The sequence below is a fragment of the Streptomyces sp. NPDC059373 genome (genome assembly GCF_042751495.1).
In the GTDB taxonomy this organism is placed as follows: domain Bacteria; phylum Actinomycetota; class Actinomycetes; order Streptomycetales; family Streptomycetaceae; genus Actinacidiphila.
On record NZ_JBHYXC010000023.1, the window covers coordinates 20,635 to 123,096 of the forward strand.

Genomic DNA, 102,462 nt, shown 5'->3' on the forward strand with positions numbered 1-102,462 from the left:
GATTGCCTGCCTCACCACCCCCCCTCCGATTTGTCCCAACTCCCCCCGGCCCCGCTAAAGCGGGGGGGGCCGCCCCCCCGGGGGGGGCGCGCCCCACCGCCGGTCAGTCCGCTGTCGTGCTTACGCCGCCCGCTGCAACGGCACCCGGAACGGCCGCGACCCGGCGCCGCCCACATGCGAGAACGGCTGGGTACGCCAGTCGAGCCCGGCCGGCAGCGTCAGCAGCACCCCGAAGTCCGGCTCGTCGGCCTCGTCCGCCTCCCCGGCGGTGGGCTCGGCGTCCCGCGCGGCGCGCCCGGACCCGGGGCAGACCGTCAGGCCGAAGGGATTCCACGGCGTCGGGCACAGCGCGTGCTCCGGCAGTACGTCCTCGTCCGCGAGGAGCGCGATCGGGCGGGCACAGTCGGGGCAGGCCACCCGGTAGATCTCATAGGCCTCGTCGTCGAAACCGTCCTCGGCGTCCTCCGCCTCCGCCGTGACCAGCTCGAACGCCGGGATGCGTTCGTGTTCCTCCTCGAGCGCGGCGTCCATCCGTTCGCCACCGCGGCTGTGCCGTGCGTGAGTGCGCATAGGTGCATCTCCCCCTCAGGATGGGCGCCCTCAGTGGGGCCGGCCGGGCGCCTCGGCCTCGACCATAGCGAGCACTTCCCTTCCGCCGCCCCGGGTAATCGCGGCCACCCCTGTGAGCGAGGACGCGGGGTGTGGCCTTCGTCACACCCCGCGTCCCACAGGCCCCTGCGATCAGCCGACGTCGACCCAGTCGAGGGTGCGCTGGACGGCCTTCTTCCAGCCGGCGTAGCCGGTGGCGCGTTGTTCGTCGGTCCACTGGGGGTCCCAGCGCCGGGACTCGTTCCAGTGCTCGCGCAGTTCGTCGGTGTCGCGCCAGAAGCCGGTGGCCAGACCGGCCGCATAGGCGGCGCCCAGCGCGGTGGTCTCGGCGACGACGGGGCGGCTGACGGGGACGTTGAGGATGTCGGCCTGCGTCTGCATGCACAGCTCGTTGGCGGTGACGCCGCCGTCGACCTTGAGGACGTCCAAGTGCACGCCGGAGTCCTGTTCCATCGCCTCGACCACGTCGCGGCTCTGGTAGCAGATCGACTCCAGCGTGGCGCGGGCCAGGTGCGCGTTGGTGTGGAAGCGCGCCAGGCCGACGATGGCACCACGGGCGTCGGAACGCCAGTACGGCGCGAACAGGCCGGAGAAGGCGGGCACGAAGTAGATTCCGTCGCTGCCGTCCACGGTCCGGGCCAGTCGTTCGCTCTCCGCCGCGTCGCTGATGGTGTGCAGCTGGTCGCGCAGCCACTGCACGGCCGACCCCGTCACGGCGATGGAGCCCTCCAGGGCGTAGACGGCGGCGGCGTCGCCGAACTTGTAGGCGACGGTGGTGATGAGTCCGTGGCTGGAGTGCACGGCCTCGGTTCCGGTGTTCAGCAGCAGGAAGTTGCCGGTGCCGTAGGTGTTCTTGGCCTCGCCGACCGCGAAGCAGACCTGCCCGACGGTGGCGGCCTGCTGGTCGCCGAGGACCCCGGTGATGGGGACCGGGGTGCGCAGCGGACGGCTGGTGCGGGTGGTGCCGTATGCGTCCACATCGGAACTGGGGGTGATCCGGGGGAGCATCCGGCGGGGAATGCCGAAGATGCCGAGGAGTTCGTCGTCCCAGTCGAGGGTCTCCAGGTCCATCAGCATCGTACGGCTGGCGTTGGTGACATCCGTGGCGTGGACGCCGCCGTTGGGGCCGCCCGTGAGGTTCCACAGCACCCAGGAGTCGGTGGTGCCGAACAGGGCGTTGCCCTGCTCCGCGGCCTCGCGTACCCCGTCGACGTTCTCCAGGATCCACTTGATCTTGCCGCCGGAGAAGTACGTGGCCGGGGGCAGGCCCGCCCGTTGGCGGATCAGGTCGCCGTGGCCGTCCCGTTCCAGGGCGGAGGCGATGGTGTCGGTCCGGGTGTCCTGCCAGACGATGGCGTTGAAGTAGGGCTGGCCGGAGCGGGGGTCCCATACGACGGTCGTCTCGCGCTGGTTGGTGATGCCGATGGCGGCGAGGTCGGACGCCGAGATTCCGGCGGAGCGCACCGCGTTCTGGATGGCGACGTTGGTGCGTTCCCAGATCTCGACCGGGTCGTGCTCGACCCAACCGGGTCGTGGCAGGTACTGGGTGTGCTCCAGCTGGTGCTTGGCCACTTCGTTGCCGTCGTGGTCGAAGATCATGAATCGGCTGCTGGTGGTCCCCTGGTCCACCGCGCCTACGAAGTCCGCCATGGCTGCTGCCTCTCGTGGGAGATGGTGAGCGAGGGGGTGATGGGTGTGGCGTGGTCCGGCCGTGCGGTATCCGTGCCGGTCAGGCCTCGGAAGCCGGGACCCGTCCCGGGGGTTCGGGCTCGGCCGTGGGCAGGAACTGGCCGATGAAGAACTTGTAGATGCAGCCGCCGACTACGCCGCCGATCAGTGGGCCGGCGATCGGCACCCAGAAGTAGAGATTCCCCCATTGATCTCGCCAGGCCGTGCTGTACCCGGTGATGTAGCTGGCCAGCCGGGGCCCGAAGTCACGGGCCGGGTTGATGGCGTATCCGGCGTCGGTGCCCCAGGCCATGCCGATCGCCACCACGACCAGGCCGATGATGAACGGGGCCAGGTTGGCGCCCGGCGGGGTGTTCAGTAGGTCGGTGATGGCCAGGATCAGCATCAGCAGGATCGCCGTGCCGATCACCTGGTCGCGGAACGCGCCCCACTCGTGCACTCCGGCAGTGATCGACCCGTTGCCGGGCAGCGTGGAGAAGACGAACTGCGTCTTGATGGTGTGACCCGGGTCGGCCTTGGCCAGGACTTCGGTGTAGTTCCAGCGCACGATCAGGGCGGCGGCGAACGCGCCGGCCGTCTGGGCCAGGGCGTAGGGGACGACCTTCTTCCACGGGAAGCCCTTGAAGACCGCCAGGGTGAGGGTCACCGCCGGATTGAGGTGGGCGCCGCTCAGCCTTGCCGCCACATAGACGCCCATAGTGACACCCAGGCCCCAGGCCCAGGCGATGCTGTCGTGGTTGCCCAGCCCTCCCGGCGGGACGGTGAGGGCCCCGCCGGCGACCACCTGGGCCACGACGGCGACGCCGAACAGGATGAGGATCATCGTTCCGGCGAACTCCGCCGACAGTTCGCCGACCAGACCAAGCCGGCGTATACGTGTCGCCATTGTTCCCACTTCCTGACTGTCACGCGAGGACCGGCTCCGGCCTCTCCCGCGCCCCTCGCCGAGGGCGCGGGAGGCCATGGTGAACGGTCGCCCGCTCCGTGGACCCCGAGGTCACGCGGCGAGCACGGGGTGCAGCACCACCTTGGTGAACCCCTCGATGCGCTTGTCGAACTTCTCGTACGCCATCGGTGCCTGATCCAGTGGCAGTTCGTGGGAGACGACGAAGCTCGGCTTGGCCCGACCGGAGATGATCAGGTCGCGCAGCTGGCGGTTGTACCGCTTCACGTTGCACTGGCCGGTGCCCATGCGCTGACCCTTTTCGAACATCTTGCCGATCGAGACCAGCAGCTGTCCGTGCTTGGCGTTCTCGTCCGGTGCGCCCGGGTCGGCGGGCACGTAGAGACCCGGCACGCCGAGCATGCCGGTGGGCCGGACCGTCATGATGAGCGTGTTGAGGACGACCGCCGGCTCCTCGTGGCTGGCGTCGTGGGAGTGGGCCTGGTAGCCGACCGCGTCCACGCCCTTGTCCGTGCCCTCGCCGTCGGTCTGCTCGCGGATCTGCTCCGCCGGGTCGCCCTTGGTGAAGTCGATCGGGATGGCCCCGATCTCGTCGGCCTTGGCCAGCCGCTCCGGCACCCGGTCCACGACGAACACCTTCGACGCCCCGCGCAGCAGCGCCGAGTAGGCGGCCATCAGGCCCACCGGGCCGGCGCCGTAGACGGCCACGCTCTCGCCCGGGGACACCTGGGCCAGCTCGCAGCCGTGGTATCCGGTCGGGAAGATGTCGGCGAGCAGCACGAAGTCCGTCTCCCACTGGTCGCCCGGCGGCAGCTTCAGACAGTTGAAGTCCGCGTACGGCACGCGCAGATGCTCGGCCTGACCGCCCGTGTACGGGCCCATCGCCACATAGCCGTAGGCGCCGCCCGCGAAGCCCGGGTTCACCGTCAGGCAGAAGCCCGTGAACCCGGCGAGGCAGTTCTTGCAGAAGCCGCACGCCACGTTGAACGGCATGACGACCCGGTCACCCTTCTTGAGCGAGGACACGCCCGAGCCGGTCTCCTCGATCACGCCGAGGTTCTCGTGCCCGAACACGATCCCCGACTGGGCCGCGGTGCGGCCCTCGTACATGTGCAGATCGGATCCGCAGATCGCCGTCGACGTCACGCGTACCAACACATCGTTCGGGTGCTGGATCCGAGGGTCCTCCACCTCCTTCACGGCAACATTGAAGGGGTTTTCGTAAACGACCGCCTTCATCTCCACTCACCTCCGGTGAGGAGTGCCTCCGGCCGGCGGCGGCGCGCGGGGCCGTGAATCCTTCGGGTCGACTCCTACTCGTGACCGCCGGATATCTCCAGATAAACCCCGCACGGTCGGGACGGCAAGGCGGCAGACCGAAGTGATCGCCGCGACCGGCTCCGGCCTTCGGCCTGCCTGGACCCCGATCACCCGCCGATCCCGGATGTCCCAAGGGACCATGGACCCTGTAGGTTCTTGCGCTGTGGAGGAGCTGGACCGGCACATCGTGGAACTTCTCGTCGCTGACGGGCGCATGAGCTACACCGACCTGGGCAAGGCCACCGGCCTGTCCACCTCGGCCGTGCATCAGCGCGTGCGCCGCCTGGAACAGCGCGGGGTGATCCGCGGCTACGCCGCCATCGTCGACCCCGAGGCGGTGGGCCTGTCGCTGACGGCGTTCATCTCCGTCGCGCCCTTCGACCCCAGCGCGCCCGACGACATCGCCGAGCGCCTCGCCGAGGTCCCCGAGATCGAGGCCTGCCACAGCGTCGCCGGCGAGGAGAACTACATCCTCAAGGTCCGCGTCGCCACCCCCGGCGAACTCGAACACCTCCTCGCCAGGATCCGCACCCTCGCCGGCGTCTCCACCCGCACCACGGTCGTCCTCTCCACCCCCTACGAGGCCCGCCCGCCGCGCATCTAGTGCCCCTCCCGGCAAGCTTTGCCCTGTCGCACCGCCCAGCACGCACGCTCGCGGCGTTGGCCAAAAGCCCTGGTAGCTCTCCCCCAAGCTCTCGGCTTCGCTCGAGCAGGGGGGGACCCCCATCAAGGACTTCCGGCCGCCTTGCGATCGCATGCACCGGACGACGCTCCTTGACGGGCAAACATCGCCGGTCACGGCACTAGGCTTCGTGGGTCGGCACCACCTACGAAGTATTTCTGCGAGGCAGCACCACATGACCACCCAGGCCACCCCCGAGCGGAGCGGGACCGTGCTGTTGCGCGGCGGCTTCGTCTACAGTCCGGCCGATCCGTTCGCCACCGCGATGGTCACCGACGGCGGCACCGTCGCCTGGATCGGCTCCGAGGGCGCCGCGGACTCGTTCGCCACCGGGGTGGACGAGGTCGTGGACCTGGCCGGTGCGCTGGTCACCCCCGCGTTCGCCGACGCCCATGTCCACACCACGTCCACCGGCCTCTCCCTCGCCGGCCTGGACCTGGGCTCCGCCGCGACGCTCGCCGACGCACTCGCCCGGACCACCGCGTACGCGGCCGCCAACCCCGGCCACCGGGTCCTGCTCGGCCACGGCTGGGACGAGACCCGGTGGCCCGAGGGCCGGCCGCCGACCCGGGCCGAGCTGGATGCCGCGACGGGAGGCCGGCCGGCGTACCTGACGCGTACCGACGTGCACTCGGCGGTCGTGACCACCGCACTGCTCGACCTCGTGCCCGGCGTCCGCGGCCTGGCCGGCTTCCACGAGGAGGGCGGACCGCTCACCCGCGACGCCCACCACGCCGCACGCCGCGCCGCCCACGAGGCCGTCACGCCCGCCCAGCGCGAGGCCGCCCAGCGCGCCGCCCTGCGGCACGCCGCCTCGCTCGGCATCGGCTCCCTGCACGAGTGCGCGGGCCCCGACATCTCCTCCGAGGACGACCTGACCGGCCTGCTCGCGCTGGCCGCCGGGGAGCCGGGCCCGCGGGTCTTCGGCTACTGGGCGGAGGCCGCCGCCCACCACGCCGACCTCGACCGGATCCGCGCGCTGGGCGCCATCGGGGCCGGGGGAGACCTCTTCGTCGACGGTTCGCTCGGCTCCCACACCGCCTGCCTGCACCGGCCTTATGCCGACGCTCCCCCTGGCTTCGCCGGGGGTACCCCCACCCACACCGGCACCGGCTACCTCGACGCCGCCGCCATCGCCGACCACGTCGCCCTGTGCACCGAGGCCGGGATCCAGGCCGGCTTCCACGCCATCGGCGACGCAGCCGTCGCCGCCGTCACCGAAGGCGTACGCAAGGCCGCCGAGCGTGCCGGCCTGGAGCGCGTGCGATCCCTGCGCCACCGTGTCGAGCACGCCGAGATGATGACCCCGGACACCATCGCCGACTTCGCGGACCTCGGCCTCGTCGCCTCCGTACAGCCCGCCTTCGACGCCGCCTGGGGCGGCGAGGACGGCATGTACGCCCAGCGCCTGGGCGCCGACCGGGCCCGCACCCTCAACCCGTACGCGGCCATGACACGGGCCGGCGTGCCGCTCGCCCTCGGGTCCGACAGCCCGGTCACCCCGCTCGACCCCTGGGGCACCGTCCAGGCCGCCGCCTTCCACCGCACCCCCGCCCACCGCATCTCCGTACGCGCCGCCTTCACCGCGCACACCCGGGGCGGCTGGCGTGCCGCAGGACGCGACGACGCGGGGGTCCTGGTGCCCGGCGCCCCCGCCGACTACGCGGTCTGGCGTACCGGCGACCTCGTCGTCCAGGTCCCCGACGAGCGGGTCTCCAACTGGTCCACCGACCCGCGTTCCGGCACCCCCGGCCTGCCCGATCTGACCCCCGGGACCGCGCTGCCCACCGCGCTGCGCACCGTCGTCGCCGGACAGACGGTCTTCGCACGGCCGAACGAGTGACGCCGGGCTCCGGCATGCGGCCGAACGGTGTCCCATGTGCCGTCCAAAGCGACCTCGGCAGCCCCGCACTGACCTGCTGATTTGAGTAAAAGGCCCAGGTCAAACCGGTGTTGACAGCCGACGGTCGGGGGCGAGTAGGTTCGGCCGGGTCCACCGCAGGACGTCCGACCGGGGATCCTCCGCAAACCGCCGACCGCCGCTGGGCCGTGGGGCCGCGCCACACGGGCGTGCCTCCACTGGCAGCCAGGTCCAGTGTTCGCGGCGCGGGGCGCGGCTCGCCTCACGGCGAGGTGCCGCCGGCCGGCAGGTGTGACCCGGGGAGGGACCCGGCGCCCAGTAGACAACGGCCTTGTCGCCGGCCCGCAGCCAGCGGGTCCCAGGTCGGCCCGAAGGGCGTTCCGGGCCCCTCTCCGCAGATCCTCCCGGTGAGGGGAGCCGGAAGAGCCCACCGCCGGCCCGCGCATACCCCCATTCGATGTACGGTCACCTACACAGTCACCACCTGCAAGGAAGGCCGCGACCGTGCGCGTGCGCCCCGAAACCGCGCCGGCCCCCGCCGGCCCGGCGACCGATACGCCTCCCTCCGGAGAGCCGGAGCCGGCACCCCACCGCCCGGGCCGGCTCCGCCGAGCCCGCGAGGCCGCCCGCCGCGCAGCCCCCCGCTCCGCCGTCGCCGCCGTGCTGGGCCTCGCGCTGGCCGCCGCCTTCCCTCCGTACGACGTGTGGCCGCTGTCGCTGGTCGCGGTCGCCGGGCTCGCCCTCCTGGTGCGGGGCCGCACCGCCCGCCAGGGCGCCTGGACCGGCTTCGCGTTCGGCTTCCCGTTCTTCGTGTGGCTGCTGCAGTGGCTCCATGTCGTCGGCTGGGACGCCGTGGTGGGCCTGTCGGCCATCGAGGCGCTGTTCATCGCCGCGCTGGGCGCGGGCCTCGCGGTCACCTCGCGACTGCCGGCCTGGCCGCTGTGGGGCGCCTGTCTGTGGGTCGCCGAGGAACTGGTCCGTGACCGGCAGCCGTTCGGCGGCTTCCCCTGGGGCCGGCTGGCCTTCGCCAACACCGGTTCGCCTTTCACCCCGCTCGCCGCGCTCGGTGGCGCCCCGCTGGTGACCTTCGGCGTCGCCCTCTCGGGCGGCCTGCTGGCGGCGGCCGCCCTGGCCGCGTACCGGCTCCGCGGCAACCCCCGCACCGTCCGCGCCGCGCTCCCGGCCGTTGGGTCCGCGGCCCTCGCCGGAGCGGTCCTGGCCTCCGGCTACGGCGTCCCGGTGCCCACGAACGCCGACGACACTGTCCAGGTGGCCATCGTCCAGGGCAATGTCCAGCAGCCCGGCATGCACTTCCTGGGCCGCCCGCGGAAGATCCTCCAGAACCACGTCCAGGCGACCCTCAAACTGGCCGCCGACGTCAAGGCGGGCAAGGTCGCCAAGCCCGACCTGGTGATCTGGCCGGAGAACTCCTCCGACCTCGACCCGTTCAACGACCCCCAGACGTACGCCGACATCACCGAGGCCGTCCAGGCCGTGGGCGTGCCCATCCTCGTCGGCGCGCTCGTCGACGGCCCTGACGCGAACCACGTCCAGAACGAGGGCATCGTCTGGGACCCGGTGACCGGCCCGGGCGCCTCGTACACCAAGCAACACCCCGTGCCCTTCGGCGAGTACGTGCCGTACCGCACGGAGCTGACGAAGGTCATCAAGCGGCTCGACCAGATCCAGCGCGACTTCTACCCCGGCAAGACCACCGGCGTCCTCAACATCGGCGGGGCGAAGCTCGGCGACGTGATCTGCTTCGAGGTCGCCTACGACGAGATCGTCCACGACACCGTCAAGGCCGGCGCCCGCGCCCTGGTCGTGCAGACCAACAACGCCACCTACGGCCGCACCGGGCAGCCCGAGCAGCAGCTGGCCATGTCCAGGCTGCGGGCCATCGAGCACGGCCGCGCCGTCGTCACCGCCGCCACCAGTGGCATCAGCGCCGTGGTCTCGCCGGACGGCACGATCGAACAGCGCACCAAAGAGTTCACCCAGGACGTTCTCAGCGCGAAACTGCCCCTGCGTGACCAGATCACGGTCGCCGACCGAGTCGGTGCCATTCCCGAATGGACCCTCGCTATGGTGGGTCTCCTGTCCTGCGCCGGAGCCTTCGCGCTCGGCAGGCGGGGACGTACGAACGCGAAGGGGCAGCAGCAGTGAGCGATGACGGGCAGCGGAGTTTCAGCCCGCTCGGCAAGGTGTTGGTCATCATCCCGACCTACAACGAGGCCGACAACATCCAGCCGATCGTCGCCCGGGTCCGCTCGGCCGTGCCCGACGCGGACATCCTGGTCGCCGACGACAACAGCCCGGACGGCACCGGCAAGCTCGTCGACGAGCTCGCGGCCACCGACGAAGCGGTGCACGTCCTGCACCGCAAGGGCAAGGAAGGCCTCGGCGCCGCCTACCTCGCCGGCTTCCGCTGGGGCATCGACCACGGCTACGGCGTGCTGGTCGAGATGGACGCCGACGGCTCCCACCAGCCCGAGGAACTGCCCCGGCTGCTCACCGCCCTCAAGGGCGCCGACGTCGTCCTCGGCTCCCGCTGGATCCCCGGCGGCCGGGTGGTCAACTGGCCCAAGTCACGCGAGATCCTCTCGCGCGGCGGCAGTACCTACTCCCGCCTCCTCCTCGACGTGCCGATCCGCGACGTCACCGGCGGCTACCGCGCCTTCCGCAAGGAGACCCTGGAGGGCCTCGGCATCGAGGCGGTGGCCTCGGCGGGCTACTGCTTCCAGGTCGATCTGGCCTGGCGCGCGGTCAAGGCCGGCTTCCACGTCGTGGAGGTGCCGATCACCTTCGTGGAGCGCGAGCGCGGCGACAGCAAGATGAGTCGCAGCATCGTCCTCGAGGCGTTCTGGCGGGTCGGAGCCTGGGGGATCGCCTCCCGGGTCGGCAAGCTGGGCAGGGCCGTCAACCGGCGTTCCTGAGGGCCAGGCACAATTGATCGTATGACGACTTCCGCCCCGCCCCCGCAGGCTCCCCAGCAGCGGCGGTCCCGCGCTCGTACGATCCTGCCGCTGGCCGTGGCCGCCTGGGCCGTGCTGGAGATCTGGCTGCTGACCGTCGTGGCCCGCGCCGCCGGAGGCTTCACGGTCCTGCTGCTGCTCGTCGCGGGATTCGTCCTCGGTGCGATGGCGGTCAAGCGCGCGGGGCGCAGCGCGTGGCGGAGCCTGGCCGAGTCCGTGCAGCCGGGGGCCGGGACCGGGCCGGCGGAGAACGGGGACCGCGAGAAGGGCGGTCAGGGTGCCGGTCTGGCGATGCTCGGCGGTCTGCTGCTGATGGTGCCCGGCTTCGTCTCCGACGCCGTCGGCCTGCTGTGCCTCTTCCCGCCGACCCGGGCGCTGCTGCGCAAGGCCGGCGCCCGCGCCCTGGACCGCCGTAGCGCCGCCTATGACCCCGGGTCGCTCGGTGATCTCTTCCAGCAGGCGCGTACGGCGGACGAGCAGCTGCGGATGCACCGCCCCGACGGCAAGATCATCCAGGGCGAGGTCGTCGAGCGGGGCGGGGACGTCTCCGGGAACGACGAAAACCCCGGGTCGCGGCGCTGATCCAGCGCCCCGTCCCGGGGTGCAGAGCGATACAGGGCCCGCCCCTCACGGGCCCGTACCTCACCTCACGTCAAGCGGTCTTGCGGTTGTCGCGCGGATGCACCGCGATGTTCATGGCCCCGGAGCGCAGGACAGCGAGGCGCTCGGCCAGCACTTCCTCCAGCTCCTCGAGCGTACGGCGCTCCATGAGCATGTCCCAGTGTGTGCGCGCGGGCTTGGTCTCTTTCTTCTCCGGGCCCTCTCCGTCCACCAGCAGAGCGGTCTGACCGCAAGCGCGGCACTCCCACTCCGGCGGAATCTCGGCCTCAACCGAGAACGGCATCTCAAATCGATGTCCGTTTCGGCATGCGTACTCAACGGTCTGGCGCGGTGCCAGATCGATGCCGCGGTCGGTCTCGTAGCTCGTCGCCCCGAGTCGCGTGCCGCGGAGAGCTCGCTCACTCATGAATCGTGCCTCCCGGGCTTTGTCGCCCACAGGACAGGTGTCGCTGTCGTCGTCATCCGGTCAACGTCCGGTCGGCGGTGAAGATTCCCGTTTCGGGTCATGCGCCCGCCCGTCGCCCACCACCACCCTTGTCAGGAGGCGCTGGTGCGCCGCGCTTTTCCTTCCGTCGTGCCGCCCCTTTTCGTACCCATCGGCGCCCGTTTTGTCACATCTAACGAGAGATGTCACCCTGCGCTTTCCTGTCCTTGACGCGCAGTAACGGTCCATCCGGCGAGCCAACGGCGTACACTACCGCCCCGCGGCCCGCGCGGCTAAATCGTCTCGGGGACCGGATTCCCCGCGGCCGCCACCGCCCGTCGCACCGGCACCCTCGCCAGCAGGACGAAACCGATCGCGAAGAACGCCACCAACGAGATGATCGCCTCCCGGTAGCTACCAGTCAGCTGGTACGTCAGCCCGAAGAGCAGCGGTCCCAGCCAACTCGTGCCCCGATCGCTCACCTCGTACACCGAGTAGTACTCGGCTTCCTTGCCGCGCGGCACCATGTGCGAGAACAGCGACCGCGAGAGCGCCTGGCTGCCGCCCAGCACCATCCCGATCGCCGCCGCCAGAACAAAGAACCACACCGGCTCACCCGCCGGCAGGAAGTACCCGGCCCCGATCGTCACCGTCCACGCCGCCAGCGACCCGAGGACGGTCCGCCGCGCCCCGTACCGCGCGGCCAGCCTGCCCAGCAGCAGCGCGCCCGCCACCGCCAGCACCTGGACCAGCAAAATGGCCGCGATCAGCGTCGACTGGCCCAGGCCCAGCTCCTCCGAGCCGTACAGCGAGGCCTGCGAGATCACCGTCTGAACGCCGTCGTTGTAGACCAGGTACGCCAGCAGGAAACTCAGCGTCAGTGGATACCGGCGCATGTCCCGTACCGTCGCTGCGAGCTGCCGGAAGCCCTGGCCCAGCGAGCCCCCCTCCCCGGCACCGGCGGACGGCGAGGGCACCCCGCGCTCGCGCAGCCGCAGCAGCGGAATGATCGTGAAGGCGCCCCACCACAGCCCTGCGGAGGCCAGGCAGAGCCGTACCGCCACCCCCTCCGACATCCCGAAGTCGTCGTGCTGAAGGAACAGCACCAGATTGGCCACCAGTACCAGCGACCCGCCCGCGTAGCCGAAGGCCCAGCCGCGTGAGGAGACCGCGTCCCGCTTGTCCGGCTCGGCGATCTGTGGCAGGAACGAGTTGTAGATCACCACCGACGCCGCGTAGGCGACGTTCGCCGTGACCAGCAGCGCCCCGCCCAGCAGATACCGGTCCCCGGACAGGAAGAACATCCCCATCGTCGCCCCGGCCCCGATGTACGCGAAGACGCCCATCAGCGGCTTCTTGCGACCCGTACGGTCCGCCACCGCCCCGGCCAGCGGCATCACGAAGACGGACAGCAGTACGGAGGCGGAGATCGCGTACGCGAAGTACGACCCGGCCCGGACGGGTATGCCCAGGGGGTGGACATAGCCGTCGGCGTCGGCCGCGGCCTTGGCGACGGTGGTCAGATACGGCCCCAGGAAGACCGTGATCACGCTGGCGGAGAAGACCGAGTTCGCCCAGTCGTAGAAGTACCAGCCGCGCTGTTCCCGCCGCCGCTCGCGGGCATCGGCGACGGTCGGAGCCGCTTCCTCGGTGCCGGCTCTGTCCCGCGCCTCGCTCGTGTCCACCCGTTGCCACCCCGCCGTCACGCGTGCCGATGTGACCGGCCATGATGCCACCGATTACCCGCCGGTACGTGACTGCCCCCGGGCGCCTCGCGGCGGCCCGGGGGCAGGGCGGTCAGAGCTGGATCGCGGAGGTCCGCAACGATCAGGCCCGGCCGCCGTTCATGCGGCGACGGCGCACCAGGTAGATGCCGCCGCCCGCGGCGGCCGCGAGCAGCCCGCTGCCGACCGCGGTCTCCGTGGTGTTCAGGCCACCGATCGAGCCACCCACACCGGTGTGCGGGCTGCCGGTCGGGGCGTCGGCTGCCAAGTTGTCGCAGTCGTCACCGCTGGGGTCGTTCCACTGGTCGTCGTTGCCCCACTGGTCCCCGTGGTCGCGGCCGTTGTCGTCCCGGCCGTGGTTGCCACCGTGGCCGCCGTGGCCGCCGTTGTTGTGACCGTTGTCGCGACCGCCGCCGTCCCCGTTCCAGCCACCGTCCTGGCCGCCGTCCCACGAGCCGACGGTGTTCTTGCCGTCGGAGGTGTTGGCTGCCGAGCTGCTCTGGTCGTCCAGAGTCTGGTCCTGGTTGTCGCGGACGCCGGGGGCGCTCATTTCGTCGTTCTGCTGGTCACCACGGTCGGAGGTCTCGCGGCCGTTGTCACCCCGGCCGTTGTCGCCCCGGCCGTTGTCGCCCCGGCCGTTGTCACCGCGGCCGTTGTCGCCCCGCCCGTTGTCGCCCCGGCCGTGGTCGTCCCGTCCGTGGTTGCCCCCAAAGTTGTCGTCGCCGCCGCCCCACGAGCCGTCGTCGCACGGGTCGAAGTTGCGACCGTGGTCTCCGCGGTGGTCTCCGCGGTGGTCGCCCCGGTGGTCGCCGTGGTCGCCGTGGTTGCCGTGGTTGCCGTGGTTGCCGTGGTTGCCGTTGTTGCCGTTGTTGCCGTGGTCTCCGTGATTGCCGCCGTTTCCGTTGTTTCCGTGGTTGCCGCCGTTGTCGCCGCCGCCGTTGTTGCCGCCGTTGTTGTTGCCGCTGACGGTGAGAGACGCCATGCCCCCGGACGAGCCCTGATCCGTGCAGGTGAGAATCACCGAGTGCACTCCGGGCCTGGCGTTATCCGAGACATCGAAGCTGTGGATGGGACTGGCCGAAGAGAAATCCACCCGGCCGCCGTCCAGTACGTCACCGGTGAGGCTGCCGTTGATGCAGCTCGTCGTGAACGTCACGCTGTCTCCGGCCTCCACCTGGTCCGTGGTGAGGCTGAGATTGGCCGCGAAAGCATAGGTGGCCGGAAGCATCACGGCGGTCGTGGTGAGCACCGCCCCTGCCAGAATGCGTGCAACACGCATGGGTTGAACCTCCTTGCGGACGGGGCAGGTGGGATTGCTTCCCTCGAGACGAACTGCGACCGCGTCCTTGTGATCCATTGCGCGGGCGGCCCGCCCGTCCCGCATTTCGGGAAGATCGCGTCCGTACACTCGAACGGACCATCAGATTGGCCCGGGCTACCACATAACCCCAGGTCGCAGCGGTGCGGGCGCGCCGTAGGAAGCGGCTAAAGATCGTGGTCGAACGGGTGACGAGGCATCAGGCCAGACCCGACGAGCCGTCAGGAGATCGCATCCCGGACAGCTGCCGCGACAACGTCCGCGTACAGCCGTGCGCCTGACGGTCGCGGGTGGATCCGGTCGCTCCACAGGCGTTCCGGGTGGGGGGAGATGGCCGTGGACCAGTCCGCCAGCACCGCCACGTCCCGGTGGCGGCGTACGCCCCGCGTGAGGGCCGTGTTCACGCGGGCCTCCCAGGACCGGGGGGCATGCACATTGACGAAGACCACGGCCCGCCGGGCGCCCGCGATGCGCAGGATCCGCTCAAGGGTGTCGGCGGTGAAGTCGCCGTTCGTGCCGAGGCCCACCACCACGACCCGCCGCAGCCGTCCGGCTGCCGCAAGTCGCGTCAACTCATCCGGCGCCGAAGACATTTGACGTCCCACCACCGCGTCCACGTCGATGCCCGGGAACCGGCGCTCCAGGGCGGCCGCCGAGGCAAGCATCACCGAGTCGCCGACCGCGACGATGTCGCCCCCGCCCACCGATGCGACCCGCTGCGGTGCAGCCGAGGACGCCGGCGCGGCCGACGAGGCAACGGAGGTCGCCGGGGGAGCCGACCGCACCGCGATGGCCCGCCGGCCGGCCGCGATCTGGGCCTCAAGCCCGCCCCCGGACGGCGCCCGCGACACGCCGACGTACGCCGTGCCGAGCACGGCGAGACCGGCTACCGCCGCGCCCAGCACCAGCCGGGGGCGCCGTGCCCCCGCCGCCCGGACGTGCCCGCTCACCGCCTCGGCCCAGCCGCGCACCCCCAGCCGCAGCAGCGGCTCCTCCAGCACCCGGTACGACACCGCCGCCAGGCCCACCGGCACCACCAGCGAGACCAGCCTGCCGGGGGCCGAATCGGCCACCCTGCCCGCCGCGTTGGTCAGGCACGCGAGCACCGGCCAGTGCCACAGGTAGACGCCGTACGAGCGGCGCCCCAGCCACACCAGCGGCGCCCACCCGAGCGCACGGGCGACGGAACCCGGCGTACAGGCAGCCACCGTCAGCGCGGCGGCGGCGAGGCAGACGCCCACCAGGCCGCCCCGGTACAGAAAGGCACCGTTCCCGCCGGCGAGGACCGCCGCGAGGGCCAGCCCCGCCAGCCCGGCCGCCCCCAGCGTGTCGATGGCCCGGACGTACTCCGGCCGCCGCAGCGTGCCGGCCCGGGTGAGCGGCAGCACCAGTGCCACGGCGGCGCCGAGCAGCAGCCCGCCGCCGTGCGTGTCGGTGCCGTAGTACACGCGGGAGGGCTCGGCGCCGGGCTCGTACAGCAGTGCCATCGCCACGAAGGACGCCACGGCCAGGACCGCGGCGCACGTCGCCTGCGCCCGCTGCCGGCGAAGGAGGCCCATCACGACCCACAGCAGCAGCGGCCAGCCGAGATAGAACTGCTCCTCCACCGACAATGACCACAGATGCTGGAGCACCGGGACGGCACCGAACTGGGCGAAGTACATGTCGTGTTGTGTCAGCTGCCACCAGTTGCTGCGGTAGGTCAGCGCCGCGGCCACCGCCCCCCGAAGGCCGTCCCAGGCGTCCCCGCCGGTGAGGGTGGCCGCGCAGGCGGTGACCGCGAGCACCAGCCACAGCAGCGGCAGGAGTCGCAGGGCCCGCCGCTTCCAGAAGGCGCCGAGGCGGATCCGGCCCGACCGCCAGTGGTCGGCAGCGAGCAGACTGGTGATCAGGTAGCCGCTCATGACAAAGAAGAGATCGACACCGAGGAAGCCGCCCCGCAGCCACGGCGCGTGCACGTGATAAACGACAACGGCCGCCACGGCCAGCGCCCGCAACCCGTCCAGCCCACGGGCCCGCCGGTTTTCAGTGCTCATCGGTACACCGTCGTGCCCGGTCGCTTCCGACGCACGCTTGTCTGCTCCGATTGCCGAAGGCCTGTCGTCGCGTTCACCTGATCGGGTGGTGCCTCGTTCGCCACCTCTGATCGCGGGCTGTCGCTGCCGCCCTTATCGTCGTATATGACGGACTATCATCTAATGTCGGACTGGCCGTAGCTGAAGGACAGTAGGGACAGTAAGGACAGCGATGCAGCGTTTTCCCGGGGGCCACCCTCCCGTACCGCCACGGCACGCGCTCCGCAGCACGCCCAGAGCGCGACAGCGGCCCCCGGTCCGGTTCACCCGCAGGGGACGCCGCGTCGTCATGACGGTGGTGGGATCAGTGGTGCTGACCGGCCTCGTGCTGATGGTCGACGGCCTGGAGGGCACCGGTGGCCCTCCTCAGCCGACCGCCGCGTCGGCCGCGCTCGCCGGTGGCGCGGAGGGCGGCGGGACCAAGGACGCGGTGCCGCCGCTGCCCGACGCCCAGCCCATGCGCATCCGCATTCCCAAGGTCAGCATCGACGCCCCTCTGATGAACGTCTCGCTCGACAAGCAGAAGACCATCGAGGCCCCACCACCTCAGTACAAGGACCTCGCGGCCTGGTACAAGGGCTCCGTCTCACCCGGCGCCAAGGGCACAGCGATCATCCTCGGCCACGTCGACAACGAGAGCGGCCCCGCGGTCTTCTACGGCCTGGGAGCGCTCAAGAAGGGCGCCAGGATCGAGGTGTCCCGCGCAGACGGCACCACCGCGATCTTCACGATCTACGGCATCGAGGTCTTCGCCAAGAAGGACTTCCCCGCCAAGCGCGTCTACGGCAACACCGCCCGGCCCGAACTGCGGGTCATCACCTGCGGCGGCACCTACACCAAGGCGGGCGGCTACTCGGGCAACGTCGTCGTCTTCGCTCGCATGACCGGACACAAGTGACGGTTCGGCCATCGCGAAGACCCGCAGGAAGACCTGGGCCAGCGGCCCGATCGCCAGCGCGTACGCCACCGTCCCGACCCCGACCGATCCGCCCAGCGCGAAACCGGCCGCCAGCACCGTCACCTCGATCCCGGTACGCACCAGCCGGACCGAGCGGCCCGTGCGCGCATGCAACCCCGTCATCAGGCCGTCGCGCGGGCCGGGCCCGAAGCGCGCCGTGATGTAGAGGCCGGTGGCCACACCGCTGAGTACGATCGCGGCGGCCAGCAGCGGGACCCGCACCGCCGGCGCGTGCGGCTGCGGAACGAACCGCAGTGTCGCGTCCAGGGAAAGCCCGACCACGAAGACGTTCGACACCGTGCCCAGCCCCGGACGCTGCCGCAGCGGCCACCACAGCAGCAGCACCGCCGCGCCCACGATGACGGAGACGGTCCCGATGCTCAGCCCCGTGTGCTTCGACACCCCCTGGTGCAGCACGTCCCACGGATCGAGACCCAGCGCCGCGCGCACCTGCAGAGCGGCGCCCGCGCCGTACAGCACCAGCCCGACGTAGAGATGTACGAGTCGGCGGCCCGTGCGGCGCCCTGTGTGCGACGTCGATTGGCCCTGCATGGCGAACCCCCACTGGTCATTACGGCGATGATCGTGCCACCCTGTGGCCTGGAGGCACTCCCCGACCATGGCCAATTCGCGGAAGGTGGACTGGAAGCGATGTCTGAGTGGACCGCATCCGTAGGGGCCCCGCACCTCGCGCGGCTGCTCGAGCCGAGGCCGCAGCGAGCCGCCGGCCGTCGCGTGCCCGCCTACCGCAGCCTCGCCGACGGCATCCGGGTCCTGGTGCTGGAGGGCCGGATCCCGGTCGCGGCGCGGCTGCCCGCCGAGCGTGAACTGGCCCTGGCCCTCGGCATCAGCCGCACGACCGCCGCCGCCGCGTACGAGGCGCTGCGCGCCGAGGGCTTCGCCCGCTCCCGGCGCGGAGCCGGCACCTGGACCGCCGTCCCGCAGGGCCACGGTCTGCCGACCCGGAGCATGGAGCCGCTGCCGCCGGACGCCGCGGGCACCGTCATCGACCTCGGCAACGCCGCCCTCCCGGCCCCCGAGCCCTGGCTCTCGCGTGCCATGCAAGGCGCCCTGGCCGACCTGCCGGCCTACTCCGCCACCCACGGCGACTTCCCGGCCGGCCTCCCCGTCCTCCGCGCGGCCATCGCCGAGCGCTACACCGCCCGGGGCATCCCGACCCGGCCCGAGCAGATCATGGTCACCGCCGGTGCGATGGGCGCCATCGCCGCCGCCGCCCGCCGCCTGACCACCCCCGGGGAGCGCGTCGCCGTCGAGTCGCCCAGCTACGCCAACGTCCTGGAGCTGCTGCGCGAGAGCGGCTCACGCATTGTGCCTGTAGCCCTGCGCGAGGGGCTCGCCGGCTGGGACCTCGACGCCTGGCAGCGCGTCCTGCGCGACGCCGTGCCGCGCATGGCCTACGTCATGCCCGACTTCCACAACCCCACCGGCACTCTCATCGACGACGACCAGCGGCGCGCCCTCGTCGAGAGCGCCCGCGCCGCCGGCACCGTCATCATCACCGACGAGAGCATGGCCGAACTCACCCTCGAGTCGCAGGACAGCCCGCCGCGCCGGATGGCCGCCTTCGACCGCGGCGGCACGGTGATCAGCGTCGGCTCGGCCAGCAAGGCCCTCTGGGCCGGCCTGCGCATCGGCTGGGTTCGCGCCGCCCCCGACGTCGTACGCCGCCTGGTGAGCGCCCGCGCCTACCTCGACCTCGGGTCCCCGGTCGTCGACCAGCTCGCCGTCGCCTGGCTGCTGCGCACCGGCGCCTGGGACGAGGCCGTCGCGACCCGGCGTGCCCGGGCCCGCGAATACCGCGACGACCTCGTCGCCGCCCTTCGCGAACAGCTTCCCGAGTGGGAGTTCTCCGTCCCCTCCGGCGGCATGACCATGTGGGTCCGCACCGGCGATGTCTCCGGTTCCCGCCTCGCCGTCGCCGGTGAACGCCTCGGCGTCCGCGTCCCCTCCGGCCCCCGCTTCGGCATCGACGGCGCCTTCGAGTCCTACGTACGCCTCCCTTTCACCGTCGGTGGAGCCGTGGCCCGTGACGCGGTCTCCCGTCTGGCCGCGGCGGCCCAGGCCGTGCGGCACGGCGGCGGAGCGGAGGGGGAGGGGGCGGGCCTGTTCGTGGCGTGAACCCAGCCCGTGGGGCCGGGGCCACTCCGGACGCCTTGGGCAGTGGCGTCAGTGCTCAAGCTCGAGGTCGGCCCTGCCCCGCACCCGCTCCTCGGGCGCCGCCACCTCGATGATCTCCTCGGCCGCCGGGGCCGACCCGGAGGCCGTCGTGGCCGGAAGCAGGGCAAGTACCGCCTGCCGGTCGGCCTCGCCGGTCTCCTCGTCGTACGGATCCGGTGTCGCCGGCACCTGGAGCCGCAGCACGGGCCCGGCCCCGAGCCGTACGTATCCGCGCCCCGCCGGCACCGATGCCGCCGAGGTCGTGCACTGCGGAGCCCCGAGCACCAGCCGCGTCTCCTCGGCCGAGACCGCGCCGAGCACCACCCGTGCCCTGGTGTGCGCGACGATCACGCCGCACAGGGCCTCGGCCGAGTCCAGCGAGTCCGCGACCGCGACGGTCACCCCGGCCGCCCGGCCGTGCCGCAGCGGCACGTCGAGGAGTTCCTGCGGATCCTTGCGGCCTTCGGCATGGGCGAGCTGGGTGAGCGCGGTCGGCCGGTCCGCCAGGATCCACAGCGGACGGCGGGTGTCCTCGGGCGCCGGGCGTCCCGCCTGCCGGGCGCGGTTGACGGCGATGAGCCGCCGCTCGGTCTCGTGTGCGGCCCACTCCAGTGTGGCCAGCGTGCCCGCGAGGCCGCTCTCCACGGCCAGGACGCCGGGCCGCCCGATGAGGCACGCGTACTCGCCCATGCCGCTGCCGTCGATCACCACGACGTCGCCGTGCGCCAGTGCCTGCAGGGCGATGGAGCGCAGCAGCGTGGTCGTGCCGGTGCCGGGCCGGCCGAGGGCCAGCAGGTGCGGCTCGCCGGAGCGCGGGCCGGTACGCCACACGATCGGGGGAGCGTCGCGGGCCTCGTCGCCGTCGGTCACCGGCACGGTGCGCTGGACGGCGTCGGGGTCGGTGAAGCCCAGCACCGTCTCGCCGGGGGACATCACGAAGTGCTGGGCCGCGATGCCGGTGGACAGCGCCGGCAGCGCGGTGAGGGTGAGGCGGTTCTCCTCCTCGTCCCAGTCGAAGCGGTACTCGCGGCCCCGGCCGCTCTTCGCGTGCAGCACCTGCTCGATCCGGGCCTTCGACTCGGCCTCGCCGTCGGTGAAGTACGCCGGGTACCGCAGGTGCAGCCGGACCAGCCGGCCGTCCTCGAACTCGTACGAGCCGAAGGCCTCCTGCCAGTCACCGTCGTGGGTGTACATCGGGCTGGGGTCGCCGGGGTCGGACAGATACGGCACCAGCGCGTCGTACAGCGACTTGAGGCGGGCGGTCTCGGCGTCGCTGGGCCCGGTCGGCTCCGGGGTGCGGTCGCGGCCCATCCAGGCGGCCGAGCTCATGAACGCGATCAGTGCCAGATAGGGGCCGTACGGGAACAGCACGACGACCAGGCCGATGGCGGCCAGGAGCAGCAGCGCGGGTCCGCGCCGGTCCTTGGGGGTCCGGGCCCACCAGGCCCGCAGCCAGCCGAGCTGGCGTCGCAGCCCGCGCAGGATGACGAGGAGTGGGTGGAGCACGTCGGCGGCGCTGTCGGTCGCCGTACGCGCGAAGTCGCGTCCTTTGGCCAGCGAGGGACGGCCACCGTCGACGAGGCGGCTCACCGAGGGGCGGCTGCCGCTGAGAATGCCGGGGAGGGGACGCCTGGCCACGTGGTGCTCCAGAGGTTCGTTACGGGACGGGCCCGGAGCGGCAGGAGCGCGCCGGGCCCAGGGGGATGGCCGTACGGGACGGCCTGGCTACAACTTGATCCCGCCCAGCAGGCTCGCCAGGCTGGCTCCGCCGGCCTTGATGCTCGGGGCGATGGCGGTGCCCGCGAGATAGAAGCCGAAGAGTGCGCAGATGAGTGCGTGGGACGCCTTGAGTCCGTCCTTGCGGAAGAACAGGAAGACGATGATGCCGAGCAGGACGACGCCTGAAATGGACAGGATCATGGGGTTACTCCTGTGTGATGGGGACTGTCACCATGAGTCCTTCCATGCTTACAGACAGTAATGGATATTGGAAAGCGGCAAATGGGTGATTTGTAGATTATTTAGCCCAAGCGGGCGCTTTGCGGTGCTCCATCAGGATCCTCGCCGCACCGGGGCGCCCTCATGCGGACCGTCCCGCCGACGGAGCAGCGAAGTCGCCCGGACGGGTGATCAACCCCGCTAATCTGCCGCCATGGCCTCCTTGCTGGAGCACGAACTGGCACAGATCAACATCGCCCGCCTCAAGGCCCCGCTGGACTCCCCGCAGCTCGCCGAATTCGTCGCCGGCCTCGATCCGGTGAACGCCGTCGCCGACGCGGCTGAGGGCTTCGTCTGGCGCCTCCAGGGCGACGAGGGCAACGCCACCGACATCGGCGTCCTCGGCGACGACTGGCTGATTGTCAACATGTCGGTATGGCGGGACGTCGACTCACTGAAGGCCTTCATGTACGACGGCCTCCACCGCGACCTGCTGCGCCGCCGACGCGAGTGGTTCGAGCGCCTCGACGAGGCCGTCACCGCCTTGTGGTGGGTCCCGGCCGGACACCGCCCCTCCGTCCCAGAGGCCGAACAACGGCTGCTCCACCTGCGGAAACACGGCGCCACCCCGCACGCCTTCACCCTCCGGGAGATCCACCTCGTAGGGTAGGAAAGCGTCAGCGCAGACCCCGCACACCACCGGCCACCGGAGCGAGGAACGATGAGCGAGCCGACCCACGGCACAGAGCCCGCGCACGACCCCGAGGTCCTGCAGCTCGCCGGCAAGGTCTTCGACCTCGCCCGGCATGGCGGCACCGACACCCTCGCCGCCTATGTCGACGCCGGCGTGCCGGCCAACCTCACCAACGACAAAGGCGATTCGCTGCTGATGCTCGCGGCCTACCACGGCCACGCCGACGCCGTCACCGCCCTCCTGCACCGCGGCGCCGACCCCAACCGCGCCAACGACCGAGGCCAGACCCCCCTGGCCGGCGCCGTGTTCAAGGGCGAGGACGCCGTCATCCAGGCCCTCGTCGACGGTGGCGCCGACCCCACCGCAGGCACCCCGTCCGCCGTGGACACCGCCCGCATGTTCGGCAAGGACGAACTGCTCAAGCTCTTCGGCGCCGCATGACCGGCAACGGCGTGGAACCCCTGCGCATAGGCATCCTGGGCGCCGCCCGCATCGCCGAACGGGCCGTGGTGGACCCCGCCCGCACGACCGGACACCGCATCGTGGCCGTCGCCGCCCGCGACCGAGGGCGGGCGCAGGCCTTCGCCCAGGCACACGGCGTCGAGCGCGTACGGGACTCGTACGCCGAGGTCATCGAGGACCCGGCGGTCGAGGTGGTCTACAACCCGCTGGCCAACGGCCTGCACGGACCGTGGAACCTCGCCGCGGTCGCCGCGGGCAAGCACGTCCTGACCGAGAAGCCCTCGGCCAGCAACGCCGAGGAGGCGGACGAGGTCCGCACCGAGGCCGCCAAGGCGGGCGTGGTCTTCATGGAGGGCTTCCACTACCTCTTCCATCCCGTGACGCAGCGCCTGCACGCCCTCCTCGCCTCCGGTGAACTCGGCGACCTGCTGCACAGCGAGACCACCTTCACGGTCCCCGCCCCGCCCGACGACGACCCGCGATGGTCACTACCGCTGGCCGGCGGGGCGCTGATGGACCTGGGCTGCTACAGCCTCCACGCGCAGCGCATGCTCGCCCCCTGGGCCGGCGGGCCGCCCCGCCTGACCGGCGCGCGGGGACGTGAGCGGGCGGGCGCGCCCGGCGTCGACGAAGCGATCGACGCGGAGTTGGAGTTCCCCGGCGGTGCCACCGCCACGGCGGGCTGCGACATGGGCGGGGACACCCTCGAGGTCAGCCACCGCGTCGTGGGCAGCCGCGGCGAGGCGACCGCCGTCAACTTCGTCCTGCCCCACCTGGACGACCGCCTCATGGTGAAGGCAGCGGCGGGGGAGCGGGTGGAGGAGTTGGGCAGACGCACCTCGTACGCCTACCAGTTGGAGGCGTTCGCCGCCCGGCTGCGGGACGGGACTCCGCTGCCGATCGGTCCGGACGACGCGGTCGAGACGATGCTGCTCATCGACGACACCTACCGCGCCGCCGGCTTCCAACCGAGGCCGCGCACCTCGCGTTGACGGATCAGAAGCCGCCCCCGCCCCCGCCACCGTCGCCGAAGCCCCCGCCGAATCCGCCGCCGTCCCCGAAACCGCCGTCAAAACCGCCACTGCCGCCGTCGTAGCCGTCCCCGCCGTACCCGTACCCGTAGCCGCCGAGTGAACCGCCCAGCAGCGTCCCCGCCAGCAGCCCCGGCAGGAACATCGAGCCGTACGACCCGAAGTAGCCGCCCGCCCACGGGGCGTACGCCGGGCCCGCCTCCCAGTAGGGGCGGCGCTCCCCGCCCACCGGCACCGTGCGCACCGCCGGGTCGGCGCCGTCCGCCAGGCGGGCCGCGTCCGCCGCGCACACCGGCACCGTGCGTGGCGCCCCGCCTTCGGGTGCCCACTCGGCATCCTGCACCGACGGGCCGTGCCGGGGGTCGAAGAAGCACGGCGGGCGCCGCTCGGGCAGCGGGAGCCCCTTGCGCCGGGCGTCGAGGACCGCGAGGGCGAAGCGGCCCTCCTCCAGGGCCTGGCTCACCCCGCGTACGTCCTCCGGGCGCCGGGCGGCGGCGGAGCGCTGCTTCGCCGTTTCGTAGGCGTCCAGCGCGCGGCCGTAGTCCTCCAGCATCTCGGGCGTCGCCTCCGGATCGGAGGGTACGAAGTCCAGCCGGTCCAGGGTCTCCCCGTAGGCGGTGATGTCCTCCTCGACCGCCCCGCGCACCTGCTCCAGGTCCGCCCGCTCCCGTTCCCGGCGTCGCCGGGTGTTCCTGCGTCCGAGCAGCAGCCCGCCCCCGCCGAGCACCACCACCACGGCGCCCAGCGCGATCAGCGCGCCCACGCCGCCCGTGCCGTGCGTCCGGTGGCTGCCCTGGTCCGCCCCGCCGTTGCCGGCCGACGCCGCGACATCAGCCACGAAGCCGTCCAGGATCGCCGACGGGTCTCCCGGGTGCGCCTGCAGATTCCGCTGGGCCAGCGCCTGCGCGGTGCTGCCCGGGAGCACCGACCTGTCCGACGCCGCCCCGAAGTTCGAGCCCAGCGCCACGGCGTACACACCCGGGCGGCCCACGGCCGACCGCAGCCGGTCGAAGACCTGGTTGCCGCCGTAGGCCGGGTCGTCCGGGAGGACGGCGACGTAGATGGGGACTCCGGTGTCGCGGATGCGCTGCGCCAGATCATGGGCCTGGGTGGTGGAGAGCTTTCCGGAAGCGGCCGGGTCGACGTAGACCGGGCTGGTGCGCAGCGCCTTCGCGACCGCCTCGATGCTCGTCGCCGCATGCGCGGAACCGGAGGTGAACAGCGAGGCGGCGAGCGCCAGCACGGTCGCGGCCACAACAAGCACAGCCCTCCGCGCCCCCTGCGCGTTTACCGCCATAGCGGTCATATACCCAGATTCCGCCATGTCAGTGCGGATCGGCGGACTGCACCAGCCCCGGCAGGTCGGCGAAGGAGTCCAGGACCCGGTCCGGCTCGCCGTCCGCGCGCCGCAGCGACTCCGGCTGGAACTTGCCGGTCCTGACCAGCACCCCGGTGATCCCCTGCCGCTGGGCGGCCAGCACATCGGCCTCGACGTCGTCGCCCACCATCAGCGCCTCCGTTGCACCGATGCCCAGCCGCGCCAGCGCGGCCTCGAAGAACGCCCCGGACGGCTTGCCCACGACCTCCGCCTCGACGCCTGCCGCGCGCTCCAGACCCAGCAGGAAGGCGCCGCTGTCCAGCTGCAGCCCGGCATCCGTGCGCCAGAACAGATTCCGGTGCATCGCCACCAGCCGGGCGCCGCGCTGCAGGTGCCCGAACACCTCGTTCAGGACCCGGTAGCCGAACTCCGGGCCCGCCCCGCCGACCACCACCACATCCGGCTCCTCGCCCTCGCCGGCCAGGGCCAGCCCTTCCAGGTCCTCCGCGATGTCCCCGCTGTTCAGCAGCAGGCACCGGGCGCCCGGACAGTGCTCGGCCAGATACGCGGCCGTGGCCGCCGGCGCGGTGAGGACGTCGTCGGGCCCGACGACGAAGCCGGCGTCGGCGAGCGTCCGCGCGATCGACGCCCGGGTCCGCGAGGTGGTGTTGGTGAGCAGCGCCAGCGGCAGTCCGAGGTCGCGCAGCCGCCGCAGAGCCTCCACGGCGCCCGGCAGCGGCTTCCACGACACGGTGAGCACACCGTCGATGTCGATCAGGACCCCTCGCACTCCCGGTACGCGCTCCATGGAACCGACTCTAGGACCTGTCCGGCCGCCCGGCCCGAGCCCGTAGGCTGGCTCGAATGGCTGTCCGGAGAGTCCGGAGACAGCTGTCCGCAGACCGGGAAGGCCGTCGATGTTCGCCCTGCACGCCGTGTGGAGAGCGGACCGCCGCCTGGCACTGTGGGCCGAGGACTCCCTACTGCCGCCCGACCGGTACGCCTGCGCCCCGGAGACCGTCGCCCAGCTTCTCGGCGGCACCGGCCCCGGCCTGGAGTGGCTGATGACCAAGGCCGCCGCGGGCGTGACCACCCTGCTGCTGCCGACGCAGAACGGCGCGCCCCTGCCGTCCCCCGACCTCGGCCGCGCCGTCCAGGGCCCCCGCGCGCCGGTGACCCTCGCCCCGTGGCGGGTGCCCTCGCTACTCCTCGAACCCGGCGAGGCGGCGCAGCTCCTCGGCGAGCTCTACGCCCCGGGGAAGCCGTTCCTGGCCACCCAGCTGCCCGCCGAGGGCCAGGTCGACGTACCGTACGGCGCATCGCTGCGCTGGCTCACCGCCGTCCACGACCTGGCCTGGCGGCTGGTCGGATGCGGTCAGGTACTGCCGGCCGTGGCCACCGAGGACGGACAGCCGTACGCGCGGTGGCGCCCGGTGCCGGACGCCGACGGATGGCGGGAGACACGGGAGCTGACCGCGGCGGTCCCGCCGGTCTGCCGCGCCGAGCGCAGCGCCGGCCACCCCGACGGCAGGGCGGCCGGGGAACTGGTGGCCGACCTCCTGGACGTCCTGGCCGACTGCGAGGCCCGGGCCGCGCTGGAGGACGAGCCGCCACTGCTGCGCCCCGGGCGGGCACGGAGCCCGGACGGCGCGCCGGAGGCGTGGCTGCGGGCGCTCGGCTCGGACAGCGGCCGAGTCGAGGGCGCAGCCGAGACCGCAGTCGAGGGCGCCGACGCGGCCGCGCTCGCCGGGCTGCGTGACCGGCTCGACGCCTGGTACCGCTCAGAGGCCCCGGCCGACGAGCCACTGCGTACGTGCTTCCGGCTCGGCGAACCGCTCGGCCCCGACCCCGCCGACCCCGACGGCGACCCCTCGGAAGACAACTGGCGGCTGGAGTTCCTGCTCCAGGCCACCGACGAGCCCTCGCTGATGGTCGCCGCCGACGCCCTCTGGGCACCCGGACCCGCCCTCAGCGCACTGGAGCGCAAGGCCCCGCGCCCCGGCGACGCCCTCCTGGACGGGCTCGCCCGGGCGGCCCGCCTCTGGCCGCCACTGCGCGAGGCCCTGCGCTCCAGCCACCCCACCGCCCTGCGCCTCGACCGGGCCGGCGCCCTGGCCTTCCTCCGCGACGCCGCACCGGCCCTCGCGGCGGCCGGCCACGGCGTCCTGCTGCCGACGTGGTGGCAGCGCCCGGCCGGCTTCGGACTCACCCTGAGCGTGCGCACCGCCCAGCCCGGCCTCGTACACGACCGCAGTCTGCTCGACCGGGACCGGATCGTCGCCTTCCGCTGGCGGGCCGCGATCGGCGACCAGCCGCTGACCGAGGCCGAGCTGACCGAACTGGCCGCCGCCAAGCAGCCGTTGGTGCGGCTGCGCGGCCAGTGGACCGAGGTCGACCCGGCCCGGATCGCCGCCGCCCTGGCCTTCCTGGAGCGGCAGGGAAGCGGCACCATGGCCGCCGGCGAGGTGCTGCGCGTAGCCCTGGACCCGGACGCCACGGTGGGCGGCCTGCCCGTGGCCGGGGTCAGCGCGGACGGGCGGCTCGGCGACCTGCTGGCCGGCACCGCCGACCACCGCGTCGACCCGGTCCCGGTGCCCGCCGGATTCGGCACGACCCTGCGCCCGTACCAGGAACGCGGCCTGGACTGGCTCGCGTTCATGTCCCGGCTCGGCCTGGGCGCGGTCCTCGCCGACGACATGGGGCTCGGCAAGACCGTGCAGACCCTCGCCCTGCTGGCGCTGGAGCACGCACAGGGCGCCACCGCCCCCAACCTCCTGGTCTGCCCCATGTCCCTGGTCGGCAACTGGCAGCGCGAAGCAGCGAGGTTCGCCCCGATGCTGCGCGTCCACGTCCACCACGGCGCGCAGCGCCTGTCCGGCGACGCCCTGCGGCAGGCCGCACAGGCCGCGGATCTGGTCGTCACCACCTACGGACTCGCCGAACGCGACGCCGCCGAGCTTCGGGCCACGCAGTGGCGGCGGGTCATCGCCGACGAGGCCCAGCACATCAAGAACTCCGCCACCCGCCAGGCCGCTGCCGTCCGCTCGCTGCCCGCCGCCCACCGGATCGCCCTCACCGGCACCCCCGTCGAGAACCGGCTCGCCGAGCTCCACGCCGTCCTGGACTTCGCCAACCCCGGCCTCTTCGGCTCGGCCACCCGCTTCAAGGAACGCTGGTCCATCCCCATCGAGCGCGACGGCCACAGCGACACCGCCGCCGAACTCCAGCGACGCACCCGCCCCTTCATCCTGCGGCGCCTCAAGAACGACCCCGCCATCGCCCGCGACCTGCCGGAAAAGGTCGAGATGACCGTCAACTGCGGCCTCACCGCCGAGCAGGCCGGCCTCTACCGGGCCGCCGTCTCCGACATGCTCGCCCGCATCGCCGAGAGCCGCGGCATCGAGCGCAAGGGCATCGTGCTGTCCACGCTCACCAAGCTCAAGCAGATCTGCAACCACCCGGCCCAGTTCCTCCGCGAGCCCTACGAGGGCGCCTCGGCACGCCTCACCGGCCGCTCGGGCAAGCTGGAACGCCTGGAGGAGATCCTGGCCGAAGCCCTCGCCGAGGGCGACAAGGTGCTGTGCTTCACCCAGTTCGCCGAGTTCGGCCGGCTGCTCCACGGCCATCTGGCCCGGCGGCTCGGCCGCGAGGTGCTCTTCCTGCACGGCGGCGTCCCCAAGCACGCCCGCGACGCGATGACCGCCCGCTTCCAGGACCCCGCCGGGCCCCCGGTCTTCCTGCTCTCCCTCAAGGCCGGCGGCACAGGGCTCAACCTCACCGCCGCCGCCCATGTCATCCACCTCGACCGCTGGTGGAACCCGGCGGTCGAGGACCAGGCCACCGACCGCGCCTTCCGGATCGGCCAGCGCAGAAACGTACAGGTCCGCAAGTTCGTCTGCGCCGGCACCATCGAGGAGCGCATCGACGCGATGATCGAGGCCAAGCGGACCCTGGCCGGCTCGGTCGTCGGCGACGGCGAGCAGTGGCTCACCGAGCTGTCCACCGACGAGCTGCGCGACCTCGTGGAGCTTTCGGCCGACGCCGCAGAGGAGACCACGTGAACGCGAACGAGGAACGGCACGACAGGCCGCTCGCCGACTGCCTCGAGGACTTCTGGGACTGCGCCGACGACCTCCCGCGCGAGCGCGACCCCGGGCCGCCGGACCCCGCCCCCGGCCGCCTCGGCCCCTCCGGGATCACCGTCCGGGGACGCGACCTCGCAGCCGTACTGCGGCCCGCCTACGACGCGTTCACACGACGAGCGGACGGGTCATCGGACTGATCGGCGCCGGGAGTTCGGTCCCGCCCATCAGATAGCGGTCGACGGCCGCCGCCGCCGACCGGCCCTCCGCGATGGCCCACACGATCAGCGACTGGCCCCGCCCGGCGTCGCCCGCCACGAACACCCCGTCGGCGTCGGTCCCGAAGTCCGCGTCGCGCGCGATCGTGCCACGCTCGTCCACCCGCACCCCGAGCCCGCCGATCAGCCTGCCGTCCCGCTCCACTCCGTCGAACCCCAGGGCCAGCAGCACCAGTTGGGCCGGAATGACCCGCTCCGTCCCGGGCCGGGGCGCGCGCCCGCGTTCCTCGACCTCGGTGAGGTGCAGTGACGACACCCGGCCGTGCGCGTCGCCCTCGAACTGCAGCGTCGACGCGCAGAACATCCGTATGTCCCCCTCCCGGCTCGGCAGCGGGACACCCCGCTGTGCCAGGTCCTCCCCGGCGGCCAGAGCCAGTTCCAGGGCCTCCTCATGGGCGGGGGAGACCCGGTACACCTTGGGGTGGATGGGCCACGGCTCGTGCTCCGCCCGGTCCTCGCCGGGCCGGGGGTTGATGTCCAGCTGTACGACCGAGGCGGCGCGCTGCCGCAGTACGGTCCCCAGGCAGTCGGCGCCGGTGTCCCCGCCGCCCACGATCACCACGTCCTTGCCGTCGGCGCTGATCGGGGAGGCCGCCATGTCGCCGTCGCACACCCGGTTGGCCAGCGTCAGATACTCCATCGCCTGGTGAATCCCCGTCAGCTCCCGCCCGGTCACCGGAAGTTCCCGCCAGGAGTGCGCCCCGATCGCGATGACCACGGCGTCGTACCGCTGACGCAGCCGCGCCGCGTCCACCTCACCGCCGACGTCGGCGCCGGTGCGGAACTTCGTGCCCTCGGCGCGCATCTGCCCGAGCCGGCGGTCCAGATGGACCTTCTCCATCTTGAACTCCGGTATGCCGTACCGCAGCAGCCCGCCGAGCCGGTCGGCCCGCTCGTACACCGTCACCGTGTGCCCGGCCCGGGTCAGCTGCTGCGCGCAGGCCAGCCCGGCCGGCCCCGAGCCGATCACCGCCACCGTCCGCCCCGACATGCGCTCCGGCGGCCTGGGCGGGACGTATCCCTGCCGCCAGGCGTCGTCGGCGATGGCGACCTCGACGTTCTTGATCGTCACCGGGTCGGCATTGATCGCCAGGACGCACCCCGACTCGCAGGGCGCCGGACAGAGCCGCCCGGTGAACTCCGGGAAGTTGTTGGTCGCGTGCAGCCGGTGGCTCGCGGCCTCCCAGTCGTCCCGGGACACCAGGTCGTTCCACTCCGGGATGAGATTGCCCAGCGGGCACGCGTCATGGCAGAACGGAATGCCGCAGTCCATGCACCGGTCCGCCTGCGCCCCGATGATCGGCAGCAGCGCCTGCCCCTGGTAGACCTCATGCCAGTCCTGCACCCGGTCCTCGACCGGGCGGCGGGGCCAGGTGCGGCGGGGGGTCTTGAGAAAGCCCTTGGGGTCGGCCACGGCGGCCTCCAGCAGCGGGGAGAGCCGATCGGACGTTCCCTCGCCACGATACGACTCATCTGGCCGGTTTTCGACGTGCCTACGCCCCCGGCCGCCGCGACCGCCCCAGGGCCGCCGCCACGACCACGTACGGCACGGCCGCCAGCGCGAACAGCAGCCCGGGACCCGTCCACCGCGAGCCTGCGGCATACCCGGCGAAGATCAGCACCGCCACCACCTCCGTACCGAAACCGGCCATCGACGTCACCGTCGCCCGCGACCCGTCCGCGATCCGCTCCTGGAGGCGGGCGTCCGCCGCCACCGTCGCCCACTGGAACACCCCGAAGGCGACCGCCACCAGCACCATCCCCGCCGCCCGCCCGCTCATCGCCCCCACCGCCAGGCAGCCCGCCGCGACGGCCAGCGCCGGCGCCGCCGCCCGCCCCTGGCCCCGCCCGGCCAGGAAGCCGCCCACCGTGACCCCGGCGGTGACCAGCAGCACCAGCAGCGGTGCGACCGCCGGGCCGACCCCGGTCGACCGGGCGAGCAGCGGTACGTACTCGTCCATCGCGTCGAACCCCGACAGCGCCGCCACCAGCACCAGGCACCGCCGCGCCCCCGGCGAGCCACGCACCTCGGCGAACCCCTCCCGCAGCACCGCCACGAAACCCTGCTCCGGCATCTCCTCCCGCTGCCCCCGGGACTCCGGCAACGCCAACGCCACCGGCACCCCGAGCAGCGTGGCGGCCACACTGGCGATCCCCAGCGCCCGGTAACCGCCCGCGGCCAGCACGGGACCGGCCAGCGCGTCAGCCGCCAGCACCGCCGTCGTACCGACCGCCCGCGCACGGCCGATCAGCCGGGCGTACGAGGCCTGCGCCCGCGCCCGCGACAGCTCCTCGTACACCAGCGCCTGGAGCGTGCCCGAACGCAGCGCACTGCCCGCGCCCCACAGCACGAAACCGGCCGCGAAGGACGGATAGCAGGGCAGGAACGTCCACAGCGCGAAGCCGGCGGCGGACAGCAGGGGCGCGAGCGCCAGCAGCCGCCTGCGTGAGTACACATCCGCCCAGAGTCCCGACGGCACCTCCAGCACGAAGCCGGTGACCGACCAGATGGCGAAGAGCGAGGAGATCTCGGCGGCCGACAGCCCGGTCTCGGCGAAGAGCACCGCGTAGACCGGGTAGAACAGTACGAAGTCGTCGAAGAACGCGTAGGCGTAGAGCCGGCGCGCGAGCCGAGTCTGTGGTGCAGGTCCCTGCGGTGAAGGTCAATGTCGCCAGGTCATACCGGAAGCGTACGGCGCGGGCAGGGCCGTTGTCAGTCCCCTCCGGTAGCGTCGGTGTCAGTGAAAACTGGCGGTCGACAAGGCGGTCCCCGATGAGTGAGCTCACTGCGGAAAACCACGAGGTGGCAGGCGCCCCACCGGGTGTCGAGCGGCAGATGGAGCGGCATCGCGTCGAGCTGACCGCCTACTGCTACCGGATGCTGGGCTCGGCTTTCGAGGCCGAGGACGCGGTGCAGGAAACCCTGGTCCGGGCCTGGCGTGGCTACGACCGTTTCGAGGGCCGCGCCAGTCTGCGGTCGTGGCTGTACCGGATCGCCACCAACGTGTGCCTGGACATGGCCAAAAGCAGCCAGCGCCGGGCCCGCCCCATGGACCTCGCCTCGCCGTCGTCGGCCTCCTCGCCCCTGGACGCGGGGCTGCCCGAGGCCACCTGGATCGGCCCGGTCCCCGACTCCCGCGTCCTCGGCGAGGGGAGCGATCCGGCCGAGCAGGCCGTCGCCCGTGAGTCCGTACGGCTCGCCTTCGTCGCCGCGCTGCAGCGGCTCGCCCCCCGGCAGCGTGCGGTGCTCATCCTGCGCGAGGTGCTGGCCTGGCGGGCGAGTGAGGTCGCCGAGCTCCTCGACACCTCCGTCGCCTCCGTCAACAGCGCCCTCCAGCGGGCCCGCGCCACCCTCGCCGCCGATGGCGAGCCCGCCGCCACCGACCCGGCCCGCCCCATGGACGACGCCCAGCGGTCGCTCCTCGCCCGCTATGTCGACGCCTTCGAGCGGTACGACCTCGACGCCCTGACCGCTCTCCTCCACGAGGACGCCACCCTCTCCATGCCGCCCTACCGGCTGTGGCTGCGGGGCACCTCGGAGATACGGGCCTGGTTCCTCGGGACCGGCAGCGTCTGCCGCGGCTCGCGCCTGGTTCCGCTCACGGCCAACGGCACCCCCGCCTTCGGCCACTACCACGAGGGCGGCGTGCCCTGGGCGATCCAGGTCATCGACGTGTCAGACGGCCGGATCACCGGGATCAACTCGTTCCTCGACACCGAGCGCCTCTTCCCGCTCTTCGGGCTCCCCGACCGGCTCGATCCATAGCGGCAGGACCCCGTCGAGTCCCGTCAGCGCCAGCAGCTCCCGCAGCCGGTCGGACGCGCCGCGCAGCCGGATCCGGTACCCGAGCCGCCGCGCGGTGAGCTGCAGTCCGGCCAGTGCCTCGACGGCGCCGAGATCCGGTTCGGTGACAGCGGCCACGTCGCAGACCACCACGGCGGGGTGGTGGCCGCGCGGCACCGCGCGCAGGCGCGCGGCCAGCCGCGCCGCGTCGGCGGGCGCGAGCGTAGGACCGATGGCCAGTACAAGGGTGTCCACAACAAGAAGACGGCCCGGCCGGGCCGGACTCATCGGCGGCAGGCCGACGAGTCCGGCCCGGTGACCGCTCCGGGCCGGGAGTTGGGTACCTGTACGGATGGCGTCCGGCCCCGCGCGGACCGATCCTGACGTCTACGGGGTCTCGGATCCGGCCTGCCGCGCACCGAACGGGCCTGAGCCCCGGTCGCGCCGGTGCCGCCTACACGTCGAAGGTGACGGTGACGGGCGCGTGGTCCGACCAGCGTTCCGGGTGCGTGGCCGCCCGCTCCACGACCGCCGACTTCGCCCGCCGCGCCAGGCCCTCCGTGGCGACCAGCAGGTCGATCCGCCAGCCCGCGTCGTTGTCGAAGGCCCTGCCCCGGTACGACCACCACGAGTACGGTCCCGCGACGTCCGGGTGGAGCCGGCGCACCACGTCGACGTAACCCGTCTCGTCGTAGACCTGGGAGAGCCAGGCCCGCTCCTCGGGGAGGAAGCCGGCGTTCTTGGTGTTGGACTTCCAGTTCTTGAGGTCCGCCTCGCGGTGGGCGATGTTCCAGTCGCCGCACACGACCGCCTCTCGGCTGCCCGTGGCGGCCTGGTCACGAAGGTCGGCCAGGTAGGACTGGAACTCCTTCATGAACCTGAGCTTCTCCTCCTGCCGCTCCGTCCCGGCCTCGCCCGAGGGCAGATAGAGACTGGCGACCGTCACACCGGGCAGGTCGACCTCCACATACCGCCCCGACCCGTCGAACTCGTCCGAGCCGAAGCCGATCCGGACCCGCTCGAACTCCCGCCGGGAGTACACCGACACGCCCGCCCGGCCCTTCGCGGCCGCCGGGGCGTGCACCACATGCCAGCCTTCGGGCTCGCGTACCTCGGCCGGGAGCTGCCCGGGCTCGGCCCGCACCTCCTGCAGGCACACCACGTCGGCGGCGGTGGCCTCCAGCCAGGGGACGAAGCCCTTCTTGGCCGCGGCGCGCAGCCCGTTCACGTTCACGGTCGTCACGGTGAGCATGCCCGGGACGATACCCGGGGCGCAGCGGCGCCCCCGACCGCCCCCGACCAGGCCTACCTCGTATGTCCGTACGATATGACGGTGGAGATCCGAACGAAGCCCTACGACCACCCCGACGCGATCAAGCTCACCGAGCAGGTGCAGCTGGAGTACGTCGAGCGGTACGGCGGTCCTGACGCCACGCCCATGGACCCGGGCCATTTCGCCCGACCGCGCGGCGTGTTCCTGGTCGGCTACCTCGACGGGGACCCGGTCGCCACCGGTGGCTGGCGGGCACAGGACGCCTCTGCGGAGGGCTTCCGTGACGGCGACGCCGAGCTCAAGCGGATGTACGTGGTGCCGGGGGCGCGCGGCCGCGGCCTCGCCCGCCGTATCCTCGCCGACCTGGAGGCCGACGCCCTGGCGGCGGGCAGGGTGCGGATGGTCCTGGAGACCGGGGTCATGCAGCCCGAGGCGATCGCCCTCTACACCTCGTGCGGTTATGCACCGGTGACCAAGTTCGGCGTCTACCGCGACCATGCCGACAGCGTGTGCCTGGGCAAGTCCCTTGGTGCGCTTGACCGTAGTCTGGCCTCATGATGGTTGAGGACAGTCCGCTCGATCGGCTCGCGTCGGGCAAGTACCTGCTGGTCACGACCTTCCGCCGGGACGGCCGCGCGGTGCCGACCCCGGTGTGGGTGGTCCGCGACGGCGACAGCCTCGGCGTCTGGACGGTGGCCGGCTCCGGCAAGGTCAAGCGGATTCGCAACCGTGCCGACGTGCTGGTCAGCGCCTGCGACGTACGCGGCAATCCGTCGGGGGAGCAGCTCCCCGGCCGTGCGGAGATCCTCGACGCCGAGCAGACTCAGCACTATCGCGGGCTGCTCGCCGGCAAGTACGGCCTGTTCGGCCGGATCAGCCTGCTCGGCAGCCGGCTTCGGCGCGGCCGGAACGGCACGGTCGCCATACGGATCACCCTGACGTGAGCCGTCGCGTCCCCCGCCGGTCGGCCGCTTCGGCCGGAGCCCCTGCCTGCACCGTCAGTGTCTGCCGTGGCTGCTGCTGCGGTACGCCCAAGATCCCCGGCGTCGACCACGCGGGTCAGCTGGCCCGCCTCAAGCAGGCACTGGCCGCCGTCTCGCGGGTCCGGGCCACCGAGTGCCTCGACGTCTGCGAGCACGGCAACGTCATCGTCGTACAGCCGTCCCCCGAGGGGCGCGCGGCCGGTGGCCGCCCGGTCTGGCTCGGCCTGGTCAACGACCCGGACGCGATCGAGGACATCACCGCCTGGGTGCGCGCCGGCGGTCCCGGGCTGGCGGAACCGCCCGGCGTGCTCGACCTGTACTCCTTCACTCCCTCGCGGCGCGTCCGGGAGGCGCTGCCGGGAGGGGCGGGCGGCGCATAGCCTCAGCGCCCCATGGCAACAGGGGCCGAACAAGCAGCAAGGGCCGTACGGGCGGTCAGGCCCGTACGGCCCCTGCTGCTCGCTGAGTCCGGCCAGGACTCAGTCGACGCTGCGAAGGATGTGCGACTCGGACGGGTCGTCCTCGTAACCGGCGAGGCGAATCGGCGCGGACCGCGCCCAGACGTCCAGATTGCGCACATCCCGCGGAGGAGCGGGGCGATCGTCGGCTTCTGGCGGGAGCTGATCCTGCTCGGTCTTCTCTGGTGTCACCGCGAACTCCTTGTGTCGGGTGAACCGGGTCGCCCAGCGCGGCCGCTACCGGGGCGCCGAACGGCCCGGTGGGGCTGGAAAAGGGCGGTTCGGACGCGGTGGCGCCGGGGGCGGAACCGGGTGGGCGGCCATGGTCGCTGGCGCTTCCCGGGACGGGCCGAGGGTATCGGTGCTTCCCTGAGAGGCGTTCCGTCCTCACCCACACTAAGCCCGTTACGCTCCGGCCACCAACCGATTACCGATCAGCCGGTGCGCCGGGCACCCTGCTGCGCCGCTGCTCCGCCGCAGGCAAGCGCCGCCCAGACCGTCCGGCCGCCCGTGTCGGGTCCCGGATGCCGGACACCCCACTGTTGCGCCACATGGTTGACCAGGACCAGTCCGCGCCCGTTCTCCTCGCCGTCGCCGGCCTCGCGGACAGCGGGTCCGCAGCTGCCGTCGCCCTGATCGGTGACCTCGACGTGGAGCAGTCCCGCCCTGGCCCACAGAGCGCAGGTGACGTGATCGCTGCCGCTGTGCAGCACGGCGTTAGTGAACAGTTCGGTGACCACCAGACCCGCGTCGTCGCACAGCCGGGCCAGCCCCCAGCGGCTCAGCGTCGCGCGGACCTGTCGCCTGGCGGCGCCCACGCACTCGGCCTGCGCCGGCAACCGGAACACATCGCCCGTAAACCCCCGTGCTATCGGCAGCTCCATGGGACGGTTCCTGACATCGTCGAAGGGTGGGCACAGCCGTGTCACACAGGCCACTATGGCCACGACCCGGGACACATGGCAAGGGCATTCTGCAAATTACACATTTCTCTCTACAGGCTGCCTGCTGCACGTAGCGCATGGCAGACTGCTCGTATGCGAGAGGTGGGCCGTGCATGAGACACGGTCGGGCGGAGCCCCGACCGTCCTGCGCCTGATCCTCGGCAAGCGGCTCCAGCACCTGCGTGAGAAGGCCGGACTCTCCTACGAAGCGGCGGCCGGGGCCCTCGACGTCACCCACGCCACCGTCCGCCGCATGGAGAAGGCCGAGGTCAGCCTCAAGATCCCGTACGTGGAGAAGCTCCTGCTCCTCTACGGAGTCGAGCCCGACGAGGTCGGCGCCTTCCTCCTCCTCGCCCGCCAGGGCAACCGCCCCGGCTGGTGGCACCGCTACCGCGACGTGCTCCCCGCCTGGTTCAGCGCCTTCGTCAGCCTCGAGGGCGAAGCGAGCACCATCCGCGCCTACGAGCCGCACTACGTCCCCGGCCTGCTGCAGACCGAGGACTACGCGCGTACAGTCCTGCGCGCCGGCAGCCCCCACCTGTCCGCCCCCGACATCGAGCGCTCGGTCGCCCTCCGCCTGGAGCGGCAGACCCTGCTCACCCGCCCCGACGCACCCGTGCTCTGGGTGTGCGCCGACGAGACCGTGCTGCGCCGCCCCATCGGCGGCCCCGGCGTCATGCGCGCCCAGCTCGACCACCTCGTCGAAGCCTGCACCTGGCCCAACGTCCGGCTCCAGATCATGCCCTTCGCCGCCGGACCCCACCCGGCGATGTACGGGCCGTTCCACATCTTCCGGTTCCAGGTGAAGGAACTGCCCGACGTGGTCTTCACCGAGAGTCTGATCGGCGCCGCCTATCTGGACGACCGGAACGACGTGTCGGCCTTCCTCGAAGCGCTGGACCGGATGTGCGCGCAAGCCGCGCCGGTAGACCGCACCGCAGCCATCCTCGATGGCGTTCGCAAGGAGATCTGACAGTTCATGCACAACGGCGACCACATATACAACGGCATGCGTGCCGGCGACCTCGGCAACGAGGGCTGGCACAAGCCGTGGAGCGGTGGCGACGGAGGCTCCTGCGTGGAGGCCATGAAGCTGCACGACGGACGGATCGCCCTGCGCCAGTCCACCGACCCCGACGGGCCGGCTCTCATCTACACCAGCCACGAGATCACGATGTTCATCCAGGGCGCGAAGGCCGGCGAGGCCGACTTCCTGGTGTCCTGACCACCCCACCCCACGAGGGGAGCCCCATGGCCGAACATCTCGGACCACTGTACGAGCCCGGCGTGGCCCACATCCGCATCGCCGCCGCCGACGCGGCGACCGCCCACCGCATCGCCGACACCATCGCCTCGCGCTACCCCCGCACCCGCCCCGCGAGCGTACGGACCACCCCGGACGGGCTCGTCGAGTTCGACCTCTACACCGACACCCTGGACTTCGACTGACCGGTCAGCCCAGCCCCGCGAGCCCGGCCAGCCGCCGGTAGGAATCCGTCATCGCCGCCCGGTCGAAGGTGCTGGTCGACACCAGCACCTCATCCGCTCCGCTGCGCTCCACCAGCCCCGTCAGCGCCTTCGCCACCTCGCCCTCCGTCCCGTGGAGGTGGCCCCGCAGCGCCTCATCGAAGTACGTCCGCTCCCGGGGCGTCATGACAAGCGAGGCGATCTCGCCGGCCGGGATGAGCGGCGGGAACGTCCCGTGCGTCCGCGACCAGGCCGCCGCCCACGCCTCCGGGACCAGCAGCTCACGCGCCTGCTCGGTGGTCTCGGCGACCGCCACCGCCGCCGAGACCACCACGTACGGCTGCGCCGCCCACGCCGACGGCCGGAACCCCGCGCGGTAGCGGCCGATCGCCTCGAGCATCCGCTCCTCGCCGCGCACCGCCCCGATGACCAGCGGCAGCCCCTGCTCCGCCGCGACATCGGCCCCCGCCCCGGTGGCCAGTACGAAGGCGGGCACCCGCAGCCCGGTGGCGGGATACGCCCGCACCGTCCCGTCACCCATGAAATACCCGAGCAGTTCCGCCAGCATGGCCCCGAAGTCCTCCATGGCGTCCTTGTCGCGGCCCAGCGCCCGCCGCACCCCGTCGGTGAACCCCACCGACCGGCCCAGGCCCATGTCGATCCGGCCCGGGAACAGCGACTCCAGCACCCCGAACTGCTCGGCCACCACGATCGGCCGGTGGTTCGGCAGCATCACCCCGCCTGTCCCCACCCGGATCCGCGCAGTCGCCGCCGCCACGGCCGCCGCCAGCACCGTCGGCGCCGAACCCGCGACCCCCGGCACCCCGTGGTGCTCGGACACCCAGAACCGGTGGAAACCCAGCGCCTCCGCCTCCCGCGCGAATGACACCGTGTCCCGCAGCGCCTGCCCCGGATCCTGCCCCCGGCGGATCCGCGAGCGGTCCAGTACCGAGAACCTGACGTGCGGCGATGTCGAAGTCACCTCTGCTGCAACGCCCGCCACGCCGTGGGATTCCCGGCCGGCCCGGCCCCAGCCCCTACTGTGGTGCCGTGCGCCTGCTGCTGATCTCCGACACCCATCTGCCCAAGCGCGCCAAGGCACTGCCCGCCGAGCTCCTCGACCGGCTCCCGCTCGCCGACGCCGTCATCCACGCGGGCGACTGGGTCGACGAAGCCACCCTCGACCTCCTGGAAGCACGCGCCAATCGCCTGATCGCGGTGTACGGCAACAACGACGGCCCCGGCCTGCGCGCCCGCCTGCCCGAGATGGCCCGGGCCGAACTGGGGGGCCTGCGCTTCGGGGTCGTCCACGAGACCGGACCGGCCGAGGGACGCGAGCGGCGCTGCGCGGAACGCTATCCCGACCTGGACGTGCTGGTGTTCGGGCACAGCCACATCCCCTGGGACTCCGCCGCCCCCGGCCTGCGGCTGCTCAACCCCGGCTCGCCCACCGACCGCAGGCGGCAGCCGCACTGCACGTACATGACCGCCGAGGTGACGGCGGGCACGCTCACCGACGTCCGGCTGCACCGCCTGCCGCCGCGTCCCGCGCTGTGAGGCGAAGCCGGACCTCCAGCTCCTGGTCTCCGGACACCGAGCTGCGCTCGTCGACGCCGAAGGACTGCGCCAGTGCGGTCTCGACCTCGTGGACATGGTGCGGGTCGCCGGACAGATCCGCGGTGACAGGTGCGCGGAGTCCCACGGGCCCCGCCCCAGAACCATGGGTTTGGGCGTCGACGTCCAGCGCCCAGACGGTCGGGTGAGCCGATCCCGAGGCGGCGGCGGGTGTACGGGCCGCCTCGGTGGGTCCGTGGTCGGCCTTCGTCTCGGGGAAAACACGCTCCAGGGCGCCGAAAACGGCGTCTGCGTCCTTGCGGTCCTGGGCCGAGAGCAGGACATCGACATGGGTGTGGGGGTGCGGCGTGCTCATCAGCATGGCTCCTTGGAGGGAAGACTGACGCGACTCCGGCAGTCCCGACGATAGGACGTCCGGAGAGCGGGCGCATTGCGGCGCTGCGCCGGACGCCTTCCCCCGTTCAGCCCCCGTAACCGATCTCCTCCGCCACCGGGTCCCGGCCCGGCTCCCCGAACCGCCAACGCGTCATCGACTCGGTGAAGGCTCCCTCGAACCAGCTGTGCCCGGTGACCGGCGTGACGGCGAAGACACGGGAGTCCCGGACCGTGATCGACACCGGCTCGCCCGTGCGCGGCATCACGTACTTCGCGGCGTACGCGGCGTCCACCTCCGCCGGCACCTCGCCCGCCGGGACATCCTCGGCCCGGCCGCGCAGCGACACCAGGTCCGAGGCGCTCTCCAGATGGACCGCGACCCTCGGGTCGGCAGCGAGGTCCCGGGCCTTCAGAGTCTGCGGGGCGGTGCTGAACCACAGCCGGCCGTCCACCCACACCCCCCACACCGGCATGGCGTGCGGGCCGCCGGCTGCCGACGCGGTGCAGATCCAGTAGGAGCGCGCCGGCTCCAGGCGCTTGCGTACTTCCGCCCAGGCGATCGGAATGCGTTCGCTCATGCCGCTCAGTCTCCCCCTGGGGGTGCCGTGCGGCGAGGCACCGCGCGGCTTACATCCGGCGCCACTTCTCGTGCACGGTGACCTCACGGATGCGCCATCCGGCGTCCGTGCGCAGCAAGCTGAAGGTGTAGGTGCCGCCACTGATGAAATTCGGAGCCGAGGTGTCCTGCGGACCCTCCGGCGGGGTCCCGGCCAGGCGCATCGGATTGACGTAGTCGGCGCGGACGTGGGCGTCTCCCGGGTCGTCGACCGTCACCCGCCGGTTGACGATCAGGTGCTGGCGCACCGGGAAGAGCCGCATCATCTCGGCCAGCCACGCGGCCACCTCGCCCGCGCCGGCGGCGATGCCTCCCGAGGAGCGGTAGTCGGCCCGCCCGTCAGGGGTGAACAAGGCCTGGTAGGCGGCCCAGTCGCCGTCGTCGACGGCCACCGCGTAGCCCGTTATCACCTCGTCGACGGCCAGCCGGTCCAGCACAGCCGAGAGTTCCGCGCGCTGCGTCATCGGCCCAGTGTTCGGCACCGGACGCCACCCGCCAAGGGGTCGCGCAGCCGGAAGTCACCCCGCCTGCTCCTGCGGCAGCGGGATACGCAGGCTCAGTGCGCCGCGAAGGTCCAGCCAGGCGGACTGCGGCCCGCGCACCAGCCGCAGGACCACCTCGTCGCAGCCGGGGCACCGCGCCACCCAGCCGGGCGCGTGGGTGTACACCCGCAGTGCCGCGACCGGGCCGGTCAGTCCGCACGACGCGCAGCGGCCGTCGGCGGCTGTCACGTCGACCGCGAAGATCTCCAGCAGCGGCCCGGCCAGAGCGTTGCCGTCGACGTACTGCGCCGTGTCCTGTGGGCTGTCCTGTGGGGTCATGTCAGCCTCCTGTGGGGCCGAAGCGTTCGGTCCTGATGCGGCGCGGGTCGTGGCCGAGGCCGACCAGCAGGTCCGCCGCCGCCTCCACGAAGCCGGTCGGCCCGCAGACGAAGCAGGCGGGACCGGCCTGTGGTCCGTGGCCGTCGGGGTCGAGGTCGGCGGCCGTGAGCCGGCCCGGCGGGCGGGGCCAGTCCGGGGGCGCCGTACGGGTGTACACGTAGTCGACGCCCACCCCCGCGTCCGCGGCCGGGGGCCGGCGCAGCTCGCCCGCGTAGTAGAGCTCGGCAGGTCCGCGCAGCGAGTACACGAGGCGGAACGGGGTGCCGGCGGCCGCGGCGCGGCGGGCCCGGACCATGGCCATCAGCGGGACGATGCCCGAGCCGCCGGCGACCAGCAGCACCGGGTCCGGGTCGGCCGGACGCCACACGAACCAGCCGCCGACCGGGCCGCGGATCTCCAGCGGGTCGCCGGGGGACAGGACGTCGGTCAGATAGGGGGAGACCTCGCCGTCGGGCACCCGCTGCACGGTGAGTTCGAGACGGTCGCCGTCCGGGGGCGCGGCCAGGGAGTAGCTGCGCTGGGTGCTGTAGCCGTCGGGCGCGGTGAGCCGGACGTCGGCGTGCTGGCCCGCCAGGTGCCCCGGCCAGCCCGGCACGTCCAGGACGAGGGTGCGCGCGGCGGCCGTCTCGGCGCGGCTCTCGACGAGGGTGGCCACCCGCCAGGCCAGGCGACCGGTCAATCGCCCTGATACCGCTGCTCGCGCCACGGGTCTCCGTAGTCGTGGTAGCCGGCGCTCTCCCAGAATCCCGGCTCGTCCTGCTCGGTGAGCTGGATGCCACGCACCCACTTCGCCGACTTCCACAGGTACAGGTGCGGGACCAGGAGCCGGGCCGGGCCGCCGTGTTCGGGCGTCAGGTCGTCGCCGTCGTAGCGGTAGACGATCCACGCCCTGCCGTCGAGCAGGTCCTCCAGCGGCAGATTGGTGGTGTACCCGCCGTAGGAGTGCACCAGCGCGAAGTCGGCCGCCGTCTCGACGTCTTCGAACAGCACGTCGAGCGACACGCCCTGCCAGTCGGTGCCGAGCTTGGACCACTTGGTGACGCAGTGCAGATCCACCGTCGGCTGCTCGCTGGGCAGCGCCATCAGCTCCTGCCAGGACCACTGGTGCCGCTGCCCGGACTCGGTGGCGATGACGAACGCCCAGTCCTGCTGAGCGATCCGCGGCGTGGGCCCGGCCGACAGCACGGGGAAGTCCTCCACCAGATACTGCCCCGGCGGCAGCTTCACGCCCGCCGCGCGGGACCGTCCGTGAAAGCCAGGCGAGACGATTCCCATGGGCCGCTCCTCCCGTGCCGGCGTTGCCGATCGGACTTCCCACCCTACGCAGTGGATGCCGCCGCCGCGCCCGGGCCGGAGTAGCCTGCGTGGTGTCCGTACGCGGGGGACACGGAGGCCGGTATGACCGATGCCGTACGTGCCGTGAAGGCGTCCGGAGGCCTGACGATGTCGCAGGCCGGCGGCCGCTGGGTGCTGGCCGCCGTCGTCCTCGGATCCGGGATGACCTTCCTGGACGGCACCGTCGTCAATGTCGCCCTCCCCACGATCGGCCGGGACCTGGGCGCGTCGCTGGCCGGTCTGCAGTGGACCGTCAACGCGTACACCCTGTCGCTGGCCGCTCTGATCCTGCTGGGCGGTTCCCTGGGGGACCGGTACGGCCGCCGCAAGGTGTTCATGACCGGGGCGGTGTGGTTCGCGGCGGCCTCGCTGCTGTGCGGGCTCGCCCCCGACATCGGGACGCTGATCGCCGCGCGGACGTTGCAGGGCGTCGGCGGGGCGCTGCTCACGCCGGGGTCGCTGGCCCTCATCCAGGCGTCCTTCGCCGCGCAGGACCGCGCCCGGGCGATCGGCGTGTGGTCCGGGCTCGGCGGGATCGCGGGCGCGCTGGGGCCGCTGCTCGGCGGCTGGCTGGTGGACTCGGCCGGCTGGCGCTGGGTCTTCCTGATCAACCTTCCGCTGGCGGCCACGGTCGTCGCCATCGCGGGCCGGCATGTGCCCGAGAGCCGGGACGAAACGGCGACCGGTCGCTTCGACTGGCAGGGCGCCACACTCGGAGCCGCCGGGCTGGCCGGGGTGACGTACGCCCTGATCGAGGCAGGCGGCAGCTCCGCGGGCATCGCCGTCACCGTGCTCTCCGGCGTCCTGGGCGCCATCTGCCTGGCCGGTTTCGTCCTGGTGGAGCGGCGCAGCCACCACCCGATGCTGCCGCCTGGGCTGTTCGCCTCCAGGCAGTTCACCGCTGCCAATGTGGTGACCTTCGCGGTCTACGCCGCGCTGGGCGGGGTGTTCTTCTTCCTCGTGCTGGAGCTGCAGACCGAGGCCGGGTTCTCCGCGCTCGCCTCCGGCACCGCCCTGCTGCCGATCACCGTCATCATGCTCCTGCTGTCCGAGCGCTCCGGCCGCCTGGCCGTCCGCATCGGCCCCCGGATCCCGATGACGGTGGGCCCGGCCATCTGCGCCGTGGGGCTGCTGCTGATGACCCGGATCGGTGCCGGTGCGTCGTACGTGGCCGACGTACTGCCCGCCGTGTGCGTCTTCGGGCTGGGCCTGGCCACCACCGTCGCCCCGCTCACCGCGACCGTCCTGGCCTCCGCCGACGACCGGCACGCCGGGGCCGCCTCGGGCGTCAACAACGCCGTGGCCCGGGCGGCCGGCCTGCTGGCGGTGGCCGCGCTGCCGCTGCTGGTGGGGCTGTCGGGCAACGACTACGAGCATCCGGCGGCCTTCGGCACCGGCTTCCGTACGGCCGTGATGATCTGCGCGGGCCTACTGGTGGCGGGCTCCGTCCTGGCCTGGTTCACCATCCGCTCCGACGCCCTGCGCGAGGCACCCGCCGAAGCCGCGCCCGGCGACGAACCGCCGGCCAGGCCCGAGCCGCCGTGCCGCCACCACTGCGCGATCGGGGCCCCGCCGCTGCAGTGCGGGGCCCGCGAACCGCGCTGACCGGCCGCCGTTACGGCACCACCACGATCTTCCGGCCCTGCCCGGACCGGAACTGCTCCAGCGCCTGCGGGTACTCCGCCAGCGGCAGCCGGTGGCTGATGAACACCTCCGGGTCCAGCACACCGCTGGCGAACAGGGCGGCGGCCCGCTCATAGCTGTGGAGCACCGCCATCGAGCCGGTGATGGTGATCTCCTGGTTGTAGATCTTGTACGGCTCGATGGTGGCGGTCGTGGCGTAGTCGGCGACCCCGAACTGCAGGAAGGTCCCGGCCTTGGCGACCCGGCCCAGGCCGTCCTGGATGGCGGCGGGGTTGCCGGTGGCGTCGATGACCACGTCCCAGCCGCGCGGCTGCTCCAGCTCCGCCGCCGTGGCGGCCGACCGTGTGCAGCCCAGTGCGCCGGCGGTCGCCAGCCGCTCCGGGTTGACGTCGACGACGTCGACACTCGCGGCCCCGGTGCGCTTGGCGAGCTCCAGCATCATCAGGCCCATCGTCCCGGAGCCGTAGATCAGTACCTCCGCGCCCATCCGGGCGTTGAGGACGTCGTATCCGCGCACCGCGCACGACAGCGGCTCGATCAGCGCGGCGTTCTGCACGCTCACGTGCTCGGGCAGCCGTACGCAGTTGGCCACCGGCGCGACCGCGTACTCGGCGGCGCCGCCCGCGACCGTGACGCCGATCGCACCCCAGCGGTCGCACAGGTTGCCGCGACCGATCCGGCAGTAGCGGCACTCGTGGCAGTACAGGGAGGGGTCGACGGCCACCTTGTCGCCCACGGCCAGTTCGGTGACCTCGGTGCCGATCCCGACGACCTCGCCGGCGAACTCGTGCCCGGGCACGATCGGCAGGGTGGGCGCGAACTCGCCCTGCAGGATGTGCAGATCGGTGCCGCACAGCCCGCACGCGGACACGTTGACGACCACCTGGCGCGGTCCGGGCGTCGGGTCCGGGACCGTGACGACGGAGACCTTGCCGGGGGCTTCGATCAGTGCGGCCCTCATTTGACGGCTCCTAGAGACAGGCCCTGGACCAGCTTGTCCTGGGCGGCGAAGCCGGCGGCGAGCACCGGCAGGGAGATGACGACCGACGCGGCGCACACCTGGGCCAGGAACAGGCCCTGGCTGGTGATGAAACCGGTCAGGAACACCGGCGCGGTCTGCGCGGTCACCGAGGTGAGGACCCGGGCGAAGAGCATCTCGTTCCAGCTGAAGATGAAACAGATCAGTGCGGTGGCGGCGATCCCGGGCCCGGCGATGGGGCCCACCACCCGGGCCAGGATCGTCGGAAGGCGGGCCCCGTCGATCTGGGCGGCCTCGATGATCGACACGGGCACGTCGGAGAGGAACGACTGCATCATCCACACGGCGATCGGCAGGTTCATCGACGTGTAGAGGATGACGAGCAGCCAGATGTTGTCGAGCATGCCGGCGTTCTTGGCGAACAGGTAGATCGGCAGCAGCCCGGCCACGACCGGCAGCATCTTGGTGGACAGGAAGAAGAACAGCACGTCCGTCCACTTCTTGACCGGCCGGATCGACAGCGCGTACGCGGCCGGTGTGGCGAGCACCAACACCAGCAGCGTCGACACGATCGACGCCGTCGCGGAGTTGATCAGCGCCGGCCACGGACTGGCCCCGCCGCCGGCCCCGAAGAAGTTCCGGTAGGCGTCCAGGGTGAGCGAGGCCGCCAGGGACGGCGGGTTGGTGGCGGCGTCGGTCTCGGAGTGCAGGGAGGTGAGCACCATCCACAGCACGGGCAGGACGAAGACGATGCCGACCAGCCAGGCCAGCAGCCCCAGCGCGGCACCCTTGCGCCGGGCCCGGCGTGCGGCCGGCGGGAGGGCGACTACGGCGGTGGAGGTCATGAGCGGGACGCCTCCTCACGGAAGAGGGAGGAGACCACGCGCAGGGCGAAGGTCGCGATCGCGATCGAGCCGATCACGACCAGCACCCCGGCGGCGGAGGCCTGCCCGTACTCGTGGGCCTGGTAGAAGGTCTGGTAGATCGTGTACGGGAGGTTGGCGGTGCCGAGCCCGCCGGAGGTGATGGTGAACACCGCGTCGAAGTTCTGCACGATGTAGATCGAGCCCAGCAGGACGCCCAGCTCCAGGTAGCGGCGCAGATGCGGCAGCGTCATGTACCGGAAGATCTGCCAGTTGCTCGCCCCGTCGAGCCGGGCCGCCTCGATCATGTCCATGGACCGGCTCTGCAGCCCGGCCAGCAGGATCAGCATCATGAACGGCGTCCACTGCCACACCAGCGCGGTCTCCACCGCGATCTTGGGCATCGAGGAGATCCAGTCCGGCTGTGGGGGAGAGGTGTCGCCGAAGAGCTTGGCCACCCAGGTGATCGCGCCGTTGAACAGCCCGTACTCGGGGTTGTAGAGCACGTGTTTCCACAGCAGGGCCGCCGCCACCGGCACCAGCAGGAACGGGGCGATGAGCATGGTGCGCACCACGCCCCGGCCGGGGAAGGTGCGGTCCAGCAGCAGTGCCAGCAGCAGGCCGAGGATGACGCTGGCGATGACCACGGCGGCGGTCAGCACCGCGGTGGTGATGACCGAGTCGCGCAGGGCGGGATCGGTGGCGACCGCGCTGTAGTTGGACACGCCGGTGAAGTGCCGGTCGTTGGGATACAGGGCGTTCCAGTCGAAGAACGAGATCACCAGTGTGGCCACGAAGGGCAGCTGGGTGACAGCGATCATGAACACCAGGGCGGGCAGCAGCGGGGCACGCCTGGCCCAGGCCCGCGGGCCGCGGGTCTTGAACCGGGGCGTGGCAGTCCGTGGAGTCGGTCCGGTGCGGGCTGCGGGCACCGTCATCGGCGTACTCATCAGCCCTGGTACTTCTTCGCGACCTGCTCCGCCAGTGCCTGGGACTTGCTCAGGGCCGTCTCGACGGACTCCTGTCCGGCGATGGCGGCACTGATCTCCTGGGAGACCTTGGTGCCCAGGTCGGAGAACTCCGGGATGTCGACGAACTGGATGCCGATGGTCGGCCGCGGCTGGGTGCCGGGGTTGCGCGGGTCGGCGGAGGTGATGGACGACTTGGTGACATCGGCGAACGCGGCGGCGGACTTCAGGTAGTCGGCGTTGGTGTACGTGGAGGCGCGCTTGCCGGCGGGAACGTTGGCCCAGCCTGCCTTCTGGCCGACCAGCTCCTCGTACTTCTTGCTGGACGCCCAGGAGATGAACTTCCAGGCGTCGCTGGGGTTCTTGGACGCCTTCTGCAGGCCCCAGGCCCAGGTGTAGAGCCAGCCGGAGCTCTTCGTGTCGACCACGGGGGCCGGTACGTAGCCGATCTTGCCCTTCACCGGGGAGCCGGGGGCCTCCAGCGAGCCGGCGGCCGAGGTCGCGTCGTACCACATGGCGGTCTTGCTCTGGGTGAGGTTGTTCAGGCACTCGCTGAACCCGGCCTGGGCGGCGCCGGACTCGCCGTGCTTGCGCACCAGGTCCACGTAGAACTTGGTGGCCTTGACGAAGGCCGGTGAGGTCAGCTGGGCCTTCCAGTCCTTGGTGAACCAGGTGCCGCCGAAGGTGTTGACGACCGTGGTGAGCGGAGCGATGACCTCGCCCCAGCCGGGCTGGCCGCGCAGGCAGATCCCCTTCATGCCCGCCTGAGCGCCGTCCACCTTCGCCGCGAGGTCCGCGACCTGCTGCCAGGTGGGGTTGGCGGGCATGGTGAGCTTCTTCTGGGCGAACACGTCCTTGCGGTACATCAGGAACGACGACTCCCCGTAGAAGGGCTCGCCGTAGAGCTTGCCGTCGTCGGCGGTCAGCGACTCCGTCATGGACGGGAGGATGTCGGACTGGTCGAAGGCCTTGTCCTTGGAGACGTAGTCGTCGAGCGACAGCAGCCACTTGTTCTTGGCGTAGAACGGGATCTCGTAGTTGCTGATGGTGGCCACGTCGTACTGCCCGGCCTGGTTGGAGAAGTCCTGGCTGATCTTGTCGCGGACGTCGTTCTCCGGCAGCGTCGTGAAGTTGACCTTGATGCCGGTGTCCTTGGTGAAGTTGGCGGCGGTGAGCTTCTGCAGCTCCACCATCTGCGGGTTGTTCACCATCAGGACGTCGATGCTGTGGCCGCCGCTTGAGGATCCGGCGCCGCCGGCTCCGCTGCAGGCGGCGAGCAGCGCGCCCGCGGCGATGGCCACGATCGTCGCTCTGGGGATGCGGGAAGTGGGGACGGTCATGTCAGGCTCCCGGTCGGCTCGGTTTTTTCGGGGAGTACGGGCTCCGCAGGGTGTGCGGAACCAGGCCACCCGCGTACGGGTGGATCGGACGGTCGGTGGGTTTCCCCGGGTCAGACCCGGATGACGTGCGGCCCCAGCAGTGAGTAGCGGTGGGCCTCGGACAGGGGTAGCGCGGCGTCGGTGATGACGGCCTCGAAGTCACGGACCTCGGCGAAGCGGCAGAAGCTGACGGCTCCGAACTTGGTGTGCACCCCGGCGAAGACCCTGCGCCGGGACGCTCGTATGACCTGCGCCTTGACCTCGCTGACCGCCGGGTCGGGCGTGGTCAGGCCGTATTCGCGGGAGATGCCGTTGGCGCCGATGAAGGCCAGGTCGATGACGAAACCGGAGAGCATATGCGTCACCCAGTGGTCGACGGTGGCCATCGTCCCGCCGCGCACCCGGCCGCCCAGCAGCAGGACCGTCATCGCGTCGTCCGTGGCCAGCGCACTCGCCGCCGCGAGGGAGGCGGTGACCACGGTCAGCGGGCGGTCGCGGGGCAGCGTCTGGGCGATGAGCTGCGGGGTGAAACCCTCGTCGATGAACACGGTCTCCGCGTCGCCCACCAGTTCGGCGGCAGCGGTCGCGATCCGCTGCTTCTCCGGTACGTGCATGGTCGTACGGAAGGCGAGAGTCGTCTCGAAGCCCGCGCTCTCCACCGGATAGGCCCCGCCGTGGGTGCGCCGGATCAGCCCGTGCTCCTCCAGGACGGCCAGGTCGCGGCGGATGGTCTCCTTGGCCACTCCGAAGTCGGCGGAGAGCTTGCCGACCATGACCGAACCCGTTCGGCGGGCCAGCTCCAGAATCCCTCTCCGGCGCTCCTCGGCGTCCACAGCGACACCTCCTGTCCGTTTCCGGTGCGAATCTGTGCCCGTTCGGGCTTCTGATGGAGTTCTACAAGGGCTGCCGCCTCGTGACCAGGCTCGTCACCACATGGATCGTGACCGAATGTGCCCGCTTCCGGAGTGGGATCCGCCCCCTGTGCACTGCCGACCCCCGCCGACCGGCTCCGCGGGCCGTGCCCGATCTCACCCGCCGAGGGGTCCGTTTGCCGCCCGTTTCGGCCCCGGGACGGGCACCCGCGGGCTTCAGAGGGCGTCGTCGGCGGCTTCCGTGTCCGCCTGTGCCCGGATCCGGTCACGCAGCCGGCGGAACTCGTCGGCCGGCGCACCCAGGCCGTTGAGATGCAGCCGGGCCGCTTCGGTGCGGGCGTCCGGATTGCAGGTGAAGGCGAGGTTCAGGGCCTGCTGGACCATCCAGTGGTGGTAGTCCAGCAGCCGTGAGGCGCGCTCCCGGGCCTCGGCCACGTCGCCGTACAGGACCAGGTCGCGAAGCCGCCGGCCGAGACGATGGCAGAGCACGGCCTGCCGGCCGCCGTCCCGGGCCACCGAGGCGGGCACCGGTCCGGGTTCGCCGCAGGCCGCGACCACACGGTCGGACGGCAGCTGCGACACGGCGATCTCGTCCAGCACCTCGGCCAGCGCCCGCAGCTGGTCGGGGCGGGAGGGCCGGGGCACGGCAGGGCGCCGCGGTGAGGCGGACATGGGCCGGGCGGGGTCAGTACTGCTCGGAGTCCGGGATCACGTGTACCGCGGCCTCCTCCGCCGACGCGGCGGCCCCGTCGATGCCGACGTCGCGGCCGACCAGGCCCTCGGTCTCGTAGTGCACGCCCTCGTCGGGGGCGACCAGCCGTCCGGCGCGGTCGGCTCCGACCTCGTCGTCGACCAGCTCGCCGTCGGTGTCCCAGGCGTCGCCCAGGTCGTCGCCCTCCGGGGCGGGAATGTCCGGCAGTTCCTCGGCGAGGCGCTGGTCGAGGCTCTCACCGCGCCGCTGCCCCTCGGCGGTGACCCCGGTCTTGTTCACCCCCCAGGGGCGCTCCGGCGGGGAGTAGCCCTCGTCGAGCACCTGGTCCACGCCGTGCTGGTCCAGGGTGTCCTCGGGTTCCAGGAGGCCGGCGTCGTCCTGCACCTCGGAGCCGTCCGGCTGATACACCTCGTCGCCCATCGCGCTGTCGCTCATGGCTGTCTCCTCGTCGGGCGCGCCGCCCTCCTACCTCGACTCTGCCAGGCCGGGCGGCCTTCGGCACCCGCTACTGCGATGCCGGTTGCGGCTGAGGGGTGTGGGCGCGCAGAACGGCGGCCAGCGGGGCCAGTTCGGGGCGCCGCTCGGCGTCGTCGAGAGCTTCGCCGAGCGCGGCGTCGTGGGTGGGGCGGGCCCGGTCCAGCAGCGCCCGGCCGGCGGCGGTGACCTCGGTGTAGATGCCGCGCCGGTCGTCGGGGCACAGGTAGCGGGTGAGCAGGCCGCGGTCCTCGAGCCGGGTGACCAGGCGGGTGGTGGCGCTCTGGCTGAGCACCACGGCGTCGGCGAGCTGATTCATCCGCAGGTGACCGCCCTCACCGGAGTGCTGGCCGCTGAGCACGTCGAGCACGGAGTACTCCCGCACACTCAGGTCGTGCCCGGTCTGAAGGGCACGCTCGATGTGCGCCTCGATCCTGCCGTGCAGCGCGGACAGCGCGCACCAGCTCTGGGCCAGTGCGACCCGGCCCTCCTCCAGCGGCTGTGTCAACGCGGACGCCCTCCTTCGGTGGTCTGAGGACAGAATACCCCGCCTGCGAAATAGCCCGCGTTTGCAAGTAAACGGCGTCTGCAATTATTGTCGACGCCCGTAAGGCTCGTACGCAACCTTGTACCCCTCGGAGGGCACATGCCACTCGCACTCCTGGCGCTCGCCATCGGCGCCTTCGGCATCGGCACCACGGAATTCGTCGTCATGGGGGTGCTGCCCGACGTGGCCGGCGACTTCGGCGTCTCCATACCCACCGCCGGCTACCTCACGACCGGCTACGCCCTCGGCGTCGTGGTCGGCGCCCCGGTCCTGGCCGTTCTCGGTGCCCGCGTATCGCGCAAGCGGATGCTGATGGCCCTGATGGGCCTGTTCGTCGCGGGCAACGCCCTGTCCGCCGCCGCCCCCGACTTCGCCCTGATGCTCGCCGGGCGGGTGCTCGCCTCGCTCGCCCACGGCGCGTTCTTCGGCATCGGCTCGGTCGTCGCGGCGGGCCTGGTCGCCCCCGGCAAGAGGGCCGGCGCGATCGCCATGATGTTCTCCGGGCTCACCGTCGCCAATGTCGTCGGCGTCCCCCTCGGCACCCTGCTGGGCCAGCAGGCCGGCTGGCGCGCCACCTTCTGGGCCGTGGCCGCCCTCGGCGTCATCGGCCTCGCCGGCATCGCCGCCCTCATCCCCGCGGACCGGCGCCCCTCCGCCGACAGTGCCCGGCTGCGCCCCGAACTCGCCGCCTTCCGCAACGTCCAGGTCCTGCTGGCCATGGCGATGACCGTCCTCGGCTTCGGCGGGGTCTTCGCCGCGATCACCTACATCGCCCCGATGATGACCGGCGCCGCCGGATACGCCTCCTCCTCCGTCACCTGGCTGCTCGTCCTCTTCGGCCTCGGCATGGTGGCCGGTAACCTGATCGGCGGCCGTTACGCGGACCGCGCCCTCATGCCGATGCTGTACGTCGCGCTCGGCGCCCTGGCCATCGTGCTCGGCCTGTTCACCTTCACGGCGTACGACAAGCTCGCGGCCGCGATCACCCTTCCGCTGATCGGCGCCTTCGGCTTCGCCACCGTGCCGCCCCTGCAGAAGCGGGTGCTCGACCAGACCGCCCAGGCCCCCACCCTCGCCTCCGCCGTCAACATCGGCGCGTTCAACCTCGGCAACGCCCTCGCCGCCTGGCTCGGGGGCCTGGTCCTGGCCGCCGGCTCCGGCCCCACCGCCCCCAGTATCGTCGGCGCCGTACTGGCCGCCTCGGCTCTGGGCCTGGCACTGCTGTCGGGCGCCCTGGAGAGGTCCGCTGCCCGTTCGGGCCCGGTGCCGGGGGAGTTGACGCCCGAGCGTGCGACCGCCGACAGGTGAACGCCCGCCGTGCGCCGTCCGTAGTACCCATCGGCTGCATGGGCACACGGGAGGTATCAGGATGGCCGAACGGCGTATGGCATGGCGGGGGTTGCTCATCGGCGCGGCGGTCGCCCTGTTCACCGCCCCCGCGGTTCTCCCGGCCGCCGCCCACGGCGCCCCGGTCGCCCCGGTCAGCCGGGTCGCCGCGTGCTCCTCCGTGGGCGGCGCCCACGTCCGTACGGCCGCCTGCCGGGCGGCCATCGCCCAGCACGGCGGACAGCCCTTCGACGACTGGGACAACCTCCGGGTCGCGAACGTCGCCGGCCGGGACCGCCAACTCATCCCCGACGGCGAGCTGTGCAGCGGCGGCCTCCAGGAATACCGCGGCCTCGACCTCGCCCGCGCCGACTGGCCCGCCACCAAGCTCACCGCAGGCGCCCGTTTCACGCTGACGTACCGTACGACGATCCCGCACGACGGGAGCTTCGAGCTCTACCTCACCACGGACGGCTACGACCCGACCCAGCCCCTGACCTGGTCCCAGATCAGCGCCAAGCCCTTCCTGACGGTCACCGACCCGCCCGTGACGAACGGCGCCTACCACCTCACCGGCCGCCTGCCCGCCGACCGCACCGGCCGCCACATCCTGTTCACCGTGTGGCGCAACACCAGTACGACGGACACCTACTACTCGTGCTCCGACGTCGTGCTGTCCGGCGCCGGAGCCGCTCCCACCCACTCGGCGGCCCCGACTCACTCCACGACCACGACGCCGGCCGCCAGTTCGGCGCCGGTTTCGGCTTCCGCGCCCGCGTCGGCGCCGGCTTCGGGGTCCGTTTCGGCTTCTGCTTCGGCCGCGCCCGTGGTGCAGCCGGTGTCCGCGTCCGGCGAGGGCGACAGTGCCCGCCTGGTCGCCGCGGCCGCCGGTGCAGCGGTTCTCGGCGGCGGCGCCGTCGTGACCCTCACGCTGCGCCGGGGGCGGCGCAGGTAGCGGTCCGTATGAGTGACGGTGCGGGGCGGGTGCCTCGCGTGCTGGTACATCTGGGCTCCATGCGCGTCCGCCGGAGGCCGCCGGTACCTGCGAGGTGATGTGATGCCCCACCCGAGCGGCGGCGTCCGGGGGTGGGCGGCGCTGCGCGGCATCGGGCGATACGTCCCGCCCGAGTCGCTGATCTTCGGCGGCGTCTACGGCACCGTTCTGGCCGGTGCCCTCGCGGCCGCTCTCGACGAGCACAGCGGTGCCCCGGACCCCGGATACGACGCCCTGTGGGTTCTGATGACCGCGCTGGCATCGTCCGCCGCCCACGGCTACGCCCGCGTCATCGCCGCGCACCCCCCGCCGGGCCGGTCCATGACCGCGATCGCCGTACGATCCGTACTGGCCGAATGGCCCCTGACCGCTGCCGTCATGCCCACGGTCCTGCTGCTGCTCACCTCCTACGCCGGCTGGTGGGCCGAGGTCAACGCCGTCAGCGTCGCTCTGGCCTTCAACACCGTCGCCCTGTTCTTCTGGGGGCTTTGGGCTTCCCGTACCGCAGGCGGCCGCAACTGGCCCACCGCCTGCCGCGCCGGTGGCGTCGACATGGCCATCGGCTTCCTGATCGTGGTGGTGAACGTCCTCAGCAAGTAGCCGGTGTGCGACCGGTCAGGCGGTCGACTCGACGGCGAACGGCGTACCGGACAGGAGACGGTTCCTGGACGAGCGTGCCTGTTCCTGGAGCGGGTGCGTGTCGTGCGCGAGCAGCTTGCCGGCGACCTTCACGGGCCGGCCGGCCACGAAGACGGTGTCGACGTTCTCGCTGTCGGCCAGAGTGACCGCGGCCGGCAGATTGTTGATCAGGAAGAGGTTCGGGAGATCGACCCGCAGCATGATGATGTCCGCCTGCTTGCCGGGGGTGAGCGAGCCGATCCGGTCGCCCATGCCCAGGGTGCGGGCTCCCTCGATGGTGGCCATCCGTACGACGTTCGCGGTGTTCAACGCCAGGTTCGCCGGCCACTCGCCACGGTCGAGCGACAGTTGGTTCTGCCTGCCGCGTTCCGCCTCCAGGGTGCCGCGCATCTCGGCGAACATGCTGCCGCCGACTGCGCTGACCACGTCGATGCTCAGGCTGGGCTGGATCCCCGCCGCGATCAGCCGGCCGGTGGCGGGGTAGCCGTGGCCCATCTGCATCTCCGACCGCGGGGAGATCGAGACCTGGCCGCCGGAGTCCGCGATGCGCCGAAGCTCCTCGTCGGTGCAGGTGTTGCAGTGCACGTAGATGATGTCGGGGCCGAGCAGCCGCGCCTCGTCCATCATGGTGACGGCACGCAGGCGGCCGAGCAGCCCGGCGCCGACGTGCAGCGAGGTGCGGACGCCCAGTTCACGCGCCAGCCGGATGTCGGTCACGGTCTCCTCCAGCGAGGAGAACTCCGGTCCGAGGCTGGCCAGGGCGAGGCTGAGCAGCTGGTCGCCGCCCGAGAAGTACGTGCCGGCCACCCGGGTCAGGTCCTTCTCGTACCAGTCGGCCGCCGGCGACCCCGGATTGCCGTATCCGAAGACCGCGCGCACGCCGGAGTCCGACAGTCCCCGTACGGCCGCGTCCGCGTGGTCGGGGGTGTTCATGATGTGCGACCAGTCCATGACGGTCGTGACGCCGCCGTTGAGCGCCTCCAGCGCGCCCAGAAAGTCGGCGATGTAGACGTCCTCGGCGCTGAAGCGCGGACCTATGACGCCGAGCATCTGCTCGGCGTACTGGCCCAACGTCCAGTCGGCGGCGATCTGGCGGATGGCCGACTGCCACAGGTGCCGGTGGGTGTCGACCAGACCCGGCATCACGATCATGCCGGTGGCGTCGACGACCTGGGCACCCTCCGACGGGAGGTCCTTGCCGACCGCCACGATCCGGTCGTCCTGGACGAGTACGTCACCGCGGTCGAGGTCCCCGATCTCCGGGTCGACGGTGAGGACCGTACCGCCGCGGATCAATGTCGTGCTGCTGCTCATCTCATGACTCCGGCTTCTTTGCTGAAGAGGTCAGGCCTGAAACGGCCCGGATGCGTGGACGGTCCGGCCGCCGACAACGGTCAACCGCGCGGTGATGGACGGGATGAGGTCAGCCGGCACGGTGAAGTAGTCGTCGCTGAGGACGGCCAGATCGGCCCGCGCCCCGGGATGGAGGTGGCCCCGGTCGGACTCCTCGAAGGAGAACCAGGCGCTGCCGCGGGTGTAGAGGTCGAGGGACTGCCGGCGGGACAGTCTGTGCCGGGGCGCGCGCTGGACGGTGCCGTCGAGGGAACGCCCCTCGTGCAGCCACCACAACGACAACCAGGGGCTGTACGACGAGGAACGGGTCGCGTCGGTACCCGCGCCGAGCGGCACCCCGGCCTCCAGCAGGTCGCCCAGTGGAGGCACCGACGCCATCTGTTCGGCTCCCCAGCAATCGGCCGACGCACCGGCTCGGAACACCTGGTGGTCGTCGGCGATGACACCGGCGCCCAGCGCGAGCAGCCGCCGGATGTTGCGCGGGCTGATCGTGTCGGCGTGGGCGAGGGAGAACCGCAGGCGGTCCAGCGGGATCTCCCGGTGGACGGTCTCCCAGGCGTCCAGGATCCGGTCGATGCTCGAATCGAGGACGGCGTGGATGTGCATGGGCCTGCCGTGCGCGGCGACCCGGCGGCTGATCGTGAGCAGGTCCTCGTAGGCCTCGTCCGCCAGGCGGAAGTCCTCGAGTCCTTCGAAGTCGTGGCACCCGTAGTGCACCACCTCCCCGGCGCCGACCATGCGCAGCATGTCGTCGCCGGCGAAGGTCTGTGCGTTGCGCAGCCATCCTTCGAGTTGGTCCACCTCCTGCCCGGCGTTCGCGGCGGAGCCGTACAGGCGCATCCGGACAGTGAGTTCCCCCGCCCGCCACACGTCGAAGAGCGGGTCGTAGCGGTCCGGCCCCACCCCGAGACCGCCGGGGTCGACCACGCCGGTCAGCCCGACCGCGTTGAGGTCCGCGAACATGGCGCGCATGGAGGCCCGCTCCGCGGCGGCCGTCGGCATGGGGGACGCCGCGAGACAGCGGTTGTACGCTCCCAACCCCCGCACCACGCCGGTGCAGCGGCCGGTGAGCGGATCACGTTCGACGGAGCCGCCCGGAAGGTCGGTCCAGGAGTCGAGGCCCAGCACCCGTATGGCCTCGCTGTTGAGCACGGCGAAGTCGTAGAGCGCCTGGACGTAGACCGGGTGGTCCGGTGCGACCGCGTCGAGCTCGGCGGTGGTGGGCGGCCGGTTCTCCTTGAACTGGGTGTGGTGCCAGCCGCCGATGGCGCGGATCCAACGGCCGGGTGGCGCGTCGCGCACGGCTTCGCCGATGCCGGCGAGCGCGTCCGTGAGCGTGGAGATTCCGGTCCAGTGCAACTCGCTGGACCAGGTGGAGCCGGCGCGGGTCGCGTGCATGTGGCCGTCGATCAGACCGGGGATGACCCGGTGTCCGCGCAGGTCGACGACTTCGGTCCGTGGTCCCGCCAGATCCCTCAACTCGTGGTCCGTGCCGAGAGCCAGGACCCGCCCGCCGCTGACGGCGAGGGCTTCGTACTCTTCGTCCGGGCCCCCGCGGCCGGCATCGGCGCCAGGTGCCCGTGACCCGGGGTGGATGCGCCCGTTGACGTAGATCGTGTCGGGAACCCCGGTGGCAGGGTGACTGTGCTCCATTCCGGAGCTCCTTTCCGTCGGGACGTCGGTGTCCGGCCGGGGTGGGGGGAGTGGCAGGTGCGGAGGGTTCACCAGGACAGGGCGATGTACTTGGACTCGGTGTAGTCCAGTAGACCTTCGTGTCCGCCTTCGCGGCCGATGCCGCTCTGCTTGGTACCGCCGAACGGGGCGGCCGGGTCGGAGACGACACCGCGGTTGAGGCCGACCATTCCGGAGTCCAGTCGCTCGCTGACCCGCAGGCCACGGGCCAGGTCGGAGGTGTAGACGTAGGAGACCAGCCCGTACTCGGTGGCGTTGGCCAGCTGGATCGCCTCGTCCTCGGTGCGGAAGGCGACGACCGGCGCGACCGGGCCGAAGATCTCCTCGCGAAGCACCGGCGCGTTGGGCGGCACGTCGGCGAGGACGGTGGGCGGGTAGTAGAAGCCCGGGCCTTCGGGAGTCTCGCCGCCGACGGCCACCGAGGCGCCCGCCTGTACGGAGTCCGCGACGAGCTGGGCGACCTTGTCGCGGCTCTCCGCGTTGACGAGCGGTCCGAGTTGTACGCCGGGGTCCAGGCCGGGGCCGGTACGCAGCGCCTGCATGGCGTCCGCGAGCCGCCGGGTGAACTCGGCGGCGACCGGTTCCTCGACGTAGAAGCGGTTGGCGGCGGTGCACGCCTCGCCGCCGTTGCGCATCTTGGCGACCATGGCGCCGGCTACGGCCTCGTCCAGGTCGGCGTCGGCGAAGACCAGGAACGGAGCGTTGCCGCCGAGCTCCATGGAGCAGTTGACGACCGTGTTGGACGCGGCCGCCAGCAGCGTCCGGCCCACCTCGGTGGAACCGGTGAAGGACAGCTTGCGGACCCGCGGATCGTCCAGCATCGCGGAGACCAGCGCGCCGGAACGCCGGGAGGGCAGGACGTTCAGCACACCTGCCGGCACGCCGACCTCCTCGAAGAGGGCGGCCATGGCCAGGGCGGTGAGCGGGGTGTCGCTGGCGGGCTTGAGGACCACCGTGCAGCCGGCGGCCAGCGCGGGGCCGATCTTGCGGGTGGCCATGGCGGCGGGGAAGTTCCACGGGGTGACCAGGACGCAGACGCCGACCGGCTGACGCAGTACGAGGATCTTGTTGTTGCCTGCGGGCGCGGTCTGCACACTGCCCAGGGTCCGCACCGCCTCCTCGGCGTACCACCGGAAGAACTCGGCGGCGTAAGCGACTTCGCCACGGGCGTCGGTGAGCGCCTTGCCGTTCTCCAGCACGATCAGCTCGGCGAATTCCTCCGCCCGCTGCTTCATCGTGTCGAACGCCGAGCGCAGCAGCTCGGCCCGCTCGCGCGGTGGCGTGGCCGCCCAGCCGGCGAGTGCCGCCTCCGCGGCGTCGACGGCGGCCAGGCCGTCCTCCGGGGTCGCGCTGGCGACGTCGGCGAGCTTCTCACCGCTCGACGGATCCAGGACGTCGAAGCGTGCCCCATCGCTCGCGGGCCGCCAGCGCCCTCCGATGAACAGATCGGTGGGGACTTTCTCGGCCCGCAGCCTGGCGGGGGATCCCTGGTTGTGCGCGGTCACTGGCTCTTCGCCTCCTGCTGTGGGTTGTGGCGGCTGTCGCGGGGTTCCTCAGTAGCGGTTGGCCACGAACAGGTCCTGCGCGGGGAATTTGGTCAGCACCGCGGCTCCGTCGGAGGTGACGACGACTTCCTCCTCGATGCGCGCCGCGGAGAAGCCGTCGGACGCCGGGCAGTAGGTCTCCAGGGCGAAGACCATGCCCTCCTGGATCTCGACGGGGCTCTCCAGGCTGTTGAGCCGGCTGATGATGGGCCGCTCGTGCAGGCCGAGGCCGAGGCCGTGGCCGAACTGGAGGCCGAAGGCGGCCATTTCGTTGGCGAAGCCGAACTCGGTGGCGGCCGGCCACACCTGCGCGACCTGGTCGGTCCCGATCCCCGGCTTGACGATGGCGATGGCGGCGTCCATCCACTCGCGGGCCTTGGTGTACGCGTCACGCTGCGAACCTGTGGAGCTGCCCACCGCGAAGGTGCGGTAGTAGCAGGTGCGGTAGCCGTTGTAGGACTGGATGATGTCGAAGAACGCCTGATCACCGGGGCGGATGATCCGGTCGGAGAAGTTGTGCGGGTGCGGGTTGCACCGCTCGCCGGACACCGCGTTGATCGCCTCGACCTGGTCCGAACCCATCTCGTACAGGCGCTTGTTGGCCAGCGCGACGATCTCGTTCTCGCGCACGCCGGGCTTGAGTGCCTCGACGATGTCCTGGTAGACGCCGTCGACCATGGCGGCCGCCATGGACAGCAGGGCGATCTCGTCGGGCGACTTGATCTGGCGGGCGTCGAGCATCAACTGCTGGGCGTCGACGACCTTCAGGCCCTGCCGCTGCATCTCGAACAGGAAGGGCGGCTCGACGATGTCCACGCCGACGGGCAGGTCGGCGAGGCCCGCGTCCACGAGCATGCCCTTGATCTCGGTGACCGCCGAGCGCATCAGGCCGGCGTCCGGTGAGATGGCGCCCCGCATACCGAGCATGCCCGCGCGGGAGTTCTCCGGCCGCAGCCAGGGGGCGTAGATCTGGTGGTGGCGCGCGGCGGAGCCGAAGTCCCACAGCACCGGCTCCTCGCCACGGGCCAGGAGGGCGTAACGGGTCATCTTGTCCCCGAGAGCCCCGCCGATCCAGGTCTGCGTGGTGTAGCGGATGTTGTAGAAGTCGAACAGCAGGAAGGCCCCGCACTCGCTGGACTCGAGCGCCGCCCGGGCGCGGTCCAGCCGGTAGGCACGAAGCCGTTCGTAGTCCACGCGCTGCTCGTAGTCCACCGCACTGTGTCCGTAGGCGGGGATCGGCCGCGTTGTCTGGGGAGTCGTGGCAGTCATGGGGGAAACGTCCTTAGTCGCTGCGAGGCTGCGGGAGGGTCAGGCCTGCGGGGGCAGACCGTCGTCCACGGGCACGTTCTCGGCTTCCAGCGTGATGCCGGAGCTCCTGGCCTGCTCGAGGAGCAAGGTGGCGAAGTCCTCGTCGACGTACCCCGCGCCGATGACACCGGCGACGAGCTGAGCGGTGGCGGCGGCGAGCGGCATCGGGACCTCCAGCTCGCGGGCCGCGGACAGCCCCAGGTCGAAGTCCTTGCGCAGCAGGGGAGGGGTGAACGTCGGCTTGAAGTCCAGGTTGACCAGCGCGGGCGTCTTGTAGCGGGTGAAGACCGAGCCCATCACGGAGTCGTTGAGGAACTCCAGGAAGGCGGCACGGCTGACACCGCCCTTCTCCGCGAGGATGGTGATCTCGGCGAGGGACTGGGTGACGACGCCGAGGAAGACGTTGTGCGCGATCTTGACGAGGCGGGCGACCTCGTCCTCGCCGACGTAGGTCACGCCGCGTCCCAGCAGCGCCAGCAGCGGCTCGACCTGGTCGAACACCTCGCGGGAGCCGGACACCGCGACCGTCAGCTTGCCCGCGGCGATCACCTTCGGGTTTCCGCTCACGGGGGCGGCCAGGAAGTCGGTCCCGCGCTTGGCGGCTTCGTTCCGGATCAGTGCGGACACCTGGGTGGAGACCGTGGAGCTGTCGACGACTACCTTCGGCGCGGCATCGGGCGAGGTCAGCACGCCGCCGGGGCCCGTGGTGACCGCCTCGAGGTCGGCCGAGGCGGAGACCATGATGAAGACGACGTCCCGGTCGGCCAGATCCACCGGCCGGTCGACGATCGTCGCTCCCCGTTCGGCCAGCGGTTCGGCCTTGGCGCGGGTCCGGTTGTAGACGGCGACGTCGTGCCCCGCGTCCAGCAGTCGGGCGGCCAGTTGGAAGCCCATGCGGCCGGCGCCGATCCAGCCGATACGCGGGTGGTCCTGGGCGGCGTACGTCATTTCTCTACCTCACTCCTGGAAGACGGCTCGGGTGACGTCCTCTGCATCCGATTGCATAGTCGTCACCCCTGCTGAGGGCGGTGAATGGTGAGATCAAGGGTCCTGAGCTGGTGAGACGGAGCCTCGGGCTTGATCGATCCCACGTTCGTCCGCATAGTCTTCGGTGATTGTTGCAATCGATTGCATCCATGCTTGCTCCGTACTCGCGAAGCTGTCAAGCCCTCTGGCGATCGTCCTCGCGATCGCTCGGTCGGCGCGGCTCTGCAATCGGTTGTTTCCGGGGGGAGAGTTTCCCTAGACTGCCCAGGTGAGCAAACGCCCGACCATGTCCGATGTCGCAGCACTCGCCGGAGTGCACAAGGCCACGGCCTCCCGCGCCCTCAACCCGAGCACCAGCGGTCTGGTGAACGCCGCGACAGCCCGTCGGGTGAGGACGGCCGCCGAGCAGCTGGGGTTCACCCCCAACTCGGCAGCGCGCAGTCTGCGAACGAACCGCTCCTTCACCATCGGCGTCCTGCTGCCGGACCTCACGAATCCGCTGTTTCCCCCCGTCGCTCGCGGCATCGAGGAAGTCCTCAACGCCCGCGGCTACACCGCGCTGCTGGCGAACACCGACAACGACGAGGCCAAGGAACGCACCCAGTTCGAGGCTCTGCGGGGACGGCAGGTCGACGGTTTCATCGTCGCCACCGCGCAGCGCGAGCACCCTTTGTTGCTCGAGGCCTATGAATCGGGCGTCCCGATCGTCCTCGTCAACCGCTGCACCGACCGAAAGCTGTTCCCCTGGGTCGCCGGCGACGACGCCACCGGGATGGCGCTTGCCGTCGAGCACCTGCTCGGTCTCGGACACCGCTCCATCGCCCACGTCGCGGGCCCGCAGAGCATGTCCACCGGCGTCACCCGCGTGCGAGCCTTCCGCCACGCGGTCGAAACCGCGGGGATCGGTCCCGAGCAGGCACCGGTCCTGGTCAGCGAGAGCTACACCGCGCCCGCGGGCGAACGCGCCACCCACGAACTGCTCGAAAGACACCCCGACACGACGGCCATCTGCGCCGGCAACGATCTGATCGCCCTCGGAGCACTGCACGCTCTGAAGGCCAGGGGCCTGCGGTGCCCGCAGGACATCTCCCTCGTCGGCTTCAACGACATGCAGTTCGCCGACGAATTCCAGCCGCCGCTGACCACCGTGCGCGTGCCGCACCTCGACCTGGGTGCGGAGGCGGCCCGCCTCCTCCTCGAGTGCCTGGACAACTACGAGGAGAAGGGTCAGCCCGCTCCCATGTCGAAGACCGTCCTCCTACCGGTGCGTCTGGTCGTCCGCGCCTCCACCGCCGCGCCGCCGCCTCCTCACGGCACGTAGCGCACCTCACACGACCAGCCGGAGTGGCTGCTCCAGAGCGCCCACCAGAGCCTCCATCCACTGCGCCGCCAGAGCGCCGTCGATGGCACGGTGATCGACGGAGAGCACCAGCGTCATCTGTGTCGCGACCTGGACGGTGCCGTCGACGACGACCGGTCCCGGCCGTCCGGCGCCCACCGCGAGGATGGCGGAGTGGGGCGGGTTGATGATCGCCGAGAACTCGTCGACGCCGTACATCCCCAGGTTGGTGACCGTGAGGGAGCCGCCCTCCAGGTCGCCCTGTTGCAGGGTGCCTTCGTTGGCCTTCTGTACGTACTGCCTGACCTCACGCGCGATCGCGCTGGGAGACGTCCGCTCGACCGCGCGCAGGACCGGCGTGACCAGTCCGCGCTCCGAGGCGATGGCCACCGCGACGTCCACCGAGTCGAACTGCCGCATGCCCTCGTCGGTCCAGATCACGTTGGCGTCGGGTACCGCCTGGTGGGCGACCGCGACCGCCGCGATGACCAGGTCGTTGACCGAGATCTTCTGGGGGGACACCTCGTTGAGCTGCTTGCGGAGGGCGAGCAGATCATCGATACGGGCCGTCCGCTTGAGGTAGAAGTGCGGGACGGTCTGCTTGCTGGCGGTCAGCCGGGCGGCCACGGCACGCCGCAGCCGGGTGTGGGGGATGTCGCGGTAGCCGGAGGTCCGCGGCTGCGGGCCAGCCGTCCGTACGGGCTCGGCAGGAACGGGTGCGGGTGACGGCACGGCAGGCGCTGACACGGGCTCTGCGGGCACCGGCTCGGCGGCCGTCGCCGCCGACGCACGGGCTTCCTCGACGGCCCGTTCCACGTCCCGGCGCACGATGCGGCCGTTCGGACCGGTAGCGCGGACCTGGTCGGTCGTCAGGCCCGCCTCCTTGAGAATCCTGCGCGCCAGAGGGCTGATGAAGACCCGGGAGTTCTCCGACTCCGTGGTGACCGGGGGAGCCGTGGTCACCTGGGCGACGGGCGATGCCTCGGGCGGCGTCGCCGGCGTCGGCTCGCGGTCGGTCGGGCCGCGGTCGGCCGGGCCGGCGGAGACACCGAGTTCCGCCAGGAGCTGTTCGACGTCCGCCCCGATCTCCGACTCGTCACCGAGGAGGGCGATGGGGGCACCGACCTCGACCGTGGAGCCGTTGGGGACGAGCGCGCGGAGGATCACCGCGTCCGACTCGGCCGCCACTTCGACCAGGGCCTTGTCGGTTTCCAGGACCACGATCGGGTCCTCGGTCCTGTACGGGGTGTTCTCCTTCACCAACCACTCGGACAGGACGGCTTCCGTCGCTCCGGCGGCGACTTCCGGCAGGCGAAGCAGCGTTGCCATGGTCTACTCCTAGCTCTGGGTCCGTGAGGTCAGTTCGAGGCGATGTCGCGCAGGGCGCTGACGACTTCTTCGGTACGGGCGATCGCCGCCCGCTCCAGGACCTTGCTGATGCTGGGCGATGCCTCACCGCCGGTGACCCGCTCGATCGGGGCGTCGAGCCAGTCGAAGAGGCGGCGCTGGATCTCGTCGGCGAGCCAGCCGCCGTAGGACGTACCCCGCGCGCCCTGTTCGACGATGAGCACCCGGTTGGTCTTCTTGACGCTCGCCTCGATGGTGTCCCAGTCGAGGCTGGCCCGGTCGAGCCACCGCAGATCGATGAGGTCGGCCTGGAGCTGAGGCACCTGGTCGAGCGCTTCCAGGCAGTGGTTGACCATCGACAGGTAGGAGATCACCGTGAGGTCCCCGCCCTCCCGGCGCAGCGCCGCCTTGCCCACGGGGATGCGGTAGTCCAGATCGTCGACCGGCCCCGTCCCTGTGGTCTGGTAGAGATCGACGTGCTCCAGGACGACCACCGGGTCGTCGCAGGCGAGCGCGGTGTTCATGAGACCCACGTAGTCGAAGGGGTTCGACGGGGCGATCACCCGCAGCCCGGCCGCCGTGGTCAGGATGCCGGCCGGATCCATCGTGTGCTGGGACCCGTAGCCGGTACCGGCGGCGAGCTTGGAGCGCAGGACGAACGGCACGGCGCCGTCGCCGCCGAACATGTGCCGGGCCTTGGCGACCTGGTTGAACAGCTGGTCGGCCGCGACCCACATGAAGTCGGCGTACATGAACTCGACCACCGGGCGGAACCGGCCGTCGATGGCCATGCCGCCGCCCAGGCCAGTGAAGGCGTTCTCGCTGATGGGCGTGCCCAGCACCCGGTCGGGGAACAGCTCCAGCGCCCGCTTCGTGGCGCCGTTGGTTCCGCCCTTGAGCCGGTTGACGTCCTCGCCGAGCACGATGATCCGCTCGTCGGCCTCCATCCGGTGTCCGATCACGTCGCTCACGACGTCGATGAACCGGCGGTCCTCCAGCTTCCCGGAGAAGGTGTCGGCCTCTTCGTACCGGCTGCCGTCGAGTTCGCTCAGATCTCCGCGGACACCCGCGTCGACGAAGGTGCTGTCCGGCCAGGCCGCGGGCTTGATGCGCCGCTGGCCGGGCTTACCGCCCGGCGCCGGTTCCAGGAGCGAGTCGCCGATCTCCTGCATCACGGCCGCCACCTGCTTCTGCGCGGCCGTGATCTGCCTCGCGGTGGCGAGCTTGCGGCGGATGATGTTGGCCCGCAGCATCTCCAGGGCGTCGCGGTCGCGCCAGGCCTTCTCCTCGGCCTTGTCCCGGTAACCGAAGGCGCTGCCCGGGTAGGCCCCGTTCTGGTGGAAGTACCGGTACACCTCGGCCTCGATGATGGTCGGGCCGCGGCCGGCGCGCATGTGCTCGAGGGCTTCGTTCATGGCCAGGTTGACGGCGAGGGCGTTCATTCCGTCCACGCGCCAGCTGGGTATGTTGAAACCGGTCCCCCTGGCCGACAGCCTGGGCTCCCCGGTCACCTCGCCGATCGGCGTCGACACGGCGTACAGGTTGTTCTCGATGAAGAAGCAGATGGGCAACCGCCAGGCCGCCGCGAGGTTGAAGGTCTCCAGGACGGAGCCGATGTTCACGGCACCGTCGCCGAAGTAGGTCACGGTGACGGCGTCCGTCCGCGCGTGCAGCTGGTTCCAGGCGAAGCCGGCCGCCTGCGGGACGCCACCGCCGACGATGGCATTGGTGCCCATCGCCCCGGCCTCTTTCCACTGCAGGTGCATCGACCCGCCCCGGCCGCGGCAGAAGCCGTCGGCCAGGCCGCAGATCTCGGCGAGGGTGCGGCGAAGCACCATGCGTACGTTCTCGTCCAGCTCGGGCAGCCCGTCGGACTTGCCGGGCAGGACGTGACCGAACGCCTTGGCGAGGAACTGGTGATGTCCGCGGTGCGTGCCGTTGACGAAGTCGTCGCTGCGCAGCGGCAGCGACGATCCGACCGCGCCGCCCTCCTGCCCGACGCTCGAGTGCGCCGGGCCGTGGATGAGACCGGCACCGGCGAGCTCGAGCACGTACTCCTCGAACGCCCGGATCCACTGGGCCTGGCCCAGCATCCCCAGCAGCAGGGCGGGATCCGCGGCGTCCCAGTCTTCGGCTGAGGCGCTCAGCTCGACCCACGGCGAGCTGGGGGTCAGAGGGTCACGGCTAGGCATGGGCGCTCCCTGGAGAGTGACTGAGTCACCTTGAATGGATCCATTGAGTAAACCATCTCGTCTGAGACGGGCCATTTCCCTTAGACTATGCGCCGTAGGATGCGTGAAGGCAAGCTAAATGGATCCATTTGGAGAATCATGGCAATCCCTGGGCTGACCCGCCTGGACCACATCGGCCTCACCGTGCCCGACCTCGCTCAGGCACGGGAGTTCCTCGTGGACGTGCTCGGGTGCGAGTACATGTACGCTCTGGGCCCCTACCAGGACGACGGTCACTGGATGAGCGAGCACATGGGGGTCGACGACCGAGCCGTGATGCGCCGGCTGCACTTCTTCCGCCTCGGCGGCCAGGCACTCTTCGAGGTCTTCGAGTACGAGGCGCCCGACCAGCGCACGCAGCCGCCCCGGAACAGCGACGTGGGCGGCCACCACATAGCCCTGTACGTCGAGGACCTCGACGCGGCGGTCGAGGACCTGCACCGGCGCGGGCTGCGGGTACTCGGCGAACCGACGACGAGCAAGGGCGCCAGCGAAGGTCAGCGCTGGGTCTACTTCCTGTCACCATGGGGGATGCAGTTCGAGCTCGTGTCGTACCCCAACGGCAAGGCCTTCGACCGAAACCCGCAGGCCTTCGCCTGAGCAGGAAGAATGACAGGAGTGAGACACGTGTCCGACGGGAACGGCACTCTGCGGGCCGCTGTCGCCAGCCAGCGGATCGCCGACCAACTGCGTGAGCGCATCCTGTCGGGCCGCCTGGCCCCGGGCACGCGGATCATCCAGGACGAACTCGCGGAAGAACTGCGAACCAGCAGACTGCCGGTCCGTGAAGCCCTGCGCATCCTGCAGTCCAAAGGTCTGGTCACCCTCCGCGCCAACCAGGGCGCCTGGGTCACCCAGATGGACATGCGCGAGTGCGAGCTGAGCTACAAGATGCGTGAGCGGCTGGAACCCCTCCTGCTCGCCGAATCAGCCCCGCACCTGACGGACGCGGACATCACCGAACTGGCCGAACTCCAGCAGCACATCGAGCAGACCGACGACGTCGAGCAGTTCCTCGTACTCGACCGGCAGTTGCACTGGGCCACCTACCGGCACCACCGCGCCGACGAACTCGCGAACATCGTCGCCCGGCTGTGGGACACCACCCAGCACTACCGCCGCGCCTTCACCCGGCTCACCGTCGGCCAACGCAAGTGGATCATCAGCGCCGAGCACCACCTGCTGATCGAAGCCCTGCGCGACGGCGACCAACGGTCCGCCGAGCGGATTCTCGAGCTCCACATCCGCCGCACCCGGGTCGAACTCTCCCATCACCCGGAAGTGTTCACCCCGGGGCCCGCGAGCGAGTGAGCCGTACCCGGGAGATGCCCCGGCCTCAGCGCCCCCGCGCCGTCCGGCAGCGGTCGATGATCACACGACTGTCTGGTGTGAAGGGCCAGTGGGCCATGGCGTGCCGCAGTTCCTCCCCGGTCAGCCAGCCGTGCCAGGCAACCTCGCCCGGATCGGGCTCCATCTCAACCGGGATGACGGCCTCATGCATCCCGAGCCAGTGCGGGCTGAGCCCGTCCCGGTTGAGGAACTTCAACAGGAAACGCACCGGAGCCTGAACCCCCAGCTCCTCCGCCAACTCCCGTGCCGCGGCGTCCTGGTAGGACTCGCCGACTTTCACGGCTCCACCGACCGCGACCTCGTAGTGCCCGGGGAAACGTGACAGGTGCTCGGACCGCCGGTGGATGAGGATGCGCCCTCGCCGGTCGCGGCACACCGTTGAGGCGATCCGGTGCAGCCAGGCCTGCCGGATCGCTTCCCCACGCTTCACCACCCCGAGTACCCGGTCCTGTTCATCGACGCGCTCAACCGGTTCGTCCATGATCGGCACTGTCCCAGGGGCCACTGACATCGCCGCTCACGGGGGAGGGAAGCCGCGCGCCTAGAAGGCGGTGAGGGTCAGCCGGACGCCGGTGGGGGCGGTGTCCTGGATGTACGAGGCGAAGTCGGCGACGTCGTCGAAGGCGAAGCCGTACGCCTTGCCGTTGACGGTGGCGGCGTGCACGGCCTTGGAGTAGTGGTTGGTGACGGCGGTGGCGTAGAAGGAGGCCGGGTCCGTGGTGGGCTGGGCGGCGGTGCTCACCAGGGTCGTACGGTTGAAGGCGGCGCCCAGGACGGCGGCGACCGGGCCGGTCGTGCCGTCGTTGGGGGCGGTCAGGGCGCCGTCGCAGAAGAGCATGTCGCGGGTGGAGGGCTTGGCGAAGGAGACGGACGCCGGTCCGGTGAAGCCGAGCGATCCGCCGCTGACCCGGCCGGTGAAGGCGCCGGCGTTGGTGGTGACGGTGAGGTCCTTGCCGGTGTAGGTGTTCCAGGCGTCGTCGATGTACGAGGCGAAGTAGTCCGCGGCGAACAGGCCCGCGTCCAGGCCGTGTCCAGGGGCTATGACGCGCAGATCGTCGACCACGAGCGGCGCGAAGGCGTCGACGGCCTTGACGGCGGAGAAGACCTGCGCCCGTCCGCCGTCGCGCAGGGTGCCGGTGGTCTGGTCTGCGGAGCCGGTGAGGCGGATCGCCAGCGGCACGCTGAACATGTCGACCATCGTGGTGTTGCAGAACATCCCGGACGCGTTGTACGTGAACTCGGCGCAGTCGTGCAGCACGGTGTAGTTGGGGTCGGAGCTGACCCAGCCCGCCGGGTACTGCAGCGCCGGGTTGCCCGCGCCGTCGGCCACCGCCTTGAACTTCAGCTTGTCGCCCAGTGCGACGTATATACGGCCGGACATGTAGGGGATTGACAGCGTTGTCTCGCCGCTGGAAGCCAGCGGGATGGCGTAGTCGGTGAAGCCGTCGGCGCCGTTGTCGGACAGAGCGACGGGCGCCAGGGTGCCGTCCGGGGTGACCCGGACCTGAGTGCCGCCCTGGTTGCCGACGATGTAGAGGTGGACGGAGGAGTTGGCGTACGCCCCCGTGGAGTTGACGAGGGTCAGTGGGAGAGCCCCGGCCGCGTCGGGCGAGGCGATCGCCCCCAGCGCGCGGGGCGCGGCCAGTGCCAGGGCCGGCCCCGCCACCGCGGCACCGGCCAGGGAGGTGAGCATTCGCCTGCGGGAGATCATCGCTGGTCCTCTTACGTCGTCGGGAGAGGGTGGGGGGAGTGGGGGGAGTTGGGGGGAGCCGCTGAGGGGTCAGCCGATCGTCCATTTCTGGTTGGCGCCGCCGGAGCAGGACCAGATCTGCAACTTCGTTCCGTCGGCGGAGGAGTTGCCGGTGGCGTCGAGGCACTTGTCGGCGGCGGTGTTGACCAGGTCGGCGGCGGATGAGTACGCCCACTTCTGGGCGCCGGTGCCGTTGCAGGTGTAGAGCTGGACGACAGCGCCGTCGGCGGTGGAACCGCCGTTGACGTCAAGGCACTTGCCGAGGGCGCGTACGGTCCCGTCGGAGCCCAGCGTCCACTGCTGGGCGGCGGCACCGGTGCAGGTGTGCAGCTGGACCGCTGTCCCGTCGGCGTCCGAGGCGCCGGCGACGTCGGCGCACATGCCGCCGATGCCCTTGATCGCGCCGCTCTTGGTCGTACCGGAGTCCGTGTTCCAGGCGGAGGCGCGGACGTAGTCGACCGTCATGGTCTGGGGGAAGGAGGTCGACGAGTCGGGGTCGCCGGGCCAGCCGCCGCCGACGGCGAGGTTCAGGATCACGAAGAAGGGGTGGTCGAAGACCCACTTGTTGCTCCCGGCATCCGCCGGCGTGCGGGTCTCGTACGCGGTGCCGTCCACGGACCAGGTGATGGCGGTGGGCGACCAGTCGACGGCGAAGGTGTGGAAGTCGTCCGCGAACGCCGCGCCGCCCGGCAGGGTGTAGCCGGCGCCGAGTCCGCCCGAGCCGGAGTAGCCGGGACCGTGGATGGTGCCGTGGACGGTGCCGGGTTCGTTGCCGACGTTCTCCATGACGTCGATCTCACCGTTGTTCGGCCATCCGACGCTGCCGATGTCGTTGCCGAGCATCCAGAAGGCGGGCCACGTCCCCTTGCCCCGGGGGATCTTGATGCGGGCCTCGAAGTGTCCGTACGCCTGGGTGAAGCTCTGTGCGGTGTTGAGCCGGGCGGAGGTGTACTTGCAGGCTCCGTACCAACAGCTCAGGCCGGAGGAGGAGCCGGCCTGACGGGCGGTGATCACCAGGTGCCCGTTGCCGTCGAGGGAGGCGTTGTCGGTGCTGTTGGTGTAGTACTCCAGCTCGTTGTTGCCGTTGCCCGAACCGCCGGTCTCCAGGGTCCACTTCGAGGCGTCCGGCTTGCTGCCGGCGGCCCCGTCGAACTCGTCGGACCAGGTCTGCGCGCCGACTGCGGCGTGGGCGCGCGAGGCGGACGGGCCGGTCAGTGACATGACAACGGCTGATATGAGGCCTACGGACAGGAGAAGGGCAAGACTGCCGAGCTTGAGGGAACGTGCGCGGTGCGCGGCCATGGCCGAACCTCATCGTGGGGGGAGCGGGAGGAACGAGGGGTGAGGAAGTGGGGGCGGGCGGAGGGGGGAGGCGGAGTGAGCTTGATGCTACGCAGGACGATCGCTCGGGCCAATCGCCCGCGGTGTCGCGATCATGGCCCTGGCCAGCGGTTATTTCTGAAGCCCGGTTCCATAAGGACCACTTAATGTCTGCTTAAGCCGACCGCGGGGACCGTTGAGGCGTGTCGCCGCCCCCGTCTTGCTCGGCGCGGGCGGCGACCACGGCGACAGGTCAGGCGGTCACGGGGCCGGCCTGGTCACCGCTGATGAACGGCCCGCAGGAGTCTCCGGGTTCGGCGCACACGCTGGTCCCGGTCATCGCATGCGGGATCGCTGCGGATATTCCTTTGCGCGGGCCAGGAGACGGCGGTCATCATCCCTGGATGGTCGAGACTCTCCATGACGACGGTCGCGCGGGCATCGACGCGGACCTGGTGAAGCGACTGATCGTGTCGCAGTTCCCGCAGTGGGGTCGTCTGCCCGTGAGCCCGGTCGCGGTCGACGGGTGGGACAACCGCACCTACCGCCTCGGTGACGACATGACGGTGCGTCTTCCCACCGCCGAGGGCTACGCCCCCGCGGTCGACAAGGAGAACCGGTGGCTGCCCGTACTGGCCTCCTCCTTGCCGGTGCCTGTCCCTCCGGTGCTGGCAAAGGGGGCGCCGGGGCAGGGATACCCCTTCAGCTGGTCGGTCCGCGGATGGCTCGACGGCGAGACCGCCGGCCCTGACCGCATCGACGACATGTCGCATTTCGCGGTCTCGGTCGCCGAGTTCATCCTCGCCCTGCAGGGCATCGACGCAACCGGCGGGCCGCAGGCGGGCGCACACAGCTTCCACCGGGGCGCGTCCCCGGTGTACTACGACGACGAGACCCGTCGCGCCCTGGCCGTCCTGGACGGCCGCGTCGACGCCCCACGAGCCTCGGCCGTGTGGGACGACGCCCTCGCAGCCACCTGGCAGGGGCCGCCGGTGTGGTTCCACGGGGACATCAGCGGCGGCAACCTCCTGGTCAGGAACGGAAAGCTGGCCGCGGTCATCGACTTCGGGACCTCGGGCGTCGGTGATCCCGCCTGCGATCTGGTCATCGCGTGGACCATGTTCTCGGGCGACAGCCGAGAGGCATTCCGCAGCACCGTCCGCCAGGACCGCGCCATGTGGGCGCGGGCGAGGGGCTGGGCGCTGTGGAAGGCCCTGATCTGCGTGGCCGAGTACATCGACACCGACCCGATGCGAGCCGCCGAGCACCGCCGCGTGATCGACGAGGTCCTGGCGGACCACGACCGTTGCGGCTGACCGTGGACCGTCGGGCCGCTGCGGCCGGGTGACAGCGTCCGAGCACCAACGGTATCTACGCTTCGGGGGAAGCCCCCGCGCGGGAGGCCGCCCGAACGAAGGAAGAACATGAACGACGTCACCGGATTCACGCACCTTCCGCCGACCACCCTCGCCGATGTTCTGGGACGCGAGCAGGTGATGAACATCGGCCTTCGCCCTCTCTGGCCCTCGATCCCGCGAGTCGCCGGGCCGGCGTTCACCGTGCGCTGCCCTCCGGGTGACAACCTCATGCTTCACGCCGCCATCTATCGGGCGGCGCCCGGCTCGGTCATCGTCGTCGAGACCGGCGGTGACGTGGACTACGCGGTTGCGGGCGGCAACGTTTGTGCCGTCGCCCAACGTCGAGGGATCGCGGCGTTCGTGGTCGACGGGGTCATTCGGGACCTGGCCGAGGTTCGCGAGATGGGCTTTCCCGTCTTTGCCAGGGGAGTCATCCCCATCCCGGGAACCAAGGCAGCCGTTGAGCCCCTCAACGGCCGCGTGCGGTGCGGCGGCGTGAACGTCAGCGCCGGCGACATCGTGGTGGCCGACGAAGAGGGCATCGTGGTCGTTCCCGGCGCCCGTCAGGAGCAGGTGCTCCTCGAGGCTCGGACGCGGCTGGCCAAGGAGGCCGACGAGTCCCTCGACGCGTGGGAGAAGGCGCATCACGCCCGCATCGACGAGATCCTGGCCGAAAACGGCTTCGAAGACTGACTGACGGGGTGCGTCGTGGCAGCGGATGGGTGGACGTCCCCGCCCATGTCGATCCCCATGTCGATCCCCAGGGCGGGCCGACGAGGGCCTTGAGCGTCAGGTGAGTGTCGCCGCCAGCAAGCACGCGGTCTTGGCCACTAGCGCGTTGTCGCCCGATGCGTCGGGTTCGTGTTTGGTCGTCAGGACGGCCAGCACGATGGGTGGGCTGTCCGGCGGCCAGGCGATCCCGACGTCGTTGTTGCTGCCGTAGCTGCCGCCGCCCGTCTTGTCGGCGACCGTCCAGCCGGCGGGGAGCCCGGCGCGGAATCTCTCGCCGCTGGTGGTGTTGGCCAGCAGCCAGCCGGTGAGGCGCTTGCGGTCCGCGGGTGTGAGGGCGTGGCCGAGTGTGAGACGCGCATAGGTGCGGCCGATGGCACGAGGGCTGGTCGTGTCGGTCACGCGCCAGGGTTCCGCCGAGTTGAGTTCGGGCTCCCACCGGTCGAGCCGCGTTGTCCGGTCCCCGAGTGTGCGGCAGAAGCGGGTGATGGCGGTGGGGCCTCCCAGCTCGCGCAGGAGGAGGTTTCCTGCCGTGTTGTCGCTGTAGCAGATGGCGGCGTCGCACAGTTCGGCGACGGTCATGCCGTTGGCGAGGTTCTCGGGGCGCTCCGTGATCGGGGAGAGGCCCGAGTCCGTGACGTCCTTCGCGGTGTACCGGATGCGCTTGGCCAGGAACCGGCCGCCGTGGTCGAGATCGCGCAGGACCGCTGCGGCGGCGAGCGCCTTGAACACCGAGCACATCGGGAAGCGCTCGTCTGCGCGGTACGCCACGGTTCTGCCCGTGGCTGTGTTGTGCGCGAAGACCCCAAGGCGGGCGGAGTGCTGCTGCTCGAGTTCACTCAACCGGCGGGCGATCTCGTCTTCGCCGGGTGCCGAGGCGTATGCCCTTCCGTCCGGACAGAGGGCGGTGGCAAGTGCCGTGCCGGCGCCGAGAGCGAGTAGGGCGCGGCGGGACGATCGCGTTCCTTTGCCTTGCAAGGCGTCAACTTCCTTCCGTAGCAGGGACGTTGATCATTGGATCTGCGCGGTTCAGCCGATCATCAGCGCGGCGAGCGCAAGCACGGGAACCGCTTGAAGCGCCGCAGCGCGCCGCAGCCGGGCCCACCACAGGGCAGCGCCGATGGCCGCCACCACACCGCATGCCGTGCCGAGCTCCGGCAGTGGCGGCTCGTAGGGCTGTTCGTCCCAGTTCGCCGCCCACCCGGTCATCCCGGCCGCCAGCCAGCCGTAGCCCACGGCCAGGGCGTTGACAGGCAGCAGCGCGAGCACCGCAACGGTGTTCCTCCACTTCATACGGGCCATCCTCGCCCCGGGTGCCGACAAGGGCCTGAGTACCCGTACCTAGGTCATGGGGGTGGGATACGTGGCTCGCACCAGGTCGATCAGGGCTCGGGCCGCTGCCGACGGCGGACGGTCGTCCGGTGTGATGAGCGATACGGAGAACACCGGTCTCGGCTGCGTCGGGCGCAGGGCCACACGGCGGGGGTCGGGGACGAGGGACGGGCTCAGGAAGGCGAACCCGAAGCCCGCCCTCACCAGATCGACCACGGTGGGGATGTCGGCCACCTCGACGGCGATCTCGCGTTGCAAGCCCGATTCCAGGAAGAGCTGGTCGACGCTGCGTCGCGTTCCCCAACCGGGCGGAAAGTCGACGAACCGTGCGCCGTCGAGCTCCGCGAGCGGGACGACGGGGCGGTCGGCGAAGGGGTGATCGGGTGGGCAGGCCAGTGACATGGGTTCGGATGCCAGTGGGTACACGGTCAGGCCGGGCGGGTAGCTGCCAGGAAGGGCGACGAAGGCGAGATCGAGCCTGCCGTCCTTGACCTGGCGGGCGAGTTCGGTGGACCCGCCCGGCAAGGCGCTCGGCTCGATCTGCACCATGGGCCGCTCCCGGTAGTAGCGGGCGAGCAGGTTGCCGAGGTCGATGAGCGCCAGGGAGTGCATGATGCCCACTCGCACGGTGCCGCGTACCCCGCCGTGTACGGCGGCGACGGCGTCCCGGGCTGCATCGGCCGCGGCGAGCGTGCGACGCGCCTCGACGAGCAGCGCCTGGCCGGCGTCGGTGAGTTCGACGTGGTGGGTGGTGCGGTCGAACAGCCGGCCGCCGAGTTCGCGTTCCAGCGACCGGATCGAGACGGACAGGGCCGACTGCACGAGGTGAATCCGCGCCGCGGCGCGCGTGAAGCTGCCTTCCTCGGCGACCGCGAGGAAGTGCTCGAGATGGCGCAGTTCCACGTCATGCTCCAGATTGATAACAGTCATGAAAAGTCTTCGTTGGACAGCATAACCGCAGCTCCGGAACATGGAGGGAAGGGTGGCGGCGCGGCTGCCTGTCAGCTAGGCGATGAGGAGATCCACTTCATGTCATCTGTCACCACGACCGGGTCCGACCAGGTCCGTGTCGCACACCCGGCTCACGCCGCTCTTCGCAGCCGGCACCACGCATGGGGTTTCTGGGTGGCCGCGCTGGCTTTCCTGGTCAACATGGGATTCTCGGCGGTGCCCACGCCGCTGTACGTGCTGTACCAGCACCGCGATCACTTCTCCACGATCATGGTCACCGTCGTCTACGCCGTGTACGCGGTCGGGGTGATCGCCAGCCTCTTTCTCGGCGGCCACGTGTCGGACTGGGTGGGCCGCAAGCGGGTGTTCGTGCCCGCGCTGCTCATCAACGTGGCCAGCGGCCTGATCTTCCTGTTCGCACCGAGCCTGCCCGGACTGCTGATCGCCCGCGTCATCTGCGGGATCTCCATCGGGTTGACGACCGCGACGGCCACCGCCTACCTCGGTGAGCTGCATGCCGGCGTTCTCGGCGGCAAGGCGGTGTCGCCCCGCCGCGCGCAGGTCGTCGCAACGGCTGCCAACCTCGGCGGTATCGGGTTCGGCCCGCTGGTCGCCGGGGTGCTCGCCCAGTACGAGCCCCAACCGCTGCGGGTGCCCTACATCGTCTTCGGCATCGTGCTGCTCGTGCTTGCCGTGCTCGTCGCGGCCTCGCCGGAGACCGCGGAGCGGCCGGTTCCGGCACCCAAGTGGCGGTCGCAGCGCATCGCGGTGCCCACGCACGCGCGGCGGATGTTCTTCGTCGCCACCGCGGCGGGCGTTGCCGCGTTCGCGGTCTACGGCGTGTTCAACTCGCTGGCTCCGTCGTTCCTGGCCGGCACGCTGCACCAGAATTCGCACGCGGTGGCCGGAGCGGTGGCCTTCGCCGCGTTCGCCGCGGGAGCGCTCGCCCAGATAGCACTCAGCCGGGCCGGCGTCATGCTGACTCTTCGGGTCGGCCCGCTGCTGCTTCTTCCGGGACTCGCGCTGCTCGCGGGCGGGATGTGGCTGCCGAGCCTGGCGATGTTCATCGTCGGCGGCGTGGTCACCGGTGCCGGTGGCGGCCTGGTCTTCCGTGGCGCGCTGGCCGCCGCCGGTTCGACCGCCCCGCCGGAGGCACGGGCCGAGGTGCTCGCCGGGTTCTTCCTCGGCGCGTACGTCGGCCTGTCGGTTCCCGTCGTCGGCCTGGGAATCGCCACGCAGTACGCGTCGGCGCGCGCGGTGATGCTGGTGTTCGTGGTGCTGGTGGCCGTCGCCGTGGTGCTGTGCATCCGCGCCCTCCGCGGCGAGCACACCAGGCAACCCGAGCGCAGCTGAGCGGCGGCGGGCCGCCCGTCATTCAGGGGCGGGTGTGAGCAGGGCCTTGTCCAGGACCACCGGAAGCGACAGGGTGCGGTAGCCGACCGAGGCGAACAGCACGGTGATCCGGTGGTCCTCCTCGCTGAGGACCTCGCCGTCACCCCACTGGTGGTGGCGGACCCGGGTGCCGGGCGGGAACGGGTGGTCGTGGTGCTCGGTTGAGGCGGTCCGCGGGTGGGGGAGGCCGGGGGGAGCGCCTGCGTCGGCGCCCGTGGACCGCTCGCATCTGTCGCAGTTGCCGCACGGGGTGCGCAGCCGTTCGCCGAAGTAGCCCAGCAGGAAGCGTCGTCGGCAGCCGGTGGTCTCGGCAAGGCCGCGCATCATCTCCACCCGGGAGCGTTCCAGCTTCTCGTGTGCGGCGCCGAGCCGTATGGCCTGCTGGGCGGCTTTCTCCGGATCGGCGCCCGGGACCGGGGCCACCTTGCCGCCTTCCGTGGTGACGGCTCCGACCTTCTCCAGCAGGTTGAGCAGGGCGGTCAGTCTGGTGGCCGACAGACCGGTCTCTTCCTGGAGTTCCGTGGGTGTCACCGCGGTCGGGTGTTCCAGCACACGGCGGGCGACCTTCACGACCGTGTCCTGGTCCGGGCGCCCGGTGGAGAAGAACTTCTGCAGTCCCAGGTCCTCCTTGCGGTAGTGCAGGATGGCCCGGGCTGCCCCGCCGTCCCTGCCCGCCCGGCCTATCTCCTGGTAGTACGCGTCGAGCGACCCGGGCACCGAGGCATGCAGCACGAAGCGTACGTCGGGCTTGTCGATCCCCATGCCGAACGCCGAGGTGGCCACCACCACGTCCAGTTCTCCGGCGAGAAAGCGGTCGTGCACCCTGGCGCGGTCAGCGGCGCGGGTGCCCGCGTGATAGGCGGCCGCGTCCAGGCCGAGCTCGCCCAGCTCCGCGGCGTACGCCTCGGCGTCCTTGCGGGTCGCGGCGTAGACGATGCCGGGCTTGGGCTCGGCTGCCGCCCGCTCCACCACCGCCCGCCGCTTGGCCGCGTTGTCGAGGAAGTGCGTCACCTCCAGGCGGATGTTGGGCCGGTCGAACCCGGCCACCACCTCCCGGACCTTGCGCATGCCCAACTGCTCGATGATGTCGGCGCGTACGGGTGCCGCGGCGCTGGCGGTGAGCGCGAGGATCGGAGGGCGCCCGATGCTCTCCGCGGCCTGCCGAAGCCGCAGGTAGTCCGGCCGGAAGTCGTGGCCCCAGGAGGACACGCACTGCGCCTCGTCCACGACGAACAGGGACGGCCGCAGTGCGGCGACACGGTCCAGCACTTCCTGCTTTGCGAGTTGTTCCGGGGCGAGGAACAGAAACCGGGCGTCGCCGGCGCTCACGCTCTCCCACGCCTGTTCGTTCTGTGCCCGGGTCATCGACGAGTTGACCGCCACGGCGGTCTGGCCGCTGTGCCGCAGCAGTCCGGCGATCTGGTCGCGCTGGAGGGCGATCAACGGCGACACGACGAGCGTCGGACCGGCGAGCAGCATGCTGGGTACCTGGTAGACGGCCGACTTGCCCGATCCGGTCGGCATCACCACGATGGCGTCCCGGCGGGCCATGACCGCTTTCATCGCGGTGAGCTGGCCGGGACGCAGTTGGTCCCATCCGAAGACGTTCCGCGCGGCTTTGCGGAGACGGCGGGCGGCGAACAGGCTGATCGGCATCGGACTCCCGGAGCAGTTGCGCGGCCGGGGCGGACCCGGCCGGGTGGTGGTCGTTCTCGTGCCCCTCCCTGCCCGGAACAGTCCGATCGTCGCCCGCCGGACAGGGCGCCGGCGCGCCGGAGCGGGCGGAACATCGGTCACGGTACCGGGCAGCCGGTGTGCTGACCATGAACGGGCCTGCCATCTTGCGTCGACCGCCCGGTTGGACACGCTGTAGCGTGATCGCGTGGTGGCGAGCGACGCGTACGCGTATCGAGAGCTGGGGGAAGCGGCCTGGTCGTGGGTCCTGGGCCAGGTACGCGAGGACGACGGTCCGTGGGTCCCGACGACAGTGACGGAAGACCAGCGGCAGGCGGCGCCGGCCAAGGACCGCGACTCGCTGTACGCGGGGATCGCGGGCCTGGCACCGGTGTTGGCCGAGATCGCCCGGCACCGCGCGCTGAGCGACGTCGAGCAGGCCCTCGCGACCCGGATCGTGGCCCGGCTGACCGCCGAGGCGAGCGTACGAACGGAACCCTCGCTGTACGACGGGCTGGCCGGCGACGTGACGGCGCTGAAGCTGCTCGCCCCGGACAGGGAGGCGGTCGCGCTGCAGCGGCTCGCCGAGCTGATGACCCCGGCAGGATGGAAGACCACGCTCGAGCTCGATCCGGGGTCCGACGAGCCCGCGACGGACGTCGTCGTGGGCACCGCCGGCGTGGTGATGGCGGCGATCTGGGCGGGCGGTGAGCACGCCGAGTCGATCGCGACCACCGGCGGCGAGGCCCTGCTGCGAGCGGCGGACCCGACCGAGGACGGCCTGGACTGGGGGATGCTGCCAGGCCGGCCGTCCAGGATGCCGAACTACTCGCACGGCACCGCCGGGGTGGCCACCGCGCTGGCCATGGCCGGGGCGGCCCTGCATCGCCTGGACTTCGTCGAAGCTGCCTGCCAGGGCGCCCGGCACCTGCTCGCCGTGGGCTCGCTGGACGACGACGGGTTCGTCCTCCCGCACACCATCCCGCCCTCCACGCGGGAGGTGGAGCCGGTGACCTACACGTGGTGCCACGGGCCGACCGGAACCTCGTACCTGTTCGCGGCGCTGGCGCGGGCCGGCGTGGCCGAAGTCGCCGGCCACGAGGTCGCCGGGCTGCGGCAGCGATGCCTGCACTCGGTTCTCACCTCCGGGGTCCCGCAGCGGCTCCGACCCGGGTTCTGGGACAACGACGGCCGCTGCTGCGGCACGGCGGGCGTCGGGGAAGCGCTGCTGGACGCCGTCCAGGACTCCCCGGACCCGGCGCGGGGCGGCACGCTCCTTGAAGCGGCACGCACCATGGGGGACGCCCTCGTCGAGCGGGCGATCCGCGACGAGGCCGGGGCACGCTGGCGGTTCCTGGAACACCGCCAGGACCCACCCCTGCTGCCCCCCGGCACCTCGTGGATGCAAGGCGCCGCCGGGATCGCCGCCTACCTCTTCCGCCTCGCCCGCGTCATCCAGGACGGCCCGAGCGCGCCGGTGGTCGACCGTCCCGACCAGTGGTGGGCGGTCCCGGATCACCTGCGTACCGTCCACACCGCCGGGCCGGCCTGGGCGCACCGACGCCGGCGCCTTACTGCCCGGGGGTGAGGACGTAGGTGTTGAGGGCTGCCACCGTCGTCAGGGGCGTCGGGGAGCCCAGGTCGTAGCGGTCCACGGCGAGGTAGTTGGGCTTCTTGCGGGCGGCGGGCTCGCAGAAGTTCTCCGTACGGTTCTGGAGCTTGCCGTTGTCGGTGGTGACGGTGGCGGTCACCGTGGCGTCGCGGAAGTGGTTCATGACGAACAGGGGGTGGAAGGCGGCCGAGTCCGTGGTGAGCGGCCTGTCGGTGCCCCAGCGGCTGTAGCAGGACCAGTCGGAGTCGGCGAGGGGCGAGCCCATCGACCAGTAGTTCTCGACGGTCCACTCACGCTGGTACATCACGCCGAAGGTGTCGCGGGTGGCGTAGCCGTTGGAGATGTCACTGGCCCGGGTCCGGTCACTGAAGATCAGCAACTGCTTGCCGCGCGCGGCGAGGTCGGCCATCGTCGGCCAGCCGTTGGTGGCCACGCCGTCCTGGTCGGGGCGGTAGAGCACGTCGGACAGGCCGTTGACGGAGGCGAGCGAGGACTTCAGTACCGACGAGGAGACGTAGTCCTCAAGGAAGACGGTGGCGAACTGGCCGGGGTTGGCCTTGAGGAAGTCGACCATGCGTTGCAGGTCGGTGGCGAGCGGCACCGGGCTGCTCACTCCGGAGCAGCTGTTGTGGCACAGGACGGCGGTGCCGGAGACGTCGTAGTCGTCGAGCATGAAGCCGCGTACGCCGCCGCTGAGTTGCTGGCTGATGCCCTGTGCCTGGTTGGGGAAGAGGTTGACGGGGAATGAGGCGAAGTTGCCGTCCACGCCGTTGGCGAAGGCGTTGTGCGCGGTGAGGAAGGTGACCTGGTCCAGGGTGCGGGTGTCGGGGGAGGGGATCGCGGACTTGCCGAGGGCTGCCGGGGTGAGGAACCAGCGGGCGAGGTCACCCGCGGCGCCGGTCTGCACGGCGGTCGAGCCGGACACCCCGGTCAGATACTGCGAGGTTCCGGGGACGCCGATGGCGTAGGTGCTGTCGGCCGCCGCCGTGATGGTCCAGGTGGTGGTGTCGGTGCCGCAGGTCGTGGTGACGGCAGTGGTCCCGTTGCGGCCGAGGCAGGTGCCGGACTCGTCGGCGTTGCGCAGTTCGTAGCCGCCGCTGACGGCTGCCGGGGTCCACTGCTGGTGGTCCTCGTTGCCCTTGGGGTTGTGCTCGGCGACCGTTCCGCTGCTGTCGGCCGCGTTGAGCCCGGTCACGTAGCTCTGTATGTACACCGAGCCGCTGGGCACCGCGGCGGCCTCCCCGGCCGAGGCCAGGGGCAGGGTGATGGCGACGGCGGCCGCCCCGCAGAGAACTCGCAGATGACGCAAGGTCGTTCCTCTCATCGCACGCGCACGTGAGTGATGTCGGGGTCATGACACACCGCCACGCGGGCACGGCGCCAGTACGCGCCGATGAATACCAGGAACCCGAAGAGCGGAACTGCTGTTTCCGCTTCCGCGGTGGCATCTATCCTGTCGGTCCGCTGTGCACGCACTATGGACAAGACAATGTCATGTGCACTTAAATCTGGCTCCGCCTCACCTCCGCACCAGCGCCCGCCGAAACCGCGTCCGGACGCCGGTGCGGGAACCGCGCACGTCCCCGCGACCCGAGGAGCCCGATGCAGCTCAGCACGCGACGCGCCACGACCGCCCTGACCGTGGCGATAGGCGTGACCGCCCTCACCACCGCCCTGCTGACGCCATCCGCGGCGTCAGCAGACGGCGGCCGTAGCCTCCCCTCCCGCGCCACAGCCGTCTCCCACGCCGACGCCGCGATCGCCGACCACGCCGGCCGACTCGCCGTCACCCCCGCCCAGGGACGTACGGTCCGCGATGTCGTCACCGACACCGACGGCGCCCAACACGTCCGCTACGACCGGACCTACCGAGGCCTGCCCGTACTCGGCGGCGACCTGGTCGTGCACCTTGCGCCGGGCGGCGCCTACGCCGGCGCCGACCGCGCCACCCGCTCGGACCTCGCGGTACCCACGATCACCCCCGGCGTGACCGCATCCGCCGCCGCGAAGAAGGGCATCGCCGCGCTGCGCACCGCCCACCACGGCACGACCTTCCGGCAGGCCAAGGCCAGGCCGCAGCTCGTCGTCGACGCCCTGCACGGCGCCCCCCGCCTCGCCTGGCGCACCACCGCCGTCGGCCTGGACACCCTCGGCAACCCGGCCGCCCGCGTGGTGCTCACCGACGCCCGTACCGGCACCCGTATCGACGCCTGGGACGCCCTGGAGACCGCGGCCGGCGACGGCGCCTCGCTCTACGGCGGCACAGTGCCGTTGGAGACCACCCTCAGCTCCGGCACGTACCAGCTCACGGACCCCACACGCGGCTCCACCTACACCGGCGACGCACAGAACAAGACCGACCTGTGCGTCTTCGGGATCTGCATCTCCCGGGCCCCCGCCGTGCTGTTCACCGACGCCGACAACCACTGGGGCACCGGCACCACCGCCGACCGCTCCACCGCCGCCGTGGACGCCCAGTACGGCACCAACGAGACCTGGGACTACTACAAGAACGTCCACGGGCGCAACGGCATCGCCAACGACGGCAAGGGCTCCTACAACCGCGTCCACTACGGCAGCAGTTACAACAACGCCTTCTGGGACGACAGCTGCTTCTGCATGACCTACGGCGACGGCGACGGCACCACCTTCGGCCCGCTGGTCTCCCTCGACGTCGCCGGCCACGAGATGTCCCACGGCGTCACCTCCCGTACCGCCGCCCTCACTTACTCCGGGGAGTCCGGCGGCCTCAACGAGGCCACTTCCGACATCATGGGCACCCTCGTCGAGTGGTACGCCGCCAACTCCACCGACACCGGTGACTACCTCATCGGCGAACGCATCGTGAAGTCCGGCTTCGGCAAGGCCGCGCTGCGCTTCATGGACAAGCCCTCCAAAGACGGCAACTCCGCCGACTGCTGGAGCTCAAGCGTCGGCAACCTCGACGTCCACTACTCCTCCGGCGTCGCCAACCACTTCGCCTACCTCCTCGCCGAGGGCAGCGGCAGCAAGACCATCAACGGCGTCTCCTACGACAGCCCCACCTGCAACAACTCCACCGTCACCGGCATCGGCCACGACAAGCTCGGCAAGATCTGGTACCGCGCCCTGACCGTCTACATGACCTCCAGCACCAACTACGCCGGCGCCCGCACCGCCACCCTCAAGGCCGCCACCGACCTGTACGGCGCCTCCGGCCCCGAGTACGCGGCCGTGGCAGCCGCCTGGTCCGCCGTCAGCGTCGCCTGACCCGAAGCCCGAAGCCCGAAGCCCGAAGCCCGAAGCCCGAAGCCCGAAGCCCGAGGTCCCCGGCGCGCCGGTCGCGCCGGGGACCTCGGCAATGGCGTCACGTACCTCGCGTCGCCTCGCTGACATCCGTCGTCGGCTCACAGCCGCCCCGCTTCGGCGAGGGCCAGCAGATCGGTCGCGGCCTGGTGGGCGCGGGTCCGGATGGCGGCCGCGTCGGGGACCGGTCCGCCGAGCAGCGCGGTGCCCATGATCTCTGCCTGGAGGAGGGCGGAGAAGACGCGGCCTCCGACCGCCGGCTCGCCGGTGCGTTCGCCCAGGCCCCGCTCGCCGACGGCTTCGCCGCAGCGCGGATGGTCCCGCCCACCCTCGGGATCCGGCTCCTGGCGGTGGCGGTTCAAGACCGCCTCGGTGCCGCCCTGGGGCGGCCTCCCCGCTACCTGCCCGGCGCGGGGGCACCCGGCGAGTTGGCCGTCGGCACCACAGCGGACGCCCGTTTCGGAGAGAAGCTGATCACCCCGAAGGACTCGACGCAATGGCGCAATCGTGTCGCCGCGCGGTCGCTGCTCAGCTTCTCCTGGCGCCGACCGGGCGACGTGCCGCCGCCATTGACTGCCCCATCCTGCTCGTCGTCGCCGAGCACGACACGATGGCGCCGGTCGGCCCCGCGCTGCGCGTCGCCGACAAGGCGCCCCGCGGTGAGCTCTACCGCAGTGGGGGCGGCCACTACGACGTCTACCAGGGCGGCGAGAGCTTCGACGACGTGCTGAACGTCGAGGTCGAGTTCCTCCACCGGCACGTGAAGGATCCCGCACGGCGCCGAGTCCCCGGGCGCTGAGTTCGCCGAGAGGGCACGGCGGTGGAGGGCGGCGCGGTGACACCCGGGGCGGGCCGCCCTGTGCGGCCTACAGGCGCAGGCTGCGGCGCAGCGCTGCGGCGAGCAGCTTGGCACGGTCGTCAACGGCGCCGTGCTGGTGGCCGTCGCCCTGGCCCACCGGGCCGGTGGACTGCCGGCCGTAGCCGTCGGCTGAACGAGGCCGGGCGGCCACTCCCTGCTGAGCCGGTCCACCGACTCCCGGAGGAGGACTCGCGGTACAGGAAGGACCTGTCCGGTCGACACGGGGAGGTTCAATTGATCGGGTCAGGGCTGTACTGTTCCGCTCCTGCCGCCCTCACCAGTCGTTAGGGGATGTCGCACCGCATGACTTCGACGCACCTCAACCGAACGCGACAGCGACTGGCTTATCCGTTGCGACGACTGCGTACCCGCGATCGCGGGCTGCTCGCCCTGCGTCGAGCCGCCCGGACCGCCGTCGTCATGCCCGCCCTGTTCGCCCTCGGCGACAAGGTCGTCGGAAACCCGGACGTGGCGACGTTCGCCGCGTTCGGCTCTTTTGCGATGCTGATGTTCGTCGATTTCGGCGGTCCCATGATCGACCGGTTGCAGGCGCTGGCCTCGCTGGCGGTGGTGGGTGCGGTGTTCGTGTGCCTCGGAACACTGGCCTCGCGTAATCCTTGGCCGGCGGCCGTGGCGATGGGCCTGGTCGGCTTCGGGGTGCTGTTCGTGGGCGTGGTCAGCTCGACACTGGCCGGGGCCACGACATCGCTGTTGCTGGCGTTCATTCTGCCGGTGTCGCTGTCCGGGCCTCCGTCGTCGATCCCGGATCGGCTGGCGGGCTGGGCCATGGCCTCCATTGCCGGGTTGGCGGCGGTGGCCCTGCTGTGGCCGGCACCGGCCGAGGATCAGCTTCGCATACGGGCGACGGCCACGTGTCGGGCGCTGGCGGCTCGACTGCGACTGGAGGTCGCGCGTCTGCTCGACGGTGAGGGCACCCGAACGGCAGCGGAATGCGAGCAGGTCACCGTCGCCGCAGATGCCGCGGTGGCCGAACTGCATCAACTCTTTCTCGCCACGCCACATCGCCCGACCGGACTGAGCACCACCGCCCGGGCGGTGGTGCGCTTGGTCGACGAGCTGAACTGGCTGAACTCCATTCTCACCCAGTCCCGGAAACCGCCGACCGGCGCGGTGAATCCCGCTCCCTGTGCGGTGAAGGTCGCCGCTGCTGCCGTGCTCGAGCGGGGTGCGGATCTGCTGGAGACGCCGCGTACGAATCCTGAGCCGTTGCGTTCCGCGCTGGCAGAACTGCGCGAGACCCTGGCGGTCCTGGAGAACAACGCGACGGGCGAGCTTCCGGTTCGACGAGAACGGCCCGGAGAAAGCGCGGTCATGGCCGAGGAGCGGATCAGGGAGTTCATCGGCTCCTTGGATCCGAGCTTCCGTGCCCAGGAGTTGAGCTTTGTCGTGTCGCTGGTCGGAAGCAACATCGACCTTGCGGCCTCCGCCGAACGCCGTAGCTGGATCCAGCGAATCCTGGGCCGCCAACCCACAGGACTGCCGGGGACGTTGTCCGCGGCCCAGGAGCGCGCGGCTGCCCACGTCGAACGACATTCGCTGTGGTTGCACAACAGCGTCCGCGGCGCGGTCGGGCTGGCGCTGGCCGTGTTCGTCGCCAACCGAACGGGCGTCGAGCACTCCTTCTGGGTCGTACTCGGCACCCTTTCCGTACTCCGCTCGAACGCGCTGAACACCGGCCAGAACGTGCTGCGCGCGGTGGGCGGCACCGCCGTCGGCTTCGCGATCGGGGCGGCGCTCCTGGTGCCGATCGGTAGCGACACCACGCTCCTGTGGTTCCTGCTGCCACTGGCGATCCTGCTGGCCGGCGTCGCGCCTTCGGTGATCTCCTTCGCCGCAGGGCAGGCGGCCTTCACCCTCGTACTGGTGATCTTGTTCAACATCATTCAGCCAACTGGGTGGCGTGTCGGACTGCTTCGGGTCGAGGACATCGCCCTCGGCTGCGCCGTCAGCCTTCTGGTGGGGGTGCTCTTCTGGCCGCGCGGCGCCGCCGCAGCGCTCAGCAAATCGCTCGCCGAGGCCTACGCCGACGGCGCGAGTTATCTGGCCGCCGCCGTCGAATTCGGCATGCTCCGCTGCGACCCCAGCACACCAACCCCGGTCGGCCCGGCCCAAGAGGCGGTACGCGCGGCAGCGGCGTCACGCAGAATGGACGACACATTCCGCGGGTATCTGGCCGAACGAGGCGCCAAGACACTTCAATTGGCCGAGGTCACCAGACTGGTGACCGGCGTGGCCGGTCTCCGGCTCGCGGCCGACGCAGTGCTGGACCTCTGGGGGCGGGATGACGGCCGCGCCGCCGGCGACCGAGCGGCGGCCCGCCTCGAACTGCTCCGGAGCACCGATTCGATCAGAGGTTGGTACGACGAACTCGCGAACAGTCTGAGCGGCGTGCACCCGGTCCCGGAGCCGCTGCCCCAGGATGCGGCCGCCGACGGCCGCCTGCTTCAAGCCGTACGGCACGATCTGCGCGGCGAGGACGGACAGGCCACCGCTACCGCGGTCCGCATGATCTGGACCGGCGACCACCTCGACGCCGCCCGCCGGTTGCAGGCCGGCCTCGTCCAGCCGGCGTCGGCCGTTCATCCCGGAAAGTAAGAGGGGCTGGATCGGGCCCCATCGCCGTGCAACCTGCTCCCGGGGCCAGGCGTGACAAGTCGCTGAGGGCAGCAGCGCCCTCACATCCGTGATGTGGAGGGGGGCACATGCGCGATCCAGCTGACTTCGACGCTTTCTATGCCGGCAGCGTACGGCGGCTGACCAGCCAGATGTACGCGATGACGGGCAGTCGCGCCGAGGCGGAGGACCTGGTGCAGGAGGCCTTCGCCCGTGCCTGGCAGCGCTGGGAGAAGGTGTCCGGCTACGCGGACCCGGAGGCATGGGTGCGTACGGTGGCCTGTCGCGTCCGGGTGAGCGTATGGCGCAAGACGATCAACCGGCTCGCGGCCCACCACCGCCACGGCATGCCCGACGAGGTTCCCGGCGCCGGCCCCGACTACGTGGCGATTGTCGCTGCGCTGCGCCGCATCCCTGCCGAGCAGCGCCGGGCGATCGTGCTGCATCACCTGGCCGGTCTGTCGGTGGCGGAGATCGCGCGCGAGACGGGGGCCCCGCCAGGCACCGTCAAGGCCCGGCTCTCGCGTGGGCGCCAGGCGATGGCGCCCTACCTGTCCGACATCCCAGGTGGCGACCAGGCGCCGCGGGGCGCCGGACCCGCCATCGGCTTCGGCTCCAACGACCAGGAGGTGCCCCACCATGGCTGAGGACTTCGAGACCATCCTCAAGGCCGGGTCGGCCGAGTACGCCGCGCGCACCAGCCCCCGTCCCGCCGAAGCCGTCCGCGCCCGCGGGGACCAGCTCCGACGTCATCACCGAGCCGCCACAGTCGCACTGGCCGTTGCCGTGGTGGCCGCGGTCGGCGGCGGCGCCTTCGTCGCCACCGGCCACCTGTCCCGCCACAGCGCCCAGCCGCCCGCCGCGACCTCATCGGCGACCATCGCCACCACTTCCTGCCGGTCACTCGTCGCATCGCAGAGCGTCAAGGACGCCGTCACACAGGCATACCGCCTGGCGCAGCCAGGACTGGTACACATCGCACCGGTCAAGGGAACCTTCTACTACGGAGCGTGCGGCGACGTCTCCTACGCGGGCGCGCGCTTCACGCCCACCTCCGGTTCCACCGCGGGGGAGCAGGTCGCTCTCCAGGATGCCGGCAGCGTGGAGAAGTACTTCACCAAGTCCCCGAACGGCATGTGGACCTACGTAGCCACCGACGGATTCCCTGCCAGCACCCACGGCTGCGCCGCCATCCCCCAGATCCCGGCGGCCCTGGCCGCTCTCTGGGCCGACTGCCGGCATGGGTGAACGACGTTCAGCGGCGAGCGAGGAGGTCCCGGATCGCCTTGACGACGTCGGCGGGGGCTTCCTCAGCCATGAAGTGGCCGCAGGAGACGGTGGTGTGCCGCAGGTCCGGTGCCCAGGCGTTCCACAGTGCGGCGGCGTCGAAGCCGAGGGCCGCGCCCCAGTCCCGCTGGAGAACGGTCACCGGCATCCGCAACTGGTTGCCGGCATCGCGGTCGGCCCGGTCGTGTTCGACGTCGAAGCCGGCGGAGGCCCGGTAGTCGGCGACGATGGACGGGACGGCGGCGCGGGACGCTGACAGGTAGGCGGCCCGGATCCCGGCCGGGATCGCCTGCGGGTCGTGCGTCCAGATGTCCAGGAAGTGGCCGCTCCAGGCACGCAGCGCGCTCGGCGACTTCCCTGCGGCCGACGGGCACGCCGCCGCCGCGGACCGCCTGGCCCAGCACCACGAACTGCCGCTGGCAGCCGTCTTCACCCAGTGGTACCGGGCACTGCGGCCGGCCGCGTCCGGACAACTGCCGCAGGCCGAGGCCGCCTACCGGGCCGCCGCCGCGCGGCTGGACGGCGCCGGGATGCCGGGCCTGGAGCGCGGCCTCCTCCCGTTCGCCCTGCTGTGTTTGCGACTGGCGCACACGCCGCCGTCCGATGCCGGGCCGATCGACATCGACCTGGGGATGGACTGGGGCCCTTTCCGCACCTGGGCCGAGCCGTTCGCGCTGGTGGCGGCCGGTCGCCACGCCGAGGCTCGGGCGGCACTGCGCGCGCTGCCGGAGCCGCCGCGGGACCTGCTGTACGAGGCGTGCTGCTGCCTGGAGGCCGCTGTGGCGCTTGAGGTCGGTGACCGGGGCGTGCTGGAGCGCGTCCACTCCCGCCTGCTGCCGGCCGCCGGCGAGCTCGCGGGGGCAGGCAGCGGCCTGGTCACCGTCGGCCCTGTCGAGCGCTACCTGGCCGCCATCGCCACCGCGCTGCGTGTTCCGTGAGGGTTGCGCGCGACCTGGGTGCCGATCACGTGCTCGGGCTCTCGTACGGGTCGTGCGGGACCGGGACCGTTCTGGTCCGGCTGACGTTGATGAACGGGATGACGCCGCCGTTGACGGGGTCCTTGGTCTGCTTGCTGGTGTAGGTGCCGGTGACCTCGAGCCAGGTGTCGGGTGCCAGGACGGCGGGCATCTGCCCGGACAGGCCGATCTTGATGGGCTGGGCGTCGGCAGCGCAGCAGTTGAGGATCATGCGGGTGAGGTACGGCGCGCCGCTGCGGTCGAGGGTGATGAAGCCGGTGACTTTGATGTGCCGGTCGCCGAGGGAGTGCCCGTGGTCGTACGCCGCGCGACCGGCGTAGTCGTCGACGTCGAGCCGGAGGGGGTCGCCGGCGGGGAGGGTGGGGAAGCCGTAAGGCGGTTGCAGGGCCGTGCCGGTGCGCATCGCGCTGTACGAGCCCAGCGCGGGTGGGGCGACCAGGATGAGAGCGAACAGGGGCAGGACGAGAAGCCAGGAGACGCGGGGCTCGCGGTGGGCGTGGCCGTGCCCGTCGTCGTGCCCGCGCTCGGGCAGGTCCTCCTCGGCTGCGCGCGGCCGCCGCACTTCGTACCAGACGGTGGCGGCGGCCGCGACGATCAGGATGATGCCGGTCGCGAGCAGCAACGGGCGCAACCCGGCCTTGACGTAGCGCAGATAGAGGTCGGTCAGCCCCGCGTGCAGCACGGCGACGCCGACGAGGAACAGCACGACCGCTTGCGCCTGCCGGTTCACAGCAGCACCGTCCCGACCAGGACCGACACGAGGACGGCCAGCGCGAAGGTGGCGGGAGCGAACCGCAGCGCGAACCCGCGGCCGAACGTCGCGGTCTGCATGGCGAACAGTTTCAGGTCGATCATCGGTCCGACCACGAGGAATGCCAGCCGGGCGGTGAGCGAGAACTGGGACAGGGACGCGACCACGAACGCGTCGGCCTCGGAGCAGATCGACAACAGCACCGCGAGGATCGACAGGGCCAGGATCGACACCACCGGGTTGTCGGCCGCCGCGTGCAGCCAGCTTGCCGGCACCACCGCCTTGAGGGTGGCCGCGCCCATCGCGCCGACGACGAGGAAGCCGCCCGCATGCATCACGTCATGCCGTACGGATCCCCAGAACGCCGCCCCTTTGCCGAGGCCGTCCGACGACGGGTGGGCCGGCGGACGCAGCCAGTCGGTGCGCCCCAGCCGCTGCCACAACCAGCCCATCACGCACGCCACCAGCAGGCTCGCCACGAACCGGGCGAGGACCATCTCCGGGTTACGGGGAAACGCGACGGCGGTGGCGGTCAGCACGATCGGGTTGATCGCCGGGGCGGACAGCAGGAACGCCAGCGCCGCCGAAGGGGCGACGCCCCGGCGCACCAGCGCCCCGGCCACCGGCACGGAGGCGCACTCGCAGCCTGGCAGGACCACCCCGGCCATCCCGGCGACCGGCACCGCCAGGGCGGGCCGCCTCGGCAGCGCGCGGGCGAAGAACGAGGGCGGGACGAACACCGCGATGATCGCCGAGAGCAGCACGCCGAGGACGAGAAACGGCAGTGCCTGGACGATCACCGCCACGAACACGGTCATCCAGCTCTGCATCACCGGCGTCGACAACGCCCTGCGGATCGGCCCCTGCATGGCAACCACCAGGAGCAGCACCATGGTCAGAACGAGGGACGAGTTGAACTGCCAACCCTGCGGATCGCCCTGCGGATCGCCCTGCGGATCGTCCCCCTCGCGGTGGTCGACCCGGGGCGGGGCTTCTTCGGTGGTGGTCACGGGTGAGGTACCTCCGGTAGGGCAGGGCTTCGTGGATTGCTTCCCCTCCGCCTCCAGTACGCCGGTTCGGGCACAACTTCTCATCCTTCGCCCGTGCCGGGTGCATGCAGTCGGTCACGGCTGCCCGGAAGTACGGGACTGAGCGCACTCGTTGCCAGTGGCGCGAGGATACCCAGACCCGGCGCGAGCAGCTTGGGGAGGGACAGGGGGATTCCACTCGCTGGTGTATGTGCGGGAGAGGAAGGGGCAGGCGTTTTATGGTGATCTGATGCGACTTGTACCCTGGTGGGCTCTGATCTCGTCCGGGTCTGCGCCCGTCCTGTTGATCGGTGGCTGGACGATCGCGGCGCTGCTCCAGGGGCCCGGCTACGACCCCGTCACCCAGACGATCAGCGTCCTGGCGGCCGACGGCGCTTCCGGACGCTGGGTGATGATCACCGCCGTGACCGCCCTGGGCGCCTGTCACCTGGCAACCGCCTGGGGGCTGCGCGCAGCCGCGCTCGCCGGACGTGTGGCGCTCGGTGGCGGTGGACTGTCGGCGATCGTCCTGGCGCTGTCCCCGGAACCGAGCCGCGGCGGCTCCCTGCAGCATGGTTCCGTGGTCGCCATGGGATTTGCCCTCATGGCGGTGTGGCCGGTCCTGGCCGTCAATCGCATGGGCGCCTCCCCCTGGGGACTCCGGCCGGCCATGTCGATCGGGGTGAGCGCGCTGCTGTGCGTCGGCGCGGCATGGTTCCTGTTCGAACTGGAAACCCACGGTGCCGCGGGTGTCGCCGAACGTGTCCTCACAGCGGCTCAGAACCTGTGGCCTTTCGTGGTCGTCGCCTCCTGCCTCCACCACTCCAGATCATGATGTGGACAATTTCGTGGCACGGCGGTGTCGAGGTGTCGATCGGGGCCGGGGCCGTTCGTATAGAGGGTGAGAGGCCGGCACGGTGCCGGCCGAGCGGTCGAGGAGGACCCCATGAAGCAGTACCTGCTCAGCGTGATGCAGCCCGAGGGCGAAGGTATGCCCGCACCGGAGGTCCTGGCGGAGATCGGGCGGGACCTGGAGGTCTTCCACCAGGAACTGAAGGCCGCCGGGGCGTGGGTGTTCGCCGGGGGGCTGCACTCCCAGAGCACGGCCACCGTGGTGCGGGTGAAGGACGGGGACGTGCTCATGACCGACGGCCCGTTCGCCGAGGGCAAGGAGTACCTCGGCGGGCTGTGCATCATCAAGGCGCCCGATCTGGACGCCGCACTCGAGTGGGGCCGCAAGGCGGCGCGGGCGACCACCCTGCCGATCGAGGTGCGGCCGTTCCAGGGTGAAGTGGAGGACTGATGACCGCCATTCCGGGCGCCGGTGACCTGCCCGCCCCGGATGTCGAGCGGGTCTTCCGGGCGGAGTACGGCCGGTCGGTGGCCGTCCTGGTCCGGGTCTTCGGTGACATCGACGTCGCGGAGGAGGCGGTCCAGGACGCGTTCACCAGGGCACTGCAACAGTGGCCGGCGAACGGCCTCCCCCCGAGTCCGGCCGGCTGGATCATCACGACCGCGCGCAACCGGGCGATCGACCGCCTGCGCCGGGAGGCCTCCCGGCAGGACCGGCATGCCCAGGCCGCCCTGCTGCACGCCCGCGACGAACCGAACGAGGAGGGCTCCGTGCGCGACGACCGGCTTCGGCTGATCTTCACCTGCTGCCACCCCGCCCTCGCCACCGGCGCCCAGGTCGCGCTCACGCTCCGGCTGCTGGGCGGGCTCACCACCGCCGAGATCGCACGCGCCTTCCTGGTACCCGAACCGACGATGGCCCAGCGGCTGGTCCGGGCCAAGGGCAAGATCCGCGATGCCCGGATCCCCTACCGGATTCCGTACGAGGCAGACCTGCCCCAGCGGCTCCGGGCCGTGCTCGCCGTCGTATATCTGATCTTCAACGAGGGCTACGCGGCGAGCTCGGGGGAGCGGCTGATCCGCGAGGACCTCGTCACGGAGGCCGTCCGCCTCGGACGGCTCCTCACCGACCTCATGCCCGACGAGCCGGAGGCCATGGGGCTGCTCGCCCTCATGCTGCTCGCCCAGTCACGCAGGGTCGCCCGCTCCACCCCGGACGGCGAGCTCGTGCCGCTCCCCGACCAGGACCGCGGCCTGTGGGATCGCGAGCTCATCGCCGAAGGCCAGGCCATCGTCCGGCGATGCCTCCGGCTGGGCCGGCCCGGTCCCTATCAGATCCAGGCGGCCATCAACGCCGTACACAGCGACGCCCCGACCGCGGCCGTCACGGACTGGCGGCAGATCCTCCGGCTGTACGACCAACTGCTGGCGCTCACCCCGAGCCCCGTCGTGGCCCTCAACCGCGCGGTCGCAGTGGCCGAGATCCACGGTGCGCAGGAGGCGCTCGCCCTCGTCGACGACCTCGCGCCCGGTCTCGACAGCTATTACGTGTTCCACGCCATCCGCGCCGACCTGCTCCGGCGCCTGGGCCGCAACGCCGAGGCGGTGCCTGCGTACGAGGCGGCCATCGCCCGCACCGAGAACAGTGCCGAACGCGCGTTCCTTCAGCGAAGCCGTCAAGCCCTCACCAGGGCCTGACGAAGTCTCCCGGAATCAGCGACGAGCGCGGGCCAGCAACGCCGCGTGCGGCAGCGTCAGCATGCCGTCGGCATCGGCGAACTCCGAGCTGAACACCCCGAAGTGCCGCTTGATCTCGGCGCGCGTCCGCGGACTCTGGCTCTGCACGAGCTGCCCGGTGAACGCCACGCCGGCCTCGGGACCGCTCCACCATTCCTCGGCGCCGGCCCGGTGGTCCCACCGCAGCGTTCGGCACGCGGCCTCGCGCAGCCCCACGGACTGCAGCAGGCCGGTCAGGCCGTTCTCATCACGCGGGAAGTCGTCCTTGGGCTCGAGCGCGGGCAAATGGGACGGCCGCACCGCACCCGCGGCTTGGATTGCCCGGCCGAGCAACGCCTGCCCCGCGGCAGGAGGCGTCGGCCAGATCGTCACCGCAACCCACCCGTCCGGTCGTACGACGCGACGCAACTCGGCCAGCGCGGCCCCGGGCCGGCCCACATGGTTCAGCACGAAGTTGCCGACGACGGCATCGAACTCCCCCTCACCGAAGGGAAGTTCAGGCAGCGCGGCGACATGGAACTCCACCGCGGCCGCCGCCCTCCCGGCCAGCTCGACCATAGTCGGCTCTGCATCCACCGCCGTCACCCTCGCCCCCCGGGCATGCGCGGCCACAGCGACCGTACCGGGCCCGGTCCCCACATCCAGCACCCGCACGCCCGGCCCCACCTCGGCCGCGTCCAGCAACTCCGGCACCGGATAAGCACACAGCTTGGCGAAGCTTCCCGCGTACGCGGCAGCCCGCCCCGCCCACATCCGCCGCTCACTCTCATCGAAGTCCGTCACTACCCCACCCCTCCTGATTCCCCACGAAGATCAACGCAGCTGCCGACCCTAACCCAGACCGTCTCACCCGCCGATGTAATAGTTGACTCTCAGAAAGTGTGAGAGGAAACTCTCAGATTATGGAACCCAGCAATCGGCTCGGCGATATCGAGATCACCGATCCGCAGGCGATGCGGGCATTGGCACATCCGGTGCGGCTCGCGATCCTCGAACGCCTCCAGCGGCACGGGCCGGCCACGGCCACGCAACTCGCCCCCCACGTGGGGGCAACCCCCTCTGTGACCAGCTGGCATCTGCGGCATCTGGCAGGCTTCGGGCTGGTCCGCGATGCCGAGCCCGGCCCGGACCGTCGGCAGCGGCGCTGGGAAGCGGTGGCGCGCGGCTTCCGGTTCGAGGTTCCGGAGGATCCGGACGACGAGGAGGGCAGGTCGGCTGCGCGGGTCCTGTCCCGGGAGATGTTCCTGCGCGCCGGCGATCTGGCGAACCGGTGGGCAGCTGAGGTCGAGCCCGAGCTCGAGCCGGCGTGGTGCAGGCTTGCGGGTCTGGCCAACACCCGCGTCGTCGTCTCCGCTGAGGAACTCGCCGTCATCGAGGACGCGATCGAGGGCATTCTCGCGCCTTACGTGACGCGCGACCCAGCCGCGCGGCCGGTCGACGGCCGTGGCGTCCGGCTGTTGCGGTACGTCCTACCGGAGGGTGCCGAGAAGCGGATCGGCGGTACGCCTTGAGCGCCGCGGACCCGGCCATACCCGTATCACTGTGGCGTGATCGACGGTTCCGTCGATTCTGGGCCGGCCAGTCGATCTCGCAGTTAGGCGACCGGATCACCGAACTGGCCCTGCCGCTGATCGCCGTGGGTGCGCTGCGCGCTTCGGCCAACCAGGTGGCCTGGCTGACCGCGCTCATCTGGACCCCGAACCTGCTCGCGATCGTCCTGGGTGCCTGGGTCGACCACCAGATCCACAAGCGGCGCCTGATGGTGCTCGCCGACCTGGTGCGCGCCGCAGTACTGCTCTCCCTCCCGGCTGCCTCTCTGTTGGGGACAGTGACGCTGGGTCAGCTGTATGCCGTGGCGCTGCTGACCGGAGCCGCCGGGGTGCTCTTCAACACCGCCTATCCGCCCTTCTTCGCCCACCTGGTGCCGCGCTCCTCCTACGTCGACGCGAACAGCAAGCTCAGTGCCAGCCGGTCCGCGTCCTACGTCGCCGGCCCGGCGATCGGCGGAGCTCTGGTCCAGGCGTTGACCGCTCCCGTCGCCGTCGTCGTCGACGCCCTGTCGTTCCTGGCGTCTGCGGTCATGGTCGGTCGCGTTTCGATCGACGAACCGTCGGCGGCCGATGACCAAGCGGCACCCTCGCTGCTGCGGCGTTCCCGGGAGGGACTGGCGTTCGTCGTCCGTCACCCGGTGCTGCGGGCAAGCCTCGGATGCGCGACGACCGTCAACTTCTTCACCTTTGTCGCCGGCAGCGGACTCATCGTGCTGTTCTCCAGCCGGAACCTCGGACTCTCCGCCGGATTCATCGGCGTGGCCTTCGGGATCGGTGCAACCGGCGCGCTCCTCGGCGCAGTGATGGCCCCGAAGGTCTCGCGACATCTCGGCCTGGGGCGCACCATCGCCGTGGGCGCCGTGTTGTTCCCGGCACCGATCGCCATCGCCGCCGCTGCGGGCGGCCCCCTCTGGGCTCGTGCCGGAGCCTTGGCCGCAGCCGAGTTCCTCTCCGGCGTCGGCGTCATGCTCTTCGACGTCAACCTCAACTCCCTCCAGGCCGACGTGATCCCCGACGGCATGCGCAGCCGCGTCGCCGGCGCCTACAGCACGATCAACTACGGCATACGCCCCATGGGCGCCATCCTCGGCGGCGTCCTCGCCACCCTCGTCGGCCTCCGGGCGACCCTTCTCATCGCTGCCGTCGGCGGAGCTCTGTCGCTGCTCTGGCTGCTGCCCTCGCCGATACCACGCATCCACTCCCTGGCTCCCGACAACCCGGTAGCTACGGACCGCGACACGGACGCGGACAATCGACCGCTGCCGTGCTGAGGTAACGGGTCGCCCGGCCCGAACCTCCGCCCTCTTGGTTCCCCGCGGGCGGCGACATGCCGCGGATATGCCTTGACGGGCATATACTCGGGGAGGAATATAGGAGCCGTGTCCGTCGATGCGTTCTCCGTGCTGTCCGAGCCGACCCGGCGCCGGATTCTCGACCGGCTCCTGGTGGCCGAGAGCAGCGTCAACGAGTTGGCCGAGGCGCTCAGTGTCAGCCAGCCCACGGTGTCCAAGCAGCTGAGGGTGCTGAGGGAGGCCGGGTTCGTCACCTGCCGCACGGAGGCGCAGCGGCGCATCTACCGGATCCACGCAGGGCCCTTCCAGGCCTTCGACGACTGGCTTCAGCCGTATCGCGCCCTGTGGGGCCGGCATCTCGAGGCGCTTGAGCGCCACCTCGACAACCTGGAGCAGTCATGAGCCCCGACGCATTCCGCCCGAGCCCACTGGCCGACGTCGACTGCGAGGCGACGGAGGACCGCTGGACCCTCGTCTTCACCCGCGACCTGCGCCACTCGCCCGAGAAGGTGTGGGCAGCGCTGACCGAGCCCGGACAACTCGCCAAGTGGGCGCCGTACACCGCCGACCGCAACCTCTCCGAGGCGGGCGACGCCACGCTCACGATGATCGACGACGAGAAGCCGCAGGACATGGCGGCCGTGGTGGTGCGCGCGGAGCCGCCGACGCTGCTGGAGTACACCCTCGGCACCGACCTGCTGCGCTGGGAACTGGCTGCCACCGACGCCGGTTCCCGGTTGACGCTGCGGCACACGGTCCAGGACCGCGACTGGATCCCGAAGGTCGCGGCCGGCTGGCACCTCTGCCTCGACGTGGCCGAGAAGCTGCTCGAGGGGCACCCGATCCCGCCGATCCGCGGCGCCGCGGCGGCCGACTTCGGCTGGTCCGAGCTCAACGACCAGTACGCACAGAAGTTCGGCATCCCCAACACCGGCATGCCCGAGCACCTGAGGGGTGAGGACGAGCCGTCCTGAATCGGGCTGCGGACTCAGTGGTGGAACAGTCGCAGGCCGCTGCGGACGAGGGTGATCCGATGCTCGCGGCAGGCGTCCTCGACTTCCGAGGACCGGACTGATCCGCCCGGCTCGGCGATGTAGCCGACGCCGTGACGGTGGGCGTGGTCGACGTTGTCGCGGAACGGCAGGGCGCCGTCCGAGACGAACGCGACGCCGCTCAGGCCCGGCAGCCACTGGGTGCGCTGCTGGTCCGTCAGCTCGGGTACGGGTTCGGACAGTGCCGTCGACAGGCGCGTGCGCTCATCCGGGGTGAGGTCTCCCTCGATGAAGCGGATCTGCCAGTTGATACGGTCCTGGCGCCGGATATGCGACTGGAAGGCGAGTGCCCGCACTGCCGGGTGGCGTCGCAGCCACCAGGTGTCGGTCTTCGCGCCGGCCAGGCGGGTGCGGTCCACGCGGGACTGCTGGCCGGCGCCGATCCCCAGAGTCGCCCCGCCGCGCAGGTAGCACACGGAGTTGGACTGGGTGTAGCGCAGAACGGCCAGGCCCAGCAGAAGGTCCTGCGCAGCTGCGGTCGGCAGTGTGCCGCACACGACGTTTTCCAGAAGGGCGGTGGAGAGTGTCGCATCGTCCCGTTGCTGGGAGAGCCGCAGCCCGAACACCTCACGTGCCTCGTGGCGTGGAGGTGCGTACGCCGTGTCCGCTTCCATGACCAGAAAGCGGCCGTGCTTCTTCCTGCTGAGCGTCGCCACGGTGCCGGGAGCGTAGCCGGGAGCGATGATGCCGTCGCACACCACGCGGGTCAGCAACTCGGCGAGCTCGGTGTCGACCGGATGGGAGACAGCGGCGAAATCTCCGTAGGAGGACTTCGGATCGGCGTCGCGGGCCCGCAAGTAGGCGCTGGTGAGCATGCCGACACGGTCGCGGTCGATGCCGTAGAGGTCGGCGATGACCTCGTCGACGGGTCCGGCAACTGCTGCTCCGGCGGGGGAGACGTGCTTGAAGGAGGCGGCGGTCGGCCGGTTCAGGGCCCGGCTCGCCTCCGACACGAGCTGCCAGCCGTTGAGTGCGTCGAGCATGTTGATGTAGGACGGGCTGCCCTGCAGGACTCGTACGGGCCACTGGCCGGTCCGCACCGGTTCGGCAGCGGCTGGCTGCTGCTGGGGGTTGATTCCGTACCGCAGATCCACGTCATGGCCTCCTGTGTCAGTTGGACATCACTGACGCAGACGCCCAGGCGGTCGACGTTCACGCGGGAATGCAGCCGCTCCCCGGTGGTGGTCCACCCTCGCCAGTCGCGGCCGGACATGATGCTACCCGCGTGGCGTTCTCCTCGGTCCGCTCGGTCCGCTCGGTCCGCTCGGTCCGCCGGTCATGCCGCCTTCGCCGGGTCAACGGGCCAGGGTGAGAACCACCTCGTCGATCTCCTTGCCGCGCCCGTTCGCAAAACCCCGCTCGTGGCCGGTCACCACGAATCCGCACTTCTCCAGGACCCGTATGGAGCCGCCGTTGTCCGCAGCCGCACGGCCTCGCAGTGGACGCTCCGACACGACGCCCAGCAGCCCCCGCAGCGCGGCCGTCGCCGCTCCACGGCCCCAGTGCTCCCGCCCGATCCAGTACGTGACCTCGCGCTCCTCGGGCGGCCCGTACACCGCGGCGTGCCCGACGATCTCACCGTTCTCGCCGACGACGGTACGCATGACGACGTCGGGATCGTGGCGGATCCGTGCCCAGTGAGCCTCGAACTGGTGGCGGTCCGAGGGATCCTTGGCGGTGAACGCCGCCATCCGAATTCCCTCGGGGTCATTCGACTGGGAGTAGAAGACCGGCAGATCGCCGTCCCGTACTTCTCGCAGCGTGACTTCCATCGGAGCCCTCCCGTAGCGATCGTGAGCGGTCACGTGCCTCGAACAGCGCCAGGTTCGCCCGGTTGTTTCCGAACGGCCAGCCGCCCGGCCCTGCGTACGACAAGCGCGGATACGCCTACCCCGGCGCCGCGGCCGCCGCCGCGGTCTGTCCGACTCCGGCAGTATCCAGCAAGGCCGCTGCCGTGGCTGTGCCGATGCCGGAGAGTGCCTCGGCCCGTACGACGGCGCGGGCGCTCGCGCCGTCGAACACGATCGTCAGCTGCGCGGCCAGGGTTTCCGGATCCCCGGCGTCGGCGGCGATGAGCTCGGCCCGGAAGAAGTCGGTCAGGCGCTGCTTGAAACGGCGCGCGACCACGCTGCCCGGATGCTCGGGGTCCTTCAGCTCCACCGCCGCGCTCACGAAGGGGCAGCCGAGGAAGTTGCCCTCGGCGGCTATGCGGTCCTGCCGCTCGAACACGGTCAGGATGCGCTCGCGCGGCGAACGCTCGTCGTCCGGGCCCGGCAGCAGGGCGGCCTGGTAGGCCGGGCCGCGGCTGGCGAGGCTCTCCGCGATCACCTCGTCCTTGGACCGGAACAGCTGGTACATCGACTTCTTCGAGACGCCGGCGGCCTTGCACAGCGCGTCGACGCCGATGCTCATGCCATCGCGGTAGAAGAGTTCGCCCGCGGCGTCGAGCAGTCGCTCGCGGGGTGTCGCCGAGGTCGTCATGGCATTGAGGGTACCGGCTCGGCTTGCCTTCGGAAACTGATCGGTTTACGGTGGTGGAAACCGATCAGTTTCCATCATTTCCCTGGAGTCGAAGTGACCACTCTCGAAGGCGCCGTCGTACTCGTCACCGGCGGCAACCGCGGCATCGGCAAGGCGATCGTGGACGACCTGCTCACCCGTGGCGTGAAGAAGGTCTACGCCACCGCGCGGAACCCGCAGCCGAGCGGCGACGCCCGCGTCGTACCGCTGGCTCTGGAGGTCACCGACCCGGCCTCGGTCGAGGCGCTGGTGGCGGCCGCTCCCGACGTCACCGTGCTGATCAACAACGCCGGCGGCAGTTCACCGGACACCTACCTGGACGCACCGCTCGAGGACATCCGGAACGTCTTCGAGACCAACTTCTTCGGCCCGCTGAAGGTGACCCGGGCCTTCGTCCCGGTGATCGAGCGCAACGGCGGCGGCCACATCCTCAACGCGCACTCGGCGCTTTCCTGGGTCGCTTGGCATGGTGCGTACTCCGCCACCAAGGCCGCGTTCTGGCTGCAGACCAATGCCATTCGGCTCGAGCTGCTGGACCGTGGCATCGGCGTGACCGGCCTGCACATGGGGTACGTCGACACGGACATGACCGCGGCGGTGACCCAGCCCAAGTCGAAGCCGGCCGACATCGCCAAGGAGGCGCTGGACGGGATCGAGAAGGGCGCGTTCGAGGTGCTCGCCGACGAGACCTCCCGCCGGACCAAGGCCGCCCTGTCCGGCGACATCGCCGACCTCTACCCGCAACTGAGGGCCTGACCGGCCTCTGGCCTGCGCTTCCTCACCGGCACGCGAACAGCCGAGGCCAGTGGCCCGCAGGTCACCGGTGCTCGGTCACGCCCTCGGCGATGAGGGAGATCCCGATGCCCAGCATCCAGACGTCCTTGGCCAGCGGGATTCCCTGCTGAGTGGGGCGCAGGCTGCCTTCCTCGCGCATGCCCTGCGTACGCAGGTAGAGACCGAGCGTGCTGAGGGAGAATGCTGTCAGCGCGGCCCCGGCGACCGCGGCGGGGACGACCGGCACGAGCAGCGCGGCGGCGACCGCGAGCTCCCCGGAGGAGAGCAGCCCGGCGAACTTCTGGGGATCCAGCTTGCCCAGGAACGGGTAGGTGGTGGTGGCGAACTGGTGCAGTCCCTCAGCGGTGGCCTGGTCCGCGCCACGTTTGGACAGTCCGGAATTGAGGATGAACGCGCCGGCCGTGAGTCTGAGTGGCAGTTGCCGCGCTGCGGAGCGCCATGCCGAACTGAGTGCCATGCCGAGACCTCCCAACCCTTGCCCCCACCTACCACCCTGTCATCCGTCCGAAGCATGTCAAACCGGGAGCGGTCGCCGACGGTGGCCGGGGCGCCTGGGCGATCGTCCTTCGCACGTTCCCGGATGCGTCGGGCGCGCCTTCGCGGAGTCGGCGGTGTAATGTCGGAATTCAGCAGTCGTGGTTCCGAAGTACCCGTTCGCCCGTGGTCACGATCGCGGGTGATCTTGCTTTTCAGCGTCTCCGGACCAGGCGATCACCTCCGGACCCTGAATCCCCGGGTCCGTTCCGAGCCGTCTTGAAGGAGACACTGATGGCTACCGGCACTGTGAAGTGGTTCAACGCCGAGAAGGGTTTCGGCTTCATCGAGCAGGACGGCGGCGGCGCCGACGTCTTCGCCCACTACTCGAATATCGACGCCCAGGGCTTCCGCGAACTGCAGGAAGGCCAGAAGGTCGAGTTCGACGTCACCCAGGGGCAGAAGGGCCCGCAGGCCGAGCACATCCGCCCGCTGTAGTCCCGAGCCCACGGTTAGCCCGCTGCCCCGCACCATGATGGTGCGGGGCAGCGGTACGTACGCGGCCCGGATCTTCGGGGCCGGGTAACTCGTCAGCTGCTGGGGAACACCTCGTAGTCCGACAGCTGGCCGGCGCTCCATCCCGTGTTGGCGGTGATGTTGGCCCGTACGTATCTCGCGGTGGTGGCGGTGAGGGTGATGGTCACCGTGTTGTTGGTGTTCGGGTCGAACGTGTATCCGGCCGAGGCCTTGATCGTCGAGAAGTTCGACCCGTCCGTGGATCCCAGCAGCGACAAGGTCTGGGTGCGAGCGCCCCATGCCGTCGGGAGCTTGAGGACGACCTTGCCGATGCTGGAGTTCTGGCCGAGGTCGACCTGGGCCCATTGCGGGAACGAGCCGTTGGTGCTCTCCCAGTACGTCGACGGGTCCGCGTCGGTGAGGTTCGAGGCGACGTACGTGCTGTTGCTCGAACTCGCCGATGCCGGCCGGCCGGCCGCGATGTTGGTGGTGCTGCCGGAGCCAGTACTTTCGGCCGGGTAGGGCGGGTAGACCGGAGCCGGCCACGATCCGCAGTACGGTGTGCCGCTGATGCCGGAGTTGCCGCCGCCGTCGGTCACCACGAAGTTCCCGCCCTGGCAGCTGTACACCGGCGATGACGCACCGATGCCGGTGGCTGTGACGTTGGTGAACTTGGCTGCGCCGCCGGTCTGTTCCTGCAGGGCGAAGGTTCCGGTGCCGGCGATGGTCACGTTGTTGAGGTTGACCCCGCTGATGGTGCCCTCGACCCACTGGACCGCTTCGTACGGGCTCTGCTGGATCAGCGCGTTGGTCACGTTGATCGGGCCGGTGATCGCGCCCTGGCTGCCGTCGAACCACAACGCCCCCACCCCGAACTGCCAGTTCGGGTCGAGGCTGCCGTCGCGGACCAGGGTGTTGTCGGACACTGTCGTCTTGCCGACGGGGGTCGACGTGAAGCGCTGCCCCACGTGAATTCCGCCGCCCTGGGTGAGACCGGTGTCCTTCACCAGATTGCCGCTGACGGTGTTGTCGTGGCCGCCGTAGATCGCGATGCCGTTGGCGAGGATCTGCAGTGACACGGTGTTGTTGGAGATCGTGTCGTTGGCGTCGGCGCCGATGGTGGAGTCGGCCCAGGTGGCGATGCCGTCGTCACCGGTGTTGCGGATCTCGCTGTTGGTGACTTTGGAGTTGGTGACGGCGCCGTGGAAGTTGATGCCGTCGGCGGTGGTGTCGCGGATCCGCACCCCGCTGAAGGTGAGTCCGTCCATGGGCCCGTCCATCCAGGCACCGACCTTCATGTGGTCGATCCACAGGCTCGAGACGGTGGAGTTGCTCATCGCGCCGCCGATGCCGTT

The 102,462-nt window shown here is 71.1% G+C and carries 103 protein-coding genes, 3 pseudogenes and 1 riboswitch; of the genes and pseudogenes, 46 read left to right on the plus strand and 60 right to left on the minus strand.

Annotated features, from left to right (window positions below; translation table 11 throughout):
* Window positions 1-120: 120 nt before the first annotated feature.
* The 4 genes from ACFXJ5_RS26565 to ACFXJ5_RS26580 form a co-directional block, all read right to left on the minus strand.
* Window positions 121-570: a hypothetical protein gene (locus ACFXJ5_RS26565; RefSeq protein ID WP_384635954.1), complete on the minus strand. Its 450-nt coding sequence runs from the start codon at window positions 568-570 to the stop codon at window positions 121-123.
* A 171-nt stretch (window positions 571-741) separates the two neighbouring features.
* The gene (gene glpK, locus ACFXJ5_RS26570) at window positions 742-2,259 is read right to left on the minus strand and encodes a glycerol kinase GlpK (RefSeq protein ID WP_384635956.1); all 1,518 of its coding nucleotides are present in this window, start codon (window positions 2,257-2,259) and stop codon (window positions 742-744) included.
* Between the two features lie 79 nt (window positions 2,260-2,338).
* On the minus strand, window positions 2,339-3,184 hold the full coding sequence (locus ACFXJ5_RS26575) for an MIP/aquaporin family protein (RefSeq protein ID WP_384635959.1): 846 nt from the start codon (window positions 3,182-3,184) through the stop codon (window positions 2,339-2,341).
* Window positions 3,185-3,295: 111 nt separating this feature from the next.
* Window positions 3,296-4,441, minus strand: coding sequence for a glutathione-independent formaldehyde dehydrogenase (locus ACFXJ5_RS26580; protein ID WP_384635962.1), 1,146 nt, complete (start codon window positions 4,439-4,441; stop codon window positions 3,296-3,298).
* Window positions 4,442-4,685: 244 nt separating this feature from the next.
* On the opposite strand from ACFXJ5_RS26580, the gene ACFXJ5_RS26585 reads away from it, so the two are divergent.
* The 5 genes from ACFXJ5_RS26585 (at window position 4,686) to fxsA (ending at window position 10,622) form a co-directional block, all read left to right on the plus strand.
* Window positions 4,686-5,126, plus strand: a complete 441-nt coding sequence (locus ACFXJ5_RS26585) for an Lrp/AsnC family transcriptional regulator (protein WP_206305702.1) — start codon at window positions 4,686-4,688, stop codon at window positions 5,124-5,126.
* Between the two features lie 253 nt (window positions 5,127-5,379).
* Window positions 5,380-7,047, plus strand: a complete 1,668-nt coding sequence (locus tag ACFXJ5_RS26590) for an amidohydrolase (RefSeq protein WP_384635966.1) — start codon at window positions 5,380-5,382, stop codon at window positions 7,045-7,047.
* A 528-nt stretch (window positions 7,048-7,575) separates the two neighbouring features.
* Window positions 7,576-9,231 carry an apolipoprotein N-acyltransferase gene (gene lnt / locus ACFXJ5_RS26595; RefSeq protein ID WP_384636235.1) on the plus strand — a complete coding sequence of 552 codons (1,656 nt, stop codon included), beginning with the start codon at window positions 7,576-7,578 and terminating at the stop codon, window positions 9,229-9,231.
* Window positions 9,228-10,001 carry a polyprenol monophosphomannose synthase gene (locus ACFXJ5_RS26600; RefSeq protein WP_384635969.1) on the plus strand — a complete coding sequence of 258 codons (774 nt, stop codon included), beginning with the start codon at window positions 9,228-9,230 and terminating at the stop codon, window positions 9,999-10,001. The genes lnt and ACFXJ5_RS26600 overlap by 4 nt, the downstream gene beginning before the upstream one ends.
* 21 nt (window positions 10,002-10,022) lie before the next feature.
* Window positions 10,023-10,622 (plus strand): FxsA family membrane protein, encoded by a 600-nt coding sequence (gene fxsA, locus ACFXJ5_RS26605; RefSeq protein WP_384635971.1) that lies wholly within the window; start codon window positions 10,023-10,025, stop codon window positions 10,620-10,622.
* Window positions 10,623-10,692: 70 nt separating this feature from the next.
* On the opposite strand, the gene ACFXJ5_RS26610 is transcribed toward fxsA, so the two are convergent.
* From ACFXJ5_RS26610 to ACFXJ5_RS26625, 4 genes are all read right to left on the minus strand, one after another.
* Window positions 10,693-11,067: an RNA polymerase-binding protein RbpA gene (locus ACFXJ5_RS26610; RefSeq protein WP_127359507.1), complete on the minus strand. Its 375-nt coding sequence runs from the start codon at window positions 11,065-11,067 to the stop codon at window positions 10,693-10,695.
* A gap of 311 nt (window positions 11,068-11,378) precedes the next feature.
* Window positions 11,379-12,770: an MFS transporter gene (locus ACFXJ5_RS26615; protein WP_384635974.1), complete on the minus strand. Its 1,392-nt coding sequence runs from the start codon at window positions 12,768-12,770 to the stop codon at window positions 11,379-11,381.
* A gap of 142 nt (window positions 12,771-12,912) precedes the next feature.
* Window positions 12,913-14,088, minus strand: a complete 1,176-nt coding sequence (locus ACFXJ5_RS26620) for a hypothetical protein (protein WP_384635977.1) — start codon at window positions 14,086-14,088, stop codon at window positions 12,913-12,915.
* Window positions 14,089-14,348: 260 nt separating this feature from the next.
* Entirely contained in the window at window positions 14,349-16,163 is a 1,815-nt protein-coding gene (locus ACFXJ5_RS26625) for an acyltransferase family protein (RefSeq protein ID WP_384635980.1), read from the minus strand.
* Between the two features lie 328 nt (window positions 16,164-16,491).
* On the opposite strand from ACFXJ5_RS26625, the gene ACFXJ5_RS26630 reads away from it, so the two are divergent.
* Complete coding sequence (locus ACFXJ5_RS26630; RefSeq protein WP_384635982.1) at window positions 16,492-17,100, plus strand: class F sortase; 609 nt, start codon at window positions 16,492-16,494, stop codon at window positions 17,098-17,100.
* On the opposite strand, the pseudogene yczE reads toward ACFXJ5_RS26630, so the two are convergent.
* Window positions 17,098-17,712 (minus strand): annotated as a pseudogene (gene yczE, locus ACFXJ5_RS26635) (membrane protein YczE); the annotation flags it as partial. The gene ACFXJ5_RS26630 and the pseudogene yczE overlap by 3 nt on opposite strands.
* 99 nt (window positions 17,713-17,811) lie before the next feature.
* Between yczE and yczR the strand changes: the two are divergent.
* Window positions 17,812-19,299 (plus strand): MocR-like transcription factor YczR, encoded by a 1,488-nt coding sequence (gene yczR, locus ACFXJ5_RS26640; RefSeq protein WP_384635986.1) that lies wholly within the window; start codon window positions 17,812-17,814, stop codon window positions 19,297-19,299.
* Window positions 19,300-19,347: 48 nt separating this feature from the next.
* On the opposite strand, the gene ACFXJ5_RS26645 is transcribed toward yczR, so the two are convergent.
* Together ACFXJ5_RS26645 and ACFXJ5_RS26650 are read right to left on the minus strand one after the other, a co-directional pair.
* Entirely contained in the window at window positions 19,348-20,976 is a 1,629-nt protein-coding gene (locus tag ACFXJ5_RS26645) for a hypothetical protein (RefSeq protein WP_384635989.1), read from the minus strand.
* Window positions 20,977-21,063: 87 nt separating this feature from the next.
* On the minus strand, window positions 21,064-21,258 hold the full coding sequence (locus ACFXJ5_RS26650; RefSeq protein ID WP_384635992.1) for a hypothetical protein: 195 nt from the start codon (window positions 21,256-21,258) through the stop codon (window positions 21,064-21,066).
* Between the two features lie 232 nt (window positions 21,259-21,490).
* Here ACFXJ5_RS26650 and ACFXJ5_RS26655 point away from each other — a divergent pair, with 232 nt between their 5' ends.
* Genes ACFXJ5_RS26655 through ACFXJ5_RS26665 form a run of 3 tightly spaced genes read left to right on the plus strand, consistent with a single transcriptional unit; the run spans window position 21,491 to window position 23,424 of the window.
* Window positions 21,491-21,946 carry a DUF3291 domain-containing protein gene (locus tag ACFXJ5_RS26655; protein WP_384635995.1) on the plus strand — a complete coding sequence of 152 codons (456 nt, stop codon included), beginning with the start codon at window positions 21,491-21,493 and terminating at the stop codon, window positions 21,944-21,946.
* Window positions 21,947-21,997: 51 nt separating this feature from the next.
* Window positions 21,998-22,411, plus strand: coding sequence for an ankyrin repeat domain-containing protein (locus tag ACFXJ5_RS26660; protein WP_384635998.1), 414 nt, complete (start codon window positions 21,998-22,000; stop codon window positions 22,409-22,411).
* The gene (locus ACFXJ5_RS26665) at window positions 22,408-23,424 is read left to right on the plus strand and encodes a Gfo/Idh/MocA family protein (RefSeq protein WP_384636002.1); all 1,017 of its coding nucleotides are present in this window, start codon (window positions 22,408-22,410) and stop codon (window positions 23,422-23,424) included. Before ACFXJ5_RS26660 ends, ACFXJ5_RS26665 begins: the two co-directional genes overlap by 4 nt.
* Before the next feature lie 4 nt (window positions 23,425-23,428).
* Here ACFXJ5_RS26665 and ACFXJ5_RS26670 read toward each other — a convergent pair whose 3' ends face one another.
* Together ACFXJ5_RS26670 and ACFXJ5_RS26675 are read right to left on the minus strand one after the other, a co-directional pair.
* Window positions 23,429-24,727, minus strand: a complete 1,299-nt coding sequence (locus ACFXJ5_RS26670) for a hypothetical protein (RefSeq protein WP_384636005.1) — start codon at window positions 24,725-24,727, stop codon at window positions 23,429-23,431.
* Between the two features lie 61 nt (window positions 24,728-24,788).
* Window positions 24,789-25,589 carry an HAD-IIA family hydrolase gene (locus ACFXJ5_RS26675; RefSeq protein ID WP_384636008.1) on the minus strand — a complete coding sequence of 267 codons (801 nt, stop codon included), beginning with the start codon at window positions 25,587-25,589 and terminating at the stop codon, window positions 24,789-24,791.
* 109 nt (window positions 25,590-25,698) lie between these two features.
* Between ACFXJ5_RS26675 and ACFXJ5_RS26680 the strand changes: the two genes are divergently transcribed.
* Both ACFXJ5_RS26680 and ACFXJ5_RS26685 read left to right on the plus strand, forming a co-directional pair.
* Window positions 25,699-28,842, plus strand: coding sequence for a DEAD/DEAH box helicase (locus ACFXJ5_RS26680; protein WP_384636011.1), 3,144 nt, complete (start codon window positions 25,699-25,701; stop codon window positions 28,840-28,842).
* Window positions 28,839-29,063 (plus strand): hypothetical protein, encoded by a 225-nt coding sequence (locus tag ACFXJ5_RS26685; RefSeq protein ID WP_384636014.1) that lies wholly within the window; start codon window positions 28,839-28,841, stop codon window positions 29,061-29,063. Before ACFXJ5_RS26680 ends, ACFXJ5_RS26685 begins: the two co-directional genes overlap by 4 nt.
* Here ACFXJ5_RS26685 and ACFXJ5_RS26690 read toward each other — a convergent pair.
* Together ACFXJ5_RS26690 and ACFXJ5_RS26695 are read right to left on the minus strand one after the other, a co-directional pair.
* Window positions 29,032-30,555, minus strand: a complete 1,524-nt coding sequence (locus tag ACFXJ5_RS26690; RefSeq protein ID WP_384636016.1) for a glutamate synthase subunit beta — start codon at window positions 30,553-30,555, stop codon at window positions 29,032-29,034. The genes ACFXJ5_RS26685 and ACFXJ5_RS26690 overlap by 32 nt on opposite strands.
* 79 nt (window positions 30,556-30,634) lie before the next feature.
* A pseudogene (locus tag ACFXJ5_RS26695) lies at window positions 30,635-31,732 on the minus strand (MFS transporter); the annotation flags it as partial.
* A gap of 182 nt (window positions 31,733-31,914) precedes the next feature.
* On the opposite strand from ACFXJ5_RS26695, the gene ACFXJ5_RS26700 reads away from it, so the two are divergent.
* Complete coding sequence (locus tag ACFXJ5_RS26700; RefSeq protein WP_384636019.1) at window positions 31,915-32,907, plus strand: sigma-70 family RNA polymerase sigma factor; 993 nt, start codon at window positions 31,915-31,917, stop codon at window positions 32,905-32,907.
* Here ACFXJ5_RS26700 and ACFXJ5_RS26705 read toward each other — a convergent pair.
* Both ACFXJ5_RS26705 and ACFXJ5_RS26710 read right to left on the minus strand, forming a co-directional pair.
* Window positions 32,818-33,180 (minus strand): STAS domain-containing protein, encoded by a 363-nt coding sequence (locus tag ACFXJ5_RS26705; RefSeq protein WP_384636022.1) that lies wholly within the window; start codon window positions 33,178-33,180, stop codon window positions 32,818-32,820. The genes ACFXJ5_RS26700 and ACFXJ5_RS26705 overlap by 90 nt on opposite strands.
* Before the next feature lie 199 nt (window positions 33,181-33,379).
* A complete protein-coding gene (locus ACFXJ5_RS26710; protein ID WP_384636025.1) occupies window positions 33,380-34,177 on the minus strand; it encodes an exodeoxyribonuclease III in 798 nt (265 codons plus the stop codon).
* An 81-nt stretch (window positions 34,178-34,258) separates the two neighbouring features.
* Here ACFXJ5_RS26710 and ACFXJ5_RS26715 point away from each other — a divergent pair, with 81 nt between their 5' ends.
* The 3 genes from ACFXJ5_RS26715 to ACFXJ5_RS26725 are packed head-to-tail and all read left to right on the plus strand — an operon-like array spanning window position 34,259 to window position 35,561.
* The gene (locus tag ACFXJ5_RS26715) at window positions 34,259-34,756 is read left to right on the plus strand and encodes a GNAT family N-acetyltransferase (protein ID WP_384636028.1); all 498 of its coding nucleotides are present in this window, start codon (window positions 34,259-34,261) and stop codon (window positions 34,754-34,756) included.
* Window positions 34,756-35,142 carry a PPOX class F420-dependent oxidoreductase gene (locus ACFXJ5_RS26720; protein WP_384636238.1) on the plus strand — a complete coding sequence of 129 codons (387 nt, stop codon included), beginning with the start codon at window positions 34,756-34,758 and terminating at the stop codon, window positions 35,140-35,142. The genes ACFXJ5_RS26715 and ACFXJ5_RS26720 overlap by 1 nt, the downstream gene beginning before the upstream one ends.
* Window positions 35,139-35,561, plus strand: coding sequence for a (2Fe-2S) ferredoxin domain-containing protein (locus ACFXJ5_RS26725; RefSeq protein ID WP_384636031.1), 423 nt, complete (start codon window positions 35,139-35,141; stop codon window positions 35,559-35,561). The genes ACFXJ5_RS26720 and ACFXJ5_RS26725 overlap by 4 nt, the downstream gene beginning before the upstream one ends.
* Before the next feature lie 99 nt (window positions 35,562-35,660).
* Here ACFXJ5_RS26725 and ACFXJ5_RS26730 read toward each other — a convergent pair whose 3' ends face one another.
* Together ACFXJ5_RS26730 and ACFXJ5_RS26735 are read right to left on the minus strand one after the other, a co-directional pair.
* A complete protein-coding gene (locus ACFXJ5_RS26730; protein WP_384636035.1) occupies window positions 35,661-35,831 on the minus strand; it encodes a hypothetical protein in 171 nt (56 codons plus the stop codon).
* A 242-nt stretch (window positions 35,832-36,073) separates the two neighbouring features.
* Window positions 36,074-36,523: an ATP-binding protein gene (locus ACFXJ5_RS26735; protein WP_384636037.1), complete on the minus strand. Its 450-nt coding sequence runs from the start codon at window positions 36,521-36,523 to the stop codon at window positions 36,074-36,076.
* A 169-nt stretch (window positions 36,524-36,692) separates the two neighbouring features.
* Here ACFXJ5_RS26735 and ACFXJ5_RS26740 point away from each other — a divergent pair, with 169 nt between their 5' ends.
* The 3 genes from ACFXJ5_RS26740 to ACFXJ5_RS26750 are packed head-to-tail and all read left to right on the plus strand — an operon-like array spanning window position 36,693 to window position 38,032.
* Complete coding sequence (locus tag ACFXJ5_RS26740) at window positions 36,693-37,556, plus strand: helix-turn-helix domain-containing protein (protein ID WP_384636040.1); 864 nt, start codon at window positions 36,693-36,695, stop codon at window positions 37,554-37,556.
* A gap of 6 nt (window positions 37,557-37,562) precedes the next feature.
* Entirely contained in the window at window positions 37,563-37,808 is a 246-nt protein-coding gene (locus ACFXJ5_RS26745; RefSeq protein WP_384636044.1) for a DUF397 domain-containing protein, read from the plus strand.
* Window positions 37,809-37,834: 26 nt separating this feature from the next.
* Window positions 37,835-38,032 (plus strand): hypothetical protein, encoded by a 198-nt coding sequence (locus ACFXJ5_RS26750; RefSeq protein WP_384636047.1) that lies wholly within the window; start codon window positions 37,835-37,837, stop codon window positions 38,030-38,032.
* Between the two features lie 4 nt (window positions 38,033-38,036).
* Here ACFXJ5_RS26750 and ACFXJ5_RS26755 read toward each other — a convergent pair whose 3' ends face one another.
* Window positions 38,037-39,032 (minus strand): MsnO8 family LLM class oxidoreductase, encoded by a 996-nt coding sequence (locus ACFXJ5_RS26755; RefSeq protein ID WP_384636050.1) that lies wholly within the window; start codon window positions 39,030-39,032, stop codon window positions 38,037-38,039.
* A 68-nt stretch (window positions 39,033-39,100) separates the two neighbouring features.
* On the opposite strand from ACFXJ5_RS26755, the gene ACFXJ5_RS26760 reads away from it, so the two are divergent.
* Window positions 39,101-39,607, plus strand: coding sequence for a metallophosphoesterase family protein (locus ACFXJ5_RS26760; RefSeq protein WP_384636053.1), 507 nt, complete (start codon window positions 39,101-39,103; stop codon window positions 39,605-39,607).
* Here ACFXJ5_RS26760 and ACFXJ5_RS26765 read toward each other — a convergent pair.
* From ACFXJ5_RS26765 to ACFXJ5_RS26790, 6 genes are all read right to left on the minus strand, one after another.
* Window positions 39,561-39,980 carry a hypothetical protein gene (locus ACFXJ5_RS26765; protein WP_384636056.1) on the minus strand — a complete coding sequence of 140 codons (420 nt, stop codon included), beginning with the start codon at window positions 39,978-39,980 and terminating at the stop codon, window positions 39,561-39,563. The genes ACFXJ5_RS26760 and ACFXJ5_RS26765 overlap by 47 nt on opposite strands.
* 106 nt (window positions 39,981-40,086) lie before the next feature.
* A complete protein-coding gene (locus ACFXJ5_RS26770) occupies window positions 40,087-40,578 on the minus strand; it encodes a pyridoxamine 5'-phosphate oxidase family protein (RefSeq protein WP_384636061.1) in 492 nt (163 codons plus the stop codon).
* 49 nt (window positions 40,579-40,627) lie between these two features.
* A complete protein-coding gene (locus ACFXJ5_RS26775) occupies window positions 40,628-41,080 on the minus strand; it encodes a nuclear transport factor 2 family protein (RefSeq protein WP_384636064.1) in 453 nt (150 codons plus the stop codon).
* A 54-nt stretch (window positions 41,081-41,134) separates the two neighbouring features.
* Window positions 41,135-41,437 (minus strand): DUF6510 family protein, encoded by a 303-nt coding sequence (locus ACFXJ5_RS26780; RefSeq protein WP_384636067.1) that lies wholly within the window; start codon window positions 41,435-41,437, stop codon window positions 41,135-41,137.
* A 1-nt stretch (window position 41,438) separates the two neighbouring features.
* Window positions 41,439-42,203: a ferredoxin reductase gene (locus tag ACFXJ5_RS26785; protein WP_384636070.1), complete on the minus strand. Its 765-nt coding sequence runs from the start codon at window positions 42,201-42,203 to the stop codon at window positions 41,439-41,441.
* Entirely contained in the window at window positions 42,173-42,772 is a 600-nt protein-coding gene (locus tag ACFXJ5_RS26790; protein ID WP_384636073.1) for a sulfite oxidase-like oxidoreductase, read from the minus strand. The genes ACFXJ5_RS26785 and ACFXJ5_RS26790 overlap by 31 nt, the downstream gene beginning before the upstream one ends.
* 123 nt (window positions 42,773-42,895) lie before the next feature.
* On the opposite strand from ACFXJ5_RS26790, the gene ACFXJ5_RS26795 reads away from it, so the two are divergent.
* Window positions 42,896-44,437: an MFS transporter gene (locus tag ACFXJ5_RS26795; RefSeq protein WP_384636076.1), complete on the plus strand. Its 1,542-nt coding sequence runs from the start codon at window positions 42,896-42,898 to the stop codon at window positions 44,435-44,437.
* A gap of 10 nt (window positions 44,438-44,447) precedes the next feature.
* Here the strand turns inward: ACFXJ5_RS26795 and ACFXJ5_RS26800 are convergent, their stop codons facing one another.
* The 8 genes from ACFXJ5_RS26800 to ACFXJ5_RS26835 form a co-directional block, all read right to left on the minus strand.
* Complete coding sequence (locus ACFXJ5_RS26800; RefSeq protein ID WP_384636079.1) at window positions 44,448-45,437, minus strand: zinc-dependent alcohol dehydrogenase family protein; 990 nt, start codon at window positions 45,435-45,437, stop codon at window positions 44,448-44,450.
* Window positions 45,434-46,300 carry a carbohydrate ABC transporter permease gene (locus ACFXJ5_RS26805; protein WP_384636082.1) on the minus strand — a complete coding sequence of 289 codons (867 nt, stop codon included), beginning with the start codon at window positions 46,298-46,300 and terminating at the stop codon, window positions 45,434-45,436. The genes ACFXJ5_RS26800 and ACFXJ5_RS26805 overlap by 4 nt, the downstream gene beginning before the upstream one ends.
* On the minus strand, window positions 46,297-47,256 hold the full coding sequence (locus ACFXJ5_RS26810; RefSeq protein ID WP_384636085.1) for a carbohydrate ABC transporter permease: 960 nt from the start codon (window positions 47,254-47,256) through the stop codon (window positions 46,297-46,299). The genes ACFXJ5_RS26805 and ACFXJ5_RS26810 overlap by 4 nt, the downstream gene beginning before the upstream one ends.
* Before the next feature lie 11 nt (window positions 47,257-47,267).
* Window positions 47,268-48,626: an ABC transporter substrate-binding protein gene (locus ACFXJ5_RS26815; RefSeq protein WP_384636088.1), complete on the minus strand. Its 1,359-nt coding sequence runs from the start codon at window positions 48,624-48,626 to the stop codon at window positions 47,268-47,270.
* A gap of 110 nt (window positions 48,627-48,736) precedes the next feature.
* The gene (locus ACFXJ5_RS26820; protein ID WP_384636091.1) at window positions 48,737-49,498 is read right to left on the minus strand and encodes a DeoR/GlpR family DNA-binding transcription regulator; all 762 of its coding nucleotides are present in this window, start codon (window positions 49,496-49,498) and stop codon (window positions 48,737-48,739) included.
* Between the two features lie 255 nt (window positions 49,499-49,753).
* Window positions 49,754-50,182 (minus strand): hypothetical protein, encoded by a 429-nt coding sequence (locus ACFXJ5_RS26825; RefSeq protein WP_384636094.1) that lies wholly within the window; start codon window positions 50,180-50,182, stop codon window positions 49,754-49,756.
* A gap of 40 nt (window positions 50,183-50,222) precedes the next feature.
* Window positions 50,223-50,684 carry a DUF5709 domain-containing protein gene (locus ACFXJ5_RS26830; protein WP_384636097.1) on the minus strand — a complete coding sequence of 154 codons (462 nt, stop codon included), beginning with the start codon at window positions 50,682-50,684 and terminating at the stop codon, window positions 50,223-50,225.
* Window positions 50,685-50,754: 70 nt separating this feature from the next.
* Entirely contained in the window at window positions 50,755-51,231 is a 477-nt protein-coding gene (locus ACFXJ5_RS26835) for a MarR family winged helix-turn-helix transcriptional regulator (RefSeq protein WP_384636100.1), read from the minus strand.
* Between the two features lie 138 nt (window positions 51,232-51,369).
* On the opposite strand from ACFXJ5_RS26835, the gene ACFXJ5_RS26840 reads away from it, so the two are divergent.
* The 3 genes from ACFXJ5_RS26840 (at window position 51,370) to ACFXJ5_RS26850 (ending at window position 54,190) form a co-directional block, all read left to right on the plus strand.
* Window positions 51,370-52,578, plus strand: coding sequence for an MFS transporter (locus ACFXJ5_RS26840; RefSeq protein WP_384636103.1), 1,209 nt, complete (start codon window positions 51,370-51,372; stop codon window positions 52,576-52,578).
* Between the two features lie 61 nt (window positions 52,579-52,639).
* Window positions 52,640-53,551, plus strand: coding sequence for a lytic polysaccharide monooxygenase (locus tag ACFXJ5_RS26845; RefSeq protein ID WP_384636105.1), 912 nt, complete (start codon window positions 52,640-52,642; stop codon window positions 53,549-53,551).
* Window positions 53,552-53,653: 102 nt separating this feature from the next.
* Entirely contained in the window at window positions 53,654-54,190 is a 537-nt protein-coding gene (locus ACFXJ5_RS26850; protein WP_384636108.1) for a hypothetical protein, read from the plus strand.
* Window positions 54,191-54,205: 15 nt separating this feature from the next.
* On the opposite strand, the gene ACFXJ5_RS26855 is transcribed toward ACFXJ5_RS26850, so the two are convergent.
* From ACFXJ5_RS26855 to ACFXJ5_RS26875, 5 genes are all read right to left on the minus strand, one after another.
* Window positions 54,206-55,543, minus strand: coding sequence for an amidohydrolase family protein (locus ACFXJ5_RS26855; RefSeq protein WP_384636111.1), 1,338 nt, complete (start codon window positions 55,541-55,543; stop codon window positions 54,206-54,208).
* Between the two features lie 30 nt (window positions 55,544-55,573).
* Window positions 55,574-57,235 carry an amidohydrolase gene (locus ACFXJ5_RS26860; protein ID WP_384636113.1) on the minus strand — a complete coding sequence of 554 codons (1,662 nt, stop codon included), beginning with the start codon at window positions 57,233-57,235 and terminating at the stop codon, window positions 55,574-55,576.
* A gap of 68 nt (window positions 57,236-57,303) precedes the next feature.
* A complete protein-coding gene (locus tag ACFXJ5_RS26865; RefSeq protein WP_384636116.1) occupies window positions 57,304-58,779 on the minus strand; it encodes an NAD-dependent succinate-semialdehyde dehydrogenase in 1,476 nt (491 codons plus the stop codon).
* 48 nt (window positions 58,780-58,827) lie between these two features.
* On the minus strand, window positions 58,828-60,087 hold the full coding sequence (locus tag ACFXJ5_RS26870; RefSeq protein ID WP_384636118.1) for a M24 family metallopeptidase: 1,260 nt from the start codon (window positions 60,085-60,087) through the stop codon (window positions 58,828-58,830).
* Window positions 60,088-60,126: 39 nt separating this feature from the next.
* Window positions 60,127-61,074, minus strand: a complete 948-nt coding sequence (locus tag ACFXJ5_RS26875) for an NAD(P)-dependent oxidoreductase (RefSeq protein WP_384636120.1) — start codon at window positions 61,072-61,074, stop codon at window positions 60,127-60,129.
* A 307-nt stretch (window positions 61,075-61,381) separates the two neighbouring features.
* On the opposite strand from ACFXJ5_RS26875, the gene ACFXJ5_RS26880 reads away from it, so the two are divergent.
* On the plus strand, window positions 61,382-62,434 hold the full coding sequence (locus ACFXJ5_RS26880; RefSeq protein WP_384636123.1) for a LacI family DNA-binding transcriptional regulator: 1,053 nt from the start codon (window positions 61,382-61,384) through the stop codon (window positions 62,432-62,434).
* A 6-nt stretch (window positions 62,435-62,440) separates the two neighbouring features.
* Here ACFXJ5_RS26880 and ACFXJ5_RS26885 read toward each other — a convergent pair whose 3' ends face one another.
* Both ACFXJ5_RS26885 and ACFXJ5_RS26890 read right to left on the minus strand, forming a co-directional pair.
* The gene (locus tag ACFXJ5_RS26885; RefSeq protein WP_384636126.1) at window positions 62,441-63,781 is read right to left on the minus strand and encodes a dihydrolipoamide acetyltransferase family protein; all 1,341 of its coding nucleotides are present in this window, start codon (window positions 63,779-63,781) and stop codon (window positions 62,441-62,443) included.
* A gap of 29 nt (window positions 63,782-63,810) precedes the next feature.
* Entirely contained in the window at window positions 63,811-65,991 is a 2,181-nt protein-coding gene (locus tag ACFXJ5_RS26890; protein ID WP_384636129.1) for a thiamine pyrophosphate-dependent enzyme, read from the minus strand.
* Window positions 65,992-66,129: 138 nt separating this feature from the next.
* Here ACFXJ5_RS26890 and ACFXJ5_RS26895 point away from each other — a divergent pair, with 138 nt between their 5' ends.
* Together ACFXJ5_RS26895 and ACFXJ5_RS26900 are read left to right on the plus strand one after the other, a co-directional pair.
* Window positions 66,130-66,630 (plus strand): VOC family protein, encoded by a 501-nt coding sequence (locus ACFXJ5_RS26895; protein WP_384636132.1) that lies wholly within the window; start codon window positions 66,130-66,132, stop codon window positions 66,628-66,630.
* Window positions 66,631-66,657: 27 nt separating this feature from the next.
* Window positions 66,658-67,341, plus strand: a complete 684-nt coding sequence (locus ACFXJ5_RS26900; protein WP_384636135.1) for a GntR family transcriptional regulator — start codon at window positions 66,658-66,660, stop codon at window positions 67,339-67,341.
* A 25-nt stretch (window positions 67,342-67,366) separates the two neighbouring features.
* On the opposite strand, the gene ACFXJ5_RS26905 is transcribed toward ACFXJ5_RS26900, so the two are convergent.
* From ACFXJ5_RS26905 to ACFXJ5_RS26915, 3 genes are all read right to left on the minus strand, one after another.
* Entirely contained in the window at window positions 67,367-67,861 is a 495-nt protein-coding gene (locus ACFXJ5_RS26905) for an NUDIX hydrolase (RefSeq protein ID WP_384636241.1), read from the minus strand.
* Between the two features lie 60 nt (window positions 67,862-67,921).
* A complete protein-coding gene (locus ACFXJ5_RS26910) occupies window positions 67,922-69,091 on the minus strand; it encodes a glycoside hydrolase family 64 protein (RefSeq protein ID WP_384636138.1) in 1,170 nt (389 codons plus the stop codon).
* A gap of 69 nt (window positions 69,092-69,160) precedes the next feature.
* Window positions 69,161-70,432: a family 16 glycosylhydrolase gene (locus tag ACFXJ5_RS26915; protein WP_384636141.1), complete on the minus strand. Its 1,272-nt coding sequence runs from the start codon at window positions 70,430-70,432 to the stop codon at window positions 69,161-69,163.
* A 422-nt stretch (window positions 70,433-70,854) separates the two neighbouring features.
* On the opposite strand from ACFXJ5_RS26915, the gene ACFXJ5_RS26920 reads away from it, so the two are divergent.
* Complete coding sequence (locus tag ACFXJ5_RS26920) at window positions 70,855-71,766, plus strand: aminoglycoside phosphotransferase family protein (RefSeq protein ID WP_384636144.1); 912 nt, start codon at window positions 70,855-70,857, stop codon at window positions 71,764-71,766.
* A gap of 108 nt (window positions 71,767-71,874) precedes the next feature.
* Window positions 71,875-72,501, plus strand: coding sequence for an RraA family protein (locus ACFXJ5_RS26925; RefSeq protein WP_384636146.1), 627 nt, complete (start codon window positions 71,875-71,877; stop codon window positions 72,499-72,501).
* Between the two features lie 96 nt (window positions 72,502-72,597).
* Here ACFXJ5_RS26925 and bla read toward each other — a convergent pair whose 3' ends face one another.
* Genes bla through ACFXJ5_RS26940 form a run of 3 tightly spaced genes read right to left on the minus strand, consistent with a single transcriptional unit; the run spans window position 72,598 to window position 74,799 of the window.
* Window positions 72,598-73,515, minus strand: a complete 918-nt coding sequence (bla, locus tag ACFXJ5_RS26930) for a class A beta-lactamase (protein ID WP_384636148.1) — start codon at window positions 73,513-73,515, stop codon at window positions 72,598-72,600.
* Window positions 73,516-73,566: 51 nt separating this feature from the next.
* Entirely contained in the window at window positions 73,567-73,830 is a 264-nt protein-coding gene (locus ACFXJ5_RS26935; RefSeq protein ID WP_384636151.1) for a hypothetical protein, read from the minus strand.
* Between the two features lie 48 nt (window positions 73,831-73,878).
* Entirely contained in the window at window positions 73,879-74,799 is a 921-nt protein-coding gene (locus ACFXJ5_RS26940; RefSeq protein ID WP_384636154.1) for a LysR family transcriptional regulator, read from the minus strand.
* Window positions 74,800-74,898: 99 nt separating this feature from the next.
* Here ACFXJ5_RS26940 and ACFXJ5_RS26945 point away from each other — a divergent pair, with 99 nt between their 5' ends.
* Entirely contained in the window at window positions 74,899-76,173 is a 1,275-nt protein-coding gene (locus ACFXJ5_RS26945) for an MFS transporter (RefSeq protein ID WP_384636157.1), read from the plus strand.
* An 18-nt stretch (window positions 76,174-76,191) separates the two neighbouring features.
* On the opposite strand, the gene ACFXJ5_RS26950 is transcribed toward ACFXJ5_RS26945, so the two are convergent.
* Window positions 76,192-77,868, minus strand: a complete 1,677-nt coding sequence (locus tag ACFXJ5_RS26950; protein WP_384636160.1) for a RecQ family ATP-dependent DNA helicase — start codon at window positions 77,866-77,868, stop codon at window positions 76,192-76,194.
* Window positions 77,869-78,094: 226 nt separating this feature from the next.
* On the opposite strand from ACFXJ5_RS26950, the gene ACFXJ5_RS26955 reads away from it, so the two are divergent.
* Window positions 78,095-79,474 (plus strand): lanthionine synthetase LanC family protein, encoded by a 1,380-nt coding sequence (locus ACFXJ5_RS26955; RefSeq protein WP_384636163.1) that lies wholly within the window; start codon window positions 78,095-78,097, stop codon window positions 79,472-79,474.
* Here ACFXJ5_RS26955 and ACFXJ5_RS26960 read toward each other — a convergent pair.
* Window positions 79,458-80,822: an RICIN domain-containing protein gene (locus ACFXJ5_RS26960; RefSeq protein ID WP_384636166.1), complete on the minus strand. Its 1,365-nt coding sequence runs from the start codon at window positions 80,820-80,822 to the stop codon at window positions 79,458-79,460. The two genes, ACFXJ5_RS26955 and ACFXJ5_RS26960, sit on opposite strands and share 17 nt — an antisense overlap.
* Window positions 80,823-81,100: 278 nt before the next feature.
* Here ACFXJ5_RS26960 and ACFXJ5_RS26965 point away from each other — a divergent pair, with 278 nt between their 5' ends.
* The gene (locus ACFXJ5_RS26965) at window positions 81,101-82,747 is read left to right on the plus strand and encodes a M4 family metallopeptidase (RefSeq protein ID WP_384636169.1); all 1,647 of its coding nucleotides are present in this window, start codon (window positions 81,101-81,103) and stop codon (window positions 82,745-82,747) included.
* 137 nt (window positions 82,748-82,884) lie between these two features.
* On the opposite strand, the gene ACFXJ5_RS26970 is transcribed toward ACFXJ5_RS26965, so the two are convergent.
* Entirely contained in the window at window positions 82,885-83,145 is a 261-nt protein-coding gene (locus tag ACFXJ5_RS26970) for a hypothetical protein (protein WP_384636172.1), read from the minus strand.
* A 134-nt stretch (window positions 83,146-83,279) separates the two neighbouring features.
* On the opposite strand from ACFXJ5_RS26970, the gene ACFXJ5_RS26975 reads away from it, so the two are divergent.
* The gene (locus ACFXJ5_RS26975) at window positions 83,280-83,582 is read left to right on the plus strand and encodes an alpha/beta fold hydrolase (protein ID WP_384636174.1); all 303 of its coding nucleotides are present in this window, start codon (window positions 83,280-83,282) and stop codon (window positions 83,580-83,582) included.
* A 67-nt stretch (window positions 83,583-83,649) separates the two neighbouring features.
* Here the strand turns inward: ACFXJ5_RS26975 and ACFXJ5_RS26980 are convergent, their stop codons facing one another.
* A complete protein-coding gene (locus ACFXJ5_RS26980; RefSeq protein ID WP_384636177.1) occupies window positions 83,650-83,793 on the minus strand; it encodes a hypothetical protein in 144 nt (47 codons plus the stop codon).
* 269 nt (window positions 83,794-84,062) lie between these two features.
* Between ACFXJ5_RS26980 and ACFXJ5_RS26985 the strand changes: the two genes are divergently transcribed.
* From ACFXJ5_RS26985 to ACFXJ5_RS26995, 3 genes are all read left to right on the plus strand, one after another.
* Window positions 84,063-86,258, plus strand: coding sequence for an FUSC family protein (locus ACFXJ5_RS26985; RefSeq protein ID WP_384636180.1), 2,196 nt, complete (start codon window positions 84,063-84,065; stop codon window positions 86,256-86,258).
* Between the two features lie 107 nt (window positions 86,259-86,365).
* A complete protein-coding gene (locus tag ACFXJ5_RS26990; protein ID WP_384636182.1) occupies window positions 86,366-86,923 on the plus strand; it encodes a SigE family RNA polymerase sigma factor in 558 nt (185 codons plus the stop codon).
* Window positions 86,916-87,524 carry a hypothetical protein gene (locus ACFXJ5_RS26995; protein WP_384636185.1) on the plus strand — a complete coding sequence of 203 codons (609 nt, stop codon included), beginning with the start codon at window positions 86,916-86,918 and terminating at the stop codon, window positions 87,522-87,524. Before ACFXJ5_RS26990 ends, ACFXJ5_RS26995 begins: the two co-directional genes overlap by 8 nt.
* A 7-nt stretch (window positions 87,525-87,531) precedes the next feature.
* Here the strand turns inward: ACFXJ5_RS26995 and ACFXJ5_RS27000 are convergent.
* Window positions 87,532-87,897, minus strand: a pseudogene (locus ACFXJ5_RS27000) (alpha/beta fold hydrolase); the annotation flags it as partial.
* Between ACFXJ5_RS27000 and ACFXJ5_RS27005 the strand changes: the two are divergent.
* The gene (locus ACFXJ5_RS27005; protein WP_384636244.1) at window positions 87,872-88,501 is read left to right on the plus strand and encodes a hypothetical protein; all 630 of its coding nucleotides are present in this window, start codon (window positions 87,872-87,874) and stop codon (window positions 88,499-88,501) included. The pseudogene ACFXJ5_RS27000 and the gene ACFXJ5_RS27005 sit on opposite strands and share 26 nt — an antisense overlap.
* Before the next feature lie 25 nt (window positions 88,502-88,526).
* Here ACFXJ5_RS27005 and ACFXJ5_RS27010 read toward each other — a convergent pair whose 3' ends face one another.
* Window positions 88,527-89,270 (minus strand): TIGR03943 family putative permease subunit, encoded by a 744-nt coding sequence (locus ACFXJ5_RS27010; protein WP_384636187.1) that lies wholly within the window; start codon window positions 89,268-89,270, stop codon window positions 88,527-88,529.
* Window positions 89,267-90,301, minus strand: coding sequence for a permease (locus ACFXJ5_RS27015; RefSeq protein ID WP_384636190.1), 1,035 nt, complete (start codon window positions 90,299-90,301; stop codon window positions 89,267-89,269). Before ACFXJ5_RS27015 ends, ACFXJ5_RS27010 begins: the two co-directional genes overlap by 4 nt.
* Before the next feature lie 268 nt (window positions 90,302-90,569).
* On the opposite strand from ACFXJ5_RS27015, the gene ACFXJ5_RS27020 reads away from it, so the two are divergent.
* From ACFXJ5_RS27020 to ACFXJ5_RS27030, 3 genes are all read left to right on the plus strand, one after another.
* Window positions 90,570-91,154: a DUF998 domain-containing protein gene (locus ACFXJ5_RS27020; RefSeq protein ID WP_384636193.1), complete on the plus strand. Its 585-nt coding sequence runs from the start codon at window positions 90,570-90,572 to the stop codon at window positions 91,152-91,154.
* 111 nt (window positions 91,155-91,265) lie between these two features.
* Window positions 91,266-91,622 (plus strand): YciI family protein, encoded by a 357-nt coding sequence (locus ACFXJ5_RS27025; protein WP_384636196.1) that lies wholly within the window; start codon window positions 91,266-91,268, stop codon window positions 91,620-91,622.
* Window positions 91,622-92,869: an RNA polymerase sigma factor gene (locus ACFXJ5_RS27030; RefSeq protein ID WP_384636199.1), complete on the plus strand. Its 1,248-nt coding sequence runs from the start codon at window positions 91,622-91,624 to the stop codon at window positions 92,867-92,869. Before ACFXJ5_RS27025 ends, ACFXJ5_RS27030 begins: the two co-directional genes overlap by 1 nt.
* A 15-nt stretch (window positions 92,870-92,884) precedes the next feature.
* Here ACFXJ5_RS27030 and ACFXJ5_RS27035 read toward each other — a convergent pair whose 3' ends face one another.
* Window positions 92,885-93,691 carry a class I SAM-dependent methyltransferase gene (locus ACFXJ5_RS27035; RefSeq protein WP_384636202.1) on the minus strand — a complete coding sequence of 269 codons (807 nt, stop codon included), beginning with the start codon at window positions 93,689-93,691 and terminating at the stop codon, window positions 92,885-92,887.
* Window positions 93,692-93,810: 119 nt separating this feature from the next.
* Here ACFXJ5_RS27035 and ACFXJ5_RS27040 point away from each other — a divergent pair, with 119 nt between their 5' ends.
* From ACFXJ5_RS27040 to ACFXJ5_RS27055, 4 genes are all read left to right on the plus strand, one after another.
* The gene (locus ACFXJ5_RS27040) at window positions 93,811-94,419 is read left to right on the plus strand and encodes an ArsR/SmtB family transcription factor (protein ID WP_384636204.1); all 609 of its coding nucleotides are present in this window, start codon (window positions 93,811-93,813) and stop codon (window positions 94,417-94,419) included.
* Window positions 94,416-95,729, plus strand: a complete 1,314-nt coding sequence (locus tag ACFXJ5_RS27045) for an MFS transporter (protein WP_384636207.1) — start codon at window positions 94,416-94,418, stop codon at window positions 95,727-95,729. Before ACFXJ5_RS27040 ends, ACFXJ5_RS27045 begins: the two co-directional genes overlap by 4 nt.
* Window positions 95,730-95,837: 108 nt before the next feature.
* On the plus strand, window positions 95,838-96,152 hold the full coding sequence (locus ACFXJ5_RS27050) for an ArsR/SmtB family transcription factor (protein WP_384636210.1): 315 nt from the start codon (window positions 95,838-95,840) through the stop codon (window positions 96,150-96,152).
* Window positions 96,149-96,724 (plus strand): SRPBCC family protein, encoded by a 576-nt coding sequence (locus ACFXJ5_RS27055; RefSeq protein ID WP_384636213.1) that lies wholly within the window; start codon window positions 96,149-96,151, stop codon window positions 96,722-96,724. The genes ACFXJ5_RS27050 and ACFXJ5_RS27055 overlap by 4 nt, the downstream gene beginning before the upstream one ends.
* A gap of 14 nt (window positions 96,725-96,738) precedes the next feature.
* Here ACFXJ5_RS27055 and ACFXJ5_RS27060 read toward each other — a convergent pair whose 3' ends face one another.
* The 3 genes from ACFXJ5_RS27060 to ACFXJ5_RS27070 form a co-directional block, all read right to left on the minus strand.
* Window positions 96,739-97,896, minus strand: a complete 1,158-nt coding sequence (locus ACFXJ5_RS27060) for a phosphoribosylaminoimidazolecarboxamide formyltransferase (protein WP_384636215.1) — start codon at window positions 97,894-97,896, stop codon at window positions 96,739-96,741.
* A gap of 34 nt (window positions 97,897-97,930) precedes the next feature.
* Window positions 97,931-98,015, minus strand: a riboswitch (ZMP/ZTP riboswitch).
* An 82-nt stretch (window positions 98,016-98,097) separates the two neighbouring features.
* The gene (locus tag ACFXJ5_RS27065) at window positions 98,098-98,574 is read right to left on the minus strand and encodes a GNAT family N-acetyltransferase (RefSeq protein WP_384636218.1); all 477 of its coding nucleotides are present in this window, start codon (window positions 98,572-98,574) and stop codon (window positions 98,098-98,100) included.
* 115 nt (window positions 98,575-98,689) lie between these two features.
* Complete coding sequence (locus tag ACFXJ5_RS27070; RefSeq protein ID WP_384636220.1) at window positions 98,690-99,283, minus strand: TetR/AcrR family transcriptional regulator; 594 nt, start codon at window positions 99,281-99,283, stop codon at window positions 98,690-98,692.
* A 93-nt stretch (window positions 99,284-99,376) separates the two neighbouring features.
* Here ACFXJ5_RS27070 and ACFXJ5_RS27075 point away from each other — a divergent pair, with 93 nt between their 5' ends.
* A complete protein-coding gene (locus ACFXJ5_RS27075; protein WP_384636223.1) occupies window positions 99,377-100,078 on the plus strand; it encodes an SDR family oxidoreductase in 702 nt (233 codons plus the stop codon).
* Window positions 100,079-100,139: 61 nt separating this feature from the next.
* On the opposite strand, the gene ACFXJ5_RS27080 is transcribed toward ACFXJ5_RS27075, so the two are convergent.
* Window positions 100,140-100,574, minus strand: a complete 435-nt coding sequence (locus ACFXJ5_RS27080) for a hypothetical protein (RefSeq protein WP_384636226.1) — start codon at window positions 100,572-100,574, stop codon at window positions 100,140-100,142.
* A 311-nt stretch (window positions 100,575-100,885) separates the two neighbouring features.
* Between ACFXJ5_RS27080 and ACFXJ5_RS27085 the strand changes: the two genes are divergently transcribed.
* Window positions 100,886-101,089, plus strand: a complete 204-nt coding sequence (locus ACFXJ5_RS27085; RefSeq protein WP_127353763.1) for a cold-shock protein — start codon at window positions 100,886-100,888, stop codon at window positions 101,087-101,089.
* A 92-nt stretch (window positions 101,090-101,181) separates the two neighbouring features.
* Here the strand turns inward: ACFXJ5_RS27085 and ACFXJ5_RS27090 are convergent.
* Window positions 101,182-102,462: discoidin domain-containing protein (locus ACFXJ5_RS27090; protein ID WP_384636229.1), on the minus strand; the 1,281-nt coding region annotated here is incomplete at its 5' end.

Excerpts from the sequence above, each read along its gene's own strand:
- ACFXJ5_RS26565 (WP_384635954.1), bottom strand. The coding sequence starts at position 570 with ATGCGCACTCACGCACGGCACAGCCGCGGTGGCGAACGGATGGACGCC.
- glpK (WP_384635956.1), bottom strand. The coding sequence starts at position 2,259 with ATGGCGGACTTCGTAGGCGCGGTGGACCAGGGGACCACCAGCAGCCGA.
- ACFXJ5_RS26575 (WP_384635959.1), bottom strand. The coding sequence starts at position 3,184 with ATGGCGACACGTATACGCCGGCTTGGTCTGGTCGGCGAACTGTCGGCG.
- ACFXJ5_RS26580 (WP_384635962.1), bottom strand. The coding sequence starts at position 4,441 with ATGAAGGCGGTCGTTTACGAAAACCCCTTCAATGTTGCCGTGAAGGAG.
- ACFXJ5_RS26590 (WP_384635966.1), top strand. The coding sequence starts at position 5,380 with ATGACCACCCAGGCCACCCCCGAGCGGAGCGGGACCGTGCTGTTGCGC.
- fxsA (WP_384635971.1), top strand. The coding sequence starts at position 10,023 with ATGACGACTTCCGCCCCGCCCCCGCAGGCTCCCCAGCAGCGGCGGTCC.
- ACFXJ5_RS26610 (WP_127359507.1), bottom strand. The coding sequence starts at position 11,067 with ATGAGTGAGCGAGCTCTCCGCGGCACGCGACTCGGGGCGACGAGCTAC.
- ACFXJ5_RS26620 (WP_384635977.1), bottom strand. The coding sequence starts at position 14,088 with ATGCGTGTTGCACGCATTCTGGCAGGGGCGGTGCTCACCACGACCGCC.
- ACFXJ5_RS26625 (WP_384635980.1), bottom strand. The coding sequence starts at position 16,163 with ATGAGCACTGAAAACCGGCGGGCCCGTGGGCTGGACGGGTTGCGGGCG.
- ACFXJ5_RS26630 (WP_384635982.1), top strand. The coding sequence starts at position 16,492 with ATGACGGTGGTGGGATCAGTGGTGCTGACCGGCCTCGTGCTGATGGTC.
- yczR (WP_384635986.1), top strand. The coding sequence starts at position 17,812 with ATGTCTGAGTGGACCGCATCCGTAGGGGCCCCGCACCTCGCGCGGCTG.
- ACFXJ5_RS26650 (WP_384635992.1), bottom strand. The coding sequence starts at position 21,258 with ATGATCCTGTCCATTTCAGGCGTCGTCCTGCTCGGCATCATCGTCTTC.
- ACFXJ5_RS26655 (WP_384635995.1), top strand. The coding sequence starts at position 21,491 with ATGGCCTCCTTGCTGGAGCACGAACTGGCACAGATCAACATCGCCCGC.
- ACFXJ5_RS26660 (WP_384635998.1), top strand. The coding sequence starts at position 21,998 with ATGAGCGAGCCGACCCACGGCACAGAGCCCGCGCACGACCCCGAGGTC.
- ACFXJ5_RS26665 (WP_384636002.1), top strand. The coding sequence starts at position 22,408 with ATGACCGGCAACGGCGTGGAACCCCTGCGCATAGGCATCCTGGGCGCC.
- ACFXJ5_RS26675 (WP_384636008.1), bottom strand. The coding sequence starts at position 25,589 with ATGGAGCGCGTACCGGGAGTGCGAGGGGTCCTGATCGACATCGACGGT.
- ACFXJ5_RS26680 (WP_384636011.1), top strand. The coding sequence starts at position 25,699 with ATGTTCGCCCTGCACGCCGTGTGGAGAGCGGACCGCCGCCTGGCACTG.
- ACFXJ5_RS26700 (WP_384636019.1), top strand. The coding sequence starts at position 31,915 with ATGAGTGAGCTCACTGCGGAAAACCACGAGGTGGCAGGCGCCCCACCG.
- ACFXJ5_RS26710 (WP_384636025.1), bottom strand. The coding sequence starts at position 34,177 with ATGCTCACCGTGACGACCGTGAACGTGAACGGGCTGCGCGCCGCGGCC.
- ACFXJ5_RS26720 (WP_384636238.1), top strand. The coding sequence starts at position 34,756 with ATGGTTGAGGACAGTCCGCTCGATCGGCTCGCGTCGGGCAAGTACCTG.
- ACFXJ5_RS26735 (WP_384636037.1), bottom strand. The coding sequence starts at position 36,523 with ATGGAGCTGCCGATAGCACGGGGGTTTACGGGCGATGTGTTCCGGTTG.
- ACFXJ5_RS26745 (WP_384636044.1), top strand. The coding sequence starts at position 37,563 with ATGCACAACGGCGACCACATATACAACGGCATGCGTGCCGGCGACCTC.
- ACFXJ5_RS26750 (WP_384636047.1), top strand. The coding sequence starts at position 37,835 with ATGGCCGAACATCTCGGACCACTGTACGAGCCCGGCGTGGCCCACATC.
- ACFXJ5_RS26765 (WP_384636056.1), bottom strand. The coding sequence starts at position 39,980 with ATGAGCACGCCGCACCCCCACACCCATGTCGATGTCCTGCTCTCGGCC.
- ACFXJ5_RS26770 (WP_384636061.1), bottom strand. The coding sequence starts at position 40,578 with ATGAGCGAACGCATTCCGATCGCCTGGGCGGAAGTACGCAAGCGCCTG.
- ACFXJ5_RS26775 (WP_384636064.1), bottom strand. The coding sequence starts at position 41,080 with ATGACGCAGCGCGCGGAACTCTCGGCTGTGCTGGACCGGCTGGCCGTC.
- ACFXJ5_RS26780 (WP_384636067.1), bottom strand. The coding sequence starts at position 41,437 with ATGACCCCACAGGACAGCCCACAGGACACGGCGCAGTACGTCGACGGC.
- ACFXJ5_RS26790 (WP_384636073.1), bottom strand. The coding sequence starts at position 42,772 with ATGGGAATCGTCTCGCCTGGCTTTCACGGACGGTCCCGCGCGGCGGGC.
- ACFXJ5_RS26795 (WP_384636076.1), top strand. The coding sequence starts at position 42,896 with ATGACCGATGCCGTACGTGCCGTGAAGGCGTCCGGAGGCCTGACGATG.
- ACFXJ5_RS26800 (WP_384636079.1), bottom strand. The coding sequence starts at position 45,437 with ATGAGGGCCGCACTGATCGAAGCCCCCGGCAAGGTCTCCGTCGTCACG.
- ACFXJ5_RS26805 (WP_384636082.1), bottom strand. The coding sequence starts at position 46,300 with ATGACCTCCACCGCCGTAGTCGCCCTCCCGCCGGCCGCACGCCGGGCC.
- ACFXJ5_RS26810 (WP_384636085.1), bottom strand. The coding sequence starts at position 47,256 with ATGACGGTGCCCGCAGCCCGCACCGGACCGACTCCACGGACTGCCACG.
- ACFXJ5_RS26815 (WP_384636088.1), bottom strand. The coding sequence starts at position 48,626 with ATGACCGTCCCCACTTCCCGCATCCCCAGAGCGACGATCGTGGCCATC.
- ACFXJ5_RS26830 (WP_384636097.1), bottom strand. The coding sequence starts at position 50,684 with ATGAGCGACAGCGCGATGGGCGACGAGGTGTATCAGCCGGACGGCTCC.
- ACFXJ5_RS26840 (WP_384636103.1), top strand. The coding sequence starts at position 51,370 with ATGCCACTCGCACTCCTGGCGCTCGCCATCGGCGCCTTCGGCATCGGC.
- ACFXJ5_RS26845 (WP_384636105.1), top strand. The coding sequence starts at position 52,640 with ATGGCCGAACGGCGTATGGCATGGCGGGGGTTGCTCATCGGCGCGGCG.
- ACFXJ5_RS26850 (WP_384636108.1), top strand. The coding sequence starts at position 53,654 with ATGCCCCACCCGAGCGGCGGCGTCCGGGGGTGGGCGGCGCTGCGCGGC.
- ACFXJ5_RS26855 (WP_384636111.1), bottom strand. The coding sequence starts at position 55,543 with ATGAGCAGCAGCACGACATTGATCCGCGGCGGTACGGTCCTCACCGTC.
- ACFXJ5_RS26860 (WP_384636113.1), bottom strand. The coding sequence starts at position 57,235 with ATGGAGCACAGTCACCCTGCCACCGGGGTTCCCGACACGATCTACGTC.
- ACFXJ5_RS26870 (WP_384636118.1), bottom strand. The coding sequence starts at position 60,087 with ATGACTGCCACGACTCCCCAGACAACGCGGCCGATCCCCGCCTACGGA.
- ACFXJ5_RS26875 (WP_384636120.1), bottom strand. The coding sequence starts at position 61,074 with ATGACGTACGCCGCCCAGGACCACCCGCGTATCGGCTGGATCGGCGCC.
- ACFXJ5_RS26885 (WP_384636126.1), bottom strand. The coding sequence starts at position 63,781 with ATGGCAACGCTGCTTCGCCTGCCGGAAGTCGCCGCCGGAGCGACGGAA.
- ACFXJ5_RS26890 (WP_384636129.1), bottom strand. The coding sequence starts at position 65,991 with ATGCCTAGCCGTGACCCTCTGACCCCCAGCTCGCCGTGGGTCGAGCTG.
- ACFXJ5_RS26895 (WP_384636132.1), top strand. The coding sequence starts at position 66,130 with ATGGCAATCCCTGGGCTGACCCGCCTGGACCACATCGGCCTCACCGTG.
- ACFXJ5_RS26905 (WP_384636241.1), bottom strand. The coding sequence starts at position 67,861 with ATGGACGAACCGGTTGAGCGCGTCGATGAACAGGACCGGGTACTCGGG.
- ACFXJ5_RS26910 (WP_384636138.1), bottom strand. The coding sequence starts at position 69,091 with ATGATCTCCCGCAGGCGAATGCTCACCTCCCTGGCCGGTGCCGCGGTG.
- ACFXJ5_RS26915 (WP_384636141.1), bottom strand. The coding sequence starts at position 70,432 with ATGGCCGCGCACCGCGCACGTTCCCTCAAGCTCGGCAGTCTTGCCCTT.
- ACFXJ5_RS26920 (WP_384636144.1), top strand. The coding sequence starts at position 70,855 with ATGGTCGAGACTCTCCATGACGACGGTCGCGCGGGCATCGACGCGGAC.
- ACFXJ5_RS26925 (WP_384636146.1), top strand. The coding sequence starts at position 71,875 with ATGAACGACGTCACCGGATTCACGCACCTTCCGCCGACCACCCTCGCC.
- ACFXJ5_RS26935 (WP_384636151.1), bottom strand. The coding sequence starts at position 73,830 with ATGAAGTGGAGGAACACCGTTGCGGTGCTCGCGCTGCTGCCTGTCAAC.
- ACFXJ5_RS26940 (WP_384636154.1), bottom strand. The coding sequence starts at position 74,799 with ATGACTGTTATCAATCTGGAGCATGACGTGGAACTGCGCCATCTCGAG.
- ACFXJ5_RS26945 (WP_384636157.1), top strand. The coding sequence starts at position 74,899 with ATGTCATCTGTCACCACGACCGGGTCCGACCAGGTCCGTGTCGCACAC.
- ACFXJ5_RS26950 (WP_384636160.1), bottom strand. The coding sequence starts at position 77,868 with ATGCCGATCAGCCTGTTCGCCGCCCGCCGTCTCCGCAAAGCCGCGCGG.
- ACFXJ5_RS26960 (WP_384636166.1), bottom strand. The coding sequence starts at position 80,822 with ATGAGAGGAACGACCTTGCGTCATCTGCGAGTTCTCTGCGGGGCGGCC.
- ACFXJ5_RS26965 (WP_384636169.1), top strand. The coding sequence starts at position 81,101 with ATGCAGCTCAGCACGCGACGCGCCACGACCGCCCTGACCGTGGCGATA.
- ACFXJ5_RS26975 (WP_384636174.1), top strand. The coding sequence starts at position 83,280 with ATGGCGCAATCGTGTCGCCGCGCGGTCGCTGCTCAGCTTCTCCTGGCG.
- ACFXJ5_RS26985 (WP_384636180.1), top strand. The coding sequence starts at position 84,063 with ATGCCCGCCCTGTTCGCCCTCGGCGACAAGGTCGTCGGAAACCCGGAC.
- ACFXJ5_RS26990 (WP_384636182.1), top strand. The coding sequence starts at position 86,366 with ATGCGCGATCCAGCTGACTTCGACGCTTTCTATGCCGGCAGCGTACGG.
- ACFXJ5_RS26995 (WP_384636185.1), top strand. The coding sequence starts at position 86,916 with ATGGCTGAGGACTTCGAGACCATCCTCAAGGCCGGGTCGGCCGAGTAC.
- ACFXJ5_RS27005 (WP_384636244.1), top strand. The coding sequence starts at position 87,872 with ATGTCCAGGAAGTGGCCGCTCCAGGCACGCAGCGCGCTCGGCGACTTC.
- ACFXJ5_RS27020 (WP_384636193.1), top strand. The coding sequence starts at position 90,570 with ATGCGACTTGTACCCTGGTGGGCTCTGATCTCGTCCGGGTCTGCGCCC.
- ACFXJ5_RS27025 (WP_384636196.1), top strand. The coding sequence starts at position 91,266 with ATGAAGCAGTACCTGCTCAGCGTGATGCAGCCCGAGGGCGAAGGTATG.
- ACFXJ5_RS27030 (WP_384636199.1), top strand. The coding sequence starts at position 91,622 with ATGACCGCCATTCCGGGCGCCGGTGACCTGCCCGCCCCGGATGTCGAG.
- ACFXJ5_RS27040 (WP_384636204.1), top strand. The coding sequence starts at position 93,811 with ATGGAACCCAGCAATCGGCTCGGCGATATCGAGATCACCGATCCGCAG.
- ACFXJ5_RS27055 (WP_384636213.1), top strand. The coding sequence starts at position 96,149 with ATGAGCCCCGACGCATTCCGCCCGAGCCCACTGGCCGACGTCGACTGC.
- ACFXJ5_RS27065 (WP_384636218.1), bottom strand. The coding sequence starts at position 98,574 with ATGGAAGTCACGCTGCGAGAAGTACGGGACGGCGATCTGCCGGTCTTC.
- ACFXJ5_RS27070 (WP_384636220.1), bottom strand. The coding sequence starts at position 99,283 with ATGACGACCTCGGCGACACCCCGCGAGCGACTGCTCGACGCCGCGGGC.
- ACFXJ5_RS27080 (WP_384636226.1), bottom strand. The coding sequence starts at position 100,574 with ATGGCACTCAGTTCGGCATGGCGCTCCGCAGCGCGGCAACTGCCACTC.
- ACFXJ5_RS27085 (WP_127353763.1), top strand. The coding sequence starts at position 100,886 with ATGGCTACCGGCACTGTGAAGTGGTTCAACGCCGAGAAGGGTTTCGGC.